The sequence below is a fragment of the Oceanobacillus picturae genome, assembly GCF_000612865.1.
GTDB lineage: Bacteria > Bacillota > Bacilli > Bacillales > Amphibacillaceae > Oceanobacillus_B > Oceanobacillus_B jordanicus.
The window spans coordinates 287779-403121 of record NZ_CCAX010000002.1; the positions used below are offsets into that span (position 1 = coordinate 287779).

Sequence of the window (115343 nt, forward strand, 5' to 3'; positions counted from 1 at the left end):
TTTGCACGGTAGTTTTTTCTTTGCGACCCTGAGTGGGCAAAGCTTAAAGCGGTTTAATCCTAAAAACGAGACAATCAGTACGGTTTTATCTGATTTTGGAAGAATAAGGGATGTGTACGCCGATGACGGTGGGCTATATTTTATTACAAATAACACAGATGGAAGAGGCTCGCCGTCTGAAGAAGATGACCAGCTAATTTTCCTAAAGCTTCCTTCAAATCAACTTCAAGAATCACAATAAAAATTTGGTTTACTGGAAGCTTGGCATATATGTATGTTATATAAAAGTATTCAAACAAACGTTTGGCCAACAGCTTGGATGCTTCCAACTGAGAAGCGATTTACAAAAAAGTACGGTACGACTAGGGAGAACTCCATCGGTGATTTCCTGGTAGTTTAATCACCCACTAATCCAGTTAGTTTAGGCTTCCATTTGAATCGGTTTATCTCGGTGTAACAGTCCGTAAAAGTAAAACAGTGATGTTTTAGTGGGAGTAAACGAACGCTAACACCCCGATTCGTTCCACTAACAAACAGTGGGGGAAAGAACGACCCTACCATTAAATGAAGTTTTACTTTATTAACTGCCGATTACTTGGGTAAGAAATATATGGATTGGTTTACGTATGAAGAGGGAAAACTGGAAATATAGGTGGTGATGTGATGATTCGCTCTATTAAACGATTTAAATTTATTTTTCAATTTAAGAAGTTTATTCCATTTCTTAGGGACTTTTTCCTAACTAATCAAGTGGGTAAGGGCAAGAAGCTCTTATATGCAGGAATAGGGCTTGGTTATATTTTATTTCCCTTCGATATTATTCCTGACTTTATCCTTGGGCTGGGCTTCATTGATGACATCACAGTAGTATTGTTTATCCTAGAGAGAATGGTGAAGTCTGCTCCAGCATCATTAAGAGAGAAGTATTCATTATAGAAAGACAAACCGATTTGATATCGGTGTGTCTTTTTGCTTCCACGTTAGGAATATATAAAATTTTAGCAAGGAAGCAGTGACAACGTAGTGAAAATTTTGAAGTTCCAAGTATAAGAAAAACTCACATTCGCTAAAGGACGAGCGAATGTGAGTTTTTCTAATTTATTTTCTTTTGAGTGGTAAGGTACTGCAGCGAAAGGAGCCTCCGGATTTGATGATTTCTGAGAAGGGAACTTCATGCACTTTGAATCCAGCTTCTCGTAATTGTTTATTGACCTGTCTATTCTCAGGAAGGCTGATGACTTGATTTCTGCCAATCGAGAGCACATTTGGACCCATATTAAATTGTTCTTCGTCTGACACTTCTATTAAGTGATATTTTTTTCGTAATCGTTTCCGGGAAATGGAGTCAACCGCCTTGGAATAAATTAAGGCTGTATCAGGGCTGACAATATTTAGAACACAGTCGAGATGAAGAATTTCATCATCTAATGTAATTGGCATCACGTTGTATGTCGGTAAGTGATCTTTTAGTGTATGAATTGCCTCATCAGAGGTGCGATTACTCCTCCCAACCCAAATATCCTGACCATCTACCAGAACGTCTCCTCCTTCAATAGAATCGGAGAATATATCCTTATAGCTGTACTGGTTTGTTTCCAGCCAATTTATGAGAACCTTTTTTTCGGGTTTGCGTAATGCTTCCTCCATTTTTGAAACATATAATGTATCACCAATGGTAAAGCCGATATCTCTTGTGAAAACCTGTTCGTTAAGATCTTGACTGGGATGGAGGCTGATTACTTCTATACCTGCTTTCTTTAACACATTGACAAATTGCTGGTGTTGTCTTAAAGCTCTAGACTGGTCAATGTTTTCTTTTAGAAAGTGGCGTTGTGTCTCATTAATAGCTTCTTTGATCTTCATGTGCTCTGGAGGTACTACGACCACCTTTTGCAGTTCATCATATTCACTATTACAGTTAATCATGTTAGTTTGTTCTTTTGCTGGTATACTTGTCATCATCTTTCATCCCCCGTTAAAAATCCTTTTTGCATTTCTTTTCCCTCTAGGCTATTTTATAAACCAGCTTAGCAAACTTAGAACTGGTATTTACATTCCAATTTTTATAATAAAGATAAAAAAAGAGACTGCGATTAGGCAGTCTCCTTCCATATTAAGGTTTTCTACTTTTCTTCTCGTCTGGGATATATTTGGTGAAATATGCTGCAAATAATAGGCATATAAAACAGAGCCCCCAGGAAACAATCCCATTCCACTGGACATCAATACGTAGTCCAATGAAGAGAATAATGGCACTAATACCAAGAAAGAAAGCAGTTAGATATCGTTTCACGCATAACACCCCTAGAGTTTAGGAAAATTATTACATACTATAGGTGCGTGTTCAAAAAGGAGGATAAAAAGGACCGAGGTCGGCTAAAATCGCAACGTCCTATTGCAACGCCGACACTAACACGTCCTATGCGTCGAAGTTCGAGGCGGCGCAGCTTTGAGTACCGGGCTCACATAGGATGTGTTGACTTCTGTTTTGTCCACAGGACGTGGACGATTTTAACAGAAGTTCAATGAATTCTTTTAATACGTGAGGAACGGAAAAGCAAGCCAACGAGCTTCCACAGGATGTGGTGATTTCGACGTTCGACACAGGACGTGTCGGAGTTTAGTCGAAGGTCATCAGTACCGATGTGTCATTTTTACTGGACTTTTTGAACAACCTCTATAGGTTCATTCTAATACTTAAACTTCTTGAAGGAAAGTGAATTTAAATTTTTACCCCGGTGCAACCGTCCGTAAGAAGTTTCACTTTATTGTCCGGCTATATCCCGTATTGTAAAGAATGCCCAAGATAGAGCCATAAACAGGAGATAATAAACGATTAACACAGTTATGGAAAAGCCGAGTGTCATGCCTTCCATGAAAGGCGTGCTCCCAGCAGTATATTGACTTAAGTCCGTGTTAGCAAATAAAATGAACTTCGCCCATGCTCGATCAGAGAAATATAACATAATTGGATTCGCTGCCATCATAAGGAATATGGCAACCCCAATGGCAAGAGCACTATTGCGGAATATTGTTGAGATTGCAAACGCAAAAGTAGCCATCATAACTAAGTTTACTAGCTTAAAGCCGTATGCCGGAACAATTTCGCTTAAAACGGAGACGTATGCAAGTCCATTTCCATCGTCTACTAGCATATGTGGATTGAATGAGCCGAACCCATAGAAAATTAAACCAATAATGTATGAGAATAGCAGCACAAACAGCAAGGTGAAAAAGGCAAACAGGATTACTGCAGCATATTTAGATAGCAAAGCCTTGGTCCTTGTAATCGGACGAATTAACAATAGTTTTATTGTTCCCCAACGGAATTCATTAGCAACAATCCCAGCTGCAATTATTATGGTGAGCAAACTAACAAGAGACAGTAGTAGTTGATTTTCTAATACAAATTGCATGGCGCCATAACCATCTGGCTGAATGTCATTTTCTAGATAATAATTATTTTCCGCAATTATATTAGAATTCATATCATAAAAAATACTGTCCTCTCCTGCGTCCTCCATTTCTTTTGTAAGTTCCTGGTTTTCTTCTTCTAAGGTTTCTCTCCAGTTATCGTCACTGTATTGCTTAGAACTCAATTCATCTATATTACTCAAAAAACCTACACCAATAATGATCCCGGCAAGGATTATGTACATTGCCCACGTGGATTTTCGTATATAGATCTTGAATAGTTCATTGTAAACAAGTTTAAAAAAATTATTCAATCGTATTCTCTCCAATCAAGTCAAAGAATTTATCCTCAAGGCTGGATTTTGACGAATTCACCTGATATACAGCTATTTCATGTTGGACAAAACTGCGGACAATCTCAGGTATTTTTTCTTTTTCAGTTTGGAAAAGAAGTGTCTCCCCCTCTGATTTAGCCTCAAGCGCATGATCTGTTTTTAATACATCAACTGCCTGCTTCATTGGCGATACTTGCATTTGTACCTGAATTATATCCTGAGTTTCAGCTGTATTCGTATCCTGTACAGTCTGGGTAGCGATCAGTTCTCCATTTTTAATAATCCCAATCCTGTCACACATTAACTCAATTTCAGAAAGTAAATGACTGGAAATAATGACTGCAACATTTTCTTCTGCTGCTAGGCGTCTTATGTACTGGCGAATCTCCCGAATTCCTGCTGGGTCTAACCCATTAGTAGGTTCGTCCAATATTAAAATGGAAGGGCTGTGAAGCAAGGCTTGTGCGATTCCTAAACGCTGACGCATACCAAGAGAGTATTTGCCAACTTTCTCTTTTATTGGTTTTTCAAGCCCGACCAGTTTAATTACTTCTTGTACACGTTCTTTTGAAATGCCTGGTATCATACGTGCATAGTGCATTAGGTTTTGCCAACCTGTCATAAATGGATACATTTCAGGGTTTTCTACAATAGCACCTACTTCACGAATGGCATTCTTGAAGTCATGCTTTATACTATTTCCAAGAATGAGAACATCCCCATGACTTAATTCCATTAAACCAACCATCATCCGGATGGTAGTTGTTTTTCCTGCACCGTTTGGTCCGATAAAGCCAAAAACTTCCCCTTTATAAATGGAGAAAGTTAGTCCTTTAATAATTTCTTTTTTGCCAATTGATTTTCTGACATCTTGTAACTCCATTGCTACATTTGACATCAAACCATCCCTCCTTCTGTTACATAGTAATACGAATTAACATAATGATAGTTTCACTTATTTTGTCAAAGATAAGTGAGGCTATTATGTTCTCATACATAAAAAACACCTTGCCTCACAGCAAGGTGTTTCGATATTATTTCTTTAAATTTGGATTTTCTCTTTTCGCTTCTTTCACGCGGGGCTTTCGGTAGCCGCCAGCCATATCTGCTTGCTTAAATTCTTTCGCATAACGCACTTCTTGTGCATCGGATAGCTGTTTGTCCTTTGTTGGTTGATACTGTGAATTTCGCATTCTAGCATCCTTTCGTCAGAAGTATTGTTATCAATAATCTGTTCCCCTGATAGGATAAAAGTAAACATACAATGATCCATTTTCTGTTTTTCTTCGTTTTATAGTGTAGAAGGCTTAGTTAATAATATAATTGGATTCACTATATGGTAAGCTTAAACTATTATAACTCACAGTGAAGGAGAATAGTATGCGAGAAGAAGATGTGGACCTATTTAATAGGGTGCAGGCACAAGATGAAGTGGCGCTGGAACAACTCTATGATCGTTATGAACGTATTTTATATTCGTTTTCGTTTCGTGTAACAAACAATAAGTTTCTTGCAGAAGAAGCCGTCCAAGACGTCTTTACTAAGATTTGGACGAAGCAACGAAATTTTGATGAAAAGAAGGGGAAGTTTTCGTCGTGGTTATTGACCATGACACGGAACACTTGTATCGATTTATTAAGAAAGAGAAAAGAAACGCCATATGAATTTGAGGAAAGAGATTCCATGCAATCAAAGGAACCTACACCTGAAGACCAGGTAGAATGGAAAGAGCGTGGCGAGGAAATGCAATCCGCTATCAAAGAACTGCCAAATGAGCAACAGGAAATTATAGAATTATTTTATTTTAAGGGGATGTCCCAATCGGCAATTTCCAAAACTTGTGATATACCATTAGGAACGGTGAAAGGTAGGGTCCGGTTATCGTTAAAGCATTTAAAAGGGATACTGACGAAGAAGAGAGAAAGGGGGGTTTATGAGGATGGCTAAGCAATGTGAACGACTAATTGATTATTTTAATAACCAATTAACAGAGAGAGAAAGAGAAGAGTTTGAACTACACCTTATAGAATGTGCATCTTGTCAGGAAGAGCTGGCAGAATTAGAAGAACTGACAATGGATCTCCCACTTGGAGTTGATATAGTAGAGCCTCCTGAGGGCATGAAAGCACGTGTGTTATCCAATGTAACGAACGGTAATTCGGATATGGAAGATGCTCAGTCATCTGATAAAACTCCCAAGGTGACGGATATAAAAGATAAGAAAGACATACCACCATTGAAAAAGAAGAAAAGCTGGTATAAACCGCTCATAGCTGCTACTCTAACGCTCTCCTTGGTGGGTAACGGAATGGCGTTAATCTACCTAAATCAAGAGGAGCCGGATAGTGCAGAGCCTTCAGAACCTTCAGAACCTGAACAAGAAGAAGTAACCCTTGATACGCTTAGTCAGAAGCATACATTGCAACCTTCAGAAGGGGTAAGTGCACAGGCAACCGCGCTTATGATAGAGCAAAATAACAATATTAACCTTGTTATTCAGGCTGAGGATTTGCCGCCACTTTCAGGAGAGGAAGCCTATCAGGTATGGGTACTGGAGGACGGTAAACCATATAGAGCCGGAACATTTGTTTCAAGTGAAGATGGCAGTGGTGCAGTTTCTTATGTAATGGATTATGGTGAAGAATATAATTTTGATACCATTGCTATTACAAAAGAACCAAATGCAAATAGTCAGCAGCCACAAGGGGATATTTTATTAAGCTCTCCATTATAAGGGAGATTAAAAGTTTAGCGCTACGTTTTTGAGTCTTGGGATGGGTAATGAAATAAGTATCCCAACACTTAGTGTTAGCACCAAATTATATATTTTTCACCGTCTGAAAAACCGGAATGTACAGGGCATTTCGGTTTTTTTTAATAAAATCTTAAAAAAGAGTGATCCAATTCAACTTTCTATTCGTTGGCTTAATAGAAAGAAAAAATCATCAAAGGAGTGGTTTCATGAATTGGAAAAAGGCATTAGTAGCTGCACCATTGAGTGCAACGTTAATTTTATCGGCTAACGGAGGGATCGTAAACGCAGAAACAGCAGACGAGCCAACAGTTGATACAGCTGCAGTGGACTTAAGGGCAGATTTAGGCCACTTATTAAGCGAGCATGCATTTCTTGCAATTGAAGCAATGCGGAATGGAGCGGCTGGGTCAGAGGACTTCGATGCATCTGTAGCGGCACTGTCTTCTAACACAGAAGATCTAACTGCTGCCATTACTTCCGTATATGGAGAGGAAGCAGGGAACGCGTTTAATGAAATGTGGAGCAGCCATATCGGTTACTTTGTGGATTACGTGAATGGTACTGCTGAGGAAGATGAAGAGAAGAAGCAAATGGCTTTAGATGAATTGTCTCAGTACAAGAAAGATTTCGCTCAATTTCTTGAAGATGCAACTGGGGAACGCCTTGAAGCAGATTCATTGGCCGAAGGTTTGCAAATGCATGTAGACCAGCTTATTGGAGCTTTTGATAGTTATGTAGCGGAAGATTATGAAACAGCGTATAAACATGAACGCGAAGCAATTGGGCACATGCATATGGTAGCGAAAGGACTTTCGAATGCAATTGCGGAACAATCTCCAGAGGATTTCAATGATACGAAGGCGGTAACCCCGGGAGGAGATCTTCGCGCAGACCTTGGACATCTACTATCTGAACATGCGGGTCTTGCAGTGATTGCGATGCAAAATGGTGTAGACGGAGCGCCGGATTTTGAAGCAGCCACAGAAGTGTTGACAGCAAACACAGAAGATCTTTCTGCTGCGATTACCTCCGTATATGGAGAAGAAGCTGGCCAGGCATTTGAAAAAATGTGGACAGAGCACATTGGCTATTTCGTTGACTATGTAAATGCTACGGCAGAAGAGGACGAAGCAGCAAAAGAAGAAGCAATGGACAACCTTGGTATGTATAAGGAAGAGTTCTCCGAGTTTATGGATAAAGCGACAGAAGGAAATGTACCAGCTGATGAATTAGCAAGTGGATTACAAATGCATGCAGATCAACTAATTGGTGCGTTTGATGCATATGCAGCAGGAAACTATGATGAGGCATTTAATCAAGCACGTGAGGCATATGGACATATGTATGGCGCTGCAAAATTATTATCTTCAGGTATCGTGATGCAGCATCCTGACGAATTCGCTGCTAATATGCCTTCAGATATGCCGAAAACTGGACTAGGAACTCCTGCAGATCATGCAAATATGACATGGGCTTGGGTTCTAGGATCTGTTGTAGTACTACTTGCAGGAATCGTAGCAATTAGAAAAATGAAGCCTGCCCAAAACAATAAATAAGGAAAAAGGAATGGAGGAGGAATAAATATGCGAAGACTACTTGTTGTCGCCCTTGCTATTTTGTTGGTTGGGTGTAGCCAAACACAAAACGAGGAAAGTTCTGTTCAATCGAATTCAGAAAGTGCCGATTCAGCAGAGTCTTCGCATCGTTCCCTTTCTGTTGATAATACAGAGGAAGCATCTGCACCTGAAGCTGAGTCGTCTCCGATCATTCAGGATAAAGAATACAACTTAAATCCTAAATCAATCACGATCGATGCAATTGATGTAGAGTCAGAGGTTGAGAGCGTAGGCTTATTAGAAAATGGTGAGATGGAAGTTCCTGAAGACTTTCGCAAAACCGGTTGGTTCGACCTTGGCACAAATCCAGGAGATCGAGGAAGTTCAGTAATAGCCGGTCATGTAGATGATAAAACTGGACCTGGTGTATTCTTTGATCTCAACAAGTTAAAAAAAGGCGACGAGGTAGAAGTCACGGGGGAAAGCGGAGAGAAACTAGTTTTTGAAGTCGTAGATAAACAGCGGTTTCCTAAAGAGGATGCTCCGATTAATGATATCTTTGGTTACACTTCGAGGAGAATGTTAAACCTCATTACCTGTATAGGGGAATTTGATTATTCTATTGGGGGAAGGCTGGAACGCCTTGTAGTGTATACAGAATTAAAATCAGAAGGATAAATCTTCTAACAGAAAGGGTTGACTGAGAAATTTTTGAGATCTCTCGGTCAACCCTTTTTTTACATTGCGCTCATCATTAGATCCAAATGCTTTGAAAAGAACTCTCCACTGCTTCTCTGTTTTAAAATGGGTTGGTCGCCCATTGTAAGGATTGTTTGATGAATATACGAGGATGTAATTTCAACTGGGACACCATGTATTCCGCTAGATCTTCTGGCTGCATATATTTTTCCTTGTTTTGTTCATCCAGTTTTTCACCAAAGGCAAGTTCTGTTGCGACCAGACTTGGATTTAAAGTAAAGACGCGAATATTATGTCGCCTTACCTCTTGCATTAAAGCCTCTGTCATCCCTTGGATAGCAAATTTAGAAGCACTATAGGAAGTAGAACCAGCTGTTGCCTTTAAGCCATTACTTGATGAAATGGTGATAATGTCTCCTTGATTTTTTTCTATCATGTCTGGTAACACCGCTCGTGTAACATGATAGGTCCCAAAGACATTGACTTCAAAAGTGTGTTTCCAGGTTTCCGGGTCCATTTCCAGGATGTTCCCATGGGCCCCAATCCCTGCATTGTTAAGGAGTATGTCAGCTGTGCCAAGCTCTCTTTGAAGCTTAGAAATAGCTAGATCCACTTCTTCCTGGTTTGAAATATCAGCAACAGCGATACTTGTTTTTACACCATGTAGTTGAGCCTTTTCTGCTACTTCTTGCAGTTTACTCTTTGTCCGTGCAATTAAACCAACATGGACTCCCTCACTTGCCAATTCGAGTGCTGTAGCCCTTCCGATACCGCTACCTGCACCTGTAATATAAGCTATTTTTCCTTTAATCACCTGTCCCACAAAAGATCATCCTTTCTTTGTTCTAGGTTAAGTATACGTGCTGTTTTAGCTAGATTCAAAAATTACCAATTAGCCTTACACGATATTTCAGATGGTTTTGAAAATTGGCTTTCATAGTTCGAGCAAGGAAGATATAATAATCGTATAAAGGATTGGAGGGAAAGGAATGAGAGAGGTTGTTATCGTGTCAGGGTGCCGAACTGCTGTAGGAAGAAGAAATGGCACACTTGCCCAAGTGAGATCCGATGAATTGGCAGCAGCTGTATTAAGTGAAGTGACTTCTAGAGCAAACCTTAGCAAGGATTTAATAGAGGATGTTATTTTAGGTTGTGTCACACAGGTCAAAGAGCAAGGAGGAAATATAGCCCGTACCGCTGCTTTGATGGCAGGATTTCCTATCCATGTACCTGGTGTTACGATTGATAGACAATGTGGTTCAAGTCAGCAGGCTGTGCACTTTGCTTCACAAGCGATTGCCTCAGGTGACATGGAAGTTGTGATTGCTGGTGGTGTAGAGAGTATGTCACGAGCGCCAATGTTTTCTAATATTGGAGAAACAAAGCCTAGTAGTAGTCTGACTGCTAACTATGACATTGTGAACCAGGGGATATCTGCAGAAAAAATTGCTGACCATTGGAACTTCACAAGAGAACAACTGGATTCCTTTTCTTTACAAAGTCATGAAAACGCTTTAAACGCAATGGAGTCAGGATATTTTAATAAGGAAATTTTACCTGTTGAAGTAGCAGGAAATAATGGGGATATAAATAAATTTAAAATAGATGAAGGCCCTCGAGCTGATTCAACAAGAGAAGCGTTAGCTAAGCTTAAACCAGTATTCAAGGATAATGGAAAAATAACTGCCGGGAATGCTAGCCAAATGAGCGATGGGGCAAGCGCTGTCTTGTTGATGTCCGCTGATAAGGCAAAGGAACTTGGAGTCAAAGCTAAAGCACGTATTATTGCCCGCACCGTTGTTGGATCTGACCCTACCTTTATGCTGACAGGGCCGATCGCTGCTACAGATAAAGTACTAAAGCGGGCGGGACTAACCATCAAGGACATGGATCGTTACGAAGTAAATGAGGCCTTTGCATCGGTGCCACTTGCCTGGTTGGAGGAAACGGGAGCAGATCCTGGAAAATTGAATGTGAATGGTGGGGCAATTGCGCTTGGCCACCCATTAGGAGCTACAGGAACAAAACTATTAGTCTCCTTAATGCATGAGCTGGAACGAGTGGAAGGAAGGTACGGATTGCTGGCTGTTTGTGAAGGTATGGGGATGGCGAATGCTACGATTATTGAGAGGCTACCATAAAGCCTAACAGGGCGTCGAGAAAATGAACAAACTAATCCTGCTAAAGGTAAACTAGAACAGGTACATTCATCGTCAATAACACAGCAAGCCAACTTTTCAAGCCACCCATTAACAAGTTACTTAATGTTACAAAATACGCTAAAAAATGCTAGATTTCCGTACAGCAGATTAGAAAAATAGTATACTAGTAAAGGAGGGATTTAATTTTAATAGAGGTGAATAAATGAAGTATAAAGTAATAAGCATTGTTCCTGCCATGCTTTTGATGTTATTAGTCCTAGTCAGTTGTGCTGGGCAGAATATAGAGTCGGTTCAAACAGCAGAAGATCATGTAGCTTATAATTCTGCTATTCAAAAAAAGCAAAATATAAAAATGGAGACAAGTATTACGGTAGCAGCAATTGGGGATATGCTGATCCATGCACCGGTATATCGGGATGCAAAGACGGAAGACGGTTATGATTTTACACCGATGCTTCACCAAGTAAAGCAATATTTACAAGCTCCTACAGTAACCATTGCAAACCAGGAAACGATGATCGGTGGGGAAGCACTTGGCCTGTCCACATACCCGCAATTTAACAGTCCGTTTGAGGTTGGCGATGCATTAAAGGCGGTTGGTGTCGATGCCGTAACGCTTGCCAATAATCATACACTGGATCGTGGAGAAGAAGCAATTCAGCGAGCAATAGCGCATTGGGAAACGATCGATATGATGTACACCGGTGCTTATAAAGATGAAGAAGATCAAAAGCATATTCGCGTGCAGGAAACCGAAGAAGGCATTTCCCTTGCTTACCTTTCTTATACTTATGGGACAAATGGTATACCCACGCCAGCGGGCAAGGATTATCTTGTTAACAGGATAGATAGGGAGAAGATTGCGGAAGATATAGCAGTAGCAAAGGAAAGGGCAGACGCTGTTATAGTAAGTCTTCATTTTGGTACAGAAAATGAACGTATGCCAAACGAGGAACAAAAGGAATTAGCACAGTACACTGCAGACCTTGGTGCAGATGTCATCATTGGCCACCACCCCCATGTATTACAGCCAGTAGAATGGCTAACGGGGGAGAATGGAAAGCGAACTTTGGTTGCCTATTCGCTGGGGAACTTCTTATCCTCTCAGCAGGAATATTACCAGCGAATTGGAGGAATGCTACAGTTTTCTATAAGGAAAACCAGTCAGGTTGATGAGGCTCAAGTCACAGTGGAAGAACCAGCATTCTTACCAACATTTATGAGCTATACCGATTTTAAGGATTACCAAGTATTGCCGATGTTCGATTTAACTAATAAGGAGCTTGCAGGGGCTTCGAATGCTTATGAAGCTATAAAAGCCCATCTTTCACAATGGATGCCAGAATTGCAGTTTATTGAAGAATAAAAACGAGACGGCCCCCTCTGAACGCTACATTATACGTTTGAGGGGGCTTATGTCTGTAAAAAATACGGGCGGGTTTGGAGGAGACCACCCCTGAAGTTAGCTACCAGTGCAACTTCAGGGGAGCTGCCTAACCGATCGGTTTTTACTTTGTACGAGCTCGTTTAAAAGTTTTGTTTTCTTCTCATAAGAAAAGAGAAAACATAGAATATCACACCCAAAATGGCTAAATAGTATGTTGGGATGCTAATTTCCTTACCAAATGATGGCATGAAAAAATGGATGACGACAATGAGACCGATAAAAGCAGTGCTAATAGCCCATACCTGTAAAAATTCCACCCAATTTTTTGTCTCCTTTTTGGAGAAGGTAGATTGCTTAATCCACTTTAAAATTGCCAAAATAAAAGCCCCGAGCAGTAGCAGGTCAATACCCAATATTACAAGTCCAGATCCGATGGAGAAAGTCGTTAGCGCACTACCAATATCAAAGAAATAATTGAGCGCAGTACCTAAAATTCCATAAGAGCCAGCAAAAAAGCCAAGAAATTGCAGGATGACCATCATGATTAAAGATGCCTGATTCTTCCGATTCTCCGTTGGAATTTCTTCTACAACCTCTTTGCAATACGCCTTAGGATCATCACCAAACACTTCTTCAGCTGTTTTTCCTTCCTCTTGTGCTTGTAAGAGATGCTCAAGCATTTCCAATAAGACTTCTTCTGTTTGCTGTTCAGATTTATTGCCGTTCAAACGGATATAAAGGAGCATGTCTTCATAATACTTTAAATTATGCTCTGTTAGTCTGGTGCGTTTTTCATTGTTTAGCTCAATAATTTCAGTTGCTTCCATCTGTTTTTCCCCCTTGCTCGATAATATTGTCGACAGGACCCTTAATTAATGTCCAATGATGCGTAAATAATTGTAATGCTTCCTGTCCTTTTTCTGTAAGCTTATAGTACTTTCGCTTGGGACCAGATTCCGATGCCCGCATTTCGCCAATGATGAGCTTTTCTTTTTGTAAACGAAGCAGTATTGGATAGATAGAGCCCTCACTTACATCAGACAGGCCAAATTGCTGGAGCTTAACAGATAGCTCATAGCCATAGGCTGGCTGTATGTTTATGATGGAAAGAATACAACCTTCTAGAATACCTTTTAATAATTGACTGCGTAATGACAATTTACCACCTACCTTGTATAACAATATAGAGGTTGAAATAATAGCTACCTTGTTTAACAAAGTAGCTTATCTTAAGTATAAAACTTTTTCTATAAATTGCAAGTCTTATTTGATATGATGATTTTATGTAGAAAATTGAAACGCAAAAGGGAGATTTAAAAATGGAGTGGAAAAACATATATCGAGGCATGATGATGGGAGCAAGTGATGTGATCCCAGGGGTAAGTGGGGGAACGATAGCCGTTCTACTTGGTATTTATGACAGATTAATTGCTGCAATTAATGGCTTGATGAGTAAAGACTGGAAAAAGCAGCTTGGCTTTTTAATACCGCTGGGGATAGGTGTAGCAGCTGCGATCTTACTGTTAGCAAAATTAATAGAGTGGTTGTTTGAACATTATCCAGGGCCAACACAGTTCTTTTTCCTAGGATTAATAATTGGGATTCTGCCTTATTTGTTTCATAAGGCGGAAGCAAAACAGAAGTTTAAAGGCAACCACATCTTACTGCTGCTAGTGGGTGTGGTTGTAGTTGGGTCTATGGTTTTCCTTAATGCCGGAGAGGCAGCAGTCATTACTACTATGGATACAAAAACGTATATTTTATTGTTCTTTTCTGGTTTTATCGCAAGCAGTGCGATGATTTTGCCGGGAATTAGTGGTTCCTTTATGCTCCTTATATTAGGTGTCTATCCAACAGTTATTGGAGCAATTAGCAATCTCCATTTCGATATTATCGCGGTAACAGGTTTGGGAATTGTTATTGGCCTAGTGTTTATGAGTAAAATTATTAATTACTTTCTTACTCATTTTCGGACAGGTACCTTTGCATTGATTATCGGGCTTGTTATAGGTTCGATCTTTGTAGTATTTCCAGGAGTACCTGCCACAACGCCTTTATTTCTCCTAAGTGTCGTGACATTTGCAGCTGGTCTTTTTGCAGCTTATATACTTGGAAGAGTGGAGTACAAAGACGAAAGCACACAATAGGACAAGTATCTTAAAACACGTTATACTGAGAGTATGTATTATGAAGGAGTGAAATATAATGGAGCATCTGGCAACAGAAGAACAATTTAATGAAATCATTCAAAGTGAAGAACCAGTCATTGTAAAGTTTTTTGCAGATTGGTGCCCAGATTGCAAACGAATGGACATGTTCATCGGAGACGTGATGGAGGAGTTCAATAATTATAAGTGGTATCAAGTTAACAGTGATGAAATAAAAGGTATTGCCCAACAATATGAAGTAATGGGTATTCCGAGTATTCTTATTTTCCAAAACGGAGAAAAAAAGGCCCATCAGCATAGTGCTTATACAAAATCACCAGAGTCTGTTACGGAGTTTTTGCATCAGCAATTAGGTTAGGCTAAAACGAAACGACCCGCAGTTTATACTGCTGGGTCGTTTTTTCTTCCTTAAAGTATTATTTTAAAGTAAACTGGATTTCTTTCTCACTGTGAAATAGAATTTTCCCGTTTTTTGCCTGGTACTGATGATTGAATATTGGTAGATGTAATGCTTTCTCTACATCTGTTTGATAAGGGGATGGAATTTCCAATTGAGTAAGCTCCTGTTCATTAACTAATGTCTTATCAGCTGGTATATTTGTACTCTCCCATTCGATTAAAAAGGGGAGTTTGGCAGCAGGCTCAGGGAAGAGCATTTCCCAAGAAAGCGCCGTTCCATCTGGCCTCGTTCTTCCTGCAGCAACTGGGCCATGATAGGGGATCGCATTCTTTCTAAAATTCGCTTCAAATTGTGCCATATCTTCGGTACGTAATGCATACTGGATTGGTTTTTCCTCGTTTTCCTCCAATGCTTTAACTACCTGCTTGATAAGTGGGTTGTTAGATTGAGAGGCGAGTTGCTTATCAAATAAACCGATCCATTCGATATAGCAGTTATTAGCAAAATAGCTGAGATAATTATGTGTTCCCCACTGTTCGTGTTCTCCTCCTTTTACTACGGTTATCCCGTGTTTTTCTCCAAAAATCTCTGCGGCATTCTTTGGATCATGGGCTGTAATGACAATATGGTCGATGGCTAACAAGGAAGCTCCTCCTTTTATATGTTTCTAATTTTCATAAATCTAGTATAATAGAAAAAACTTCATTTGTAAGGGAGAGGGACTTCTTGAATAAACATCCATTGCTTATTGATTTTCCACAGGAAATAACGACAGAAAGACTCCTAATCAGAATACCTCAGCCAGGGGATGGGCAGAGCGTTTTTGAAGCAATCCAAGCAAGCAAACCTGAGCTAAAAAAATGGTTACCGTTTGCTCAGGGGGAGCAGACTTTAGAGGAAACAGAAATTAATGTTAGAGAGGCGCATATTAATTTCCTCAAACGTGAAGACATGCGGATGCACATCTTTTTAAAGGACACCAATACGTTAATTGGATCAACTGGCTTCCATCGTCCGAACTGGGATATTCGGAAGTTTGAAATAGGTTACTGGTTAGACACGAGGTATTGCGGCAATGGATATATGACAGAGGCGGTAAGTGGCCTTACGGAATTTGCCTTTCAGGAGCTACAAGCTAATCGTATAGAAATACGCTGTGATGAACTAAATAAGCAGAGTAGTGCTGTTCCAGAGAGACTTCACTTTCAGTTGGAAGGAATATTAAAAAGTGAGGATAAAGCGGTGGATGGCGAAGAACTACGGAATACATGTATTTACGCTAAGACAAAATAAACAGAGGATATAACAGCCCTTTTTCTAGAATATAGACATTCCAACTTGAAAGCTGGTGAAAGCAATGATACAGCCTAAAATCTTAATTGTAGAAGATGAACAAAAGCTAAGCAGAGTGCTCCAGCTAGAGCTGGAGTATGAAGACTATGAAACAGGAATTGCTACGGACGGCAAGGAAGCGTTAGAAAAGATTGAGGAAGAGCGATGGGACTTGGTCTTACTTGATATCATGCTGCCAAAACTGAGCGGGTTAGAAGTATTACGAAAAGTGCGGAAGTCAGGAGAGACGATGCCGATTATTCTGTTAACAGCTAGAGATGAAGTGCATGATAAAGTTAGCGGTCTTGATATCGGTGCAAATGATTACATTACAAAACCCTTCCAGATTGAGGAATTGCTTGCCCGTATCCGAGTACATTTACGAACCACATTAAGCCAAAACAATAGCGGAGAGTTACTTAAAGTCGGCGATCTAACTGTGAATATGGGGAGCAGAGAAGTGAAGCGGCAGGGAATGAGTATTGATTTAACACCCCGAGAATTTGACTTACTTGTTTGTCTTCTGAAAAATAAAAACATCGTGTTAACAAGAGAGCAACTTATCGAGCAAGTATGGGGGTTTGATTACTATGGAGATACAAATGTAGTCGATGTTTATATTCGTTACCTTAGACAAAAAATAGATAAAGGTTATGATGAGGCTTATATCCAGACAGTTCGGGGCGTTGGCTATACAGTGAAGGATCGTTCCAAATGAAGCTTCGGACTAAAATCCAATTGTTTTCCAGTATTTTCATCCTTCTTCTTGTTTTACTTGTTAACACAGCGATCTATTTCCTTTTCTATAAGATTTCCACAGACAGCCAACTAGAACAATTAGCTGAACAAACCTCCACCATTATAGAGGCGGTAAACAATGATCCAGCTACTGCAACCAATGAATTTATGAAAGCATATTTACCTCAGAATGGGATGATACGAGTTATTGATCAACAGGGGACGCCATTTCTTACCGAGTTAAATGATACCTATACCTTTCGTGACCCTGTTTTTACGGAGGCGGAGAAACAGGAAATCGTATCACCTGAAGATGCCCCAGACGTCGCAGTGATTTCAAAGCCCATCATTTGGAGTAATGGAAGCCATGCAAATGAGGTCGTTACAATAGAGGTTTCTAGTCAGTTAGCCCCTCTGGAAGAGACAATGCAAACACTATTTTTTGTTTTAATGGCAGCTTCAATTATTATGCTTATCCCTATAATTATTGCTGGAAACGTACTCAGCAGGTTTTTATTGAAACCGATCAAGGCACTAATTTATGCAATGCGCGAGAATATGCAACAAACATCATGGAAAAAAATAAATGTGGAATCTCGTTCAAAGGATGAATTATACGAAATGGAAATGACCTTTAACGAAATGATTGATTTCCTAAAAGAATCCTATGAAAAACAGGAAGTCTTTGTCTCGGATGCTTCGCACGAATTAAAAACTCCAATTTCGATTGTGAAAAGCTATGCCCAATTATTAAAGCGGAGGGGAACCGGAGATCAGGAGCTTGTTAAGGAATCATTAGAAGCAATTGATTCTGAGGCAGATCGAATGCAAAAGCTAGTGGAGCAGATGCTTTCATTAGCTAAAAATAAGCAGGACAGGGAGAAAGAAAGCGTGAATCTAACTCCGCTTGTGGAACAGACTGTCCTAACCTTTCAAAAAGCTTATGATCGAGAAATCCAATTCAAACGGGAAAGTGATGAATGTATTGTTCAGGGACTACCTGATCAACTACAACAGGTTGTTTATATATTAATAGATAACGCTTTGAAGTATAGTCAAGGAGAGGTTGAAGTAGAGTTATCAGGTAGAGATACGGTAATCGAGCTTACAGTAAAGGATTACGGAAAAGGAATAAGCCAGAAGGATCAAAACCGGATATTTGATCGCTTTTACCGGGTAGATAAGGCGAGGAGCAGAGATACTGGTGGAACAGGACTAGGCCTGGCAATAGCAAAATCCATCACGGAGGCTCATCATGGAGAACTCACGGTTAGTAGTAAAGTAGGGGAAGGGACAAGTTTTTTACTTACCCTGCCACTTTCTCAGTGAATTCTAATCTAACTCACCAATTTTTCAAAGTATGAGCTATTACACTTCAAAGTAGTTGGGAGGAGAGTCCGATGAAAAAAAAGACTGTTATGATGACAGTTGGGCTTGTTGTGCTAGTGCTGATTGGGTTTGGGATTTTTCATTTCTTTGCCAGTTCTGCAAGCCCTGACTACTCAAAGAAAGACATAACGCAGGTGATTACGGCCCAATATCCTGGAAAAGTGAGTGAACCGCAGCTGAATGAAAAGGAAGGCTTTTATGAAGCTGTTGTAGATCATGAGGGAAATAAATATATAATTAAAGTTGATGCCAACACAGGCGAAGTAAAAGGACTAGAGTTGACGGAAAAGCGTATAGAAACTAATACAGACGCAAATAAAAGTACAGATACAGAGAAAGAAACTGGTAATGCAAACACGGAAGACGACATTGGCAGTGAAAAAGGCCAAGAAGACGATGAAGACGGAGATACGAAGCATACGGAAGAGGACGTGACCGTCAGTATGAGTAAAGCGAAGGAGATTGCATTAGAGCGTTTCCCGGGAAAAATTGATGAGGCTGAATTGGATGAAGATGATGGTAGGTATCTTTATGAAATCAAAATTATTAATGGAAACGAAGAAGCGGAATTAGAGATAGATGCTTTTACAGGGGAGATCCTCTATCAAAATATCGAAGTCGATGATGACTAATTTGTGAAAAGCTGCTGAGTGGCAGCTTTTTTTAATGGCTTTTTTAGACCCCAGGACGGGGCGTACTTAGTCGGCCTTCCTAAAAAACGTGTGCTTTTCGCTTTTGATTTTTTCTCATCAAATTCTAATGTTATCCACACTGTCTTTTCATTGGGGGCGGCTATTATATAAGTATTAACAAAAAGGAGGAATAAAGATGATGAATAAAAAATTAGGTTTAATAATCGGTTCAATGGTAGGTGCAACGGTCTTGGGGTTCGGCGTTTACCATTCAAGTGCAGACGCTAAAGATACGAAGTTAAACACAGATAGTATTCAACAAATGGTGTCGGAACAATATCCGGGAACTATTACAGAACTCGAGCTTGATAAAGAGGGAACAAAGAAAGTATATGAGGTTGAAGTGAGGGATGGGGATACGGAAACCGATCTTAAGCTCGATGCAGATACTGGAGAGGTATTAAAAGAAAAGTCAGAAGTGATAGACGCAGATGATGATTTTGATGACAATGAGAAAGAAAATACAGTGGCTAAGACAGATGACTTAATTAGCGAAAAGAAAGCTACAGACATTGCTAAAAAGGAATTTGATGGTGAAGTTCGCGAAGTAGAACTTGATGAAGATGATGGAAGAGCTGTATATGAATTAGAGCTAGTTAAAGATAAAAAGGAAGCAGATTTCGACATTGATGCTGTAACAGGTGAAATTCTTGAAATGGATATAGATACAGAAGATGATGATGACTAATATGAAAGGTGAAAAAGGCTGGGACATAACGTCCCAGCCTTTTTAAAACACGAACAATAATAAACTAACTACTTAATTACCGCTCTGGAAAATACTCCGCTTTCCGTGGGCACGGCCTTAGTCTCCTCAGAAGCAAAAATCGCTTCTTGCGGGGCCTTCGGACTCGTGCTGTTCCCACTGGAGTCTCCGCATTTTTCCTTCGCTAAAGCGTGATTCAAATATCGAAAAATCAGGGGTTATCCGGATATATTCGAACGTTTTCTGCAATACTCCGTTTGAATATCAGTTTTTTCTTGTTTAATTTTCTTATGTCCCAGCCTCTTTTGCTTTCTGCATTATAATTACTTCGCTTTCACTACAAAATTAGGGGTAGCGGTAGCTTTTACGGTTTTGTGTCGTTCAAAATAAGAACGAATAATTTCCACAGCATCTTTTTGGATTTCTTTTACCACAGGCTTTTCTTTAAACATATCATAATTACCCCCGCCAGTGGCTCGATAGTTATTAAGTACGACATGGTAGCTTTCGTCATAAGCTATTGGTTTGCCATGATAGGAGATGTCTTTAACTCTATTTCCTACAGGCTCATTTACTGAGATAGAGTACTGGATACCTTCCCACATATCATAGTTATAATGTTGTGGCTTAGGAGTTTCAAACGCAGGGTTAACAGCAATATCTCCATCAATTAGCGTGAAATACTCTGCACTCTTTTCTAAGGCCTTCTTTATGTCTTCTCCTGTAAGCTTAAGCACTACAAGCGTATTTGGATACATATAGTTAGATACGACATCCCGCATTGTGACAGAAGATGAAAAGCCTTTAGATGTATTATTAAGTAATGAAGTAACAGAGATATCAACCCCGCTTTCCTCCATTTGTACCTTTTGTATGAATTCAATGAAGGGGTGCTTGGAAATTCGCACTTGAAATGGATCATGAATTGTCATATCACCTTTAATAAAACCAATTGGTTCATCTAGCCAATTTTGAGTCGAAGCTTCCAAAGCCTCTATTGCTTGTAAAGCCTCGTTATCAGCAGGGACAGAGGTGAGATCACGAAGGTGGGCTTCTTTTTCTTTGATTATCCACTTTCCTGATGCGTTAGACAAGGAAAGGTTTATTTCTCCATATAAAGTGCCATTATTACCTGGCTGGATTACAAGAACATCATTAACTTTTCCAGTAAGCTTTCGGTGCTGATGACCAGTCAGCAGGACATCAATTCCCTCTATGTCACACATTCTATATCCTTGGTTTTCCCCTGTAAGGGCTTCTGTTTCATGTCCGGTCTCCAGATCACGTTCAAATCCTCCATGATAGGAAGCGATAAGGATATCTGGCTCTTCTGTTTGACGAATATAAGTTGTCCATTTTTTTAACGTTTCATAGGCATCTGCAAAATACAGTCCCTCTATATGCTCTGGTGATTCCCAGTTCGGGATGTAATGAGTAGTTACACCGGTAATAGCAACTTTAATGCCGTTCGGTAATGTTTTCATGATATAGGCAGGGCCATATTTCGGCTTATTTGTGACGGTATCGATGATATTAGCTGAGAGCCAAGGGAATTGAGATTGTTCCACAGCATCAGATAATACATCACTGCCAAAATTGAACTCGTGATTTCCAATTACTGCGCCATCAATTCCGATTTGGTTCATAATCGTGATCATTGGATTTTCAGTATGTCTATGCTGTTTAACATAATGGGTCATAAATGGTGTTCCCTGGATTAAATCGCCATTATCAAGCACGAGAACATAGTCTTTTTCCTTTCGTACCTGTTTAACAGCAGTGGCATACTTAGCTAACCCGCTGTCAGAATACTCATTAGTAGCGTATGAGATTGGCATGGCATTTCCATGCACGTCACTTGTATATAATAGTGTGAGTGAAGCTTCTTCGTGTTTTTTCAAAGTGGTGCATCCTTTCTACATAGAGTCATGGCTCCTAGTGATTAGTTTCCTGTGAGACATAAGGAAAGTCCCACAGGCTATACCTGCGGGACATGACATACGTATCACCCTTTATTATACGATTTTACGACGTATACGGGCAGATATAAAGTCGATGATTGTAACAACAATAATTATAGCGAGAAGAATTAGACCCATTTCATTCCAATTACGGTTATTCGCGGCGAAAATAATCATTGTACCAATACCGCCAGCACCTACGATACCGAGGATGGAAGAGGCGCGGATGTCAACTTCAAAACGGTAAATCGCATAGGAAAGGAATTCCGGTATGATCTGTGGAATGACCGCATAGAAAAGTATTTGAATCTTATTCGCTCCGTTCGCTTCCATTGCTTCGACAACTTTCATATCAATTGATTCAATGACTTCTGAGTAGAGCTTACCGAGCATACCTGTTGAACCAATTGCGATAGCTAAAACCCCAGCAAATGCGTTGGGTCCTACGGCTACTACAAACAGAATAGCTAGAATAATGTCAGGAAAAGCACGTACTGCTGACAAGATCCATTTTCCTATCGTGGTAAGAATTCGGCTTCTTGTCATGTTATGTGCAGCTAAGAAGCCCAATGGTATAGCAAGGATTGCAGCCATTAAAGAACCGGCAAACGCAATTAAAACAGTTTCCAGTATGCTTAAGGAAACTTCAGCTGTTGCCGACCAATCCGGACTAAATAGGTTTGGAATAACACGTGCAAAATTGTCTTGAATTCGAGCTATTGCTCTTGCCCAATCAATGTCAATCCCAAGAAAGGTCCATACGTAGATTGCCACAATAATCGCCGCTATAAGGATGGTTTTAATTTTTTTAAACAGGGATCTTTCCGGCTTTGGAGGTAGTGTATAAGTTTCCATTAAATTAATGCCTCCCTTAGCTTGTTGCTGATATATTCAATGACAATAACCACAACGAAAATCAAAATAATAATGGCCATCGCGTTTTGATAGTTATAGAAACCGAGCTGCTGATCGAGAACTAGTCCGATACCTCCCGCTCCTACAAGTCCAAGAACGACAGAGGCACGTATGTTTATTTCAAAAACATAAAGCACAAATGATGTGAATTGCGGAAGCACCTGTGGAACCAGTCCAAAGAAAATAACTTGTAAGACGTTACCTCCTGAAGCCCGCATTGCTTCTAATGGATTCATATCGACAGATTCAATTGTCTCACTAATAAGCTTAGCCAAAATACCTAATGAGAAAATGAAAAGTGCTAAAATCCCAGGTAATACTCCAATACCAAACAATCCAACGAAAATTACTGCTAAGACGAGATCAGGTATCGTACGTAAAATATTCATCAACGTTCTTGTTGCATAATATAGTGGTTTAAATGTAGTAATGTTTTGGGCAGACATAAGGGCTAAAGGAACGGTTAAAATCGCAGCACAAGTTGTCGCGACGATTGCCATTTGGATCGTTTGTGCCATTGGTTCCCAAATAGCGGGGATAACACTTAAATTAGGTGGGAAAAACTTCCCTATAACTGTAAACATATTGCCAAGTGAGTCTCCAAAACCGCCAACCATTTCACGCTGCGTCCAAAACATACTGAAAAAGTAAAAGCCCAAAATTACGATGAAAATAATGGAAACTTGTGCTTTTGTCTTAACAGGATACAATGAAGGTGTTTTACCTTTCACTACATCCTTTGATTGGTTGGTCACGATTCATCCGCCCCCCCACGCAAGTCATCCTCACGTATCGAACGGCCATAAATTTCTTCAAAGGTCTTTTCATTCACTTCAGAAACTGGTCCATCAAATACTACTTCGCCTGCACGCATTCCAATAATGCGGTCTGCATATTCCATTGCCATATCGATGAAATGAAGGTTTACGATAGTTGTGATGTTATCCTCTTTGTTAATCTTTTTTAAATAGGACATTACCTGATGCGATGTTGGTGGATCCAAAGAAGCCACAGGTTCATCTGCTAGTATATAGCCTGGTTTTTGTGTGAGTACACGAGCTATACTGACGCGCTGCTGTTGACCACCACTTAGTTCGTCAGCGCGATTGTAAATTTTCTCTGAAATATTCACCCGCTGTAGACTCTCGTAGGCAAGTCCAACATCTTCTTTTTTATAAAGGTTTAGAATTGAACGCAATGTTCCTGTATGTCCAAGACGTCCTGCAAGTACATTTTTTAACACATTACTACGTTTTACTAGATTATAGTTTTGAAAGATCATGCCTACTTTTGTACGCAGTTTACGCAATTCTCCACTTCGGTAGGATAGAATATCTTCATCATCAACTAATAGCGAGCCTTTAGTTGGGGTGACAAGACGGTTAATACTACGGATAAAGGTTGACTTACCAGCACCTGATAAGCCTACTATAACGACAAATTCTCCATCATTAATGGTTACATTAACATTTTTTAGTCCTTCTGTACCGTTAGGGTAAACAAGGCCGACATCCTTAAATTGAATCATTATATGTACTTCCTCCATTACAGCTTTAGTTTTTCTGAAAACTAGGAAAAAAGGGAGAGATTAAGCTCCCCCTTTTCCAATTCAGTTATGTTTATTAACTTTTAAAGCTCGATATTATCTTTGAATTCCTGGTATGTTTCTTTAACTACTTCATATTCTTCGTCTGAAGCTTCATCAATCGCATCCCAATTGTAGACATCGTTCATAATTTTAATCATTTCTTCATCATCGTTAAATGACATAAAAGCTTCTTTAATTTTTTGAACAAGCTCATCATCTAAATTTTTCGTTACAGAAATGGTATCGTTCGGAATTTCATCTGTGTAATCAAGAACAGTCAACTTATCCATCACATCAGGATATTCTTCTTCAAGCTCTGTACGCACATCATCAAATGTTGTCGCTACGTCTGCCTCGCCATTATATACAGCAAGGGCTGAGTTATCATGGCCACCTGATTGTACTGTACCGCTGAAGAATCCACTTTCAAGTTCTGGAGCTGAAGCGTAATCAAATTCTTTCATTAACTGGCTTGCTGGGAATAAGTAGCCAGATGTAGAACTCTTATCACCGTATGCCCAAACTTTTCCTTCAAGATCAGCAAGTGACTCTATACCAGAATCTGATCTAACAAGATATTGTGCTTTATATGTACCAGAACCGTATCTAATAGATTTTAAGATTACTTCAACATCATATTGCTCATTTGCAAGAACATATCCAAAAGCAGGGATAAAACCGATTTGTACTTGGTTTGCACCCATTGCTTCAACTAGTGCATTGTAGTTCGTCATTACTTGTCCTTTTACTTCAATTCCCAATTCTTCACCTAAACGATCTGCTAGAGGTTCTACAGTATCAGCGATTGTGTCAGAATCCTGTGAAGGAACAAATCCCATTACAAGTGTATCTGGGGTATCCCCACTGCTCTCGTTGCTGTCTTCGCTACTCTCGCTGCTGTTATCACCTTCCGCATTGCTTGAGTCTGAATCATCAGAGCTTCCGCATGCTGCTAAGAATAGTGCAAGTGCCAGCACAAGTAATAGACTATAAAGTTTTTTCATCTTGACCCTCCTGTTATTTCTTAATATATCTTACTATTATATTAAATACCAAATAGGTCGAAAATGCTAGACTATTTTTATAATTTTACGTAATTTTTACAAAGTAATTGTAGAATAGTAATAGATAATAAAACACTAGTTTTCTATATTGCGACAAAGATGAGGTTTCTTTTGACTTGAAGAAGGAAATAAATACAATAACGTACAAGAGGAGTTGATCGTCATGCCGAGATTCAACAAGGCATTGTTACTATATAATGGAAATGCGGGCAAAGGAGATATAGAACAAAAGCTTAGAGATACACTTCCCATTCTCTCGCGAGGTATTAAAGAGCTCATCGTCTTGCAAACAGCCTCTATAGAAGAAGTTACAGAAACATGCAAAACATATTCTGATCAAGTTGATTTACTCATTATTTTAGGAGGGGATGGTACGTTACATTGCTGTATTAATGCCCTTGCCCCACTTCCTAATAGACCAATCGTTGCTGTGTTGCCTGGTGGAACATCTAATGACTTTAGTAGAATGCTTCAATTACCGCAAAATTTAGCAAGTGCCGCGGAAGCTATAGTAGATGGAACGGTTGTAGATATGGATGTAGCCCAATCAGATGATACATATTTCTTAAACTTTTGGGGAATTGGGATGGTTGCAGAGACGTCCAAAAATATTGATGAACAACAGAAAAAGTCACTAGGGGTTCTCAGTTATTTTATGAGTACGCTTAAAACAGTTAGTAAATCGGAACAATTTACGTACAAAATTAAAGTGGAAGGGGAAGTTTATGAAGGAGAGGCAGTCGGGATTCTCGTACTCAACGGCACTTTTATAGGAACGCGCCAACTTCCCATTTTAACGATTGACCCTACTGATGGCCTTTTGGATGTCCTTATTATTAAAAACTCCAGCCTTGCGTCCTTTAGGGAGCTTCTTTCTATGAACAACGCCGAATTAAATAAGGAAGCACTACAAGAATTAACACATTTCCAGGCAAATGAAATAAAGGTTAGCACAGGGTCTGCAAAAGAGATAGATATGGATGGAGAAATCTCTACGAAAACGCCGGCCACCATCCGTGTTCTCCCTAAGCATATCCAGATGATTCAGGCCAAGGAGTAAAAACTATTTAAAAAACTTTCTATTTTAGCCGATCAATATAATAAGAAAATGATAATGGGTAAATTAGAAAGTGGGAATCATTGGTGCACACATCACAACAATTAAATGAAAAGAAACAAGACCCTTCCTTAAAGCTCTTTGTCGTATTGGCAAAGTCTTATCGGTCAGTAATGGAGCAGGTAGAGAAAGATATTCAGTCAAGGGGTTTAAATCTAACAGATTTTGCTGTTCTAGAGCTTTTATACCATAAAGGAGAGCAGCCTCTCCAAAAAATTGGCGAAAAAATTCTTTTAACAAGTGGAAGTATTACATATGTTGTAAACAAATTAGAAAGGAAGGGATATTTAAAACGAAAACCTAATCCTGCTGACAGACGGGTAACGTTTGCTGTCATTGAAGAAAAGGGTACGGAATTATTAAGTAGGATCTTCCCAGGCCATTGGGACAAAATTAAAGAACTTATGTCTGTCTTAGATGAAGACGAAAAAGTATTCGCAATTAACATTTTAAAAAAGCTCGGGAAAAATGAGATGGAATAGATTATTAGTCGAAGCAAAACATCCTAATATATGTTTTGCTTCTTTTTATTTAGGATACATACATTACATGACTTTACAAGGAGGCATTATAAATGCGTGTATTAGTTATCGGAGCAAATGGTAATGTAGGGAAAAACATCGTAAAAAATATAAAGAATACAAAAGAGCTTGAACCGGTCGCTATGATACGAAAAGAAGAACAGATCGAATACTTTAATGATATAGGTGTTGAAACAGTTTTAGCTGATCTGGAAAGTAATTTTGAAAAAGCCTTTAACAAAATAGATGCAGTCATTTTTGCTGCAGGTTCTGGGCCAAATACAGGTCCTGATAAAACCATTATTATTGATCAGGAAGGAGCAATCGAAGCTGCAGATCTTGCAATGAAGAACGGTGTAGAGCGCTTTGTTCTTCTAAGTTCCATGGGAGCTGATCAGCCAAAAGAAGCTTCCAAGGGGAAATTTTATCTGTACGCAAAACACCGTGCAGATGAATATCTGAAATCCACAAATCTTAATTATACAATTGTTAGGCCAGGTGCATTAACAGACGACCCTGGAGAAGGGAAAGTGAACCTTCAGGAAAGTGGAACAGAATTCGGTGAGGTTCCGCGTGAAGATGTTGCAGCCGTAATTGTACACCTGTTAACTAAAGAAGGAGCAAATGGAAAAGTATATGAAGTTGTGAGTGGCAACACGGAAGTAGCCAACGTATTATAATAAGCCGATTGTAATCAGTACCCGCCACTTTTAAATGGAGTGGTGGGTTTTTTATCCTAAAAACAGCCTAGAACCTCAGTATCCTTTTGGCCTCTTTCGCATAATAAACGCAAAAAAAGACATCCTAATTCGCTGAATGTTACATTAATGTTACAAAGAGGTTTCGATTTTAATGAAACGGGTATAGGAAAAAGGAATTACTTAAATACTTGCGGAGGTATCATCATGAGTAAAAACAATGTATGGGTCTATATAAGTGAAGATAATAAAGATTGTGAGCGGGTATTAAACCTTTTGGATAAGAAGAATGTTCCCTATGAGGTGAAAAATGTTACAAAACACCCGGAAAACAAGAAGGAGATGCAAAAGCATGGCATTTATGGCACTCCTGCGACGTTTATCGGGGACGAAAATAATTTAATACTTGGATACCAAGAAGAAAAGCTAAATCTCATGTTAGGAGTGCTGGATAAAAACTATCTGTTGAACACAGATGCTGATCCTGATGCATAATATATACCAGTCAACATGAAAGGGAGGTATGTAAAGATGTATCATCGGCCTTATGATCAGTATAATAATTACTATCATCCCAGCTTTAATAATGGAATAAATGAACAATCATACCAACCACCACAACAACCATCCTATTCTATTCCACCAACTAACGCAGCATACCAACCAAACCAGTTCCAAACCCCGTATGATTTTTTTTCGAAACCGCAGCAACCAGTAAACTGGCCGGAGTATATGCAACTAAATTATCCAGTAAACACGCAGCAATCATCTAACATAGCAACAGGGAGCAATATAAACGGGCTTCCCCAAAAAGGAGAAACGCAACTAGACCTTGATAAAGTACTGTCTACAGTTGGCCAAATTGCTAATACTTATCACCAAGTATCCCCGATTGTAAAACAGTTTGGAAGTGTAATGAAGCTTTTTAGGTAGCCAGTATAAAAATGTCCTTCCTCTAAATTGATCGTTGGAAAATAAATGAACAGAAGGAACTATTAAAATTCGTTTTATAAAAAAAACGGTAATACTTTGTATTATTAAGGGTAAAAGAAGGGTAGATGCGGAAAAAAGAGGAGAATTTTTATGATAGGATGTTTAGTCATACATGGATATACTGGGGGACCTTATGAAGTAGAGCCATTAGTAAATTACTTGCATGAACATACCGATTGGCATATCGAAGTGCCAACACTGCCAGGGCATGGAAGGCAACTTGATTTAAAAGGAAAATCTCACAAGAACTGGATAAGCGCAGCAGAAGAAGCACTAAAGGGATTAATGGAAAAGTACGAACGTATTTACGTCATCGGGTTTTCAATGGGTGGCATGATTTCTGCTTACCTGGCTGCTAAGTATAAAGTAGACAAGCTTGTCCTACTTGCCCCTGCAGGGAAATATTTGTCTTTCAAGCAAATCGCCGTGGATGCAGGTGGATTTGTCGCAGATGGTGTAAGAGGAAAGTTGGGGAGTAATAAGTTATATAACCACTACCGTAACAAATTAGGACGGGTTCCGTTTAAAGCAAACTTGGAGTTCTTGAAATTAGTTAAGTTTACCAGAGGTTACTTAAAAAAAGTTGAATCCGAAGTCCTAATTGCCCAAGGTCAGATGGATGGGATGGTTCCATATAAAACCGCTTATTATCTAGATAAAGAAATCACCTCAGAAAGGAAAGAGGTAGTGTTTTTTGAACGCTCCCGACACCTTATTTGTCTAGGAGACGATAGAGAGACCCTGAATGGTATGGTACTTCAGTTTTTAACCAAATAGAAAACAACGAAAAACGAGACAGTCATCTGCCTCGTTTATTATTTTCAATCTTATTTATCCTTAAAGAAGGAAATAACCAACGCTCCTTCACCACCATATGTGGAAATAAGTGGGCCAGCTTCTGTCAAATAAGCATCTTGAAATGGATGAGCATTTCGAATATCCTCTAACACACTCTTTGCGCGACTTTCAGCTTTGCAATGTGTCATCGAAATAACCTTGTTCTCCACCGTTTTAGTATACTCCCCGATTTGCTCAATAAATCGACGAATCGATTTTTTGTCACCACGGACTTTCTCTGAAACTTCAATGGATCCTTCTTCACTTGCTTTCATTAATAATTTTATATTAAGCGTTTTAGCAATGGTTCCTTTTACTTTATCCAGCCTTCCACCTAACACCAAATTATCTAAGGTTTTTAATATAAATAGGGTAGTAGTTTGTTCTACTCGTTCTTCCAGATGACTTGTTAACTCTGAAAAGCTATAGCCTTCCTTAAGCTTTACTTTCGCTTCATGTAATAGTAAAGAGATACCGCAGGAGGCAGTCTTCGTATTTATTACTTCTATTTTTCGCTGTGGTTCTTCTTCGAGCAGTAAATCTTTACCAGCAACTGCATTATCATAGGTACTGCTTAGACCTTTGGAGAGGCTTAGCATTAATATGGGCTGTTCTGGGTCGACTTGCTTATATGCCTCATAAAAGTCATGTGGACTAGGTGCGGCTGAGCGTGGAAGCTCATGGTCTTCCTTAATTTTTCTATAAAAATCATTAATATCCAATTCTGTGCCCGTTTTATATTGTCCATCTGAAAAGTGTAAATAAAGGGGAACAATGATTAGGTCCAGGTTGTCATGGAGGCGTTGTGGAATATCCGCTCCCCCGTCAGTCATTAATTGAACGTTCATGAGATCACCCGTTTCTTAAAAGTAAGGTACTGCAATTATAGCAGTTGGTTCCTATGATTTATACTCACATAAGAGGTTATTTACGCTCTTTTTGTGCGATTGTCACAGAAGATTTCCTTGACGTACTTAATATAAATAGAAATAAACCAAAGATAACAATAGTCCCTCCTAGTAACTGGGAGCCTGTCACCTTTTCATTAAGTAATAAATAGGCCAAAATAGTAGCTCCCACTGGCTCAAACACAATGCCCATTGAGATAGTAGAGGTGCTTAACCACTTTAATGCCCAATTAAATAGGGTATGGCCGAAGAAGGTCGGTACAATGGCCAAGGCAAGAAATAACCCCCAGTGGTTGGCCGGGTATCCGAAAAAGGGGTTCTGAACCGCGAGATTATAAAGTAACAGTGTTATGGAGCTAGCCCCATAAACGAGAAAGGTATAAGTCATTAAGGAAACGTTTCTTCTCACGCGTTGCCCAAATAAAAAGTATACCGTTACCGTGATAGCCCCTAATAATGCGAGAATATCGCCAAGCAAAGCCATGCCACTTATTTGAAAATCACCCCAGCTAATAATGAAACTTCCAAGCAGGGCGATGAGCATACTGATAACCGCTCCTGGAGAAAATCTTTCTTTAAAAAAGAAATAGGTCCCGAGAAAAGCAAATATGGGCTGTAACGTCACTAGCACTACTGAGCTTGCAACAGAGGTATAGTTAAGCGACTCAAACCACAAAATAAAATGGAGAGCGAGGAAGATGCCTGCCAGTATGGAAAAGATCCAATCACGCTTTTCGACAAGTCGAAATTCATCTCGGTACTTTAATAAAACGACAGGACTCATAATTAAGACGGCAAACAAAAGGCGATAGTTTGCAATAATTGCAGCGGGGGCTTGATCTGCCAATTTAACCAAAACAGCTGATGTCGAAACAGAAATGACACCGATTACAACGGCGGCATATGGATTGAATGGGGGAAGACGCATCTTAACCCTCCCTATCTTATTAAGAATACTTTTAAGGCAAGCTTTTCTTTATGTTCTAATTATTCTACCACGGACCTTGTAAAAAATCACATCTGCAAATTAGTATCATAATAAATAATGTGTTATGATTGTATTTGCATGAGTTTTCGAGTGAGGCCTCTTACCAGAAATTGGTGATGCCTTTTTTGTACTTTAGGGAAAGTATAAAAATAATGATACTTTTAAATCGAATTTAAAATATAATGTGAGAAATTTCCTTCATATAGCCGTCGCAGTGAGAATGGAACGTTTGCTGTTTTAAACACACGGGTAGATTATTTTCAAACTAAAGTATAAGAAAAATCCAAGGCCTCTTTGACGAATAAATTTTTAAACAAAAAGGAGTAGAGGAATAGGTGACAACATTTAATGAAATAGGCATTTCCAGTCCTATCATGAAAGCATTAGAAAAAATGGGTTTTGAAGAAGCAACTCCAATACAGGCGGAGACCATTCCACTTGCAATGCAAGGGAACGATGTAATTGGACAAGCCCAAACTGGTACAGGTAAAACAGCAGCGTTTGGTATTCCAATGATCGAGAAAATTGATTCCAAACAACGTAAAATCCAAGGCCTAGTTGTAGCGCCAACGCGTGAATTGGCTATCCAGGTAGCAGAGGAACTAAATCGTCTTAGTAAATTTAAAAAAGTACGCGCATTAGCTATTTATGGCGGGTCTCCTATGGATAGACAAATTCGTGCGCTTAAAGACGGTCCGCAAATCGTTGTTGCGACTCCAGGTAGACTGCTTGACCATATGAGAAGAAAAACAATCCGTATTAATATGGTACAGACTGCTATTTTGGATGAAGCAGATGAAATGCTTAACATGGGCTTCATTGATGATATACGTGATATTTTGAAAGGTATACCTGAAGAAAGACAAACATTGCTTTTCTCAGCTACAATGCCGAAAGAAATACGTGATATTGCAACAAACTTAATGAACGATCCAAAAGAAGTTAAAGTAAAAGCTAAAGAAATGACTGTAGAGAACATTGATCAATTCTTTATCGAAATACCTGAGAAATTTAAGTTCGATACACTAAACAATCATTTAGATATCAACGCACCTGAGTTAGCTATTGTGTTTAGTCGTACAAAAAAACGCGTGGACGAAATCACAGAAGGATTACAGGCAAGAGGTTATCGTGCTGAGGGAATCCATGGTGACTTAACACAAGGTAAACGTATGTCCGTATTGAACAAGTTCAAAGGTGGACGTGTTGATGTACTTGTTGCAACAGATGTAGCCGCTCGTGGACTAGATATCTCTGGTGTTACCCATGTATATAACTTTGATATTCCACAGGATCCTGAAAGCTATGTTCACAGGATTGGGCGTACAGGGCGTGCCGGTAGAACAGGTGAAGCTATCTCCTTCATTACACCGAGAGAGATGTCACACCTGCAATTGATTGAAAAAGTTACGAAAAGCAAAATGAAACGTCTAACTCCACCGACAAATCATGATGCTCAAAAGGGTCAACAACAGGTTACTGTTGAAAACATCTTAAAGACAATTGAAGAAAAAGACTTGAAAACATATCATGAAGCAGCTAACACGTTGTTACAAGAACATGATTCTATTTCTGTTGTCGCTGCAGCACTGAAGCTTATGACGAAGGAAAGACGCGATACACCAGTACGTATTTCATCCGTCGCTCCTATCAGTGTCAAAAAAGCTCAGAATTCTAATGATCGTCGTTCGAATAACAAGCGTTTTTACGGGAAACGCAACCAAGGTGGCGGTGGCCGCAACCAAGGTGGAAGAAACAACCGTAAAGGAAACTTCCAAAAACGTAGAAATCGCGACTAAGTAACAAAAGCGAAAAGCGCACTTTTTAAGGAAGGCCGACTAAGTACGCCCCTTCCTAGGGCAACGTCAGCATGACCCGGATCCTCCGGGCCCACGTACGAACTGCGCCTGGCCATGCCAGGTGGCTCCATGTTGTCACGCAAAGTGACGGTTTTAATGGAGCATTCCTCGTAGGAGATAAAGGAATCACGATGAGGAACGAATCGATGATGACTTATTGTACGGAGGTGAGGGAAGTTGCGCTAGTCGCTGTGTGTTTTGAGCTAGACGAACAAAAGCGAAAAGCGCTTTTTGATTGAAGAGCTGAAAAAAGGTTACATCCTATTTATAAGGGTGTAACCTTTTTAGTTCATTGATTAAAGTATTCGACTTAGCAAACCAAGTAGTGCGAGTACAACAATGACAATCCAGAACGCATTTTTTTTCATGTTCGAAGGGACGCGCTTTTTCTTCCATCTGTTTGGATCAAACTGTACCCCATCATCGTCACGATAACGACGCTGCCACGGTGAGTATGGCTTCGTTTTTCGAAGGACAAGCGGTGCGATTACAAACCCTCCGATAAATCCAAATATATGGGCATATACATTAATGTTAGGTCGGAGAAACGTCATTATTAAGCCAATTACAATGATAACTGTAATCATTTGAGAACTTTGGTAGTCCAGTAAATGCTTGCGGAAAAATCTCATGAAAATATAGATTCCAAACAACCCAAAGACAGCTCCTGAGGCGCCAACGTGTGTATAAATCGCATGTCCAAAAATAAAGCTAGCAATATTGGCGACAATCCCAGCCCCAACGTATGCAAGGACAAACTTGGTCTTGCCAAGCATTTGTTCTAGCGCAGGTCCAAATAAGACGAGAGAAAACGAGTTGAACAACATATGCATTAAACCAGCATGGAAAAACATTGGTGTGATAAGTCTCCAATACTCGCCCTGAGCAATATGGTAGTTACTTCCTGCCCCGAGTTGATAAAGGGTGTTACCGATTGGCAACATAAGAAAATCTTGAATTAACCATAATACGATATGAATAATTATGATAGTAGAAACGACAGGGTAGAATTTGATGAATTCTGTTACACTTCGTTCATTTCGTATAAACATGACGTCCTCCTTATTTATAATTAAAACGTTAGGCAACTTCGCAGGTAGGGTATTATTATAGTGTAGTAATATATAAACGATCATATGACCATTAATAGCGTACTAAAATACTGGATGAATGTGCAACAATAAGGCTTTTATAGGTGAAAGGAAAGAAAGCAGATGATTAAAGGCATTGGAATAGATCTAATTGAACTAGACAGGATAGCAGAAAGCTTGCATAAAGGTGACCGGCTTGCAAAAAGGGTGTTAACCGATAAGGAACTGGACATTTTTTATTCCCTTCCAACTGATACAAGAAGGGTTGAATTTCTTGCTGGTAGATTTGCAGCCAAGGAGGCTTTTGCAAAAGCAACGGGCGCAGGTATCGGCAAATTAAGCTTCCATGATATGGAGGTACTACCCCAACAAAGTGGTGCTCCTTCCTTTCATGCACCTGGATATAGCCATGATAAAATATTTATTTCGATTACACATAGCAGGGATTATGCCGCCGCTCAGATAGTGATCGAAGCGGATAACGACATGCATAATTGATAAGGTTGTCTCATATATTTTAGTGCGGGTAGGAGGGAACAGTTTTGTATATTGTCACCGCAAAAGAAATGTACGATATTGACCAGTTTTCGATGGACAGGGCAGAGATGAATGGCAGCATGTTAATGGAAAACGCAGGTAGAGAAATAGCCCAGAGATTAAGTGCCATGATTAATTTTGAGCAGGCCTTATGCATCTTGGTTGGCTCAGGTAATAATGGCGGGGATGGTTTCGTTATTGCCAGAACATTGCTGAATATGGGGTATAAAGTTACCGTACTTCAGGTGGTAGAGGATAAGAAAATTGTAGGACATGCAGCATACCATAAACGTCTCTTTTTGAAATGTGACGGCATCGTGAAGCAACCGAACAAGATTAACGACCTTCTGGAAGGGCTGGATAAAGAAGACGTTATCGTGGATGCCATGGTCGGCATTGGAGTGGATGGCGATTTACGAGAGCCACTGCACTCGCTCGTTAATCAAATTAACCAATTGGACAATCTAGTAGTATCAGTAGATATTCCATCAGGTTTACCAGCAGATGAGGGAGTAGCAGATTTTACTGCTGTACAAGCTGATCATACCTTTGTGATAGGCGCCATGAAGCAATCGGCCTTTATTCAACATACGGCTCCGAGTTACGGAAAGTGGGAATGTATCTCCATCGGTTTTCCACAAGCGGCCTTTAAACAATTGGAAATGGAACGGAAAGTATGGACAGAAGCGGCATTCCAACGTACCTTTCCTGGACGAAGTGAGTATGACCATAAAGGGGATCATGGCAAAGGCTTGGTTATCGGGGGTTCCTCGAACATGCCTGGAGCATTAGGTCTTACCACGCGTGCAGCACTGCGTTCGGGAGCAGGGCTGGTAACAGCAGCTACCACGGATAGCGTAATTCAACGTATTGCTTCCTTTTGTCCAGAAGCTACTTTCGTTACAGTTCCGGAGATTAATGGCCATCTTAAATATGGAAATGATATAGACTATGAGGGATTTGATGCAGTGGCAATAGGCATTGGTATGGGACGCGAAGACGCTTCTCGTCCTATAATTAGACATGCAGCAACTGCAAAAATACCACTCATCATTGATGGAGATGGACTGACCCATTTAAAGGCCGACCTTGGGGTGCTTGATGAGAGAGAAGAGCCCGTTATCCTGACACCACATCCAGGGGAAATGGCAATGCTTCTTGATATATCTGTAAAGGATGTATTGATGCGACCTTTTCATTACGCTAAAAGGTTTGCGACTGATCATGGCGTCTACGTTGTTCTTAAAGGAGCCTTTACGATTATTACCGACCCTAATGGAAAACAGGCAGTGAATACCACCGGGAACGCCGGACTTGCAAAAGGTGGGAGTGGAGACGTCCTGACGGGAATCATATTAGCGATGATCATGCAGAAACAGTCTATATTTGAAGCGCTTTGCAATGCCTGTTTTGTGCATGGAAAAGCCGCGGATTTATTAATTCAAGAGTCGCACTCTCAGCATGACCTGCTTGCTTCCGATGTTATCGAAGGAGTTTCACTGGTATATCGTACATGCTTATAGTTTTGTGTGACAATGTTCCCTAATGTTTCTACTGAGACAAGGGAGATATGATGTCAATGAAAAGAATGCTAGGTATTTTAATTGTTATGGCAGGATTTGTATTTTTACTGGCAGCCTGTGGGGAAAAGACCCAGGAGGATGTACTTGCTGATTTAGAAGAAACGATGAAGGAAATGGAAGGTTATAAGGCAAATGCCGAAATGAGTATGAATACAGGGCAGGAAGATCAAAAGTTTGCAATTGATATTTGGCATAAAAAAGACGACTTGTTCAGAGTAGCGTTAACGAACGATATGGACGAAAAAGGCAGTCAGGTCATTTTAAAAAATAAAGATGGTGTATTCGTACTAACTCCAGCTTTAAAGAAAAACTTTAAATTTCAATCCGATTGGCCAGAAAACAGTAGTCAGCCATATTTATATCAATCACTTGTAAATGATATCAAAAAAGACAAAGAGGCAGAATTTGAATCAACAGACACTCACTATGTTTTTAAAACAAAAACGAACTATCAAAGCAATAACAATCTTCCATTTCAGGAAATCCATTTTGATAAAAAGTCTCTAACACCAGTAGAGGTTAAAGTACTAGATAAAGATAAAAATGCACTGGTTGTAGTGAAATTCTCCAGTTTCGAAAAAGATGCTAGCTTTAAAGAAGATGACTTTAGCATGGAAAAGAATATGGCTAGCAACGCAACAGAGGACGAAGCGGTTTCTGGAGAGGTAGAGGACAATGCCCTAACAGTATCTTTACCGACATTTATGGCTGGAGCGGAACTGGAGCAGAAAAAGGAGATCGATTTAGAAGATGGTAAACGTGCTATTCTAACTTTCTCTGGCGACAAGAATTTTACGCTTGTACAAGAAAAACGAAATGTTGTCCCAACAATGACCTCTCCTCAGGAAGTGAAGGGGGACATCATCAATCTAGGTCACACTGTGGCGGGCTTGTCAGAAAAAACATTGGAATGGTCCTATAATGGTGTGGATTACATCCTGGCTAGTGATGAGCTAACGAAAGAAGAACTAATTCAAGTGGCACAATCCGTACAAGGTCAAGAAGTGAAATAGAATGAGATTCACAGAAGCAGACTCGTCAACAGGAGAGGGGGTCTGCTTTTTTCTTTGTTCATTGATTAGCTCCGTGTGCGTAGTGATCTAATGAAAGGAAGCTTGCAGATTCGAAGTATTAGTTTGAGCGGAAGATGGCACATCATAGAGGTGATGACGTGCAAAGCGAGAGAGAAACCAAATCATAAAGTCCATCATCCTCGCTCCCATCTCTCTCATCCACGCAGGTCAACTCCTGGCCTGCCAAGCAACTTTAATCCACCTTACAATAATAGTCCCTCCAAACTTTTCTTATCGTTGACAGGTATGGGAGGAAAGGAAATAATAGAAGGAGACTTTTTACTAGAAGTATGTAAGGGAGGATTTTCAGTTGACTCGGGCTAGAATCAGACCCACTTGGGCAGAAATAGATTTAGACGCTATTACACATAATATTAAAGCAATGCACGAACGACTGCCTAAAAAAACGAAAATAGTTGCAGTGGTTAAGGCGAATGGGTACGGGCATGGCAGTATACAAGTTGCTAAAAAGGCTCTTGACTCAGGTGCCACATCATTGGCGGTAGCCCTGCTCGAGGAGGCGTTAGAGCTAAGAGAGGCTGGTATTAATGCTCCTATTCTTGTGATGGGATGGGTCCCACCGGAAGCTGCGCCAATTGCTGCAAAGCATCATATTACCCTGACATTCTTTCAAAAGGATTGGTTGGACCAAGTTAGCAGGATGGAGTTTGATGAAAGATTGCAGCTACATCTAAAGCTTGATACTGGAATGGGAAGAATAGGGATACGTTCAAGTGAGGCATTACGCGAGATATTATATGCATTAAATGACAAACCAAGCATATATTTAACAGGAGTGTACACTCATTTTGCAACAGCCGACGGAACGAACCTAACCTATTTTCATAAGCAAAAAGAACAATTTGAGAGAATGCTCTCCGAACTGAAGGAACAGTGGTCAGGCGAGGTAACTGTTCATATTGGGAACAGTGCAAGTGCAATTCGTTTACCAGGGGACATGTATGACTTTGTCCGTTATGGTATATCTATGTATGGTCTGTACCCGTCCCAGCCAGTTAAGGAAGAGCAGGCAATAAACCTGAAGCAGGCGTTCTCGCTCCACAGCAGGTTGGCTCATGTAAAGCAAATTGAAGCTGGAGATGCAATAAGTTATGGTTTGACGTACAAGGCTGAAAAGGCGGAATGGATTGGGACGATACCAATTGGGTATGGAGATGGCTGGATCCGTAAACTTCAAGGTTTTTCTGTGCTTGTAGATGGAAAGAGGATGCCTATTGTCGGTAGAATTTGTATGGATCAAACAATGGTTCGACTGGATCAGGAATATCCTGTGGGGACCAAAGTAACGTTGCTTGGATCCCAGAATGGCTCATTTATTAACATTGATGAAGCGGCAGCCTATGTAGATACCATTAGTTACGAGATTCCCTGTTTACTTAATGAGAGAATTCCACGCATTTACAAAGGCGGGTAAAAACGTCCATCCAAAGCTTTATACCACATTTTTATAATATTAAACGACAAAACAAGCGAATTTAGTTAATTTTTTTCAAGAACCCTTTGCAAACGCCCAGATTCAATGATATTATTAAAAAGAATTTGATTATGTTCGTTCAACAGTTGGCGGAGGTGCATGGTTTTGTCAGAGAGTTTACAAGAAGTCTTGGTAAAGATACCTAAAAACCTGTTAAATGAGGTGGATGGATTAATGAAACATGAAAATAGTGATTTGAGCGATTTCATCTGTCAGGCAACAAGAAACTTTTTAGAGCATAAGAGAGATGAACACATTCAGCAATTTCATGAAACAATGCAACGAGGCTATGAAGAAATGGGCCGCATTAATCTAACAATTGCTTCGGAAGCTTTTCAAGCTGAAGAGGAGGCTGAAAACACCTTAGAGCGCTCTGTGATCGGGGTGTAAACGTTGATCGTTCAAAGAGGCGAAGTATACTTCGCTGACTTATCCCCTGTGGTTGGATCAGAGCAGGGAGGCGTCCGCCCAGTATTGATCCTACAAAATGATATTGGAAATCGGTTTAGTCCAACTGTAATTGTTGCTGCAATTACAGCACAAATTCAGAAAGCCAAGTTGCCAACACACGTTGAGATCAACGCTAAGCGCTACGGATTTGACCGCAATTCTGTCATATTGCTAGAACAAATACGTACGCTAGATAAGCAGCGGCTTACGGATAAAATAACAAAGCTCGACAACGAAATGATGAAAAAAATTGATCAGGCATTAGAAATTAGCCTCGGTTTAAAAGATATGTACGGCCAATAGAAATACCCTTGTTTAATGTGACAAGGGTATTTTTTAATGGGGAAAAATAGATAAGCATACATAGACTACAGATTAACCAAGCACATTAGCTCGCAACCAATCACCACAAGCCCGCAATTAACCAACCAAGTCCGATCCAAACGAAGGGTTATGGCTTAATAGAATGGAATTGGTTGTGTTACAATAAAACAGAAAAAGTATTGATGTAAGATATTTTGATATATTTATACAAAAATCGCATGAATATAACAGGACTGGCTTAAGATAAAAAGAAAATGGGGGGAAAAGGATGGATCAGAAATTTAAACAATCGGCAATTGAAAACAGTGATTCAATTGTACAAATGTGGATGGAAGAAATTAATTCAATAAAAGATGGCAACTATACTGCCAGCATATCGGATGAACTATTTGAAAGTACAAACAGAGAATTTGTAAATGTCATCTTTACGAGTATTAAAAGCGAAGGCTCAACCAAGGTTGTGGAAGACTTTTCTGAAAAAATTATTAACCTTGGCTGGCCCCTTAGTTACATAACGGATGGGTTACAGGTTTTTCGTAGGGTGACAATTGATTATATCTTGGGACAGTCTGAACAAATAGATTCTTCTTATATTTCAGATGTGATTAAAAGTGTGGACGCATGGGTGGAGCCGATTATTCGTCAACTGGTGAACGAGTACTCAGGAAGCTGGGAGCATATCGTTTCCTTGCAAAGAGTAGCCCTACAAGAGTTATCTGCACCGCTTATTCCAGTAATGGACAGAATTACAGTGATGCCATTAATCGGTACAATTGATACAGAACGTGCGAAACTCATCATGGAGAACCTTCTTGAAGGTGTCATTAAGCATAACTCTGAGGTAGTACTAATTGATATTACGGGTGTTCCAGTTGTAGATACCATGGTGGCGCACCATATCATTCAAGCTGCTGAAGCTGTCCGACTTATTGGGTCAACCTGTATTCTTGTGGGAATCAGACCGGAAATTGCCCAGACGATTGTAAATCTCGGTATCGATTTAGGGAAATTCCCAACGAAAAGCTCGTTGAAAAAAGGTTTTACTAAAGCGTTAGAAATCACGGGAAGAGAAGTTATTGAGCATGAAAGAACAGAAGAGAATGTAGAAAAGCTTATCGATTCTTTAAAAGGGGAGTAAAATCATGCGTATACCGATTTTGAAATTGCATAATTATCTGCTCATTTCTATTCAAACTGAAATTGATGACAATACCGCAATTCAGTTTCAAGAAGACCTATTAAGCAAAATTCACCAAAGTGGAGCAACCGGAGTGGTGATCGACCTAACATCGGTTGACATCATAGACTCCTTTATTGCGAAAGTACTGGGCGATGTTGTGACGATGTCAGACCTAATGGGGGCGAAAGTAGTTCTTACAGGAATTCAGCCAGCGGTTGCCATGACGCTAATTGATTTAGGTATTCATTTGAAAAATGTCCCAACGGCACTGGACTTGGAACAAGGTTTAATTAAACTCTACCAGGAACTGGGGGAATAACGAATGAATCCCCAATCTTGTGTAAATATACAAAAAGAGTGGGATATTGTTGGGGCAAGGCAACTCGGCAGGGATATAGCCAGAAAAATTGGCTTTGGGACTGTTGATCAGGCAAGAATTGCTACGGCAATATCAGAATTAGCTCGAAATATATACTTATATGCCGAAACTGGGCAAATTTGTTTTGAAGTAATTGATAATATTGACCATAGAGGTATCACCATGGTGGCAATTGATAACGGGCCTGGAATTGATGATGTCAGCAAGGTAATGGAAGACGGTTATTCCACTTCGGGTGGATTAGGAGCAGGCCTTCCAGGTGTTAAACGATTAATGGATGAATTTGATCTACAGTCTGAAGCAGGTAAGGGTACAAGAATAAAAGCTGTAAAATGGGTAAGATAAGATTTTAGTGAAGCAAACAGAATGGAAGGAATATTTCTTCTGCGAGAAACTGAGGTGTGTGCAGCGTATGTGGTACACACTTCTTCTCATTATTCTGCAGTAATTACACGAGAGGGGGGATTTAATGGGCGATATGATAAAGGTTGACGCAGCTAATTATAAGGATCTCATGAAACATTATATTGAAACACAAGATGAGCAATCTCTATACGGTGTAGAGCAGGTGAGTAAAGAGTTTATTAAAAATAATATTCTCCCTGAAGAGATTGTCAACCTTCATATACAGGCGTTGGCAGAGCTATACCCTAATATGCTTGAAGACTTCCAGCATTCGATGGACTTTCTTCTTGAGGCAATGATCGCCTATGGAATGGCACATCAAGAATATCAAACACTAAGAGAGAAACAAAATGAACTTAAATCTGAGATTTCGGTAGCTGCAAGTATGCAGAAAACATTGCTGGGTACAACAAAGCCGACTATTGAAGGGCTTGACATTGGTGTAATCAGTGTTCCAGCCCATCAGATGAATGGGGATTATCACCACTTTGTAAAAGGGAAAGATGGTTCACTTGGTATTGCGGTTGCTGATGTAATCGGAAAAGGAATTCCGGCTGCCCTTTGTATGTCGATGATTAAGTACTCTATGGATAGTTATCCAGAAGAATCGATGACACCAAAGGCTATTCTGAAGAACCTTAATCGGGTAGTGGAACGAAATGTGGACCCGAGTATGTTTATCACCATGTTTTATGCTCAGTATCTTCCTGCAGAAAATTTATTGCAGTATTCGTCTGCTGGTCATGAGCCTGGTTTTTATTATAATGCTGCTACCGATTCCTTCACCGAAATTGAATCGAAAGGGCTTGTGCTTGGGGTATCACCAGCAACAGAGTATAACCAGTATGAATTGAAAGTGAATCAGGGAGATATGGTTATCCTCTTGACGGATGGCGTAACGGAATGCAGAGATGGCGAAAGATTTATCGAAAGCGAAGAGATACTTGATGTGATAAAACAATATTCCCATTTACCTTCCCAGGAAATGGTTACACAAGTATATAAGCACTTTGAGAAACTTCAAGAATTTGAGTTAAGGGATGATTTTACCCTACTTATTTTAAAAAGAGAAGTTTAATTTTCTAGAAAAAGGGTAAATAAAGTGTAATGTAATAAATTAAGGCTGGGATGGTAATCTTCTGAGGTTAATCATCCATACATAACCAGGCCGATTTCTAGGAGGAGCTTATGAATTTAGTTATCGATGTAGTCGAAGAAAGTAATAAATCAGTTGTGAACCTTTCAGGAGAAATTGATGCATATACAGCACCGAATCTAAAGGAATCGCTTCTACCATTAACCCAAAAAGAGGGAAATACAGTAGAAGTAGACCTTGGGAATGTAAATTACATGGATAGTACAGGCTTAGGTGTCTTTATTAGTGCACTAAAATCAACCAAAGAGAATGGTAGCGAAATGAAGCTCGTTAATATACAGGACCGTGTGTTACGCTTGTTCAAAATTACGGGGTTAGATGAGATTATGGATTTAAATTCAACAATTCGGGGTGTGACGGAGTAATGGAGAGATTTGACTTTATAGAGATGAAGGTTCCTGCGAAGCCAGAGTATGTAGGTGTGATTCGTTTAAGTATTTCAGGTATAGCGAATCGGATGGGTTTTTCCTATGAGGATATTGAAGATCTGAAGATAGCCATATCTGAAGCAATCACAAACGCAGTAACACATGCTTACCACGAAAATGACGAAGGGGAAGTAACCGTAGGCTTTGCAGTCTATGAGGACCGCCTTGAAGTAATGGTTGCCGATCACGGTGGTAGCTTTGATCTGAATGAAATAAAAGATGGTATTGGCCCATACAAAAACACAGAGTCCGTGGAAAACCTTCGTGAAGGTGGTTTCGGTCTGTTTCTAATAAATACATTAATGGACAAAGTTCAGATTAACAATAACTACGGTGTTATTATTCTGATGACAAAGTATCTAAACGAAACAGAGGTGGACTTAGATGACGACCAAATCTCAACCACACAATAGCGGACGAGATGAGGTTTACCAATGGATAGAGTACCTGCAAAAAGAGCCAAAAGATGAAGTGATTCAGGAAAAAATTGTTTTAACCTATAGAGATCTTGTGGAGTCTATTGCAAGAAAGTATTCTAAAAACAGCACGATTCACGAAGACTTGGTACAAGTAGGTATGATAGGTTTGTTAGCTGCTGTTAGAAGATATGATCCAACCTTTGGTAAATCATTTGAGTCTTTTGCTATCCCCACCATAATTGGTGAAATCAAGCGTTTTATACGAGATAAAACTTGGAGTGTCCATGTGCCGAGAAGAATTAAGGAACTCGGACCAAAGATAAGAAAAGCGGTCGATGAACTTACTACAAATACTCAGAAATCGCCTTCAGTAAAGGAAATAGCTGACTATCTTGAGGTCTCCGAAGAGGATATCCTTGAAACGATGGAAATGGGTAAGAGCTATAAAGCTCTCTCAGTAGACCGTAAAATTGAAGCAGATTCAGATGGAAGTACAGTAGCCATTCTTGATTTAGTTGGAAATGAAGAAAGTGGATACAATAACATTGACCAAAAGATGCTACTGGAAAAAATTATGCCTATTCTATCTGAAAGAGAACAACAAATTCTACAATGTACGTATTTTGATAACATGAGCCAAAAGGAAACTGGCGAATTATTGGGAATCTCCCAGATGCATGTCTCCCGCCTTCAGCGACGCTCTTTACGAAAATTAAGAGAAGCAATCCAGGCTGAGAGCACGGAGGTCTTCGATTGAGCGAAAATATAGTGGATGTATCCGTCTTCCAAAAAGCAAAAAAAGGGAAATATCATTGTGGTGATAGCTACTTTTATAAGGAAACGGAAAAAGAGTTTGTATGTGCGATTGCAGATGGTTTGGGAAGTGGTGAGTTTGCTAAGGAGTCATCACAAGTTGTAATTGATATCATTCGAGACAATAGTTCCACTAGAATAGAGAACTTAATTGAAAAGTGTAATGAACAGCTACAGGGGAAACGTGGGGTCGTGCTTGGCGTTTTGAAAATTGATTTCATGTCAGGAACATATTCCTTTTCCTCAATAGGTAACATATGTATTATGACTATTTCGGATGATAAAAAACGGAAGCGAAACATACCGAATGCTGGTTATTTGGCTGGGTATCATCGTCCGTTTAAGGTGGTTCAGGAAACGTTGGATAATAAAATGAACTTTGTTATGTTTTCTGATGGAGTTAGTGATAAAGAACTATCTAAGAAGTATTTAACGAATCAGGATGTCACGACAATCACAAAGACTTTTGAATATATTAGTGAACCGGACAGAGATGATGATACAACTTTGATCGCAATTCGATATGATGCAGATAAAAGGAAGGCAGGCGAGTAAAACAACTGTCTTCCTTTTTCAATTTCCTTAAAAATACATATATAAAATTTCTTGTTCATTATGAAATCGGTACGGAATTTGGTAAACTAGAAATGGTGTGAAGGAGGAGTAACATTGGCTGAAACATATAATCAAGACCTTATTCAATGGGTCTCAAAAGAAGCAAACGTTAATACAACAATTGTAAACAAAGTAATTTCGTTATTAGGCGAAGGGAATACCGTACCGTTTATCGCACGGTATCGAAAAGAGATTACAGGCGGTTTAGACGAGGTACAAATTAAAACTGTTCAAGATAAATGGACGTATGCTGTAAACCTTTCAGATCGAAAAGAGGAAGTACTACGAATAATCGAAGAACAGGGTAAGCTTACAGAAGAACTTCGTAAAGAAATTACACAAGCAACACAATTACAACGTGTAGAAGATCTTTACAGACCATACAAACAAAAAAGAAGAACGAAGGCTACGATAGCGAAGGAAAAAGGGCTTGAACCACTCGCAATTGCTATCTGGAAGCAAGAAAATATGGACGCCTTAAAAGAAGCCGACCAATATATTTCGGAAGAGAATGATGTACATACAGTAGATGATGTGCTGGCAGGTGTGAATGATATTGTGGCTGAATGGATTTCAGATGACCCAGAATACCGTGACCACCTCCGTGAGGAAACTTTCAAGCGGGGCACCGTTTCATCAAAAGTAAAAAATGCCGAGTTGGATGAAAAACAAGTCTTCCAGATGTATTACGATTACAATGAAGCGGTGAGGTCCATGGTGTCACACCGTATTCTTGCACTGAATCGTGGTGAAAAAGAAGGGATTTTAAAGGTAGCAATTGAAACGCCGATAGAGGGGATCACTCGTTACCTTCAGGAGCAAGTTATTCATCGTTCTACAATAGGCGAGGTTAAAGAGGTACTTGAACGTGCTATTGATGATAGCTACAAGCGTCTAATCCAGCCGTCAATTGAAAGGGAAATTCGCAATGCTTTATCAGAAAAAGCAGAGGATCAAGCCATTGATGTATTTTCTAAAAACCTAAAAAATCTATTGCTACAGCCACCTTTAAAAGGGAAAACCATTCTTGGAGTGGATCCAGCTTTTCGTACTGGTTGTAAGCTAGCAATTGTGGATGAAACAGGCAAGGTGCATGAGGTTAGTGTCATGTACCCGACAGCACCTAAAAATGATGTTGAGGGTGCAGAGAAACTCATGCTCTCGTTTATTAAAAAATATCCAATTGAACTCATTGCGATCGGAAATGGGACAGCTTCACGAGAGACGGAGCAATTTGTTGCAAATGTAATTTCAGATAATCAACTGGATATTCCATATATCATTGTGAACGAAGCGGGCGCAAGTGTATATTCAGCGTCTGAACTTGCCAGAGAAGAATTCCCTGATTTACAGGTAGAAGAGAGAAGTGCTGCTTCTATAGCGAGACGTGTACAGGACCCATTGGCAGAGCTTGTTAAAATTGATCCAAAGTCTATTGGTGTTGGCCAATATCAACATGATGTTAGCCAGAAATCCTTGAACGAGTCATTATCGTTTGTTGTGGAGACAGCAGTAAACCAAGTTGGTGTAAATGTGAATACCGCATCCGCGTCTCTTTTGCAATATGTAGCAGGTCTTAGTAAGACAGTTGCTAATAACATCGTCAAACAGCGTAACGAGCAAGGGAAATTTGTAAATCGCAAACAGCTTAAAAAAATTCCGAGGCTTGGTGCTAAAACCTATGAGCAAGGAATAGGATTCCTGCGTATAGTCGATGGCGACCACCCGCTCGATCGTACACCAATCCACCCGGAAAGTTACCCTCAAGTAGAAGAACTATTAAAATTGGTAGACAGCAGCATGGAAGATATCGGTACAGAGCAGCTTCGTACCAAACTTGCTAATGTAGACAATACTGCTATTGCCGAGCAATTAGGGATTGGAAAGCCAACCCTAGTGGATATTATGAATGCCTTAAGCAGACCGGAACGTGACCCACGAGACGATTTTCCACAGCCATTACTTAAGAAAAATGTCCTTTCGTTAGAGGATCTGAAACCGGGAATGGAAATGCAAGGAACAGTCCGTAACGTTGTAGATTTTGGAGTGTTTGTTGATATTGGTGTGAAACAGGATGGCCTAGTCCATATCTCAAAAATGGCAAACAAGTTTGTCAAACACCCAATGGATATCGCTTCTGTTGGAGATGTGGTTACGGTTTGGGTAGAGCAAGTAGATAGTGATAAAGGTAGGATTGCCTTAACTATGATAGAAGGATGAGAAAAAGCCGGATAACTCTTTGGAGAGTCATCCGGCTTTTTTGTGTGTAGTAGGCTAATGAAAGAGTAATACGTACTCTTTTCAGGTAATTAACGTACGCTTTCTGGAACAGCTAGTCCAAGGCCTTGTGCGATTCTTTCGCCCCATTCAGGATCAGCTTTATAGAAATGCTCAATTTGACGCAACTTAATTTCTTCTTTTTCTACAGGTTCCATGTGACCAACAAATGCTTTGATAAGACGATCTTTTTCGTCAGCACTCATTAAGCGGTAAAGATCGCCTGCCTGAGTGTAATGATCTTCACTATCATAAGGTACACTGTCAGCTTGCCCGTGTACTTCAAATGGAGTAGTTTTAGCTGTAATATCTTCGGCAGGACCGTTTTGACTGTTTGGTTGGTAATTAGGTGTGCTTCCACCATTACCGTTTACACTCATAAAGCCATCGCGTTGATAGTTGTTTACTTCATTTTTTGGACGGTTAATTGGAATTTGATGATGGTTACCACCAAGACGGTAACGATGTGCATCAGAATATCCGAATAAGCGACCTTGAAGCATTTTATCAGGTGAAGCTTCAATTCCTGGTACAAATTGACCCGGAGAGAATGCAGCCTGTTCTACTTCTGCAAAGTAGTTTTCAGGATTGCGATTTAATACCATGCGGCCAACTTCGATACGTGGGTAATCTTTCTTAGACCAAACCTTTGTAACATCGAATGGATCCCATTTATAATCTTTGGCATCTTCTTCAGGCATGATCTGTACATATAATTTCCAAGCAGGGAAATCTTCATTTTTAATTGCGTTAAAGAGATCTTCTGTATGGTAATCAGGGTTTTCTCCAGCGAGTTTATCAGCAAGGTCAACATCTAAGCCTTTTACACCTTGTTCACTAATGAAGTGGTATTTTACCCAGAAAACTTCTCCTTGAGCATTTACCCATTTAAATGTATGACTACCATACCCGTTCATATGACGTAGTGTAGCAGGAAGACCTCTATCACCATGTAGGTACGTAATTTGATGTAATGATTCTGGTGATAAAGACCAGAAGTCCCACACCATATTTGGATCTTTTAGATGTGTTTGTGGATGACGCTTTTGTGTATGGATAAAGTCAGGAAACTTAATCGCATCGCGAATGAAGAAAACAGGTGTATTGTTACCTACTAAATCATAGTTCCCTTCTTCTGTGTAAAATTTAACTGCAAAGCCACGCGGGTCACGGACGGTATCCGCTGAGCCAAGTTCCCCTGCAACAGTAGAAAAACGAATAAACATATCTGTGCGTTTTCCTGCTTCACTTAGGAAATCTGCTTTTGTATATTTAGAAATTTCATCATTTGTCACTTCAAAGTAGCCATGTGCTCCAGCGCCCTTAGCGTGAACGACACGCTCAGGTATACGTTCTCTATTAAAATGTGCAAGTTTCTCAAGTAAATGGAAATCTTGGAGTAAAGTTGGTCCATTATGACCAGCTGTTACTGAATTCTGATTGTCGCCAACGGGAGCCCCGGCAGCAGTAGTAATACGGTTATTATTATTACTCAATGTTTATTCCCCTCTCTAAACTAAAATTAGACTTTCTACGTTTTATTATAATATAAACCAGATAAAAATCAATATTTAATTAAAATTATTTTAAATAACAACTGTAAAACGCGCTTTACACTTATTTAACCATCTTTAATATGTTAAAATAAGATTAGTGTGTAATAGAGAATGAGATGAAGGAAATGAAAATGATGACAGAATATGAACTATATAAATTAGTAGAAGAATTATCTAGAAAGTTCTTTAATCGTACGTTTCTGGATGATGTTTGCTTTAATAGTAGATTGCGTACAACAGGAGGGCGATACATTCCGGCGAAGAGGGTGATAGAGTTGAACCCTAAATATCTCGAGGCAGATATGGAAGAGTTTGAGGGGATTATAAAACATGAACTTTGTCACTACTTTCTTCATATAGATGGAAAAGGATATAAACATGGAGATGCAGAATTTAAACAGTTGTTGAAAGAAACTGGATCTCCTAGGTATTGTAGTCCCTTGCCTACTCAAAAACTAGAATATAATTATCTATATATATGTAAAGAATGTAAGCAGGTGTATAAAAGAAGAAGAAGGGTAAATTTAAAGAAGTATCGTTGTGGTAAGTGCAGAGGGGCTTTGCAACAAGTGGATATAAATAAGTAATAAAGCTATGTAAAAAAATTCACGTAGGATATTGACGAATGATGTCATCCATGGTAAATTAAATAAGCTAATAAATTACATAACAACACATCAAAAAAATGTTTCAAAAAAGTGTTGACTTCAAATTACAAATGTTGTATGATATTAATCGTTGCGAAAAACGCAATTGACATTATTCCACAGTAGCTCAGTGGTAGAGCTATCGGCTGTTAACCGATCGGTCGTAGGTTCGAATCCTACCTGTGGAGCCATTGGAGAGCTGTCCGAGTGGCCGAAGGAGCACGATTGGAAATCGTGTAGGCCGTTACCGCGGCCTCGAGGGTTCGAATCCCTCGCTCTCCGCCACTATTATAATAAATAATCTGGCCCGTTGGTCAAGCGGTTAAGACACCGCCCTTTCACGGCGGTAACACGGGTTCGAATCCCGTACGTGGAGCTGACGGATACTAATAGATCGAGGACTTAACTAACATTTTCTTGATGTCGTTGTTACTCTTATTTAGTTTTCAAGGTACAAGTACACCTAAAGATTCGGTTTCAAACCGAGGTCTGGTAGTAATAGCGGAGAGGTCACACCTGTTCTCATGCCGAACACAGAAGTTAAGTTCTCCAGCGCCGATGGTAGTTGGGGCTTTGCCCCTGCAAGAGTAGGACGCCGCCAGGCCCTAAGATATATTTCTACTATTCAATAGAGGTAACCATAAAAATTGAATATTTTACTCACATCGCGGGGTGGAGCAGTCTGGTAGCTCGTTGGGCTCATAACCCAAAGGTCGTAGGTTCAAATCCTGCCCCCGCAACCAAATTTATTTTAAAGTGAAACAAATATAAACATTTTGGTCCGGTAGTTCAGTTGGTTAGAATGCCTGCCTGTCACGCAGGAGGTCGCGGGTTCGAGTCCCGTCCGGACCGCCATACTTATAAAACTTCGTACACATGAACTCATTAAGAGCATCATGTGTTTTTTAATGTTTTAATAATAAATAAATATATTGTTAACGATAGATAGAGACTCTAATAAAAATACCTACTATTCTTTTTCAATTCCCTCTTTTTTTGCTATCATTAGGATTGTATATTAGTTGGGAAATGGTGATAAAAGTTGGATGAATTCTCTTTTATAAATTCAATTAAACAGATTAGTTATAAACAGCCATCCTTAGTAAAAGGAATTGGCGACGATGCTGCTGTATTTAGAAGTGAAAAGGATATCGTAACGGCAGTCGATACTTTTGTAGAAGGAATACACTTCAGTAGAGAGACTATGTCTCCATTTCAAACAGGTTATAGAGCCCTTGCTGCAAACATTAGTGATTTAGCAGCAATGGGAGCAAGGCCAGCATTTTATCTTGTTTCTGTAGTAATTTCTAAAACATGGACTTTAAAAGAAGTAGAAGAAATCTTTTCCGGAATGAAAGAATTAGCAAGATATGATCATATGGATCTTATTGGTGGGGATACAGTATCTGGTTCAGAGCTGTCTATTTCTATTACAGTTATTGGCTTAGTAGAGAAGGGCATGGCTCGATTTCGTCACACAGCTCAACCAGGAGACCATGTTTTTGTAACAGGAACACTAGGAGATGCACGAGCTGGATTGCATATTTTAACAGATAAAACCAGTTCTTATATCAATTCATCTTACTTTGTAAAAAGGCACCAAATGCCATCTCCCCGATCCACTTTTGCTGTTTCTCTAGCAGGCATTGACCGGATCACGTTAAATGATGTAAGTGACGGAATAGGAAATGAGGCAAATGAAATTGCCGAAGCCTCCGATGTTACGATTACGTTATATGATGAGACCATTCCTGTAAGCGACGACTTCCAACAGTTCCCACCATCCTTTCAGCAAGAATGGAAGTACTTTGGTGGGGAAGACTTTGAGCTTTTAGGAACAGTAGCTGAAGAAAACTGGGATGCTCTAGCAAGAATTGCGAATGATACAGGTACCCAGTTAACTAAAATAGGTTTTGTATCAGAAGCGGAAAAAGAGCCTTCTGTTTACGTAATAAAAGATAATAGAAAAACGCGTTTAGATAAAAATGGTTATACACATCTAAAGTAGGTGAATCAATGGAAACACACCAAATAAAGGTTCATACAGAAGTAGAAACAAGACAGGTTGCAGCACAATTAGCCGTCCTATTAAAACCAGGAGATGTGGTTACATTAGAAGGCGAATTAGGTGCTGGAAAAACGACGTTTACGAAAGGCCTAGCAAACGGGCTTGGTGTTAAGCGGCATGTAAGTAGCCCAACATTCACCATTATTAAAGAATATCAGGGTGAACTTCCCCTATATCATATGGACGTATATCGACTGGAAAACTCTGAAGAAGATATTGGGTTTGATGAATATTTTAACGGTGATGGGATCTGTGTGGTAGAATGGGCGCAATTTATCAATGAATTCTTACCTGAAGAGAGATTGGAAATTGAAATTCAATACGCAGGTGAGGAAAGTAGAACGATACAATTTAAAGCATATGGTACGCACTTCGAAGGGATATTACGAGATCTGTAATTAGCATTTAAAGAACCTTCGAGTACTGAAAACATGAGGAGTAACGTGAATGAATATACTTGCAATTGATACTTCTAATCAAGTGTTGGGGATCGCCATCGTAAAGGATAATAAACCTATTGGAGAAATGAAAACGAATTTAGCCAAGAATCATTCCGTGCGCTTAATGCCTGCTATAGATCAGCTTATGAGGGATGTCTCCATAACGCCTGATGAGCTTGATCAAATCGTTGTGGCTAAGGGGCCTGGTTCGTATACTGGTGTACGCATTGGTCTCGCAACAGCGAAATCTATGGCTTGGGCATTAGAAATTCCAGTAATAGGTGTTTCTAGCTTGGAAGTCTTGGCATATCAAGGAAGATTCTTTAATGGTTATATCTGTCCCTTCTTTGATGCGCGACGCGGATTAGTCTATTCAGCAGTCTATGAATGGAAAAATGGGCAGCCTGAAGTCGTATACAAGGAAGAAAATCTTTTAATGGCGGATTTGCTAGAAAGTCTTGCGAAAGAAGATAAACCCGTATTATTTTTAAGTCCGGATATCGATATTTACATGGAAGCAATCAACACACAGCTTGGGAAGCAGGCTGTGATACCAGAGTTAGCCTACCAAGTAGCAGATGCCAGCCATTTAGTGTTAGCTGGAACAAGAAAGCAGGCAGAGCCAACTCATGCACTGACTCCAAATTATCTTCGTCTTGCTGAAGCGGAGGCAAAGTGGTTAAAGCAACAGAAGGAACAGCAGAATAATGAGTGAGATAACGATACGAAAAATGGAGATAGCTGACGTCGATCAAGTCATGGAAGTTGAAAGAGTATCTTTTACCACGCCATGGACTACGGATATCTTTTACCAGGAAATTGTTGATAATCAATATGCCTATTATTATGTGATAGAATGGAATGGAAGGATTGTCGGGTATGTGGGTACTTGGGTTGTCTTGGAGGATGCTCAAGTAACGAATATTGCGATTATGCCAGAATTAAGAGGTAACAAACTTGGAGAAAAGCTATTTCAATATATGCTTTTACAAGTTAAGCTAATAGGGGCGACACGTCTTTCGCTTGAAGTACGTGAATCGAATATTCCCGCACAAAAATTATATCGCAAATTTGGGTTGGTACCTGGTGGAATAAGAAAAAATTATTATACAGACAATCAGGAAGATGCCATCGTTATGTGGGTGAATATATTATGAAAAATGATACGATTATATTAGGAATAGAAACCAGCTGTGATGAAACAGCAGTTGCTATCGTGAAAAATGGAACTACGATTGTCTCCAATGTGGTAGCATCACAAATTGAAAGCCATAAACGCTTTGGCGGTGTGGTTCCAGAAATCGCTTCAAGACACCATGTGGAACAAATGACACTCGTGCTTGAAGAGGCCTTTACACAAGCAAAGCTCACATGGGATGAAATAGATGCAATTGCCGTGACGGAAGGCCCGGGTCTTGTTGGTGCCTTACTGATCGGAGTAAACACGGCAAAGGCTGTGGCTTTTGCTAAACAAAAGCCACTCGTCGGTGTTCACCATATTGCTGGTCATATTTATGCAAATCGTCTGGAGACGGAATTCCAATTTCCGCTATTAGCTCTTATCGTGTCAGGGGGGCACACGGAGCTAGTACTGATGAAAGAACATGGTAGCTATGAAGTCATCGGTGAAACGAGGGACGATGCGGCAGGAGAAGCTTATGATAAGGTTGCTAGAATGTTAAGTTTACCGTACCCTGGCGGACCACAAATAGATCGACTTGCAGCAGAAGGGGAAGCCAACATTAATTTCCCTCGAGCTTGGCTTGAAGAAGGTAGCTATGACTTTAGCTTTAGTGGCTTGAAGTCATCAGTGATTAACACAATTCACAATGCAAGCCAGCGTGGAGAGGAATTAAAGAGTCAAGATATTGCTGCTAGCTTTCAATCAAGTGTAGTAGACGTACTTGTTTCCAAGACATTGCGTGCTGCAAAAGAATATAAAGTAAAACAAGTAATAGTAGCAGGTGGTGTGGCAGCGAATAGTGGTTTACGTAATGCGTTGAAAGATGCCTTTGCGGATACGGAAGTCCCGCTACTCATTCCTCCTTTAAAGCTTTGTACCGATAATGCAGCCATGATTGCGGCAGCAGGCACGATCGCTTATGAACAAGGGAAAAGGGCTTCTTGGGATTTAAATGCTAACCCATCTCTTATATTAGAATAAAAAGTATCCACAGTTATGCACAAGACTGTGGGTAACCTATGAAGAAAACGGTTTACAAAGGTGTTATCTGGGGATAAAAATAGTGGATAACTTATAACTTGTTTGTGGATAATGTGCATAACTGTGTTGACAACCTTTGTTTTCGCACTTATGAAGAAATAGAACCTGTGGATATGTTAAGAAGATTTAAATCAATCGTTTGATTAAGCAAAATGGAAATTTGGTGAATGGAAGATGTCCAAAAAACAATCCTTTTATATACAGAATGACCTTATTACATTGTTTATCTTATTTGTTTCGGTGAGTCTGCTTGCAGTATACAATGCACAGCAATTGGAGCAATACGATGAAAACTTTGTATTGAAACAGATAGTCTGGTTCACGATTGGTATTTGTATTATTGCAGCAATACAGTATTTTGATCTGGATCAATTGTATAAGGCAAGTATTTTCATATACCTAACTGGCCTTTTAGTACTTGCGATTCTCCTTGTTAGTCCTGAAAGTATTGCCAAACCCGTAAATGGGGCAAAAAGTTGGTTTACCTTGCCTGGTTTATCCTTACAGCCAGGAGAATTTGCAAAAATGACAACAGTGTTATACACAGCCGCAGTAATTAGTAAGCACAAGGAAAAGTACGCTGCGAGCAATCTCAAAAGTGATTTTTTATTGTTGTTTAAAATTCTTGGTTTAACAGCACTTCCAGTCATGCTGATTATGCTGCAACCTGACTTTGGAACAGCAATGGTATATTTATTTGTCTGTGGAATGTTGATCATTTTGTCAGGTATTAGCTGGAAAATTATCGGTTCTCTTATTTTGGGGATATCTTCTTTAATTGGGGTTGTGCTTGGATTTATCGTAAGATTCCCGGACATAGCAAAAGAAATAGTCGGAAGTAGTAATGCATATCAGATTGACCGAATTATGACGTGGTTTAATCCAGATCAGCAATCACCAGATGCGACCTTCAACTTTGACCGGGCTCATATGGCACTTGGTTCTGGACAGTTATTTGGTAAAGGAATTGGTAGTTTGCAGGTTGCCACACCAGAAGCACAGACGGATTTCATCTTTTCCGTCATAGGAGAAAGCTTTGGGTTTATTGGTAGTGCATTGGTCATTTTTCTTTACTTTATGTTGCTATATAAACTAGTTACGCTTGGGTTAAGTATGTTTAAACATTCTCCTTTTGGTTCATATGTTTGTTTTGGATTTATGAGCATTCTACTTGTCCACGTCTTCCAAAATGTTGGAATGAATTTGGGGATAATGCCGATCACAGGGATCCCGCTCCTGTTGATAAGTTATGGTGGTAGTTCTGTGTTATCCACAATGATCGGATTAGGGCTTGTGTACAGAGTGGCTGTAGAGCATTCCATACAGAATGATTATCTTTTCAAATAGAACAAAACCCGCATGATTGCATGCGGGTTTTGTTATGTTTAACTATTACGCTTCTTCTTGTAAGGCTGTCCATTCTTCCATAAATCCTTCTACTTTTTGTTTTAGATTGCTTGTTTCTTCTGTTAGAGCGAGTGCCTTCTCATGGTCTTGATATACTTCAGGCCCTGTCATTTTTTCTTCTAGCTTTTCAATCTCTAACTCATATTGCTCAATAATCGTTTCTAATTCTTGAATCCGCCGTTCTTTCTTTCGTCGCTGACTTTGAAGCTGTTTCTCCATTTTGAAGTCACGTTTACGCTGGTCGGCTTTTTTAAATACTTCTTCTGTTTGCTGTAGTCTTTTGAGCTCGGCTTCTTCTTCTTTCTTCTCGATATAATAGTCATAATCGCCCAAATATATGGTGATACCATCCCGCTGCATTTCGGCTACCTGATCCGTAATTTTATTTATGAAATATCGGTCATGCGATACAAAAACAATGGTACCCGGAAAATCGAGAAGAGCTGCCTCAAGTACCTCTTTACTGTCTATATCGAGATGGTTTGTCGGTTCATCTAGGATGAGCAAATTAGCTTTCTGCATCATTAGCTTAGCTAGGGCAAGCCGTGCCTTTTCTCCACCACTAAGAGCACTTACAGGCTTCAACACATCATCCCCAGAAAAAAGGAAATTTCCAAGAATCGTGCGGATATCTTTTTCATTTTCGGTCGGATATTCATCCCACAATTCTAATAGTACAGTCTTGGAAGAAGTAAGATTGGCCTGTTCCTGATCATAATAACCAATTTGCACATTTGTTCCGATTTGAATGTTGCCACCGTTAGGGGTGAGTTTGCCCATGATGGCCTTTAGTAACGTCGTTTTACCGACCCCGTTTGGTCCGACCAAGGCAATTCTTTCGCCTCTATTCACATGAAGTTTAACGTCTTCAAAGATGTTTTCGGTTGCATCACCATAACCAAAAGCAAGCTGATCTATTTTTAATACATCATTCCCACTGCGTCGGTTAATTTGGAAAGAAAACGAAGCGGAGGATTCATCGCCTTGAGGCCTATCCAATCTTTCTATTTTCTCCAGTTGCTTTCTTCTGCTTTGTGCTCGTTTCGTGGTAGAAGCTCGTACAATATTTCGCTGCACGAAGTCTTCAAGCTTTTTGATTTCAGACTGTTGTTTCTCAAATTCCTTTAAGTCCTTCTCATAATCCAAGGCCTTTTGATCAAGGAATTTACTATAGCTTCCATGGTACTTCTTTGTTCTGTGTCGAGAGATTTCGTAAACAATCGATACTGTTTTGTCCAAGAAGTATCTATCATGGGAGACAATTACAACTGCCCCTGGGTAGCTGACTAAATAGTTTTCAAGCCATCCAAGTGTATCAATATCTAAATGGTTTGTCGGCTCATCTAGAATAAGGAGTTGTGGTTTGGTGAGCAATAGCTTACCTAAAGCAAGGCGTGTTTTTTGGCCACCACTCAGCTCTGTAATCGGTGTACTATAATCATAATCTTGAAAATGTAGCCCTGTCAGAACTGCTTTAATATCCGCTTCATAGGTATATCCACCACTTTGTTGATACACCTGCTGTAATTGATCATAATCATGTAGTAATTTTTGATAAGCGGTTTCAGTTAAACTTGCTGTATCCGCCATTTGGTTTTCAAGCTTGCGAATTTCTTCTTCCTTGCTTACTAGTTCAGAAAACACACCTAGCATCTCATCCCATATAGTTAGGTTGGAGTCGAGAGCAGTATGCTGGGAAAGATAACCAAGGCTCAAATCCTTTGGTTTAAAAAGTTCCCCGCTATCATATGTTAATTCACCGGCCATGATCTTTAAAAGCGTGGATTTACCAGCACCATTTCTACCTACTAGCGCGATTCTGTCGTTCTCTTTTACTTCTAATTTTATATTTGATAGTATTTCATCCGCTCCGAAGGCTTTTGAAATGCCATTAACCTGCATAAGTATCATCTCTGTCACCTCATCTCTCTTAGTTTACCTTACCTAGACACATCAGTAAAATACAAGATGCTGTAAAAAATTTCATAATGAATTGTGAAAAGAATCACGACTTATTATGAAGTTTCTGCTAAAATAGAGGGAGAGAGAAATGAAAAATAGACCAATTTTACCATAAAACATAGCATTTTTAGCAGAGTGGGCAATGCCTTGCTCTGTGAAAGATAGTTTTAATACATAATTACTGTACCGAAAGAAGGAATAACGATGGATCAAAATAAAATACCACAAGCGACTGCTAAACGATTGCCATTATATTACCGCTTTCTTAATAACTTAAATCACCAAGGTAAAAAACGTGTCTCTTCCAAGGAACTAAGTGAAGCAGTAAAAGTAGATTCCGCCACGATACGCAGAGACTTCTCCTACTTTGGTGCGCTTGGTAAGAAGGGGTATGGATACAATGTTGAATATTTGCTTGGTTTCTTCAGGAAAACCTTGGACCAAGACGAGTTAACCGATGTTGCCTTAATTGGTGTTGGTAATCTTGGTACCGCATTCTTGCATTATAACTTTATGAAAAATAATAATATAAAGATCCAAATGGCATTTGATGCAGATGAAAACAAGGTTGGCTCTACTATTGGTGGGGTTCCTATTTATCACATTAAGGATATGGAAGAAAAGCTTAATGGGATTAAGGTCGCCATTTTGACCATTCCAGCGAGTGAAGCAGACGGGATCACAGATCGGCTTGTTGAGCATGGCATCACGGGTATACTCAACTTCACCCCAGCCAGAATATCGGTACCTAGCCATATTCGTGTTCACCACATTGATCTCGCAGTAGAACTGCAAGCATTAGTGTATTTCCTAAAACATTATCCACTTGTATCGGAAGAGATAGAAGAAATAGAAGAATAAAGTCATGTTGGCAAAGCCCTTCGATTTTGAAGGGCTTTTTACTTTGTCTGACTAGGGAGTTTGGCAGATGAATAGAAAAAGAGAAGATCAGGGCTGTTCTAATCAATCAGAAGAGCGATTTAATCGATGACAAGAGCGTTGCAATCAACGAGAAGAGCGATCTAATCGATGACATGATCGTCGCAATCAACGAGAAGAGCGATCCAATCGATTAGAGGAGCGTCGCAATCAACGAAAATAGCGATCCAATCGATTAGAGGATCTTCGCAATCAACCAGAAGTACCTTCCAATCAACCAGAAGAGCCTCCCAATCAATCAAACACCGCTTCCAATCCAGCATGCACTCCCACACCTTGTATTAAACAAACTACATTTTTAAAAAAATAGTCAAAAATACCTGTTTTATCAGAAAATTATTTAGGGAATAAGACATCTGTCTATTCACTTAGTAATGAGGTATGATTATGACTGGTTTGCTGTTGCAGGATAACTTAACTTTAGGAGGTAAGGAAATATGAAAAAATTTATAGTTCTTATAACAGTACTTATTATTGCTTTATTCCTTAGTGCGTGCTCTGAGTCAACGAGCAGTGAAGAACCAAGTGATGAGAAAGAAAAAGAAGAAGAAACAGAAGCGGCGGAAGAGCCAGAGGAAGAGGCTGTTCCGGAAGATGATGAATTGTTTGAGGTGCTAGAGGTGAATATTCAGTCTATGATGGATCAAGACATAGATGCCCATATGGAAACCATACATAGCGAATCCCCTGCCTACAACAGTACAAAAGACTTATTAGACCAGGTATCTGCTTACACATTGGATATGCAGTTGTCTGACCTAGCTGTTGAAGAGAAATCGGAAGAAGAAGCACGAGTCGCTTATACACAGACTTCCATGAAAGTAGATGGACCAGAATACCAGAATAACCTTACGAAGGGTGTTCATACATTGAAACCTGAGGACGGGGTATGGAAGATTTATGGATCAGAAGTAAAAGAAACCATTCCACTCGATGAAAACGGTGAAGAGATAGAAGAAGGAGCAGCTGAAGATGTTGCGATGGAAGGGCAGTATGCTGATTTGATCACTTCATTGGAAATGCCTTTTGATAGCGAAAAATGGGTGCTTGGCAATTATAATGAAGCCCAAGGAGAAGGAATTGCAGAATTTCTTATTAATGGTGAAACGTTTGAGAATTATACAGAGCTATTAACGGTTCACGTTTTCCCAGATGCAGCGGCTAATGGCGGTATTACCACGTTTGTTGAAGCGATGGAAACGAATTTAACGAGTATGATAGACGGAGAACTGGAATTTAATCGGCTGGAAGAAACGGATCAGGAGGTTATCTACGAGTTTAGTGTAACGGACGATAGCACACAATATGATCAGGAAGAAGTAGCGCGTGCCTTTAGTAAAGATGGCCACCTTTATGTTATTCGTTACACGACGATGGAAAAAATGATTGAGAATAAAGAGGATTGGTTAGATAAACTAAAGAACGTAAAATAAATCGCAACCATACAAAAGGAGCAGCATTCTACATGCTACTCCTTTTTATTCTTTTTAATGCGAAAATGTAAACTGATTAATCGTATACTTACACCAAATTCAAGGGTGGCAAACAGCGCCAGAACCATTGTGGTGATATTCCAAATTGTGTCCTGTGCGCTAAGAATGGCAATGTAGATAAAAAACACTCCCATTACAAAGTAAATGGCGGCCATTGTTTTTGGTGAAATTTTCATGGGTAAACCTCCAACGTGGTAATCTTTCACCTAGAATCCAAAGATAATCGCTTGCAAGTCCTGTAATTGCTTTTGCATTCTCTCGATATCTTCTGGTGTCAGATTGTATTGCAGCAGGACAACAATTGAGTTCATTGCTGCATGTACAAAGATAGGAACTAATATGCGCTTCGTTTTTACATAAAGAAAAGCAAACACAAGACCCATTGAACCGTACACTAGAATATGCTGTGGCTCTCCGTGGATGATACCGAAAATGAAGGCGGAAATTAATGCTGCGATAAAAAAGTTTGTTCTCATGTAAAGTTGCCCAAAAATAATCTTTCGAAAGATTATTTCTTCGAGTACTGGTGCGATAATTGCTGGGACTAGGAGAAATAAAGGAGTAGCCCGAGCGATATTCATAATATTTTGCGTGTTCTCGGATCCTGGGTCAATTCCAAAGATTTGCATTTCCAGCATAGCTGCAATTCCTTGGGAGAAGTAGGCCATAAACACACCAATTATCGACCAGGCCACCGCAACTCCAACACGAGAAGCTTCGTGGCTTCGTGTCATTTGCATGTCTTTTCTTAAAAGCAACAGTACAACGATTAAACCTAGTATAAAGCTAATAATTGCCCAATAGGTGACTGCCTGATACCTTGTAATTTCAAATGTAACAAGCAAAAGCGGGGCCATCAGGATCCCTGAGAACTGCATAATGATGTAAGAGATAATGACCCACCAATAACGTTTTGGCAAAATACAACGACTCCTTTAGCGAACATGTAGTGTTATTTATAATATATGTGCGTATTTAATGGACTAGTAGAATATTATTTGCATTCATTAAGTATTCTATCATAAATTAGTACGAGGTTATAACAGAAGCACTTCTCCCGATATAAACAAAAAATCTTAAATTCGTGAGTTCAATGCTTGCATTTTTTTAACAATTTATTTATCATATTAATTGGAATTAGCACTCGGTTATGTAGAGTGCTAACACAAAAAAACATATTTAGAATTAAGGAGGCTTTCTACATGATTAAACCACTAGGAGATCGTGTTGTCATCGAGCTTGTTGAACAGGAAGAAAAAACTGCAAGCGGTATCGTACTTCCAGATTCTGCAAAAGAAAAACCACAAGAAGGTAAGGTTGTTGCTGTAGGTTCTGGTCGCGTAACAGAAAATGGAGAAAAAGTCGCGCTAGAAGTAGCAGAAGGCGACCGTATCATTTTCTCAAAGTTTGCCGGTACAGAAGTTAAATATGAAGGCACAGAATACTTAATTCTTCGCGAAAACGACATTTTAGCTGTAGTTAGCTAAGCGGGCCGTATAAGTACATTCACATAATTCATATGTATTGAAAATAGATAATAATCAAGGAGGGCTTTATCAATGGCTAAAGAAATTAAATTTAGTGAAGACGCACGTCGCGCGATGCTTCGTGGTGTTGATACATTAGCAGATGCTGTAAAAGTTACTTTAGGACCAAAAGGGCGTAACGTCGTTCTAGATAAAAAATTTGGTTCTCCACTAATCACAAATGATGGTGTAACGATCGCAAAAGAAATTGAATTAGAAGATCAGTTCGAAAACATGGGTGCACAGCTTGTTTCTGAAGTAGCTTCTAAAACAAATGACGTTGCTGGTGATGGTACGACTACTGCAACAGTTCTTGCACAAGCAATGATCCGTGAAGGACTTAAAAACGTAGCATCTGGTGCTAACCCAGTAGGCGTTCGTCGCGGTATTGAAAAAGCAGTAGAAGTAGCTGTTAACGAACTAAAAGCTATCTCTAATCCAATCGAAAGCAAAGAATCCATTGCACAGGTTGCTGCTATTTCTTCTGGAAACGAAGAAGTAGGAAACCTAATTGCAGAAGCTATGGAGCGCGTTGGTAACGATGGTGTTATCACAATTGAAGAATCTAAAGGATTCAACACAGAGCTTGAAGTAGTAGAAGGTATGCAATTTGACCGTGGATATGCTTCTCCATACATGGTTACAGACCAAGATAAAATGGAAGCAGTTCTCGAAGATCCATATATCTTAATCACAGATAAGAAAATCGGCAACATTCAAGAAGTATTACCAGTACTTGAGCAAGTTGTTCAACAAGGTAAGCCACTTCTATTGATTGCTGAAGATGTTGAAGGCGAAGCACTTGCTACATTAGTAGTAAACAAACTACGTGGAACATTCAATGCTGTAGCTGTAAAAGCTCCAGGATTCGGTGACCGTCGTAAAGCAATGCTTGAAGACATCGCAACACTTACTGGCGCAGAAGTGATCACAGAAGATCTAGGTCTAGACCTTAAGAGTGCTACAATTGAGCAATTAGGTCGCGCTTCTAAAGTTGTTGTAACAAAAGAAAACACTACAGTGGTAGAAGGTTCAGGTAACCCTGAAGCAATCTCTTCCCGTGTAGCACAAATCCGTGCACAAGCTGAAGAGTCTACTTCTGAGTTCGATAAAGAAAAATTACAAGAACGTCTAGCTAAATTAGCTGGCGGTGTAGCAGTAATCAAAGTTGGTGCTGCAACAGAAACAGAATTAAAAGAGCGTAAACTACGCATTGAAGATGCATTAAACTCTACACGTGCAGCAGTTGAAGAAGGTATTGTTGCAGGTGGTGGTACTGCACTTGTAAATATCTACAACAAAGTAAGTGAATTAAGCCTTGAAGGAGACGAAGCTACTGGTGCTAACATCGTACGTCGTGCTATGGAAGAGCCAGTTCGTCAAATCGCTCACAACGCTGGACTAGAAGGTTCTATCATCGTAGAACGTCTTAAAGGCGAAAAAGTTGGCGTTGGTTACAATGCAGCAACAGGAGAATGGGTAAACATGGTAGATGCAGGTATCGTAGATCCTACTAAAGTAACTCGTTCAGCATTGCAAAATGCAGCATCTGTAGCAGCAATGTTCCTAACTACCGAAGCTGTTGTCGCTGACAAACCAGAAGAAAACGGCGGCGCTGCTGGTGGCGGAATGCCAGACATGGGCGGCATGGGTGGCATGGGCGGCATGATGTAAGTTTTATCTTATAATCCTTATACAGAAGGATTTAAGAGACTTATACACCACCCAGAACTCGATAAAGTCACAACAAAGTCACACTTATTTTTTATTGATGTTATAAAGGGCGTTTTCGTACAAAGTTTTAACTTTGTCGAAAGCGCCCTTTTTCATGTTATTTATGCATGCGTATATATCCCTTCATAGCGAACTATTTCCATAATAGTCTTTTTATATTATTAAAGAATCGTACTAGAGGCAGAAAAAAACCGGACATTTTTGTCCGGTTTCTAACTCTTAGCAATACTGCCCTGTTACTTTTACTCCTACTTCTACTACTCTCTATTAAAAAGATCAGAAAGATTTTTGGTAGCATTATTCGTTTCTTGCACTAGATGCGTAAGTTGTTCCTTATTTTCTGTTTGCAACTGAATACTTGCGGATATCTCTTCCAGAGAAGCGGAGGTTTGTTCTAAAACAGAAGCAAACTCGTTTACGGATGCTTCAATGTTTCGAGTATCTTGGTCAATATTTCCCGTTACAGATGTGAAACTTTGGATTTCTTGTTGAAGTTGATTAATGGAGTCTTGGATCGATTGGAAAATAGATCTATTCCGTATGGTTTCTTCAATATTTTCATCCATTCTACTTGATACAACATTCATTTGTTTTTGCGTTTCCTGATTGTTGTCATGCACTTGATTTAACATGGTGGAAATTTGCTCTGTAGTTTGTTTCGACCCTTCTGCTAGTTTACGAATTTCATCCGCAACAACGGAAAAACCTCTACCTGCTTCTCCGGCTCTGGCTGCTTCAATAGAGGCATTTAGAGCAAGGAGGTTGGTTTGATCGGAAATTCCTTGTATGGCCTCAATTGCTGTTAACGAGGACTCAATATTTTTACTTAATTGATTCATATCTTTCTTCAAGATTTCAATGAATTCCTTGAAGTCTTGCATATTATTATTTAGCACTGCTGACTGAGTACTGCCTTCATCAATTCGTCCAGTTATATTACTCGTAAAACGATTCGTTTCTTGTACCCGTTTATTCATGGACACAACTTGCTTTGCAGTGCTTTCCATTGCAGTCATAATATCATTGATTGAATTTCCTTGTGATTGGGTTCCGGCAACAATTTCTTGTATTGAGATATTTACTTCTTCGATTGTTTGTTTTTCTAAATCGGACTGTGACTTTACTTGTTCCATGTTGTCTGCAATAACGCTTGAATTATCTTCAATAACGATCCGTTGCTGCGTTTCTTTGTGTAACTGTTCTTCAGCCTCAGCCTTCATACTACCAAGATCTTTCTCCAATCTGCCCATAACTTTCGTTTGGAAGACAAGAACGAGTACAGATAGAGAAAACAAGAATAGATAGGTGGTAAGATCAGAAGAATAAATAGCTCCATTAATAGAAAAGGCGAAAAGTAATAAACTAACCGCTAAAGCAGTTCCGATAATAAAAATTGCTAAATTCATATAAAAGGCGGAACTAATTAGTAGGAAATAGAGTAGAGATAGGTTATTTTCAGATGGGCTGATAAAAATAATACTCCCTAAAATAGCTGCTAATCCGATGATCGCGAGATACCCGATTTGCTTCGTTAATTTTTTTGTTTTGAGCAAATAGGCAATGGTACCACATAAAATAAGCCCACCAATTGCGATCGCTAATATGAGTTCAAGCGGTTTATTCATGCCTATTTCTACTACTACACCTAAAACTACTGTTATGATCAACATGATTAAAATAATTCTATTTTTCCTTTGTAATGTTTTCAGTTGTAATTCATCAATCGTCATGAACATTCACTCCTTCAGTCTGTAAAAAATTTCATTTATTATATCGGGATAGTAATGAAAAATATAAATATATGATTCCTTAACTAAGGGAAAAAAATAGAACACTAGCATAGACTAGTGTTCTGCTTGTAGAGTTATATGTTTTTACAGTAACTCTTTGAAATAGGAAAGGTTTTCTTCAAAGTTTGGAATAACCTTTTCGGTTTCAGCTTTCTTCACTAAACGTACTAGTAGATCATTAAATGGCGTGTCGATATCGGTTTCTTTGCCTTTGGATGAGACGACCCCATTAATATAGTCTATCTCAGTTTTTCGTTGCTTTTCGAGGTCTTGTAACATACTTGCTTTGAGTAAGGCTTGTGGTCCAAATGCTTTCTTTGCAAAACCGATTGCTTGGGCTAGATTGATTTTGTTTTCCTCCAGTTTAAAGATAGCTAAATTAAATCCAGCAAGTTCTTCAAATTCAACACCTGATGCGATCCCAACTTTAAGTGTTTCATCTGCTAACATTACGGCGCTTGTTACAGCATCTTCATTATTAAGAACATCTCCATATGTACAACCTAAAGCAGTAGACAATCCACTCATAGCAACATTGACTAAGAGTTTTGCCCACTTCGTTCCTACAAGATTAGTAGAGATCGTTGTATTACCTACTAAATCAAGAACTTCTTTTATTTTGTTAATGCGCTCGGTAATGGTTCCATCTAATTCACCGATTTGAAAAGCGTTTGCTTTGAATGCATCAACAGCTGTTGTTAATTCGGATACACCAGGTTTAACCCATGTTGCTCCAAACTCAACGGACCCACCGATCACTTTATCCTTGCCTAAAATAGCAGCAAGCGACTCTTCCGGGACACCATTCTGTAAGGAAAGAATGGTACTATCCTCACTTAAATAAGGTTGAAGATTAGATAGAACTTCCCCATTATATAGTTGCTTCGTTAATAAAAGGACTAAATCATAAGTTCCTTCCATTTGTTCTGGAGTAATTGCTTTTACTCCAATAGTTTCCGTAACGGTTCCTGTAATTGTTGCACCAGATCGATTTAAAGCATCAACATGTTCTTTGTTGACATCAATAAGTTCAACAGTTTCGTTCCTTTTTGAAAGATAGGCTCCGATAATAGTGCCTAGGGAACCAGCTCCCATAATTGCTATTCTCATTAAATCCCTCCTCTAAGCTGTAATAGCATTATAAAGTATACTCTATATCCAAATTTAATGCATATATATTGAATATCAACTAAACATTTCCATTTTATAGCCGATATAAGATAGTAGAAGAGATTGCAAATATGATAGTAAGGGGATTGGGATGGGACAACAAGATACTTATAATACACAAAGGGTTCATAAGGTTAATTTATTTTTATTGACTTCAATAGTGTTACTTTTAGTTATACCGATTGTATTTTCCAGAGGTTTTAGTGATAGTGTAGGTATCGTGGTTGCGGGTACATTGGTTGTTATTCTCTCTTTAATTAATTATTACGTACCACTACCTCCATATGTAAAAGGTTTAATCTTCGCTTTATTACCGTTTTTAGTTACAATCGCTCTATTTTATTCGGATGGTTTTGCATTAAATAAGCACTATATTATATTATTGTCTATTGCAATGATTGCACTTTATTTTAATGAAAAACTTATACTTATCTTTGCTGTTTTTGTTAATGTAGCGATAATTGCCACGTACTTGATGGTACCCGAAGAAATATTCGGTATCGATCATAACTTTAAAGGTTTTATTACGGTAATTGCTTTAATTAATGGGATTTTGGTTGCTTTGTACTTGTTAACCAAATGGGGAAGAGAATTAATTGATGCATCGTATCAGAAGGAAATGGAAGCACAGCATTTAACAAAGCAATTAAAAGAAACGCTTCAGAAAATAGAAAAAAATACGAACACACTAGATGATAACATCGATCATTTAAATAACAATATTACAACAATCTATGATTCTAGTCATCTGATCAAAGAATCAGTTGAGCAAATGGCGACTGGAATACAAGAAGAGGCTAATAGCATTAGTTCAGTTAGTGAATCAATGGGGGATTCGGTAGATCGAGCGAATAAATCCATTTCCATATCACAAGCTATTGTGGACAAATCGGATACTATGAATAAAAAGGTTCAAGAAGGCTGGGAGAAATTTAATCAAGTAAACAGTTACATGTCGACTGTAAATACTGCCATAAGTACCACTGCTACTACAGTAAATGATTTACAAACGAGCTTAGAAACAGTTAATTCCCTCTTACAAGGAATTAAGGACATTGCGGAGCAAACGAATCTATTAGCATTAAATGCTGCTATTGAATCTGCGCGTGCTGGTGAGCATGGAAAAGGTTTTGCAGTCGTAGCAGATGAGGTGCGTAAGTTAGCAGAACAAAGCGCAAATATAACATTAGATATTGAAAATGTAACCCAAGATTTATTCCAAAAATCTAAAAGTGCACAAGAGAAGTCGAACAAAGGGGAAACAGCTTTTACGGAAGGACAGAAAGTATTAGATGAGATTGCTTCTTATTTCAAAGAAATAAAAGATTCCTTCCAATACACAAATGATGAGCTATCGATGGGAATGAATGAAATTCAATCATCAACGAACAATTTCAAAGATATACAATTGCAAATTGAAACAATAGCAAACATTGCAGAAGAGAATACTTCTTCTACACAAGAAATAGCTGCAACACTTGAAAGTGAACATCAATTGATTTCAGATATCAATACAGCAATTGCAGAAATCAATAAGCTAAGTAGCGAACTAAAGAAAATAATTACGACGAATTAAATAAAAAACAGGGGGGACGGCATGCTCTTATTTTAAAAAGCAAAGCTGTCCCTTTGGATATGTGGAAATAAAAGAAGATAAAGCGTAGGCTATGGAAGCGTTAAAAACATTTATAGATAAGTGGAAGAAATCCTATTCAAAGAATACTCAATCCTTAACAATAACCAGGATCTTTTTCACGTATTGTGACATTGCCACGTTTTACTCCGATTGCTTATTATATGGCACTCTCCCAAACCATTTATAACGACGAGTTGAAATAAAACGGTACGCAGGATCACCGATAATTTGAACGAACGGTAGATAGAGTAATAAAGCGAAAGGGGTAGTGGCTGGAAGTAAAGAAAGAATTTTACGGACGGAATTAAAACCTGTCAGAACCCGTTTGTCTTTTGTATACATATAGATTTCGTCATACATATTTTTATAGTTATTGACTCTCTCTTTTATTGATTCACTTACTTCCTGAACAGGGTACCAGAAAATGGTGTCATTCCAGTCTAGTCTTTTCAGTACCGCCTTCACTGTACGGCATAAAGGGCATTCAGCATCGAAAAATACAACATGTTTATTCAAACGTTGTTTCTCCCTTCTGTTTAATATGTTTTTTCTAGTTTTAATTTTAGTACAGAGATTATTAAAAATTCCTAGTTTCACTGAATCTATCTCCCATTAATAATACCTTTACTTTAATTCCCCCATCATATCATAATCCTCTTTTTTCTAGAGTAAATAACGTTCTGTCTGCTTGTGGTTTATTACAATCTGTTGATTTGTATATTCCCCTGATGACTCCTTCTTAATTACATTTCATTTTTCTGAGTAAACGTTTTAACTTTCCCCCATGATAAAAGTGTCTATAACGTCGTTTTAATTTATATACGATTCAAGGGGGTGCTTTTTCCTCTTTTTTTATTCATTTAGGTCTCACCAATTTCCTCGGTTTTTTTAATAATTTTACTCAGGAAGTAGGTGGTGGAATAACTGAATAGGTTGGCGCACAGTCTTTTCTTATTATTCAAGGTGGCGAGCGGCATGATGTAAGTCATGCAACACCATCCGATTAGGTTATAATAACTAGAACTTGACACACAATAACTTAAAATGTATTATTTTACGCTGTGGCTAAATTATAGATGTAAAACTAAACCTTACATACAACTGATTAAAGGTTGAAGTTTAGATCAGCTATGTAATTTTTTTATGGAATTGAAAGGAGCAGATTTTGAAAAATATAGAGAAACAAAATCAAAGTATAGATAAACCGGTGCTATTTCTGAGTGGAGGGGCATTACTTGCCTTTGTTATTTTAGCATTAATAAATAAAGAAATGGTTACGGATGTAGTTAATACAATGTTTAATTGGTCAGTAACTTATTTTGGATCCATTTATCAAGTTCTAATGGTTGGAACTGTATTAATTGCCTTAATTCTTGGTTTCTCCAAGTTTGGTAAGATACGTCTAGGAAAGCTAGAAAAACCAGAGATTGGAACTTTTAAATGGATTTCCATTATTATGTGTACGCTACTCGCAGCAGGTGGCGTTTTCTGGGCAGCTGCCGAGCCATTAAGTCACTTTTTAACTGTTCCTCCACATTTCTCTGGGGTTGAGCCAGGAACGAGTGAGGCAGTAGTACCAGCACTTACAACAAGTTTTGTCGATTGGGGCTTTGTTTCCTGGGCAATCCTGGGTACATTAGGAACGATTGTGCTAATGTATTCCCATTATCATAGAAATGCACCATTAAAGCCTCGGTCCCTACTTTATCCGATTTTTGGGGATAAAATTATGAAGAATAGTGCACTTGGAACATTTGTTGATGCCTTTTCGATTGTATCTGTAGCAGCCGGTACAATTGGTCCAATTGGGTTTCTCGGTTTGCAAGCTGGTTATGGATTAAATGCTTTGTTTGGTATTCCAAATAATTTACTCATGCAGTGTCTTATTGTTGCAGTAATTGTTCTTGCAGCTGGCACTTCCGCTGCTACAGGGATTCATAAGGGTATTCAAATTTTAAGTAGCTATAATATTATTCTTGCAGTTGTTTTAATGATCGGTGTTCTTATTCTGGGACCAGCATTATTTATTTTCGATTCATATGTACAATCATTTGGTTTGTATGTACAGGAATTTCTCAAGTTAAACACTTTCCGAGGTGATGGAGCTTGGCTTGGAATATGGACCATTTTTTTCTTTGCTTGGTTTATCGGATATGGACCGATGATGGCTATGTTTGTAAGTCGTATATCTCGTGGCCGAACAATTCGTGAGCTAGTAACTGCTGTTGCAGTAATCGCTCCAGTGGTCACAACATTTTGGTTTACCGTTGTTGGGGGAACAGGAATCTTTTCGGAAATGAAAAACCCTGGCTCTGTCTCTGATGCTTTAAATAGTGCTGGACCTCCAGCAGCAATGATTGCAATTGCAGAACAACTGCCCTTCGGTACAATTTTCGGTTTCTTGTTTCTCTTGGCAACTATCGTTTTTGTACTAACGACAACAGATTCCATGTCATTAACCATATCGATGGCAATTACTGGTCATGGAGATCCAGCAAAATATTTACGTGTAGTTTGGGCAATTCTCATGGGGCTTGTCGCTACGGTTCTTATTACGCTTGGAGAAGATAGTGTTGGGTCATTACAATCATTCATTGTGGTTACTGCTGTTCCGGTTTCTTTACTCATGTTAACTACATTTTGGACAGCGCCATTAGTAAGCCGTGAACTAGCTAGAGAACAAAAGATTGATGAAAAGCAACAATATACGAAGTAATACAAAAGGCGCTAACTTCCAAGTTAGCGCCTTTTGTTTTTCACATTTGAAATGTCATTAGTGTTTTGCTATAAACATTTGACTTAGAATGTAGAAAAATAAGGAATGAGGAAATTCCCCTCATCTATTAGACTGTTAAATCGTTCTTAGTCCAGAGTCTTAACTATCGAGCCTTTATTATTATGGTGTATGCATACAAAAAGATATCCAAGGGTACACCTTTATTAAAAAAGGGTGACATATATGGCTTTCAACTATGATTTGGACTTCGATAATATAGATTTTCGCAAGAATCCCGAACTGTACAGGGTTGGTAGGGGAGAACAAGGTGTGCTGCTGGTGGAGCCTTATAAGAGTGAAATATTAAAGCATTGGCGGTTCAAAACACCTGAGATTGCGAAAGAGTCCTCCGATAAAATCTATCAAATGTTTCTTGATTATAAGGATAAAGAAGATTTAATCGGTATGGATATGGCAAGGAAATTTCTTCAAATGGGGTATACACGAGCCCGCCGGTACACGAATTACAAAGGCGGGAAGAAATATGATGACAACGGCAAGATTAACAAGAGACAAATTGACCCAGAGAAGGCGGAATCGGCCGCCATTTTTCAGCGGAAATGGAAGATAGCGCGAGAGGACAAGGATTATCTAAAATTAAAAAAAGAACACCAGAAGAAATATGGGTAAAGGGAAGAGCATTTGTTTCAACGTCCCCCTAGACAAGCTACACAAGTTAGACAGATAGATATAAGCTATGCCCTAAGGGGGCTCAATTACTAAACTCAATCAAGTTGAACCTTCATCAATTTTTGATACATCTACTCCTCCAATATTGAAAACACATGCCTCAGGTCTCCAATAATATCTTCCGCTTCTTCAATCCCCACTGAAAATCGTAACAACCGATCACAAATACCTCGACGTGTTCGTTCTTCAACTGGAATGTCAGCGTGAGTTTGTGTGGCGGGATAGGTTATAAAGCTTTCGATTCCTCCTAGACTTTCGGCGAAGGTGATTAACTGCAGATTTTCCAAAAATGCTCCAATCCATTTACTTTCTTTTAAGCGAAAAGAAAGCATCCCCCCATAACCAGGGTAAAGTACATCCGTTACCGACGGTTCATTTGCTAAATACGCAGCAACTTTCTTTGCATTTTCCTCATGTTGTCTCATTCTTAAAGCAAGGGTTTTTAAACCCCTGATCAATAACCATGAATCAAAAGGAGACAAGATAGCGCCAGAAGCATTATGTAACGCGGACAATTTTTCACAAATCGTAGTTCCGTTTGCAACAACCAAGCCAGCTAGTACGTCGTTGTGTCCGCCAATGTATTTGGTTGCACTGTGGATAACAATGTCAGCACCCAATTCCAGTGGACGTTGTAGATAAGGAGTTAAGAACGTATTATCTACTATTAATAAGAGGTTGTGTTTCTTGGCAAGAGTCGCATATTGTTGAATATCAATTTTCTGCATTAATGGGTTTGTTGGCGTTTCGATAAATAACGCCTTGGTATTCTCTGTAACTACTTGTTCCGTTTCATCATAATTGTTAAATGCGACATAAGTAGTTCGGATATTATAGGTATGGGCATAATGCTGAAGTAAACGATAGGTTCCTCCATATAGATCCTCTGGCGCAATAATCTCATCTCCTGAGCGGAAAAGGGATAAGACTAGTTGAATGGCAGCCATTCCCGAACTGCAGGCATACCCGCTATCTCCTGCTTCCAAGTTTGCAATCCCTTCCTCAAGAATGGATCGAGTTGGATTTTTTGTCCTGGTGTAGTCGTACCCAGTGGTCATGTTAAGCCCTTGGTGTTGGTAAGCTGTTGATAAATAAATTGGCGGGTTTACGGCACCAGTTTTTTTGTCGCTATGATTACCCAGCTGCACCAGTTGTGTCTCGATGTGTCTTTTTGTCATGTAATCGATCCTTTCAGCAAATAAATGAAGGACTTTTAGCAAGGGAAAAAGATCCTTATAACGCGTTTACGCTTTGCTCATACTGAACTTAGCCTAAATGTAAAAGGGAGAGGAATTGTTACATTCCTCTTCTTGAAGTTTTTATCGCAGTGCAACCGTCCGTAAGACTCCCACTTCAAAACATATAGTAAAACGGAGATGTTTAAGCGGGAGTAAACGGACGCTAACAACCCGATTCGTTCAACTAACAATCAGTGGGAGAAGAATGAAAACCCCCCACTGATTGAAGTTTCACTTTACCCCCAAATCTCTTTCCCGATCTCAACAATAAATTTTAATTTATTCCACTGGTCTTCTTCCGTTAATTTATTGCCGTGGTGGGTTGAGGCGAATCCACATTGTGTGCTTAAGCATAGTTGATCGAGCGGAACATATTGGGATGCCTCCTTAATCCGAGCTTTAATTGCTTCTTTGTCCTCTAGCTCCCCATTTTTCGATGTGATCACACCAAGAATAACCTGGGCTCCGCCAGCAGGGATATGTTTTAGCGGTTTGAAATCACCGGAACGCTCATCATCATATTCCAAGAAGAATCCATCCACTTTCTCTTTGGCAAACAAAGTAGATGCGATTAAGTCGTAACTCCCTTCGAATGCCCAATTGGAACGATAGTTTCCACGACATAAGTGTGTCGTCACAACTAAATCATCTGGTTTTCCATCCAATACCTCATTAACAACGCGTAATGCCAAATTAATTAGTCTTTCCCTTGAATATTTGCCCTCGTTAAACGGAATATCCGGTGATGAAAGGCCAGCAATATAAACATCATCGAACTGTAGATAGCGAACCCCAGCTTCATAAAAAGCGTGTAATGCATCACGGTATGTTTGAATAACATCATTGGCATATTCATCAATGTCAGGGTAAATGTCTTCGTTAATTATCCCTTGATTGAAGAGTTGATTAGGGCTAGGGATTGTTTGTTTGGCAACTGCACGCCCAGCAACAATTTCGTTAAATTCAATGAAATCTTGAATGAAAGGGTGATCGGGATTAAAGGAAACCTTCCCTGTATTTCGGACATTATATCTTTCTGTCTCCTCATTTCCATTAAAAACATAGCCTACGTCTGGAACATATCCTTCTATCCCATTTAGATGCTCTAAGAAATCAGTGTGCCAGAATCTGCGTCTAAACTCACCATCTGTCACTGCATTCAAGCCAATTTCAATCTGCTTATCGACAATACGCTTAATTTCCTTGGTTTCGACCTCACGCAATTGTGTTGCAGAAATTTTTCCTTCTTTAAATTCCTTTCTTGCTTGATGAATGCTTTTCGGTCTTAATAAACTTCCTACTTGATCCGCTTTAAAAGGAGCTTTTGTTAAGGTAATTGACATGTTAAATCCCTACTTTCGTTTTATTTTTTATAAATCCAATCAATTAAACTAGTAATAAACGAATCTATTTTATGTAACCAACAAAAAACCCCCTTCTTAACAAATAAGAAGAGGGTTGGATACGTAATAATTTTCTCTTCTTATCTCCAAGCTTAACGCTTCTGGAATTAGCACAGTACAAATGTCTGTTGCTGAGGTTTCAATGGGCCAGTCCCTCCACCTCTCTGGATAAGAAAAATCATATGAAATTTTTTGATTAGTCAATATACTACAGCGGTATTATCAAAATGTCAAGAAGGTTTTAAGATATTTATAAATAAAGGCATTCCAAAAATAGCTTGAACACTTCATCATTCGGGTACCTACTAAAGTAGTGGGTTACATAACTCTAAGCTTCAACATAGAACTTATACAAATAGGAGGATATTGATGGCGGATAATGGTAATCAGGAATCGTCAAATCAGACAAGTAATACGCAAGAGATTCCAGAAAGACAATTTTTATTTCCTACTCAGATTATGCAATCGTTTAGTGATAAAGGAAAAGAACACCTTGATACAAATACACCTTCTCGATTCGTCCTCTCTTTAAAGGCAGGGTCGTTTATGACCTTTGGTGCTGTTTTTTCTATACTGCTTGCCATCGGTGTTGATGCGAAAGGGCTGACTTATATTCTGCAGGGTCTCGGTTTTACAGCAGGATATCTTATGGTATTTATGTCACAATCTGTATTGTTTACTGAAGTAAACGTCCTTTTACCAACATCGTATTTACAAAGGTCATATTGGCAAAAACATAAATTTGTGAAATTTTGGGCTGTGGCCTATATTGGAAACCTTGTAGGTGCGTTGTTTGTTGCTCTATTAGTCATTATGTCGAACTCCTTGACACCTGAATTCTCAAAAGAGATTGAAACACTACTGTCTCACAAAATGAAATTTGTCGAAAATGGCTGGGTAGGCTGGTTTCAAGTAGTGTTGTCAGGAATTCTTGCCAATTGGCTTATTGGCATGGCAACATTCTTAACAACCGCGGCTAGAGACGTGGTCGGAAAAATCTTTGGCACAGCTCTACCTGTCATTTTGTTTGTCGCCGGTAATTTCCAACACAGTGCGGCAAATATGGGCTATTTCAGTTTAGGAATCTTTACATCTGACAACTATGCTTGGCACGAATATATATTACTTAATTTGATCCCTGCAAGTATTGGAAATATCATAGGCGGGGCCATATTCATTTCACTATTGTTCTTATATGCTTTTCGGAAAGAAATGCAAAATTAAAGATTACTAGGTACTGCTTTTTAATCTATCCACCGACAAGGAAACAAATGCCCTATTAAGTAGCATAATTGCGATAAAAACCCCTTTATGGTTATGATTACCAAAAGGGGTTTTGAGTTGATAATAATTATTATCCGAATTCCATAAATGCATTTTGAATAAGAGGTAGGTTTTATTGGGAAATCAAATGAAGCGATGTAAAAACAATTCAAGAGGACGACATCCATAAAGGTAATCTCGTCCTAATCCACTACAATTACCCGGTGGAATGATTATGTAAAAGATAAAAAAGAACTTTATGCTAGTTTTGAAGGGAAAGAGTACTTTATTACATATTATCCATATGGAGAAAATCAGCAGATTGAGTTACCCGTGGATCATGAGTATATGATTACAGGAGATAACATGAATGGGGTAATCGTAACGGTGACTATGTAGAATACAAGAGCAGAATAACAATGAAGACAGCTTGTGGGCTGGTGTGAACTCCGTATTAAACCGGAGTCATACCAGCTATTTTTTATTTTCCTTTCAGTCCTTCTCTATCTTTCTCCAAAGGAAAGGCATTATTTTAGAAGTAATTTTATAGATTGTTAATTGAATTCAACGTCTATTAAATAAAAATTCACTTGACATCTTACTGACATTTAACTGGTTTAACATTGCAAATGTACCAGGAAGGAGTCAGGAAGATGTTAGTAGGAAGACAGGAATTAAAACATGCTATTTCGCTTGCAGAATACCAGGTGTTAAGAAAAAAATTGGCTCACTTTATGAGGAGCGATCCACATGCCGGGCCAAATGGAAAGTATATGATTCGCTCTACTTACTTTGATAACTTTGACAATAAAGTTTTGCAGGAAAAAAAGGAAGGTTATTTAAATCGGGATAAATATCGCGTGAGGATATATGGCAAGTGTGATGAGGTCATTAATCTGGAAAGAAAAAGTAAAAGGAATAATCTTACCTTTAAATCAAAATGCCAGATCACAAAGCGTGAATTCGAGAAAATTAGAAAGTCAGAAATTGCCTGGATGGAAGAAGACGATCGTTCACTAATAAGAGATTTGTTTTTTGAAATGCAGTACTATCAATTAAAGCCTAGGACAGTTGTTGATTATATCCGTGAGCCATATGTATACCCATATGGGAATGTCCGGGTCACATTCGATTTGAAAATACAGACAAGCATGCAAAACACCAACATGTTCGCTAGCAATTTACCGATGGTGGATGTATTAGAAGCAGATATCGTCATTCTCGAAGTGAAGTATGATAACTATTTACCAGATGTAATTAAACACTTGCTTCAGTTATCAGATACAAGACAAGAAGCATATTCAAAATACCAATTAAGCAGAATGTATGGCTAAGAAGAGGAGAGAAAAAAATGTTATTTACAGTTGCTTCAACCAATTTTTCAGATATATTTAAATCTAGTTTTATAGAGAATACCGCATCTTTTTCTATTACCGATTCATTATTAGGGTTAGGTATGGCGTTCATAATCGGGTTGTTTATTTACGCTATCTACAAGAAAACATTTAAAGGAGTAATTTATTCACACACCTTTAATATATCGCTCGTGATAATGACGATGGCGACAGCACTTGTAATTATGGGGATTAGTCAAAATGTCCTGTTATCACTCGGTATGGTTGGTGCCTTATCCATTGTGCGTTTCCGAACACCAATCAAAGATCCAATGGATTTAGTGTTCTTATTCTGGTCTGTTATTGCCGGGATCCTTAGCGGAGCAGGTTTTATTTTATTAGCAGCAATAGGTACGGTATCCATCGGATTCGTAATTGTATTATTCTCAAATAAGATTAGAGTCGAAAATCCATACTTATTAGTTGTGAAGTTCGATAAAGATAATATTGGCGAGAAAGTAGAGCAGATTATTAGTAGTAAAGTGAAGAAATATGTTCTGAAATCAAAATCAATCATGCAAGGTGATGAAGTAGAAGTAACCTATGAAATACGTGTAAAAGAAAACGATGCACAAATAACATCGACTGTTTCCCAAATTGATGGTGTCCGTTCAGCAGTGATGCTGAGCTATGATGGTAATTTCACTGCGTAATAGAGGAGGGATCTCATGAGAAGAGGGTTAATTAAAGGAAGGGTTATCCTTCCTTTTCTTATAGGAATGGCTATTATGATTACAGGCTGTAGCAAATCGAATGAAAATGTAGCAATAGTAGAGTCTGTGCAATCACTAGTTAGTTATGATACAGAGGATACGTATACCGAATGGGATGAGCAGGATGCCACAACCATAACTTTTAATGAACAATCCATTGACATAGAAGATAATAATAGTGTCCTAATTAATAACAATACGGTAGAAATTCACACCTCTGGAACTTATGTTTTAGAAGGAAGTTCGACAGACAGCCAGGTTATCGTGGATGCTGAAGATGAAGGGACCGTTCGTTTAATTCTTAACGGTGTTTCATTAGAATCTACATCAACTGCTCCGATCTTTATCAAACAGGCTGATAAAGCCGTGATTTCTGTTGAGGAAGGGACGAGCAACACGATTACAGATCCATCCGAATATGTATATGAAGAAGAGACAGATGAACCAAAAGCGGCTATATACAGTAAGGATGACTTAACAATTAATGGGACAGGAACTTTAATTGTGAATGGTAATTATAAGGATGGTATTACAGGGAAAGACGACCTGAAAATAATAGAAGCTACCATCGAGGTTACAGCAGAGGATGATGGTATCGTAGGGCGTGATTTGTTTGCAATGAATGATGTATTCATTACGATTGATGCTGGTGGGGATGGAGTGAAAAGTTCTAATGATACAGATGAAAATAAAGCCAATATGGTACTGGAAAGTGGCTCCTTAACCATTGATGCTGGAAGCGATGGTATACAATCGGAAAATACTGTAACCATTGTGGACGGTGAATATACTATTACTGCCGGAGGAGGCAGCCCGGAAACGATAGAGCCAACTACCGAGTTTGGAGGAGGATTTGGTGGTCAGGGGCAAGGAACAATGCCTAATGGCCAGGAGTTTTCAGAAGGGAACATGCCACAGGGAAAACCAGATTTCGCTGAAGGAGAGGAGCCGCCAGAACAAGGAGAGATGGGCGGATTCGAAAACAGACAACCACCTGAGCAAGCACAAGAAAGGGAACAAGAGCAAGATAACACAGAAGAAACGGAAGAAACAGAAGAAGACGATACAACAAGCACAAAAGGGATTAAAGCAGAGAACAAACTAGATATTGTTGGGGGAAGCCTTACAATAGATGCAAATGACGACACACTGCACAGTAATAACGATATGGTAGTTGCAGGTGGTGAAATCACGTTGTCTACCGGTGATGATGCACTTCATGCAGATAATGAGATGGCCATAAGCGATGGTTCCATTCAAGTTGATAAGAGTTATGAAGGGATTGAAGGAAAATCGATAACCGTATCAGGTGGGGACATCCACGTTACCGCAGAAGATGATGGTATAAATGTAAATGGTGGAACAGACCAAATGGCAATGCAAAGGTTTGGGGAAAGTCAAACAGAAAGTGCAGAGGAAAGTGTTGAACAAGAGTCTGATGAAGGGAAATTGCTTATAGAAGGTGGCTCTATTTATATCGATGCAAATGGAGATGGCTTGGATTCAAATACTTCCGCTGTCATGACAGGCGGCACTGTACTCGTATATGGTCCGACGAATAGTGGAAACGGGGCATTGGATTATGATCAATCCTTTGAAATGGAAGGCGGAACACTGATTGCTGCTGGGAGTAGCGGAATGGCAGAAGGTGTTTCCGAGAGCTCTAAGCAATCAACATTTATGATGACTTTCCCTGAGACGCTGGAAGCCGGTACTACTGTGTATGTTGAGGATAGTAATGGAGACGCGGTAGCTGCGGTTGCACCAGAAAAAGCTTTCCAATCAATCGTAATCAGTTCACCAGATCTAAAGCAGGATGAATCCTATACGATTTATACAAATGGGGAGCTCTCTGGTGATGAAGTAGATGGTTTTTATCAAAATGTAACCAATGAAGGTGGAACAAAAGTACTTGAATTCTCTTTAACGAGTACGATGTTGTATTTGAATGAATCAGGTGAAACAGAACAATCTAGTGGTATGTTTGGTGGTGGACAACGAGGGCAAGGTGGAAGCTAAATACAGTTGTCATTTCAGTAAAGAAGAAGCGCTTCTCTAGACAGGAGGCGCTTCTTCTAAATGAATATGCAAGGAAATTCCTAATATAACTAGTGGAGATTGATCATAAAACGTAGGTGATGTAGGGCTGGCTTTCTATGGTAAAATAGCCTTAGGAGAGATGGGAAAATGAGTAGAGTGTTAATCGTAGAGGATGAAATTGCCATCAGTAAAGTGCTAAATGTCTATTTACAAAAAGCAGGTTTTGACACAAAGGTTATCATGGAAGGAAATCAAGCCCTTCCTGCTTTTCAAGAGTGGCATCCGGACTTAGTGTTATTAGATGTTATGCTCCCGGGAATAGATGGGTGGCAAATTTTAAAGGAAATAAGAGAGAAAAGTAAATGCCCTGTTATCATGTTAACTGCCTTAGGTGATGTTAACTATCGGTTAGACGGGCTTAATGGCGGGGCAGACGATTATATTACAAAACCATTTATTGGAGATGAAGTTATTGCTAGAGTAAATGCAGTGTTACGTAGATCTCATAGTGAGAATCAGCAATTTAGAACTTTTGGTGCACTGCAGATTGATCATGAGGCACATCGTGTACTTCTTTATCAAGAAGAAATTGAATTGACACCACGTGATTTAGCCTTACTATTATTTTTATCCGAACACCCTAACAAAACGTTTACTAGAGATCAATTGATCGAACAAGTATGGGGATGGGATTATGAAGGAAGCGATCGGGCTGTTGATTTATCGATCAAACGTTTAAGAAAATCACTTAAAAATTGGCCTTTAGAAGAAGGAGAAATAAAAACGCTCAGAGGGGTGGGGTACCAGTTCCGTGTTCACGAAAAATAAAAAAGTATCCTTGCAACGGTATTGGACAACACGCTACCTCATTACACTTGTGGCAGGACTTGCAATTATTGCGATTATATCGGCAATGTGGATCCGTCATACAACATTGGATAATCGCCTAAATATAATGGAATTCATGGCAGAAGAAACAGCTAATCGGATAGTTCATATGACAGATGATACGATACCACCTGAATTTGAGATACATCGTCTTTTAACAGATCAAGGTAAATTTATGAATATAGAAAGCAATCCGATTATCTATGTAACAGATCCTAATGGGATGATTATTAGTAGTAATTTACCTCCAAAGTCCGATGACCAAGGAATCAATTCATCTATTTTGGAAAATGAAGAGACCATTCAAACGATCACTTCTAATGATGAGGAACAAACCGAATTTTATGTTATAAAAAAAGCGATTGAAATAGACGAAGAGACATTTGGTTATGTCTTCTATGTGGAATCAAAGTCAAATCTACTGAAAGTACATCAAGAGTATGGACAATTAATGATCTTGATAGGAAGTCTTCTTGTAATAGGCTGGATTGCGATTTCTTTTATCACGGGCCGGTTAGCCAAACCGATAAAAGAAGTAGCAGCAGCTGCAAAGCAAATAGAAGAAGGGAATTACGATGTCCATTTTTCATCCCGTCCGAAAGAGGAAGAAGTTCATGAATTAATAACCTCCTTTCAACAAATGTCTGGAAAGTTAGAACATCTGGAAGCTCTTAGAACAGAACTTTTAGCAGGAGTGTCTCATGAATTGAAAACACCTGTCACTTCCATTAGTGGACTGTTACGGGCAATTGATGATGGTGTGGTTGATGGAGATGAAGCAAAAGAATTCTTGCAGCTTTCCATTGGGGAATCTGAAAAGATGAAAAAAATGGTCGAAGATCTGTTAGCTTTTAATAAATTCGCTGCAAATGCAGTACCGGTTACACTCGACACCTATTTAATTAATGAACTGGTTATGGATGCTCTAAATTTATGGGAAAAGACGAACAAACAAGAAGGGCTACAGCTGGATGTTTCGTTACTAAAAGATGATCAAATGGTGGATGTGGATCCGATACGTATTCAGCAAATTATGATGAACCTTCTAAATAATGCGTACCAAGCAATAGGGGAAGAAGGTACGATAACGGTGCAGTTGCAGACAAGACATGACAAGGTAATGATCGACGTGAATGATTCCGGTGTGGGAATTCCAGTTGAGGAACAGTCCTTTATATTTGAGCGGTTTTATCGAGGGGAAAATAAAAAATATAAAGTTGGCGGTTTAGGACTAGGACTACCTTTTAGTAAGATGATAGCAAACGTATTGAACGGGAATCTTACGCTAGTTGAAAGTGATCATTCTGGCACTACTTTTCGAATTGAATTACCGATTTCAGATCAAGACGGTGTTGACTAATAGGCTATCGGTGTCTTTATATGAGCGGGTCTGTGTATAGTGAGAACTACTTCCGAGTTAGAGGGGAGTAGTTTTTTTATGAGATAACTTCAAGATTTAATCGATACTCAAGGCGAGACGTACGGGAATTATGTAATTAACAGGAGTTTTTCACCCTATGGCGAATACGATTAGTAATAAGAACTTTTTTAAGCTCATGAATTCTTGGTCGTCGTCATTAAAACAAGAAATAACTATGAGAAAGGTGGCAAAATACCATGGATTTTCTCGTAAGTATACTAGTTTTACTCATTACTGGAGGGTTATTTGTATCGCTCCTAATGTTATTTATTAAAATAATTATTAAATGGGCGAAAAAACAATAATAATTCTTTTTGTACTAACCTATAGGTAATATTTTCTTTTTTTTGTATAAGAGCCTCATTAGACGCAGGGCTGTTTATTAATAGCTGTGGGGGGCTTCCGTCACTAGCTTAATACCATTAAAATAATCAAGCTTCAACGGTGCTGAAATATAGTAAGTAAGAAGATAATGTAATGATAGACTCAAACGTAAATAGGGAGTGGTAGCGTGAATGTAATGATTACTATTTTTGAAGACGATACATATACCGATTATGCCTTTGAAAAAGAGTTGAGATTAGAACTTAAGAAAATTGGCCGTGATATTATCACGCTTGAGAGTAATAAAACAAAAGAAAGAATTGGTTTTAAAAAGAAAGATATGAGAGTGGTAAATGTGAAAATTGATGGGGAAAAGATAGAAGATCCAGATCAATTTAACGACACAATTTCAAAAGCAGTTGTCCAAGCAACAGAAAATTTGTCACTTGAATTATATGGACTGGTATAAATCTAGATAAACTGCTCGGAAGCCTTCTATTTTTAGCGATCAAAAAAATAAACCGTTTATTTTTTTCTGTGCAGGAAAAATAAGAAGAGAGTCACATAGAATGAAAGGAGGTATATGTTGTTAAATGAATATGAAACATTTTACTTTCGAAGGGACCTAACATATCTGACCTATTTATTGCTAAAAAGCAATGAAAGTAAGAGGGCGAAGCAAATTCGAAGTGAAATTGAGTTCGTAAGAGGGATACTAAGTAAAGCTAGCTGATGACAAAAAATCTTCTAATTAAATCTGTAATCAAAGCATTTTATGTAACAAGAAACCGAACGAGCATTCGAATCTAGAATATTCGAAGCCGTTCGGTTTTTAAACGATTTGCGGACATTCCTAATCGCCATAAAATTTTCAATACATAAATCTCTTTTGCATCCCAATAAATTGTGAACAAGCATAAGTAAAGAAAGGTAATATTCCGTACTTATCAATTGATAAGTGAAGGCCTATTGTGTTATAAAATAAGAGTCAAAACGAAAAAAAGGAGACTCTAATATGTTGGATTGGATTTTAAAGCGGTCTAAGCTCTTTATACTTTTTATTGTATTGTTTGTAATAGTAGGCGTGTTTACTTTCTTTCAACTACCACAGCGGGAAATTCCTGAAACGACGGTGAACGTGGGTACAATTAACACCGTCTACCCTGGTGCTACGGTAAACACAGTAGAGCGGTCGATTACAAACCCAATTGAAGACGCACTACGATCAGTAGATGGTATTGCCGAATTAAACTCGACTTCTTCAGCCGGATTTTCTAATGTAGTGGTAGAAGTAGAAGAGGGAGCGAGTAGAGATGACGTATTTGCAGACATAAATCAAGCTGTTTCCAGTGCATCAACGTCCTTTCCGGATGAGGCACTTGAACCAGAAATAAACGAATCGACGTCACAATCACCTATTGTCTCCTACCATCTCACGAGTGATACACGTGACAACTTGCTTTCCTTAGGAAATGAATTGAACAATTGGAAAGATGAAGTAGAAGCATTACCCGGGGTTGCAGGTGTAACCATCAAAGGATTACCTGAGGAACAAATCCTGATTAGCGTAAAGCAGGAGGAGTTGAAGGAAGCAGGACTTAATCCGGGTGACTTGCAAACTGCCATTAATAATGAGTATTCTCCAACACCTTTAGGTAAGCAAGATATGGAGGAGGAAGTGGTTCAGCTTTCGGTAGATAACTATGATTCCCTGGAGCAGATGGAAGAAGTATACGTTGGGAAAAATCCAGAGGGAGATTCTGTTTACTTAGAAGACATTGCAGATGTGGAGGTTAGTTCAAAAGAGCTTGAAGATCTGATCACCTTTGAAGGGAAGCCTTCTATATCTTTCACAGCTTACGTGAAAAAAGGCGAGGATATCCCCACTGTTGATGAACGAGTAGCTACCAAAGTGGATGAGCTTGCAGAAGGTCTTCCTTCTACTGTACAACTTGAGTCATATTATTCGCAGGCATCCATTGTAACGAACATTTTTGATGGATTATTCCAATCACTTGCCATTTCAGTATTAGCCGTTATTGTTGCAGCAGCTCTTGGACTATCTGCTTCTGGTGCATTGGTAGTAGCACTTGCTGTACCAATATCTGTTCTGACTGGATTAATTCCATTACAATTCACAAGCGTTGATCTTAATCAAATTTCTGTTATCGGAATTATTATCGCGCTAGGTATTATCGTGGATGATTCCATTGTTATTAATGACAATATCCAACGCAGGTACAAACTTGGGGACAAAGGATTAATGGGAGCGGTCAATGGTGTGAAAGAGATTTGGGTCTCCATCGTAACTTCTTCTCTTGCCATTGTATTTACTTTCCTGCCACTTATTTTTCTATCCGGAGGAAACGGTGCATTTATCCGCGCCTTACCAACAGTGTTGATATCAACCATTATTGCATCAACGTTAGTAGCACTTGTCTTTGTGCCGATTTTCCGTTATTTATTTAACCGTCGATCGAATAAACCGATGTCAGACGCACCAGGTATTGCTGGCAAACCTTTAAACAAGCTTGCAGACTTGTATGCCGATAAGCTTTTAAACAAGTTTTCTAAGAAGCCACTTATTGTTTCTGTTATTGGGCTTATTTTTACAACCGCAATATTCGGGTTAGTCTTCTTAACGCCATTTGAATTCTTCCCACCAGCAGATAAGGAAGAAGTAACGGTAGACATTACCCTACCAATCGGCACACCTCTTGAAGAGACGCACGATGTGCTTCAAGACATGGAAGAAAGATTACAAACAGATGATGGTGTATATGAAACAAGTGTCTTTACAGGCACAGGAACTCCTGGACTCTTTAATAGTTCACTATCGAGGACTGGTGAGAATACTGGTCAGATTGTAGCCAGAGTAGACCGGGAAAATCAAACAACGCAAGGGCTAATTGATGACTGGACAGACAAACTTCGTAGTGAATACCCTGACGCTGAGATATTTATGGATACCATTCAGCAGGGCCCACCAGTCGGAGCTCCTGTCACCGTTACAGTGAGCGGTCCTGAGATGGAGCAATTAATTGAACTGAGGGATGACCTAACGAAAGACATTGAAGGATTAGATACTGATATTGTAGTAGATGATGTAGGTGAATTTGAACCATCAATAGAATATGTACCGAACCGCGAGGCGCTTGAAGAGAATGGCATTAGCATCAATCAAGTTAGTCAGCAAATACGACTAGCAACAGAGGGAATTCCGCTTAGCTCGTTTGATGATGGTGTGGTTAAACGAGATATGAAGATCTTACTTGATGGCGAGGATACGATTGATCTTTCTAAGCTAGAAGTTCCTGCTGCCTCGACGAATGGTCCACCAGAACTTATTTCGCTGGATGAGCTTGTGACCCCAGAAGAGGGAGAGAAACTGCAAATCATACCGCACATTGATGGGGAACGCTCCATTACGCTGCGGGCCTTTCCGGAAAATGAGGAGAATTATGAAGCAAACGTAAGTGAAATTGTAGAAAAACAAAGGGAGCAGCTTAATGATTCTAATTATAGTATTACATTAGGTGGAGAAAACGAAGCACAAAGTGATTTCTTTATGGAAATTACTGTACTCTTTATTATCGTGCTTTTCCTAGTGTACCTATTAATCGCGTTTCAATTTAACTCCCTTTCGTTGCCATTTCTTGTTCTTGTCGCAGTATACCTGGCAATATCGGGCGCCATCCTGGGCCTATTTGTTACCCAAACACCAATTAGTTTCCTAGGTGTGATGGGAATGGTATCCCTCACGGGTATTGTGGTGAGAAACTCGATTGTGTTAATCGAATTTATTGAACAATCCTTGAAAAAAGGAATGGATGTAAAAGAAGCAGTGATTGAGTCTGGACGTGTACGACTACGACCAATTCTGTTAACCGCTATTACGTCAATTGTTGCATTAATTCCAGTAGCTGTAAGTGGAGATGCTCTTTTTACACCACTTGCCGTAACAATTATATCTGGTATTCTCTTCTCGGCGATCTTAACCTTGATTATGGTACCAATGCTTTACCTCGTGTTCTATCGTTTTAGAAGAAAGAAAACAGACAGCGACATGGTATAAAATAGCTGAAAGCATGCTGCAAGACTTAAAGAAAGGGCCAATAGGGTCCTTTCTTTTTTAAATGGAGTTTACTTAATATAACGCTATAATACAAAACTAGTAGTCCCCTTGTTTCCCGCCTTATAAGTCTGTTATTCTGAAAAGAATACATAAGATATTAGGGGGAAATAGGTTGTACAAATCTTTTGTAGCTATAGGGATTATGGCTACTATAACGTTAGCAGGTTGTGACTTAAATCAGCAGGAAAACATAAAAAAGGTTTCAATGGCTGAAGTTAGCCAGCAGGAAGAATTGAAGAAAGAAGAAATAGTTCTCGATAAAGATGAAGTAAGCGATAAAGCAGAATCCGCTGGTTCTGACTCTGAGGATAAAGACCAAAATGTCAAAGAAAAGGCGGAAAATACAACGAGTGCGAACAAATCAGAAACCGACGAACCTGAAAAACCGGAAACTGAAGAAGAGGTTAAAAGTGAAAAGGCAGAAGAAACGAATCCTGCAGAAAAGACGGAGGCAGAGGGGTCAGTAGCTACAGAGAAAGAAACGGAAAAGCCAGCTGATACGTTTAATCACTATCCAAGAGGGCAATTTGCGGTGGATGGCAATCCGGGTCAGACAGTGGAAAATGCGACTGGTGTTTTTACAATTGAAAAAGCAACAGAAGCAGGAAATGTGAAGGTCGGGCCTATAAACATACAAATTAACAATGTCAGTCTTGTCAGTGGAGAAGTAACAGAAGAGTCGATAGCTGGTGTTTCAGGTGAAGAGGTGTGGTTTTTGCAAGTGGACGCCGTTTTGCAGAACACAAGTGACCTTCCCATTCGTTTCTTTTTTGCAAGCACCACAATGGATATGAATGGTCACCAGTTAACCGCTCATGATATGTTTAGTGGCAGGACAGACGGAGATTACACCAGTACGACACCAAAGAATGCCACGTTGGTATACATGTTAAATGGAGACCACCCACCTTCAGAACAAATTAACAATGTAACAATCGATATAACCTCATCTCCTATAAATATAGAAACAGAAGAAAGCGTTGGGGCTGGAACGTCGATTGATGTTTCGTTTTAAGAAGTAGGAGTAATTTTAAGAAGCAAAACCACTACACTTCAAGTCAGGTAGTGGTTTTGTGTTATTATTTAATCATTTTGTCTTCGTGTAACACTTCTTCCATGTAATCTTTTCCCCATTCATACATTGCATCCAAAATAGGCATTAGTCTAGTTCCATACTCTGTTAGCGAGTATTCTACTTTTGGCGGTACAACAGGGTAGACTTCCCGGTGTATAATATAATGCGCTTCAAGTTCGCGTAGTTGATTCGTCAACATTCGTTGGGTGATCCCAGGCATAAGGGTTTTTAACTCACCAAAACGTTTCGTTCCTTTTTTTCCTAAATGCCAAATGATTAGCATTTTCCATTTACCACCTATGACAGAAAGAGTTAATTCCTTTTCACAGTTAAAGGTTTTTTCAGCGAAATTAGGCAAGTTTATCAATCCCTTTCTTTTTATTTAAATGGAGTTGGACAGTATACTTTTTTACACTATCTGTAATGAAAGTGCGTACTTCCCAATTCATTTTATAGAAAGTATAATCCTTTTTAAGCAGCTGAGTAAATCAATTCGTTTTTGAGCATCCTATTCTTGCTGTGAAATATTATGATGTAAAGGGGATATAAAAAGATGAAATTACAGTTAGCGCTAGATCTAGTAAACATACCAGAAGCGATTGAACTTGTATCTGAAGTTCAAGATTCTATTGATATTGTAGAAATTGGAACACCTATTATTAACAAATTTGGCCATGAGGCTGTTCGTAAAATAAAAGAAGCTTATCCAAGCTTAACAGTGCTTGCTGATGTGAAAATTATGGACGCAGCTGGTTATGAAGTAGAGCAAGCTTCGAACGCTGGTGCCGATATTGTTACGATCCTTGGTGCAGCAGAAGATAGCTCTATTCGTGGAGCGGTGGAAGCAGCAAAAGAAGCAGGAAAAGAAATCCTTGTAGACATGATTGCAGTGAAAGATATCGAAACGCGTGCTAAAGAGCTTGACCAGCTTGGTGCAGATTATATCTGTGTCCACACTGGGTATGACCTGCAAGCTGAAGGCAAAGATTCTTTTGAGGATCTACGTACGATTAAAGGTGTTGTTAAAAATGCGAAAACAGCGATTGCTGGTGGGATTAAGCTTGAGACACTTCCGGAAGTAGTTAAAGCTCAGCCAGACCTTGTTATTGTAGGTGGCGGTATCACTTCAAAAGAAGATAAAAAAGCGGCAGCAGCCGAAATTAAAGAACTAATTAACAAAGGGTAATGGAAGATGAATACGACGCAATACTTTGAAGAGATTATCCGTGAACTAGAAAGTACAACGCAATCTATCTCAGAAGAAGAGTCTGAGAAATTAGTCGAGGCTATCGTTGCAGCTAATAAAGTGTTTGTAGCTGGCGCAGGACGCTCTGGTTTTATGGGGAAATCATTTGTCATGCGCATGATGCACATGGGAATTGATGCCTATGCAGTTGGCGAAACGGTTACCGCGAATCTGCAAGAAGGTGACTTGCTAATTGTAGGAACGGGGTCTGGTGAAACAAAAACATTGGTACCCATTGTGGAAAAAACCAAAAGCTTAGGTGGTAAAGTAGCAGCCGTAACGTTATCACCACAGTCAACGATTGGACGGCTTGCTGATCTTACGGTTGTTCTTCCAGGTGCACCGAAAGATCAGGAAGATGGCCAATATGAAACCATCCAACCGATGGGATCTCTCTTTGAACAAACCTCCTTACTCTTTTATGATGCTGTAATTCTGCGTTTTATGGAGAAGAAAGAGCTTAACTCGAAACAGATGTATGGAAAGCATGCTAACTTAGAATAGAAATTAATACAAGAAGCTGTACCCTAAATGTTGGGTACAGCTTCTTTAAGGTTTGTCGACTAAATCAAAATCAGCAAGGTCCTGTTATTTTTTGCCATTACATTGCCTCCTGGTTTGTTTCACCTTCTTTAACATCTTCATCTAATTTACGAATGCCAAAGCCATTCGTATAAGGGGCTAGAAAACCATATAAAGCAGAAAACACAATGCCACCTAGGTTGAAAATTGCCCATGGGAGAAATTCAAAGTTTCCTACACCAAGCGTTGTAGCCATGAATACACCCGAGACGGTCCAGGGCATGAGAGCTTCCGTAATGGTAACTGAATCCTCCATGCTTCTAGATAGGTTTGTTGGGTGGAGATTCCGTTTTTTATATACGTCGCCATAAATGTCGTTTATCAAGAAATACGTCACAAGGGCGTTTGATGTACAATTAATAACCGCAAAACCTGTAATTAAGGAGGCGAAAATAACGCTTCCAATGGATTTCAGGTACGTAATAACTTTTTCAAGGATAACGTTAAGTGCTTGTGAAACTTCCAATGCAGATGCGAAAAAGAAGGCACAGAAAACGAAGAATGTCGCATTATACATCGAGTAGAGTCCACCACGGTTTAATAGTTCCTGAATATCTTCTGAAATAAGGTCTGGTGAAACTGCAAGCATTTCTATATTGAACCCTTCTACAGCTGCAGTGAACAAATTAGCAACACTGGCACTTTGGAAAAAAAGTGCGATGAGCATAGCTGTTATAGCCGAACAAAATAGAACGATCAATGGGTTCTTCTTCATAAGTGATCCTGTAATCACGATGACTGCTGGAAGCAACACGACGGGATTAAGGACGAATAGCTCATTAATTCCTGTCAGCATTTCATCTATACTGTTTAACTGACCAGGTGATGAGTCTATTTGAAGTCCAACAAAATAAAAAACAATGATAGCAACAATAGATGAGGGAACAGAGGTGTATAGCATATGTTTAATGTGTTCATATAAATTGGAACCTGCAGCAAGTGAACTCATATTGGTTGTATCCGATAAAGGAGAAAGCTTATCTCCGAAATACGCACCGGAAACGACAGCACCTGCAGTAACCGCTAATGAAAGATCCATTGTTTGGGCAATACTCATAAGTGCAACACCAATGGTCCCGGCAGCGCCCCAGGAAGTTCCCGTACAGGTGGAGACGATGGCCGTAACCAAAAATGCTAGTACATATAGATAAGCAGGATCAATGATTTCCAGCCCGTAATAAACGAAGAACGGGATAGTTCCTGAAATCATCCAGGTTCCAATAAGCAGACCAATACTGAATAAAATTAAAATAGCTGGCAAAGCAGTCTTGATTTTTTCTCCCATCACGGTAATGATTTTTTCCCATTTATGACCGTATAACCCAGCAAATATTGCGAATACGACACCTGCGAAAATAAGCATCAACTCAGCTTGAAATTTCAGCACACCAATCCCGATAATAAAAATTGCGAGTGCGAGGACAATAGGAACCATGGACATCCCGACGGTAGGCCGTCTCACTTCATTTTGACTCATTTTAAATCTCTCCCTTTAGTAAGATTTAATCGTTTGCACGGCTTGAAATCCTTTTTCTAAGTCAGCGATTAATAAATCAGGCCCTTCTAGTCCAATTGAAAGCCGAACTAGTCCGGGGCTTATTCCTTGTGCTTCGAGATTAGAAGCATTATCACGTTTTATTGGTGCATTAATTAAACTCTCGTACCCTCCCCAGCTAACGCCAATTTTGAAAACCTTCATTTGATTGATGAATAAGGCAACTTTTTCAAAAGCACCTTCTTTCAATTCAAAGCTTAATAGTCCAGAAAAACCGGTCATTTGCTCTTTTACGATAGGATTGTCTGTTTGTAAACTCGGGTGGTGTATAGAAGTGATCTCCTCCTTTGTCTTTAAATAGTTAATCATTTGCAGCGTATTATATTCATGTTGTTTCATTCTTATAGGTAAGGTCCGTAAGCCTCTTAGAATTAAAGAAGCATCATGTGGAGACATAACCGATCCATTGAGTTGAAATCCATATTTAGATATTTGATCGATTAATTCTTCGTCCCCTATCACTGCTCCGCCTACTACGTCACTGTGCCCACCGATGTATTTCGTTAAGGAATGGATAGAAAGGTCAAAACCTAACGTTAAAGGTTTTTGGAAAATGGGAGTGGACCATGTGTTATCAATTGCTGTAATAATCCCATGCTGCTTTGCAATAGTGGAAATACTTTTCAGATCGATTACTTTCATTGTCATCGTGCCTGGGCTCTCCACGTAAATTAACTTGGTATTTGGTTGAACGTCGGCTTCCACTTCTTCACCTGTAAAACTATGTTCAATACCAAAACGGTTAAGATGCTCTACTAGTTCCTGTGTCGGTCCGTAGATCGTGTTTACGAATAACACATGATCGCCTTTTTGAAGGAGAGAGAGGAATACTGAGCTGATGGCTCCCATCCCCGAACCGAAGCATTTACACCTCTCCCCACGCTCAAGCATGGCTAGTTTTCTCTCGAGAATTTCAGTTGTCGGATTGACTCCGCGTGTGTATACGTAATTCTCTCTTTCAGCTGATTGCGCTTTTGTAAACGCTTCAAAAGTTTCGAACGCAAATAAGCTGGTTTGATAAATGGGAGGGGAGACCGCCCCGTGGTGCTTTTCAGGTGTGTCAAAAGAGTGTGTGCATATTTGTTCATCTGTGTATGACAAGTTGTATGAACCCCTTCCTAAGTTGATGAAATTATACCGGTGTAACGCCGAAAACTCCCACTGATTGAAGTTTCACTTTATCGTATCATACTTTCAACCTGTATGAAAGGTTGGATTTTTCGGATAATTAATAATTGAGAAGTTTTTTATGATAAAGTAGAGGAAGAGTATAGTAGCTATACAATGAGCGGTGTTGAGGTGAAAAATGGAAGCAATTAAAAAGAAACGATTATCGGAAATTGGTGCAAAAGAGATTAAAAGGTATATAAAAAGAGAGAAACTTAAAAGTGGGGATAAACTACCGTCCATAGCTGAATTGGTAGGAATTCTTCAAATTGGAAGGTCGTCGTTAAGAGAAGCTCTACAACTATTGGAAACCCAAGGAGCTATTGAGGTTTTAAACGGTAAAGGAACTTTCATTAAAGATATGAAGCCCTTCCAAATTCAACTATCCTTTGAAGTAGAGAATGAAAAGAATTTTCTGCTGGAAGTGCTTGAGGTACGAGAGGCGTTGGAAGGAAAGGCTGTCCAATTAGCTGTACACGCAGCGAATGAAGAAGACATTAAAAGAATGCAGGTCCATTTAAAAAGCTATGTTCAATTTATTAAGGAAGAAAAAAGAGACGAAGCAAACCAAGCTGATGCAAGCTTTCACCAAGCAATTTATCGTGCATCTAAAAACACCATGCTGGAAAGCATGATCGACTCAGTCTGGGAAACCTGCCATAAGTTTTGGAATGGGCCTTTTGGAAAAGAGGATATTTTCGACGAAAGCTACCCCCACCATGAAACGTTACTTCAAGCAATTAGAGAGCGGGATACAGATAAAGCAGGAATTGCGTTCGAGAAAATCATGAAATCAGTAAGAGACTCGATTTTGGAGATTCGTGCTTAAACGGTGCTTCAGTTTAGTCTAAGAACATATTCTATTAAGGAACAATGGTGATAGAAGAAAGACTATCGAAATTGATTGGATAGTCTTTCTACTTTAATAATTATGAGATGTGCGGTATCTATTACCAAATCCGATATCTTTTTTAAGAATGTAGATATGGAAGAAGTATTCACCTAAAGCCATAACGATGGCTGCGATAACAGCTGCTAATGCCATTGAACCTACAGAAAGACTTGTAAAAGCCATTCCTAAAAGCCAAATTATCACAAAGGCCATGCCGAGGTCTGCCATTGTTGCCATCATATTTGATGTCTTAGGTAGGATAAATACGTCTCCTAACAGATAGGAAAGTATGCCGAGAATTAGGGTAATAAGTAGTACATTACCAAACGAAATTCCAAACCCAACTCCTAAAACTAAATAGAGGACAACGAGAGACATTACACCTTTTATTGCTAGTGCTTTACCATGTTGCATCATAATTCCTCCTTCGCTTAGTTGGTTTTTCAAAGTGTTTACGTTTATTACATTTTATCCTCGTTTGGAGGAGTGTTGTGCATATAGGATGGTGCTGGATTAAGCACCGGCTTCTCACCATGTGAAACTGGATTGCTTACATATTCAAAGTTTGCTGCACCGTCTGGAGCTTGTTTACCAACAAAGTCTAATTTTTCACTGTCATTTCCTTCAGAGAAGTTAATTAGCTGATGAGAAAATTCTGTTGCTTCCCAGTCTGCTGGTACAGTACTAGGGACGATAACGCCTTCTTTTGCTTCAAGTTCTTTAATGGCTGCAATCCACTGATTTTGGTGCATTGTATCACGTGCTAAAAGGAAAGAAAGTAATTCTTTAACACCGCGGTCATCTGTCATTTCATAAAGTCTAGCAACTTGAAGTCTACCTTGTGATTCTGCATTTAAGTTTGCGCGCATGTCTGCAAGTAAATTTCCGCTGGAAACAATATATCCTGCATTCCAAGGTACGCCTACACTATTTTCTGGTGCTGCGCCGATTCCAGATACGATTGCGTGATGCGGGTTCATATCCCCCATAACTGCACCGATAACTGGATCTTTTGCTGCTTCCTCCTGTGCTTGTACTGGAGCTTTGTCTAATAGTCTAGCAACCATCGTTGCTAACATTTCAACATGTCCAATTTCTTCCGTACCAGTATCCAAAATCAAATCCTTATATTGTTCGTTTCCTCTAGTATTCCATCCTTGGAAGAGATATTGCATGGCTACTGACATTTCACCATATTGACCACCTATAACTTCCTGTAGTTTTTTAGCAAATACGGGATCTGGGCGGTCTGGCTTAGCATCAAACTGAAGTTCCTTTTTATGGTTAAACATGAAATATTCTCCTCTCTGTTGTTGTTCCCTACTCCATTCTCTATTAGAAAATTTTAAACCAATCAAATATGAAAACCTGACTATTTAGTAGTGAAAAGCGTAGAATAAAGCTCTGTTGGAAGGGAAACTAGAGGTGGTTTTTACTAATTGTAAAAAAGAGGAGACCTAATCTAAAAAGGTCTCCTCCCAACGTTAACGTCGATGTTGTATGAGGTCAATTGTTCCTAAGACCACATGGGCTAATCCGAAGCCGAAAATGGTGTTTGCCAACATGTCATTGGCGTTCTTTTGCTTTTTTAGAATGTAGCCTGTTGTTGTCACAGCAGTTCCTAGTGTGGTTGGAATGAAGCCTTCGCGAATTTCCATTCAATCTCCCCCTACATCGAGTTATGGCACATGATGTACCAGTAAGTAGTATCACCATTTAAGGAAATAGGATGCTTGCTAAAAAAACAGCTCAACCGTTATGATTAGAAAGATGTTGATAGAAAATAGAACGGCTGACCGGAAGTAATGATAGGACTTTTATTTAATAGTTTTTTGCAAGCAAAGTTTAAGGGAAAAGAAAGTGGTGTAAAGATGAACGCGTATATTTGGTTAACGATGGCTATTCTATTTGAAGTTTTTGGGAGTTCCATGCTTAAGGTTTCCAATGGATTTAAGAGGTTAATTCCAGCGATAGGGGTAATTGTCGGAATGGGATTTGCTTTTTATTGTTTATCCATTGCCTTAAAAACACTTCCTCTTGGTAACGCCTATGCTATATGGGCTGGTCTTGGCACGGCTTTAATTACCTTAGTAGGAGTTGTTTTTTGGAAAGAGAAGATGAATTTAAAAAAGGTTGCGGGCATTATATGTATCATTACAGGCGTCGTCTTACTTAGGCTCGCTAATCCAGGCCACTAGAATAGAGGAGATAAATAATGAAAAAGGGTTACATTGCTTTATCCATTGCGATTATTAGTGAGGTATTCGGTACGACGATGATTAAATTATCTAACGGATTTACAGAAATGCTTCCCCTAATTGGAGTTGTGGTAGGGTTTGCTTCAGCATTTTACTTTTTATCTGTCTCTCTTAAAGAACTCCCTCTGAGTTTAGCTTACGCCATTTGGTCCGGAGTAGGTACAGCATTAACAGCTATACTTGGTATTGCAATTTGGCAGGATCCTTTTAATGCGATTACCTTTGTAGGGCTGCTTCTAATTGTTGGTGGAGTCGTTTTAATGAACGCTTCAACAGGGAAAGAACAAGAAACAGAACCTTCTCACTAGTACTCGACGGAAATAATAAACACTACGAAGGGAGAAGTTAAAATGGGAAAAGATATTCTAAAAAATGACTGGGCTCCATTGCTTCAAGACGAATTCTCAAAAGAATATTACCAAGCGCTGCGAACATTTTTGAAAGAGGAGTATGCAAAGCACACCGTTTATCCAAAGAAGGAAGACATTTTTAATGCACTTCATTTCACTCCGTATGAAAAAGTAAAAGTAGTCATCCTAGGACAGGATCCATATCATGGCCCTACCCAGGCACATGGCTTAAGTTTTTCTGTAAATCCACAGGTAAGTGTTCCACCATCTTTGCGAAACATTTTTAAAGAGCTGCAGGATGATTTAGATGTCCCTATACCAAATCATGGGTGTTTGATCGATTGGGCAGAACAGGGAGTATTGCTCCTAAATAATGTCTTAACGGTTCGGAAGGGACAAGCACATTCACATAGAGGTATGGGCTGGGAGCAGTTTACAAATCAGGTGATCGAGAAGTTGAATAATAAAGAGACCCCAGTAGTATACATTCTGTGGGGATCAGCGGCTCAAAAAAAAGAGGCTCTAATTGATACAAATAAGCATTATATAATAAAAGGGCCTCATCCAAGTCCATTGTCTGCTTATCGTGGTTTTTTTGGAAGTAAACCTTTTTCTCGGACAAACGAGATACTAAAGAAGCAAGGATTAAAAGGAATTGATTGGTCATTGGAAAAAATATAATATAGCGGGAAAGGGCTGTTTAAAAACAGCTCCTTTTTAATATTAACTAAAAAGCAAAGGTGTTATAGAAGACCTTCTTGTTCATATAAAAAGTCATATGGGATATCAATAAAAATAAATACATCCTCTGACATAGGGAAGGAGTACGTTCTTATACGTTCATCACGTTCAATGTCTGTATATAGGTCAGAAAGTATGCCTTTTTTCTCTATGTTCATGCGGACAATGTTTTCAAAAAAGTAAGGGCGCCAGCTCCAGTTCTTTTGTCTTCCTTCATAATGTAGTTTCCACTCGCCATCACTATTTTTCTCTGCGTTGGAGGAAAGTTGATATCCAGCTTGATTACATATGTAAACACGGAATGTAATAGGATCACAGTCATTAGCAATGGTAAGTATTGTTTTATCATAATGGTCTTCCGTGTTTAACTTTTTCAGGCTTTTACTTAGTTGATTGTTTATTGATTCAGTCAAATCAAGCTGAGCTTTCATCTTTTTCTGTTCAAATGTGATGAAATGGTTAAAATCTTTTTTTATTTTCTCCTTACAACAATCTGTCGCTACAAATTCAGGCAACTCTTTTGCGAAGTAAATTCCTTGGTAGTAACGCCCGCCATTTCTCCAAGCATAATTTAATTGTTGGAATGTTTCTATGCCTTTAAACAGCAGTGTAGCACCTATTTTCCTTGAGAACATAGAGAGTAAATGGTGCACATCTTGGTAGAGATGTGGTAATGCATCATTTTCTAGAAAAGAGGTATCTACTTTTAAGATATTTGGTTTAATCATCGCCAAGCGTTCCAAATTTCCATTTTGGTTCCCTGCATCATCAATTGCCAGGCGTATGCCAAGTGTTTGAATATAGGCTAGTAGGTGTTTGTAAGAGTCAATGTGTTTGATCACATAATCTGCAGATAGTTCTAGAACGAGCCTGTTTAAATTTAAACCTCGTTCTGCGTATGATTGCAATAGATTTAGTAATGTTTCTCCATTATCATTTAATAATAATTTTGCATTATAATTTATAAATAAAAGCGTTGATTGTTCAGTATCGAAAAAGAGGTCTAAGGCTTTTTGTTGGATAATCGTGTTCAATTCCAAACGAAATTCACTCGGAATGGAATCATCCTTAAAAAACCAATCTAGACTGAGTTTTTCAGAATCTTCGTAGTAGGGTTTTAACTCGTAGCCAATAATTAATTGATTTTCGGCACTAATAATCGGCGAAAAATATGGAACAACTTGCTCTTGATTCATCATGATATCTAAAGGGTCCAAATCGATCACCTCCATCTCTGGTTATATGTATTATAGCATGAGAGAAGGAGGATTTCTTTAATTTCAATTAGGGTAGCTTCACATTTGAATTGCTAAAAGATCTGTTCCTAGATGCTTCATTAAACTTCCTCCCATATTCTCTTTTCAAGGAGCGTTTAAAATCCTCATACTCCATATTGGTTTCTCACTCCCTACCACTTCATAGTAGTAATCTTAATAGTATATTTTGATTGGCCAAGTAGTGGGTGGGGAGGAATAACAGGGACTAACTAAATAGGGAAAGAGCATATAAAAAGGATAGAAGTCTCCCTTTCCAGAAGACTTCTATCCTTATTTCTTAGCTTTTTCTAGTTTTAAAAATTGCATGCGCTCATTAAAAAGGGTGGGATAGGATAAATATCCTAGCATAATACTTGTCACAACGGCTGTCGTTAGGAGTAGAAAAAGAATCAGTAATTGAAATAAAACGGCCTGTAAAGGGTCTGCTCCAGCTATTATTTGCCCGCTCATCATACCAGGGAGCTGCACAAGACCAATAGTTTTCTGACTCTCAATTGTTGGGATGGTGCTCGCTTGAATTGATGTGATTAATTGCCTATGGACTGCTTGCTTCGGCGTTCCACCAAGGGAAAGAATAAGCTCAGTATCTTTTGATTTTGACTCCACCTCTGATATAAAACGATTTAGAAACAATATGGAGAGCACCATGGAGTTCCCGATAACCATACCACTAATTGGAATGATGTACTGGGCAGTGGCAGGTGTTATGCTTAGCCCTATTAGAATTCCTTGGGTTAGTATCTCAACTGTAAGAAAGGTGAGAATGAGTTTCCATGTAATCCCTTTGATTTGTACGCCTTTTTTTCTAGCGTTTTGTGTTGCTGCAGCTATCATAAGAATAATCATGAGGAGGATATAGATAAGGTGTTCCGATTCGAATACAAATTGCAGAACATAACCTACAGCGAGAAGCTGAATAATAGATCGTACTGTAGCAATCAGTGTATCTTTTTCAAGTCCCAAATTTAATGTCTTGGACAATACAAGAGGGATGATAACAAAAATTAATGTAATAGCCAGAGATAGATAGCTCATGAATGGTCTCCTTTCAAAAAGAGCCTGACTTCGTGATTTTCAGGATTGTCTAAAAGAGAGCTTTCTCCGGACTCAATAAGCTGTCCATTTATTAGCACCCACGTATAATCCCCGATTGTTCGCGCTTGTTGAAGGTTGTGTGTAATCCATACAATGGTCGTACCATAATTCTTATTAATCCTTACAATTAACGCTTCAATATCTTGTTGGGAAACTCTATCTAGAGAAGAAGTAATTTCATCTAGAAGTAATATAGAAGGGCGATTTACAAGCGTTCTAGCAATCGATAGCTTTTGCCTCTGTCCTCCTGATAGGTCGTTTGTACTCTGGTTAGAAATAGTAATCGGAAGACCTACGAGCTGCAGTAATTCTTGCGCCTTTTCCTCTGAAAGATCCTTTCCCTGTAAAGTTAGGGGCATAGCAAGGTTTTCATATACTGTTCCGTCAATCATGGTTGCATCTTGCAAGGCGAAACCAACCATTCTTCTTAACTCAACAGGTGGATAGGAAGCAATTTCTTTTCCTGCGATTAGTATGTCACCTGTATCTGCTGAATGTAGCCCATTGCATAATTTGAATAGGGTGGATTTACCAGCTCCTGATGGCCCTACAAGCGTGGTGATTTTCCCTTCATAAAAAGTCCCGGTAAGATTCTGTATGATGGTTTTTCCTTTAACAGAAAAGGTAACATTATTCCATTGAACTGCTGCATTTAATGATGGCATTTTTTCACTTCCTTTTCGCGCAAATGTGCTGCACTTTTCCTATTATGAGAATATCCATAGCGTAACATGTATGAGTAAAAGAAAAAACTTCCACTATTTATTAGTAGCGGAAGTTCTTATATCCCCTATATCAGTTCTCATAAAACGCTTCACGGGTCCTTATCTCCTGTTGCTTTTAGGGTCAAATGCATCTCTAAGCCCATCACCAATAAAGTTAATGGCAAGCACGGTTAAAAGGATAGCTAACCCAGGTGGAATCCAAGCTTCTGGATGATCACGTAAAATACGTATATTCTGTGCTTCTGAAATCATATTCCCCCAAGTAGGAGTAGGTTGCGGAATGCCCATTCCAATAAAGCTTAATCCTGATTCTACTATAATCATCGTCGCCATTAAGAGCGTAGCATTTACAATAATTGGCCCAATGGCATTTGGAATAAAATGTTTGAAAATAATCCGCAGGTCATTCGCCCCAATTGCCCTTGCACCAAGAATGAATTCCTGCTCCCGTAATGACAGGAAAGTCCCCCGCACAATTCTCGTTAAGGTCGGCCAGGCCGTTATGGCAATTACTGTTACAAAAATACCTACTGTTACTTTTTCAAGGATGGCAATAATAGTAAGAGCTAAAACGAGAAATGGTAATGCTAATACCAGATCGGCGGCACGCATTATCATATTATCTACTTTTCCACCGTAGTAACCTGCTACTGCTCCAGTAACGACACCGATTATAAGGGTGAATAACATAGCTGAAAACCCAACTGTAAGTGAAATCCTCGCACCATAAATTAGGCGTGCAAAATTATCTCTACCTGAGCCATCTGTGCCGAGTATATGATCTGCAGAAGGTGGTTTCTCAATAAGCATAAGATCCCCTTTTGTAGGATCATGTTCTGTTAAGATAGGGGCAAATAAAGCTGCCAAAATAAAAATAACTAAGACCACAATACCTGCAAGAGCCAACTTATTTTTTAAAAATCGTTTCCTTGCCAATGTAAAGGGACTCTGATTGTGTTTCTGAGTTAATGAAACTTGTATGTCTTCCGTAGAGTTTGCTTTCACATCATATCACCTCAATCATAGCGGATCCTAGGATCGACAATACTGTAAAAAATATCTGCCAGCAGGTTGCCTATAAGAATGGCTACACCTAATAGGAGTGTGATCGACATAATAACAGGATAGTCTCTATTTGTAATAGAGTTTATAAACAAGGTTCCAAGCCCAGGATAGCTGAAAACTTGTTCTGTTATGATGGCACCACTTAGTAATGCACCAAATTCAAATCCCATTAACGTGATGATTGGAATAATAGCATTTCGTAAGGTGTGCTTGTACAACACATTACGATCATTCATCCCTTTGGCTTTTGCTGTTCGAATATAATCACTACCAAGTACATCAAGTACTTCTGATCGCATATATCGCATATAGGTTGCGGTCCCTGCAAGTCCAAGGGTTATTCCTGGAAGTACCATGTGATGGATTCGGTTTAGGAACTCAGAAAAGCCCGTAATGTGTAAGTTAGAAATGGTTCCTTGCGCTGGAAACCAACCCAATTTAATGGCAAACACATAAATGGCAATTAGACCAAAGAAAAAGTTAGGAATAGCCAGCCCTAAAAACCCGAAAGTGGTAGCACTATAATCAAGAGGGGAGTAGGGGTTTTTTGCCGAATAGATCCCAATTGGTATGGCTACAACTAAGGTGATGACGAGAGCGAACAAACCTAAATAGACGGTATTAACAATTCTTTCACTAATAAGACTTTGAACATCACGACCTTTATAGTACATTGATTCTCCAAAATCCCCTCTTGCCATGGAAGTTGCCCAGCGGAAATATTGGACAGGAATAGGGTCGTTTAATCCGAGTGCTTCTCGCTGCTCATTAAATACTTCAGGATCAACAGTTGGATCAAGAATCTTACCGGTAAAAGGATCACCCGGCGCTGCTTTGGCTAGGGCAAACACAATGATGGACAGCATGATAAGCATCGGTATAAAAACAAGTATTCTTCTAATGATATATTTATGCATAATATCCCCCCCTATGAAGGAGGAGAGTATGCTAAGGCGCATACTCTCTACTTTATTTTAGTTCGCGTCATTAACCCACCACAGGTGAGCATCTTGATACATGGTGTAAGGTAATGGCTCTACACCCTGCAAACGTTTATTGTAAGCCCATAAACTATTTTGTGCGTATAATAGCAGTGCAGGAAGATCTTCAGAAAAGACGGTCTGCCATTCGGAATATACTTCTGCACGATAATCCTGTTCAAACGCTTCTGGTGCTTTTAATGCTTTTTGCATAAGTTCTTCTGATTCTGGGTTATTCCATCTTGAGTAGTTGTAAGCTGCCTTTGTAGCCCATAAACCAGATGGATCAGGGTCAGCACTTCCAAGACTCCAGCCCAATAAATATAAATCCCAATCGGTGTTATCATTTGTTAATTCTTCTACGTAAGCAGTCATTTCTTTAGGCTGACGTAAGTTAACATTAATTCCAGCTTCTTCAAGCTGTTGCTCAATTAATGGTGCAGATTTTTCACGAAGTTCGTTTCCTGTCGGATAGTCCATATTGAGTACCCATTCGTTGCCATCAGGGTCTTCTCTGAATCCATCTCCATCTGCGTCCACATAACCAAGTTCATCTAACATTGATCCAGCCTTGTCAGGATCATACGTGTAATTGGTTGCGGCAGCATCATCATAAGCCCAGAATTGTGTTGCGATTGGAGAATTAATTGGCTGCCCACGTCCGTATAGAAGCCCTTCTACAAGACCTTGACGATTTACCGCATAGGAAATGGCCTGCCTTACTTTTGGATCAGCTAATTTTTCGTTTGGTACCCAATTGTCTGGTTCTAGTGCACCTGATTCTACGTCTTCACCTGTACGATGATTATGTTTAAAGCCAAGGAGTTGATAACCAAAATCGGGTTGTTCAATGATTTCAATATTTCCAAAACCTTGTACGGTCTCAAAGTCAGCTGGCGGTATGCCATTTGGATCGGCAATGAAGTCTACCTCGCCCGATTCAAGTAAGCCAGTCATAACCGATTGTGCGACTACTTTCCATACAATGCTCTCTAAGTATGGAGTTCCTTGCCAATAATCTTCATGTCTCTCCAAAATATACTGTTCTCTTTCTACCATTTCCGTAAATTTAAATGCTCCTGTACCAATAATCGCACCAGCATCACGAGACTCCGCAGCTTCTGGCATTTCGGCTACTGGAATATCTTTGAAAATATGCTCTGGGATAATTGGGAAGCTCGCATAATACAGTGGATTAATATTTGGCTCTTCAAAATGGAATGTTACGGTATAGTCATCCTCTGCTACTACGCCTTCAAACGTATCTGCCTCGCCTGAACTGTATGCAGTATAGCCAAGTAATGGAAGGACGTAAGCAGTTCTTATCCCACCTGCTGAAACATAATCAGGATCGGACATGGATTTGTAAGTGAAAACAACGTCTTCAGCCGTGAACTCTTCTCCGTCATGCCATTTCACACCTTCTTCAAGCTTTAAAGTCAGGGACGTTTGGTCTTCGTTTGTTTCCCATTCTTTTGCTAAGCTTGGAATAAATTCAAGACTCTCATTCTGGGATACGAGGCTATCATGTGTAAAACTTAATATGTTAGCTTCATATGCTTCCTCGTAAAAAATAGGATTAAACATACCTGCTGGTGCAGAATACATTGCCCCAGTCAATGTTCCGCCTTCTTGCGGACCACTCTCGGCTTCTTCTTCCTTACCTTCTTCACCATCATCTGTATTTTCTGTTGTATCCTCAGTCTCTGCGCCTTCTTCATCGCCATCATCATTACAAGCAACTAACAAGAAACCCATCATGCATAAAAAGACTAGCAGAATCAATAATCTCCTAAACGTTCTATTCATCCTAAAATCCCCCTTTATTCAAAGAAATGATTAAACCAATAATCATCCACACCCTCCTTTTCGATAGTTTTATATGAAAAAAGGCAACATAAAGGAAATAATGGCCTTTTTTGCATGTGAGGATAGCTTAAGATTTCTTCTGAAGAGACTCCCACAAAATTCCTTACTTTAAAGACGTGCGATTTGAATCTTGCATTACTTTGTTCCTAACTTTGATGAACGTTACCTAAACCATCCACCATGTTATCCATGGTGTAAATGGCAGGATACCTCGTGTCCTGTCCCAACAGCAGTTAATGATGGTATTTCCTTTTCACACCGCTCATGTGCAAACGGACATCTCGTCCGGAAGGCGCATCCGGAAGGGGGGTTAGCGGGACTCGGTATGTCTCCTTTTAGCTTTATGGTAGGTTCATCTTCCTTCTTCTTGGTAAGGGTTGGAATAGAAGACAGTAATGCCTGTGTATAAGGATGGGCAGGTTCCTGAAATAGTTTAGAGGTTGGCGCTATCTCGACAATTTTTCCTAAGTACATCACGGCAACGCGGTCACTAATATGCTTCACAACACTAAGGTCATGGGCGATAAACAAATACGTAAGTCCGAGCTCTTCCTGTAAATCCTTCATAAGATTTAGTACTTGTGCCTGAATGGATATGTCTAAGGCAGAGACTGGTTCATCGCAAACAACAAATTCGGGATTAGTGATAAGTGCCCTGGCTATACTAATTCGTTGCCTTTGGCCACCGGAAAATTCATGCGGGTACTTTAAGCGGTCTTCAGCACGCAGCCCAACTTTTTCGATGAATTCTATCGCCTTTGCTTGCCTTTCTATTTTTGATAAAGAAGTTTGAACAAGTAAAGGCTCTTCTACCAATTCAGCTACACTCATCTTGGAATTTAGAGAGCCAAATGGATCTTGGAAGACCATTTGCATATTGCGTCGATAGGGACGAAATTGATTTCTTTTCATGCTTGTGATATTTGCATCTTTATAAAGTATGGTTCCTTCCGTAGCCTCGAGCAGTTTGAGAATAACCCTGCCAAGTGTTGATTTACCGGATCCTGATTCCCCTACAATACCAAGGGTTTCGCCTTGATTGATGGTTAAGGATATGTCATCTACTGCTTTCAACTGGCCAACCGTTCGTTTAAATACGCCACCCTTAATTGGAAAGTATTTTTTAATATGCTGAACATTAAGGACAGGCGTTTCTTCTTTTGTTTCATTTTTTACAGTCATTCCTTCACCTCCGAGGGATAAAGATGACAACGAACATGATGTTCCGAATCACTTGTAGACAAGCGAGGATTGTGTGAATGGCATTTTTCCATTACATGTGGACAGCGTGTAGAAAAGCGACAGCCTGAAGGAAAATCATAAGCTGGCGGAACGGTCCCCTTGATCGTACCAAGTCGGTTTACGTCTTTATCCACCATGGGAAGGCTATCCAATAGACCTTGTGTATATGGATGTTTTGGTGATTCAAGTAATACATCAACAGTAGCCTCCTCTACAATCTGACCACCATACATCACCATCACCCGATCAGCATATTGGGAAACCACGCCAACATCGTGGGTGATTAAGAGAAGCGCCATTTGAAATCTTTCTTTCATTTCGTTCATTAAATCAAGGATTTGTGCCTGAATCGTAACGTCAAGGGCAGTGGTCGGCTCATCGGCTATTAATAACATAGGGTCACAAGAAATGGCCATTGCAATCATCACCCGCTGTCGCATTCCTCCTGAGAGCTGGTGTGGGAACTCCTTCATTATTTCTTCAGCTCTTGATAGACCAACTAGCTTTAATAAATGGACAGCATGCTGATGAGCTTCTTGCCGACTCATGTTTTTATGCTTTCGAACAATCTCAGTGATTTGGTTTCCAATTGTAAACACGGGATTAAGTGCCGTCATTGGCTCTTGAAAGATCATCGCTATATCATTACCACGGATTTTTGTCATCTGCTTGGCGTTATAATTGGTAATGTCCTTTCCATTAAGTGTGATTTTTCCGCCTTCAATTCGACCTGGTTTATTAATTAATTGCATAATCGAAAGAGCACTTATGCTTTTGCCACTTCCCGATTCGCCAACTAGCGCGACAGTCTCTCCAGGGGAAATCTTGAAAGAAATATCATCCACTGCCTTAGCGGTTTTTCCTTCTTCTAGGTGAAAATATGTCTTTAAATTATCCACTTGCAGCACAGCTTGCTGTGTCATGTTAACACCCCAATCTTCAATTAATAGAAGAAAAATATGATGGCTTTTTTAAAATAGAATGATTCGTATAAAATATGAGATGAACTTGTATAATATTCTATTTTTGTGAGAGAAAAGCATTAGGATGGGACAAAAGGGTTACGACAAAAAGAAAACTCCCGAGCAAATTTATCCTCAAGAGTTTGTTAGGTTGAATCTGTTCGATTGTGGTAAATAAATTTCAATAAAACCCATCTGATTAATCCTCCTACAGCTAGTCCAACTGGTAGAGAAAGGATTGGGAGCCACATAGGGCCGATTAAATAGCCGGAGATTTTGAGCACCGGTGAAAATATAAGACCAAGTGTTACAAAGTATGCGGAAAAGACGAGCGGTAAATAGGCGAAGGCTTTTTTACCACCACCAGCATCTTTATAAGCGTCCCATATACCGAAGAAGTAGAGACAGGGATAAAACATCAGCCAAAGATAATTTGTCTGTTCAATAGCCTCTTCGATTTTAAAATGAAAGCTTAAGATGATAATTCGGTTAAAGTTTCCCAAAACATTAATGAGAAATTCCAACCCAACAAGGGTAAGACCTTTCACGTACTTTTTGTTTAACAACTGTCCGAAACCTGGTAAGGCAATACTCCATAAAACGGCCTCTAGTTTTTTGCTTTTTTCCTTGAGATTCGTCTCCATAGACACACCTATTTCGCTAGTTCTTTTCTGTCAGCTGCAATAGGAGGCTGTTCCATCCAACCTTTTTCGATATAAATATTGGCAGAGTCATTTGCGTACTTAGAGATTTCGGCAATTAATCGGGTATATTGTAAAGCTAAATCATGTCGTGGACTAGTAGATATTGAAACACCATATTCTCCAATGCTTGAATTAATGAGGTTAGTAACCACATACATCATCAACTTATCAGAGAACGGCGCAGTAGTAGATGTCGTGACCTCTGACGTTAATAAGGGTGAACCTTGGGGAAGATTATCTACATGCAGCAATTTAGTAAAAACAGAAAGGTGCTTTTCGGAGATATCCCTTCCTTTCTCAAAGAAACGTCTTAATTCTTTGGAAGGAGAAACTTGGCTAAATCCGGTGATCAGCGCATGTCCAAGTGCATTTCTTTTTGAATGAAAAAGAAGGTTACTTATTTCGATGCCAAGTAATGGCCTGCGTTCGCCAAACCAACCCGATAGAAAGCTATCATTTTTAACAAATTCTACTTGTTGAGGAATTGGGATTACAGGATTTTTTGAAGAAAGACCTTTTTCTTTTAAGAGCGCTTTTGTTTTAATATGAAGTTCTTTTGTTGATTTTAAGCATTCGGAAAAAAATTGAATAACATCATTCCTGTCTGATCCTGCCAAAGCCATGCTATACATGCTTAAAGATATGATAGTCATATTTAATATATATTCGAGATATAACGCATCAGAAAATAACCTTGGCGCGTCTGATCTAACGTCTTCTTTTGTAAATCCCTGAGGAATAGGGTAATCTTCCGCATTAAAAAGTGCAATAACCTCATTATTTTTTTGTTCGGCAACTAATTTGGATTCTTCCAGTATTTCCTTAATATCTTGATCCTCAATATGTGTTAGAAAATGTGTTAACCCACATATTGCAAGTGTATTGCTTTGATAGGCAGTCCATAAGTGGGACACTTCTGAGGCTGTTAGGTGACTGTTTGTGTGTTTTTCTTCCACGTTACTCTCTCCCATTCTGAATTAAATCGTTTCTATCGACCATCCTTGGCGGCTCTTCAAACCAATCGTTATGAATCATTAGTTTTATACCTTCTTCTGCATAAAAGGCTATTTCACCACTATGTTTTGCATAAAGAGTCGTAATGTCTCTTCTGGCACTAGTCGCAATGCTCATTCCATAAAACGCAACTCCTTGGGTAATCATGCCAATTGTATAGAATAACATGAGCTTATCGGAAAATGGACTCACATGAGAGGATTCGGTTACATAGCTATCAGAGCCCATCGGAACGGGAATGTAGCTTTTCTCTAAGTAGTTCGAAAAACTGGATACATGCTTTTGGGCTATGTTATTTCCTTTTAATAAGTATGCTTTTATTTCTTTTGATTCAACAACCTGAGCAAACCCTAATATCGTTGCTGCACCAAGTGCATTACGTTCAATATTTGCGTAAAACTGGGCAATTTCACTAGCAAGTAAAGGGCGCTTATCCCCAAACCAACCGTTTAAGAAGCTATCTTTTTTTACAAAGTGCACTGTATCAGACGTAGGAATGTTAGGTGGTGAGACGTAGACACCTTTTTGTTGAGCAATTGTAATGGCTTGCATATGCACTGAGTTCGCTCTCCTAAAAGTTTCCGTATAAAAGTTGTATATGTCTTCAAGAGCTTTGTGAAATACCATTAGCACAGTGTGTCATTACAAGAATGTGCAAATTTATGGCAAAGTATAACGTATACGTATCGGAGTATAATCGCGGTGCTGTTAAGTTGATATCCTTTTCCGAAAAACCCTTTGGAACAGGATTTGTACTCTCTGTAAGTAATTGACTAGTAGTTTCTAACGCAAAGGTTGATAATTCATAAGCATTATTCAGTAAACCACGAATATTCTCATCCTCTACATTTTCTTTAAAATAAGCCAACATCGCATTGGTAGATGAGGCGTTCATATACGATGCCCACAAGTTGGCAATTTCCGAGGCGGTAGCTTTTATTTGTTTATCCATGCAATAGCCCTCCTTCATTCAGCTAAGCATAGTTTGGCATTCAATAGGTGTTTTATACGTGTCTTTAAATAAGAAAAACATGTTCTGTATAAAAACCTTCCTTTACGGGAAAAAAAAGGAAAGGTCAAGTTAGCCTATGGGGGTGAATGTATGGGCCGGAATTTTTTCAGAAGACGCAAGTTAAAACAAGAGTCTGTTGAAGGAGAAGACTTTTCAACAGAAATCGGAGTAGATCTTGAAAAGAATTTGCAAGATCTACAGACTTTGATTGGAAGTCCGGAGGATCTAGTGATACACAGGTTGAATCTAGGGTTTAATGTGAAGGCTGCAGTAGCCTTTATTAGCGGGTTAAGTAACAAGGAAGCCATACATAATGACTTAATTAAAAATTTGTTGCGAAATAGAGAGAAGGAAGCTGGCAGTGACACGCCAGATGAACTGATCAAACAGTTAAAGCTTGACTTGATTAGTATTGGTAGTGTAGAGCAAACAAATTCCTTAGATAAATTAACAATTGACTTATTGTCAGGCAAATCGGTCGTCTATGTAGACGGAACAGCGGAGGCCCTTCTGATGGGCACAGAAAAGTGGGAAACGCGATCAATTGATGAGCCCATTTCAGAATCTCTTATTAGGGGGCCAAGAGAAGGCTTTGTAGAAAATCTACAAACAAATATGATGCTTATACGCCGACATATTCGCGATCCGAACCTTCGTTTTGATACAAGTGAAGTCGGTAGAAGGTCGAAGAAAAAGCTTGTGGTCTGCTATGTGGACGGTATTGTAAACCCTGATATGGTCAAAGAAGTAGACCGGCGCCTCTCTTCTATTGATATGGACAGTGCAATGGAATCAGGATATATCGAGCAATGGATAGAGGATAGTTATTTGTCTCCCTTTCCTCAATTGGATAATACCGAGCGTCCTGATAAAGTAGCATCCGCTGTACTACAAGGAAAAGTGGGTATTCTTTTAGACGGTAGTCCATTTGCTTTAATTGCTCCAATAACGATTGCGAATGCATTTAAGTCACCAGAAGATTACTATGACCGCTGGTTAATTGGTACATTCTTAAGAATCATTCGCTATATCGGAGCATTTATTACCATGTTCCTTCCTGCACTCTATATTGCTCTAGTTTCCTATCATCAAGGGATGATTCCTTCGCAACTAGCATTTTCGATTGCGGCAACCCGAGAAGGGGTTCCGTTTCCGGCATTTGTGGAGGCCATTATTATGGGGTTAACAATGGAACTGTTGCGTGAAGCAGGAGCTCGACTACCAAGGACGATTGGACAAACAATTGGTATCGTTGGCGGACTTGTAATCGGTGAGGCGGCAGTGAGTGCTGGGATTGTTAGCCCAATTATGGTCATCGTCGTGGCCCTTACAGCTGTAGCATCGTTTACGATACCTCTATATAGTGTGGCAATTTCCTTTCGCCTCCTCCGTTTTGGATTTATGTTTGCGGCCGCCGTCCTAGGGCTGTATGGAATCGTACTTGTTTACATCATGATAAATATACACATCGTAAACTTAAAAAGCATGGGTGTCCCCTATTCCACACCATTCGCCCCAAGCTTTATCAAGGACTGGAAGGACCTGGTGTTGCGTGGGCCTATTCCAATGATGAATGAACGACCTAGAAATCTTAAACCAAAGGATACAACGTCAGGGAATTTAAGGAGGTAAACTTAGGTGGGTGATTTTAAATATGGGGATGAAACAATTAGTTCGCGAGAGATTATGATCGCATTACCCGCTGTAACCGTTGGGGTCGGAATTCTTTCTTTACCACGTGAAATAGCTCTCCTCACAATTGGTGCGGATGGGTGGATCGCTCTCTTGGTAGCTGGTATCATGATCACACTTATTGTATGGATGACCTCTAAGCTAGCAGCTAGTTATCCAGGAGAAACATTTCTATCCTATTCTTCAAAGTTAGTTACAAAGCCTGTATCCATTTTGTTTAGCCTTATTCTTGTTATGCAAAGTTTACTTTTGAGTGCCTATGTAATCAGGGTCATTGCAGAGATTGCGAAAGCGTACTTATTCGATCGGACTCCTTTGGAGGTAATTTCACTCACCTTCCTTCTAGTCGTAGTGTATGCGGTGTCTGGTTCCCGGGCAGGTTTATTTCGTTTAAATATGTTATTTTTCCCCATTATCGTGCTGATCACCTTCATATTGTCACTGTTTTCTTTTGGCTGGTTTGAAATGGATAACTTATTTCCCATTTTTGAAACAGGCGTAAGGGATCAAATAAAAGCATCGGAAATAAGTGGTTTGGCATTTGTCGGTTTTAACATCCTTTTCTTTTATATAACCCTTGTGAAAGACACAAAAAAGGTACCAAAGGCGTCCGTTTATGGAATGCTTATGGTTATTGGCTTGTACCTGCTTATCTTCTTTATCAATTTAGGCGTGTTTGGAAACGCGGTTACGGGAAATTTAGTATATCCATTAATTGAACTGGCAAAAGAAATAGAAATACCGGGAGGGTTTTTTGAACGATTCGACTCCTTCTTTTTTGTTATTTGGATCATGTCTATTTTTAATACAACCACTATGTCGGTTGATGTTAGTATTTATGCCTTACAGCCTTTCATCAAGCTTAAAAAACAAACATTACTCTTTTGCATGGCTCCCCTCATTTATATAGTGGGAATGATACCAGAAGGGTCTATAGAAGTTGCGAAGTTGGGAACATTTATTGGCTATTTTGGGATTATCTCTTCTTCAAGCATTACATTAATACTATTCACTATCTCCAAAATCAGACGAGGGAGGAAAAAGGAGGATGCTACTAAATAAAAAAGTGCTTGTTTGCCTTATTTCTTCTACTATTTTCCTTGCTGGTTGCTGGGATAGAATAGATATAGAAGAACGTGGGTTTATTGTTGGCACAGCTATCGACTTAGTTAATCAGAAAACGGAAACTGAGTATGAAGTGATGATGACAAACCAGTTCGTTATCCCCTCTGGTATAGGAATGTTGATGCAAGGAAGCGGAGGGCAACCGGCGTTTATGAATGTCTCAGAAAAAGGTACAAGCGTTTTTAGAACAAACCGGAAGTTTTCTCGGATAAATAGCCAAGTGCCTTTCTATCAACATCTAAAAGTCCTTGTAGTATCCGAAGAGGTCCTTACACAACCACATTTGTTTTCCAATATTATGGATTTTTTTATTCGTGATCACGCCCTACGGAGATCTATTCGCTTATTGGTAGCCCACGAAGGTGCAAAGGAAATATTGAACTCGACCCCAGAAAATACCGATGTTCCGGCCATGTATCTTGACGATTTGATGGAAAATGTTGATAGAAATACGAACACGATCAAACCGATACATATTGGGGAAATTCAAGAATTAATCTTAAACGAGCAGAGTTATGTACTCCCTGCCGTAAAAAAGGAAGGTCCCTTAGCAGAATATGGAAACGTAGTGGTTATGGATGGAAAAAGTAACCAAATGGTTGGTTCGCTTAATGAGGAGGAAACAAGTGGTTTAGGATTTATAAATGGCCACACAGAAGGTGGCGTCTTGGAAGTACAGGTTGATGAAAGCTCATTGGTGGTTGAAATTACAAAGATAAATCAAAAAATGAAAATCACCAATACGCAACGAGATAATGTAGAAGTGGAAATCTCCATTTTAATTGACGGAAATATTGCGGAACATTATGGTACGGAAAGTGTATTAGATGAAAAGTATGTAAAGAAGGCCGAAGCCTCAGCAGAAAAAAAGGTAAAAGAATTTACTGCAAAAACGATTGAAAAAGTGCAAAAAGATCTCCAGGTGGACGTGCTGGGAATCGGTAAAAAACTTTATCAATCCCACTATGATTTCTGGCAGGAAGTAAAAGAAGACTGGGAACAGGGAGAAAGCTACTTTTCAAGTGCTGTTATAAAAGTCAATACCGAAGTGCGAATAGATAGGATAGGCTCGGCTGATCGAGTGAAAATGCAGGAGGAGTGAGGGATTGTTGCAAACTTTTTTAGACAGAATTCCTAGTTTGGCGGTTTTCTTATATGCTACATTGGCTTTTGTCATACCACTCTCCACATACCTATTAAACAAAAAACTTCATGACCTTGGTGACCCTGAATGGAAAAAACTAAATGATAAAAAAGGCAGATAGTAGGCTTCGATAGGGAAATGATACAATGAGTTAAGAAGTTTGTTTTTGGAGGAGAGATAAGAATGAATATTGACGAATTCAAGAAAATGGATGGCGTTGAAATGGCTGAAAGAATTCAGCGTAAAGAAATAAAACCAAGTGAACTCTTAGAACATAGTTTTTATCAAGTAGAAAAGCTGAACCCTGATTTAAATGCTGTTATTTCTTCCAGAAAGGAAAAGGCTTTTTCAGAGGCGGATGGTTTTTATTCTGCTGCACAACCTTTCGCAGGAGTCCCCGTTTTACTTAAAGAAACACAACGATTAGCTGGGGAGAAATCTACTTCCGCTTCCAGGCTGCTACAAGACAGTGTTGCGAAAGAAGACGCTAACTTTGTAAGCGAATTTCGTAATGCAGGTTTCCAATTTATTGGTCATACAAATATACCAGAGTTCGCATTGAAAAACATTACAGAGTCTTCCGTGCACGGGCCTGTTAAGAATCCTTGGAATCTCGAGCATTCACCTGGAGGTTCCAGTGGCGGAGCGGCAGCGGCTGTAGCTGCAGGAATTGTGCCAATCGCCGGTGCAAGTGACGGAGGTGGCTCCATTAGAATACCTGCTTCGTTTACAGGGTTATTTGGTCTCAAGCCAACAAGAGGCCGCACCCCTGTAGGGCCGGGAGTAGGGAGACAATGGCAGGGAGCGGCAATTGATTTTGTTCTCACTCGAAGTGTAAGAGACAGCGCAGTAATGCTTGATGTTTTACAAACAGTGCAACCAGAAGCTGCCTTTCAAACACCGTTGTATCCTAAAAAATACAAAGACGTACTGGAAAAGCCTTTGGACAAGAAGCTACGAATCGCATTCTCTACAGTGTCACCTGTAGGCACTCCCGTTTCAACAGAAGCAGAGCAGGCTGTATTACAAACAGTAAAGTGGCTTGAGGCGGAAGGACATATTGTAGAAGAACAGACTCCAGATATTGATGGTGTTCAACTGATGCAAAATTATTATGTAATGAATGCAGGTGAGATGGCTTCCGTTATGGCACAACTGGAAAAAATACAGCAGAGGGAGCTATCAGAACTAGACATGGAATTGGAGGCATGGATGCTTTATCAAGCAGGAAAGCATGTGACTGCAGCTGAGTATGCCACAAGTATAGCTTCATGGGATGTTGCTGCCGCCGAGGCTGCAATTTTTCACGAAACATTTGATTTCTATATAACCCCAACAACAGCGTTTGCTGCACCTCTTGTAGGGGAGTTAACAGCAACGGAAAAAGATGCAGAGGTAATGCGAGATCAAATGAGACAAGCTGAGCGGGTAAAACGGCTGGAGCTCATTTATGAGATGTTTCTACCAAGCTTAACGTATAGCCCTTATACTCAACTGGCAAATCTTACAGGTCAACCAGCAATGTCCGTCCCTGTTCATTTTACAGAGAATGGACTGCCACTTGGTGTACAAGTTATGGCTGGTAAAGGGGAAGAACACCGTTTATTACAACTTGCAAGCTTACTAGAAAACGCCTCTCCGCTGTGGAAAGGGATGGAGCATAACCCTTACTTTAACTAGTATTTAATGATCTCTTTTCAAGTGTTAATCTTGCGACTATTGCTAGTATTACTTTTATTTTATTAACGGTTTCAAATTAGTGACTTAGCCTTTATAATGTTACCTGCACACCGAAGATTCGGTGGTATTTTCAGAATATTACTCATATGGAAAAAGGAGAGGGATATATGGGGAAGACAAAAAAAGGCTTATTCCAAAAGTCACTAGATGGGATAGAGTTTCTTGGTAATAAACTACCACATCCCGTCACATTATTCGCAATATTAGCACTTTTGGTGTTAGTGCTATCTGCGGCGCTTTCTCAATTGGGGATTAGTGTAGAGCACCCCGGAGAAGAAGGTGAAATGGTTGAAATAACCAACCTGCTTAATGCGGAAGGTATTCAGTACATTTTCTCAAGTATGACAGATAACTTCATTGGTTTTGCGCCACTAGGTGTTGTGCTTGTAACAATGCTCGGTATTGGAGTTGCTGAACGTACAGGCTTAATCAGTGCGATGCTACGTGGTTTTGTACTATCTGTACCGAACCGTTTCATTACACTAGGTCTTGTGTTCGCAGGGATTATGTCCAGTGTAGCTTCTGACGCAGGTTACGTAGTATTGCCGCCACTAGGTGCTTTAATCTTTGCTGCGCTAGGGAGACATCCATTAGCCGGACTTGCTGCTGCGTTTGCTGGTGTTTCAGCAGGTTTTAGTGCTAATCTATTACTTTCTGGTACGGATGTTATGCTAGGTGAGCTAACGATTGCAGCCGCGTCTATTGTTGATCCTGCTTATGCGGAAACAATGAATATCGCAATGAACTATGCCTTTATTGCCGTTTCCGTTTTTGTACTTACATTGATTGGTACATGGGTAACAGAGAAAATTGTGGAACCACGTCTTGGAAGCTACAAGCAAGAAAAAGGTAACGAAGAAACAGAAGAAAACCTTGATGGATTAAAACAGGTCGAGAAAAAAGGTTTAATCTGGGCAGGGGTATCCTTAGTGATTGGCTTGGGTCTGACTGCATTGCTTATTCTTCCAGAAAACGCTCCAATGCGGGGGACAGAAGGTTCAACGATGGATCAGATCGTCCAATCACCGTTTATGAGCTCGCTTGTTCCAATTATAGCGATCCTTTTCTTAATTCCAGGGCTTGTATATGGAGTAGTAACAAAAGTGATTCGTAATGATAAAGATGTGGCAGGGCAAATGTCTGACACAATGGCATCAATGGGAATGTTTATTGTACTAGCCTTTACAGCAGGTCAATTTGTTGCATATTTTAATGAATCCAATATGGGGCTTGTGCTTGGTGTATACGGGGCAGAATTTCTAGACAGCGTTAACCTGACAGGAATTCCACTCATCTTAATATTTATTTTAATTACCGCCTTTATCAACCTATTTATAGGGAGTGCTTCAGCAAAATGGGCCATGATGGCACCGGTATTTGTACCAATCATGATGCAATTGGGTTATTCTCCTGAACTAACTCAAATGGCTTATCGTGTAGCTGATTCCACAACAAATATTATTTCACCTTTAATGACTTACTTCGCAATTATCATTGCATTCGCCCAGAAGTATGATAAGAAGATGGGTATCGGTACTTTAATTTCTA

117 protein-coding genes, 4 tRNA genes, 1 rRNA gene and 1 riboswitch (2 of these 123 only partly in view) are annotated in these 115343 nt (G+C 39.3%); of the genes, 78 read left to right on the forward strand and 44 right to left on the reverse strand.

Annotated features, from left to right (window positions below; translation table 11 throughout):
* Both BN988_RS12500 and BN988_RS12505 read left to right on the forward strand, forming a co-directional pair.
* Positions 1-241, forward strand: the 3' portion of a protein-coding gene (locus BN988_RS12500; RefSeq protein WP_036577126.1) for a PQQ-dependent sugar dehydrogenase. It extends 893 nt beyond the left edge of the window; the window shows 241 of its 1134 coding nt (coding positions 894-1134); its start codon lies off the left edge, out of view; its stop codon occupies positions 239-241.
* 422 nt (positions 242-663) lie between these two features.
* The gene (locus BN988_RS12505; protein ID WP_036577127.1) at positions 664-936 is read left to right on the forward strand and encodes a YkvA family protein; all 273 of its coding nucleotides are present in this window, start codon (positions 664-666) and stop codon (positions 934-936) included.
* 162 nt (positions 937-1098) lie between these two features.
* On the opposite strand, the gene BN988_RS12510 is transcribed toward BN988_RS12505, so the two are convergent.
* From BN988_RS12510 to BN988_RS18700, 5 genes are all read right to left on the reverse strand, one after another.
* Positions 1099-1962: a dimethylarginine dimethylaminohydrolase family protein gene (locus tag BN988_RS12510; protein ID WP_036577128.1), complete on the reverse strand. Its 864-nt coding sequence runs from the start codon at positions 1960-1962 to the stop codon at positions 1099-1101.
* A gap of 151 nt (positions 1963-2113) precedes the next feature.
* Positions 2114-2293, reverse strand: a complete 180-nt coding sequence (locus BN988_RS12515; RefSeq protein WP_036577129.1) for a hypothetical protein — start codon at positions 2291-2293, stop codon at positions 2114-2116.
* 472 nt (positions 2294-2765) lie between these two features.
* Entirely contained in the window at positions 2766-3728 is a 963-nt protein-coding gene (locus tag BN988_RS12520; RefSeq protein WP_036577130.1) for an ABC transporter permease, read from the reverse strand.
* Positions 3721-4647 carry an ABC transporter ATP-binding protein gene (locus tag BN988_RS12525; RefSeq protein ID WP_036577131.1) on the reverse strand — a complete coding sequence of 309 codons (927 nt, stop codon included), beginning with the start codon at positions 4645-4647 and terminating at the stop codon, positions 3721-3723. The genes BN988_RS12520 and BN988_RS12525 overlap by 8 nt, the downstream gene beginning before the upstream one ends.
* A gap of 136 nt (positions 4648-4783) precedes the next feature.
* Entirely contained in the window at positions 4784-4942 is a 159-nt protein-coding gene (locus BN988_RS18700; protein ID WP_081779442.1) for a YfhE family protein, read from the reverse strand.
* A gap of 187 nt (positions 4943-5129) precedes the next feature.
* Between BN988_RS18700 and BN988_RS12530 the strand changes: the two genes are divergently transcribed.
* From BN988_RS12530 to BN988_RS12545, 4 genes are all read left to right on the forward strand, one after another.
* A complete protein-coding gene (locus BN988_RS12530; protein WP_036577132.1) occupies positions 5130-5696 on the forward strand; it encodes an RNA polymerase sigma factor in 567 nt (188 codons plus the stop codon).
* The gene (locus tag BN988_RS12535) at positions 5689-6483 is read left to right on the forward strand and encodes an anti-sigma factor (RefSeq protein ID WP_036577133.1); all 795 of its coding nucleotides are present in this window, start codon (positions 5689-5691) and stop codon (positions 6481-6483) included. Before BN988_RS12530 ends, BN988_RS12535 begins: the two co-directional genes overlap by 8 nt.
* Positions 6484-6710: 227 nt before the next feature.
* On the forward strand, positions 6711-8060 hold the full coding sequence (locus BN988_RS12540; protein ID WP_036577134.1) for a hypothetical protein: 1350 nt from the start codon (positions 6711-6713) through the stop codon (positions 8058-8060).
* A gap of 27 nt (positions 8061-8087) precedes the next feature.
* A complete protein-coding gene (locus tag BN988_RS12545) occupies positions 8088-8738 on the forward strand; it encodes a class F sortase (protein WP_036577135.1) in 651 nt (216 codons plus the stop codon).
* Between the two features lie 121 nt (positions 8739-8859).
* Here BN988_RS12545 and BN988_RS12550 read toward each other — a convergent pair whose 3' ends face one another.
* Complete coding sequence (locus BN988_RS12550; protein WP_036577136.1) at positions 8860-9582, reverse strand: 3-ketoacyl-ACP reductase; 723 nt, start codon at positions 9580-9582, stop codon at positions 8860-8862.
* Positions 9583-9748: 166 nt separating this feature from the next.
* On the opposite strand from BN988_RS12550, the gene BN988_RS12555 reads away from it, so the two are divergent.
* Positions 9749-10900, forward strand: coding sequence for a thiolase family protein (locus BN988_RS12555; protein ID WP_036577137.1), 1152 nt, complete (start codon positions 9749-9751; stop codon positions 10898-10900).
* 223 nt (positions 10901-11123) lie between these two features.
* On the forward strand, positions 11124-12287 hold the full coding sequence (locus BN988_RS12560) for a CapA family protein (protein WP_036577138.1): 1164 nt from the start codon (positions 11124-11126) through the stop codon (positions 12285-12287).
* 161 nt (positions 12288-12448) lie between these two features.
* Here the strand turns inward: BN988_RS12560 and BN988_RS12565 are convergent, their stop codons facing one another.
* Positions 12449-13135: a DUF1129 family protein gene (locus BN988_RS12565; protein WP_036577139.1), complete on the reverse strand. Its 687-nt coding sequence runs from the start codon at positions 13133-13135 to the stop codon at positions 12449-12451.
* Positions 13122-13466: a PadR family transcriptional regulator gene (locus BN988_RS12570; RefSeq protein ID WP_036577140.1), complete on the reverse strand. Its 345-nt coding sequence runs from the start codon at positions 13464-13466 to the stop codon at positions 13122-13124. The genes BN988_RS12565 and BN988_RS12570 overlap by 14 nt, the downstream gene beginning before the upstream one ends.
* A 161-nt stretch (positions 13467-13627) precedes the next feature.
* Here BN988_RS12570 and BN988_RS12575 point away from each other — a divergent pair, with 161 nt between their 5' ends.
* A complete protein-coding gene (locus BN988_RS12575; RefSeq protein WP_036577141.1) occupies positions 13628-14455 on the forward strand; it encodes a DUF368 domain-containing protein in 828 nt (275 codons plus the stop codon).
* Positions 14456-14513: 58 nt separating this feature from the next.
* Positions 14514-14834 (forward strand): thioredoxin family protein, encoded by a 321-nt coding sequence (locus BN988_RS12580; protein WP_036577142.1) that lies wholly within the window; start codon positions 14514-14516, stop codon positions 14832-14834.
* A gap of 58 nt (positions 14835-14892) precedes the next feature.
* Here BN988_RS12580 and BN988_RS12585 read toward each other — a convergent pair whose 3' ends face one another.
* Positions 14893-15519 (reverse strand): VOC family protein, encoded by a 627-nt coding sequence (locus BN988_RS12585; protein WP_051557929.1) that lies wholly within the window; start codon positions 15517-15519, stop codon positions 14893-14895.
* An 83-nt stretch (positions 15520-15602) separates the two neighbouring features.
* Here BN988_RS12585 and BN988_RS12590 point away from each other — a divergent pair, with 83 nt between their 5' ends.
* From BN988_RS12590 to BN988_RS12610, 5 genes are all read left to right on the forward strand, one after another.
* On the forward strand, positions 15603-16169 hold the full coding sequence (locus BN988_RS12590) for a GNAT family N-acetyltransferase (RefSeq protein WP_036577143.1): 567 nt from the start codon (positions 15603-15605) through the stop codon (positions 16167-16169).
* Between the two features lie 64 nt (positions 16170-16233).
* On the forward strand, positions 16234-16926 hold the full coding sequence (locus BN988_RS12595) for a response regulator transcription factor (protein WP_036577144.1): 693 nt from the start codon (positions 16234-16236) through the stop codon (positions 16924-16926).
* On the forward strand, positions 16923-18275 hold the full coding sequence (locus BN988_RS12600) for a HAMP domain-containing histidine kinase (RefSeq protein WP_036577145.1): 1353 nt from the start codon (positions 16923-16925) through the stop codon (positions 18273-18275). Before BN988_RS12595 ends, BN988_RS12600 begins: the two co-directional genes overlap by 4 nt.
* 71 nt (positions 18276-18346) lie before the next feature.
* Positions 18347-18967, forward strand: a complete 621-nt coding sequence (locus BN988_RS18405) for a PepSY domain-containing protein (RefSeq protein WP_051557932.1) — start codon at positions 18347-18349, stop codon at positions 18965-18967.
* A 196-nt stretch (positions 18968-19163) separates the two neighbouring features.
* Entirely contained in the window at positions 19164-19715 is a 552-nt protein-coding gene (locus tag BN988_RS12610) for a PepSY domain-containing protein (protein ID WP_081779445.1), read from the forward strand.
* Positions 19716-20056: 341 nt separating this feature from the next.
* Here the strand turns inward: BN988_RS12610 and BN988_RS12615 are convergent, their stop codons facing one another.
* The 5 genes from BN988_RS12615 to BN988_RS12635 form a co-directional block, all read right to left on the reverse strand.
* The gene (locus tag BN988_RS12615; protein ID WP_036577146.1) at positions 20057-21634 is read right to left on the reverse strand and encodes a bifunctional metallophosphatase/5'-nucleotidase; all 1578 of its coding nucleotides are present in this window, start codon (positions 21632-21634) and stop codon (positions 20057-20059) included.
* A gap of 114 nt (positions 21635-21748) precedes the next feature.
* On the reverse strand, positions 21749-22549 hold the full coding sequence (gene phnE / locus BN988_RS12620) for a phosphonate ABC transporter, permease protein PhnE (protein WP_036577147.1): 801 nt from the start codon (positions 22547-22549) through the stop codon (positions 21749-21751).
* On the reverse strand, positions 22549-23364 hold the full coding sequence (phnE, locus tag BN988_RS12625) for a phosphonate ABC transporter, permease protein PhnE (RefSeq protein ID WP_036577148.1): 816 nt from the start codon (positions 23362-23364) through the stop codon (positions 22549-22551). The genes phnE (BN988_RS12620) and phnE (BN988_RS12625) overlap by 1 nt, the downstream gene beginning before the upstream one ends.
* On the reverse strand, positions 23361-24137 hold the full coding sequence (gene phnC / locus BN988_RS12630) for a phosphonate ABC transporter ATP-binding protein (RefSeq protein ID WP_036577149.1): 777 nt from the start codon (positions 24135-24137) through the stop codon (positions 23361-23363). Before phnC ends, phnE (BN988_RS12625) begins: the two co-directional genes overlap by 4 nt.
* 101 nt (positions 24138-24238) lie before the next feature.
* Positions 24239-25201 carry a phosphate/phosphite/phosphonate ABC transporter substrate-binding protein gene (locus BN988_RS12635; protein ID WP_036577150.1) on the reverse strand — a complete coding sequence of 321 codons (963 nt, stop codon included), beginning with the start codon at positions 25199-25201 and terminating at the stop codon, positions 24239-24241.
* Between the two features lie 223 nt (positions 25202-25424).
* On the opposite strand from BN988_RS12635, the gene BN988_RS12640 reads away from it, so the two are divergent.
* The 6 genes from BN988_RS12640 (at position 25425) to BN988_RS12665 (ending at position 29367) form a co-directional block, all read left to right on the forward strand.
* On the forward strand, positions 25425-26321 hold the full coding sequence (locus BN988_RS12640; RefSeq protein ID WP_036577151.1) for a diacylglycerol/lipid kinase family protein: 897 nt from the start codon (positions 25425-25427) through the stop codon (positions 26319-26321).
* Between the two features lie 83 nt (positions 26322-26404).
* On the forward strand, positions 26405-26860 hold the full coding sequence (locus tag BN988_RS12645; protein ID WP_036577522.1) for a MarR family winged helix-turn-helix transcriptional regulator: 456 nt from the start codon (positions 26405-26407) through the stop codon (positions 26858-26860).
* A 92-nt stretch (positions 26861-26952) separates the two neighbouring features.
* Complete coding sequence (locus BN988_RS12650; RefSeq protein WP_036577152.1) at positions 26953-27579, forward strand: SDR family oxidoreductase; 627 nt, start codon at positions 26953-26955, stop codon at positions 27577-27579.
* A 225-nt stretch (positions 27580-27804) separates the two neighbouring features.
* Positions 27805-28092, forward strand: coding sequence for a glutaredoxin family protein (locus tag BN988_RS12655; protein WP_036577153.1), 288 nt, complete (start codon positions 27805-27807; stop codon positions 28090-28092).
* A 36-nt stretch (positions 28093-28128) separates the two neighbouring features.
* Positions 28129-28530 (forward strand): YppG family protein, encoded by a 402-nt coding sequence (locus BN988_RS18410; RefSeq protein ID WP_051557934.1) that lies wholly within the window; start codon positions 28129-28131, stop codon positions 28528-28530.
* Positions 28531-28680: 150 nt separating this feature from the next.
* Positions 28681-29367 carry an alpha/beta hydrolase gene (locus tag BN988_RS12665; protein WP_036577154.1) on the forward strand — a complete coding sequence of 229 codons (687 nt, stop codon included), beginning with the start codon at positions 28681-28683 and terminating at the stop codon, positions 29365-29367.
* Between the two features lie 50 nt (positions 29368-29417).
* Here the strand turns inward: BN988_RS12665 and BN988_RS12670 are convergent, their stop codons facing one another.
* Together BN988_RS12670 and BN988_RS12675 are read right to left on the reverse strand one after the other, a co-directional pair.
* On the reverse strand, positions 29418-30275 hold the full coding sequence (locus BN988_RS12670; RefSeq protein ID WP_036577155.1) for a DegV family protein: 858 nt from the start codon (positions 30273-30275) through the stop codon (positions 29418-29420).
* A 76-nt stretch (positions 30276-30351) separates the two neighbouring features.
* The gene (locus BN988_RS12675) at positions 30352-31263 is read right to left on the reverse strand and encodes a DMT family transporter (protein WP_036577156.1); all 912 of its coding nucleotides are present in this window, start codon (positions 31261-31263) and stop codon (positions 30352-30354) included.
* Positions 31264-31658: 395 nt separating this feature from the next.
* Here BN988_RS12675 and BN988_RS12680 point away from each other — a divergent pair, with 395 nt between their 5' ends.
* Positions 31659-33122: a DEAD/DEAH box helicase gene (locus BN988_RS12680; protein WP_036577157.1), complete on the forward strand. Its 1464-nt coding sequence runs from the start codon at positions 31659-31661 to the stop codon at positions 33120-33122.
* A gap of 71 nt (positions 33123-33193) precedes the next feature.
* Positions 33194-33421, forward strand: a complete 228-nt coding sequence (locus BN988_RS12685) for a hypothetical protein (protein ID WP_036577158.1) — start codon at positions 33194-33196, stop codon at positions 33419-33421.
* A gap of 57 nt (positions 33422-33478) precedes the next feature.
* On the opposite strand, the gene BN988_RS12690 is transcribed toward BN988_RS12685, so the two are convergent.
* Positions 33479-34234 carry a rhomboid family intramembrane serine protease gene (locus BN988_RS12690; RefSeq protein WP_036577159.1) on the reverse strand — a complete coding sequence of 252 codons (756 nt, stop codon included), beginning with the start codon at positions 34232-34234 and terminating at the stop codon, positions 33479-33481.
* A 162-nt stretch (positions 34235-34396) separates the two neighbouring features.
* Between BN988_RS12690 and acpS the strand changes: the two genes are divergently transcribed.
* The 15 genes from acpS (at position 34397) to BN988_RS12765 (ending at position 47350) form a co-directional block, all read left to right on the forward strand.
* Complete coding sequence (acpS, locus tag BN988_RS12695) at positions 34397-34771, forward strand: holo-ACP synthase (protein WP_036577160.1); 375 nt, start codon at positions 34397-34399, stop codon at positions 34769-34771.
* Between the two features lie 44 nt (positions 34772-34815).
* Positions 34816-36333 (forward strand): bifunctional ADP-dependent NAD(P)H-hydrate dehydratase/NAD(P)H-hydrate epimerase, encoded by a 1518-nt coding sequence (locus BN988_RS12700; protein ID WP_036577161.1) that lies wholly within the window; start codon positions 34816-34818, stop codon positions 36331-36333.
* Positions 36334-36389: 56 nt separating this feature from the next.
* Positions 36390-37406 carry a LolA family protein gene (locus tag BN988_RS12705; RefSeq protein ID WP_036577162.1) on the forward strand — a complete coding sequence of 339 codons (1017 nt, stop codon included), beginning with the start codon at positions 36390-36392 and terminating at the stop codon, positions 37404-37406.
* 370 nt (positions 37407-37776) lie between these two features.
* Positions 37777-38901, forward strand: a complete 1125-nt coding sequence (gene alr, locus BN988_RS12710; RefSeq protein ID WP_036577163.1) for an alanine racemase — start codon at positions 37777-37779, stop codon at positions 38899-38901.
* Positions 38902-39066: 165 nt separating this feature from the next.
* Positions 39067-39351, forward strand: a complete 285-nt coding sequence (locus tag BN988_RS12715; RefSeq protein WP_081779446.1) for a CopG family ribbon-helix-helix protein — start codon at positions 39067-39069, stop codon at positions 39349-39351.
* Between the two features lie 3 nt (positions 39352-39354).
* Positions 39355-39714: a type II toxin-antitoxin system PemK/MazF family toxin gene (locus tag BN988_RS12720; RefSeq protein WP_036577165.1), complete on the forward strand. Its 360-nt coding sequence runs from the start codon at positions 39355-39357 to the stop codon at positions 39712-39714.
* 289 nt (positions 39715-40003) lie between these two features.
* Positions 40004-40873: an RsbT co-antagonist protein RsbRA gene (locus tag BN988_RS12725; protein WP_036577166.1), complete on the forward strand. Its 870-nt coding sequence runs from the start codon at positions 40004-40006 to the stop codon at positions 40871-40873.
* Between the two features lie 4 nt (positions 40874-40877).
* On the forward strand, positions 40878-41234 hold the full coding sequence (locus tag BN988_RS12730) for an STAS domain-containing protein (protein WP_036577167.1): 357 nt from the start codon (positions 40878-40880) through the stop codon (positions 41232-41234).
* A 3-nt stretch (positions 41235-41237) separates the two neighbouring features.
* The gene (locus BN988_RS12735) at positions 41238-41639 is read left to right on the forward strand and encodes an anti-sigma regulatory factor (protein WP_036577168.1); all 402 of its coding nucleotides are present in this window, start codon (positions 41238-41240) and stop codon (positions 41637-41639) included.
* Positions 41640-41763: 124 nt separating this feature from the next.
* The gene (locus tag BN988_RS12740) at positions 41764-42777 is read left to right on the forward strand and encodes a PP2C family protein-serine/threonine phosphatase (protein WP_036577169.1); all 1014 of its coding nucleotides are present in this window, start codon (positions 41764-41766) and stop codon (positions 42775-42777) included.
* A 110-nt stretch (positions 42778-42887) separates the two neighbouring features.
* Complete coding sequence (locus BN988_RS12745) at positions 42888-43220, forward strand: STAS domain-containing protein (RefSeq protein ID WP_036577170.1); 333 nt, start codon at positions 42888-42890, stop codon at positions 43218-43220.
* Complete coding sequence (gene rsbW / locus BN988_RS12750) at positions 43220-43696, forward strand: anti-sigma B factor RsbW (RefSeq protein WP_036577171.1); 477 nt, start codon at positions 43220-43222, stop codon at positions 43694-43696. Before BN988_RS12745 ends, rsbW begins: the two co-directional genes overlap by 1 nt.
* Complete coding sequence (sigB, locus tag BN988_RS12755; RefSeq protein ID WP_036577172.1) at positions 43668-44459, forward strand: RNA polymerase sigma factor SigB; 792 nt, start codon at positions 43668-43670, stop codon at positions 44457-44459. The genes rsbW and sigB overlap by 29 nt, the downstream gene beginning before the upstream one ends.
* Positions 44456-45070: a SpoIIE family protein phosphatase gene (locus BN988_RS12760; RefSeq protein WP_036577173.1), complete on the forward strand. Its 615-nt coding sequence runs from the start codon at positions 44456-44458 to the stop codon at positions 45068-45070. The genes sigB and BN988_RS12760 overlap by 4 nt, the downstream gene beginning before the upstream one ends.
* Positions 45071-45184: 114 nt before the next feature.
* Entirely contained in the window at positions 45185-47350 is a 2166-nt protein-coding gene (locus tag BN988_RS12765) for a Tex family protein (protein WP_036577174.1), read from the forward strand.
* A gap of 89 nt (positions 47351-47439) precedes the next feature.
* On the opposite strand, the gene BN988_RS12770 is transcribed toward BN988_RS12765, so the two are convergent.
* A complete protein-coding gene (locus BN988_RS12770; RefSeq protein WP_036577175.1) occupies positions 47440-48903 on the reverse strand; it encodes a catalase in 1464 nt (487 codons plus the stop codon).
* Positions 48904-49088: 185 nt separating this feature from the next.
* Between BN988_RS12770 and BN988_RS12775 the strand changes: the two genes are divergently transcribed.
* The 12 genes from BN988_RS12775 to BN988_RS12835 all read left to right on the forward strand — a co-directional run bounded on the left by BN988_RS12775 (position 49089) and on the right by BN988_RS12835 (position 55689).
* Positions 49089-49550 (forward strand): SprT family protein, encoded by a 462-nt coding sequence (locus BN988_RS12775; RefSeq protein WP_036577525.1) that lies wholly within the window; start codon positions 49089-49091, stop codon positions 49548-49550.
* A 176-nt stretch (positions 49551-49726) separates the two neighbouring features.
* Positions 49727-49801, forward strand: a tRNA-Asn gene (locus BN988_RS12780).
* Positions 49802-49803: 2 nt separating this feature from the next.
* Positions 49804-49895 (forward strand) — tRNA-Ser (locus tag BN988_RS12785).
* A gap of 203 nt (positions 49896-50098) precedes the next feature.
* Positions 50099-50214, forward strand: a 5S ribosomal RNA gene (gene rrf, locus BN988_RS12795).
* A 62-nt stretch (positions 50215-50276) separates the two neighbouring features.
* Positions 50277-50353: transfer RNA gene (locus tag BN988_RS12800), tRNA-Met, on the forward strand.
* Between the two features lie 35 nt (positions 50354-50388).
* Positions 50389-50465: transfer RNA gene (locus BN988_RS12805), tRNA-Asp, on the forward strand.
* A gap of 187 nt (positions 50466-50652) precedes the next feature.
* Complete coding sequence (gene thiL, locus BN988_RS12810; protein ID WP_036577176.1) at positions 50653-51618, forward strand: thiamine-phosphate kinase; 966 nt, start codon at positions 50653-50655, stop codon at positions 51616-51618.
* An 8-nt stretch (positions 51619-51626) separates the two neighbouring features.
* Positions 51627-52076 carry a tRNA (adenosine(37)-N6)-threonylcarbamoyltransferase complex ATPase subunit type 1 TsaE gene (gene tsaE, locus BN988_RS12815; RefSeq protein WP_036577177.1) on the forward strand — a complete coding sequence of 150 codons (450 nt, stop codon included), beginning with the start codon at positions 51627-51629 and terminating at the stop codon, positions 52074-52076.
* 49 nt (positions 52077-52125) lie between these two features.
* Positions 52126-52833, forward strand: coding sequence for a tRNA (adenosine(37)-N6)-threonylcarbamoyltransferase complex dimerization subunit type 1 TsaB (tsaB, locus tag BN988_RS12820; RefSeq protein ID WP_036577178.1), 708 nt, complete (start codon positions 52126-52128; stop codon positions 52831-52833).
* Positions 52823-53275, forward strand: coding sequence for a ribosomal protein S18-alanine N-acetyltransferase (gene rimI, locus BN988_RS12825; RefSeq protein WP_036577179.1), 453 nt, complete (start codon positions 52823-52825; stop codon positions 53273-53275). Before tsaB ends, rimI begins: the two co-directional genes overlap by 11 nt.
* Complete coding sequence (gene tsaD / locus BN988_RS12830) at positions 53272-54282, forward strand: tRNA (adenosine(37)-N6)-threonylcarbamoyltransferase complex transferase subunit TsaD (RefSeq protein WP_036577180.1); 1011 nt, start codon at positions 53272-53274, stop codon at positions 54280-54282. The genes rimI and tsaD overlap by 4 nt, the downstream gene beginning before the upstream one ends.
* Before the next feature lie 234 nt (positions 54283-54516).
* Positions 54517-55689, forward strand: a complete 1173-nt coding sequence (locus BN988_RS12835; protein ID WP_036577181.1) for an FtsW/RodA/SpoVE family cell cycle protein — start codon at positions 54517-54519, stop codon at positions 55687-55689.
* A 45-nt stretch (positions 55690-55734) separates the two neighbouring features.
* Here BN988_RS12835 and BN988_RS12840 read toward each other — a convergent pair whose 3' ends face one another.
* Positions 55735-57660 carry an ABC-F family ATP-binding cassette domain-containing protein gene (locus tag BN988_RS12840; RefSeq protein WP_036577182.1) on the reverse strand — a complete coding sequence of 642 codons (1926 nt, stop codon included), beginning with the start codon at positions 57658-57660 and terminating at the stop codon, positions 55735-55737.
* A gap of 255 nt (positions 57661-57915) precedes the next feature.
* On the opposite strand from BN988_RS12840, the gene BN988_RS12845 reads away from it, so the two are divergent.
* Together BN988_RS12845 and BN988_RS12855 are read left to right on the forward strand one after the other, a co-directional pair.
* Positions 57916-58572: a redox-sensing transcriptional repressor Rex gene (locus BN988_RS12845; RefSeq protein ID WP_036577183.1), complete on the forward strand. Its 657-nt coding sequence runs from the start codon at positions 57916-57918 to the stop codon at positions 58570-58572.
* Positions 58573-59087: 515 nt separating this feature from the next.
* Positions 59088-60083: a hypothetical protein gene (locus BN988_RS12855; RefSeq protein ID WP_036577185.1), complete on the forward strand. Its 996-nt coding sequence runs from the start codon at positions 59088-59090 to the stop codon at positions 60081-60083.
* A gap of 35 nt (positions 60084-60118) precedes the next feature.
* On the opposite strand, the gene BN988_RS12860 is transcribed toward BN988_RS12855, so the two are convergent.
* Together BN988_RS12860 and BN988_RS12865 are read right to left on the reverse strand one after the other, a co-directional pair.
* Positions 60119-60319 (reverse strand): YdiK family protein, encoded by a 201-nt coding sequence (locus BN988_RS12860; protein WP_036577186.1) that lies wholly within the window; start codon positions 60317-60319, stop codon positions 60119-60121.
* A 30-nt stretch (positions 60320-60349) separates the two neighbouring features.
* Positions 60350-61063, reverse strand: coding sequence for a CPBP family intramembrane glutamic endopeptidase (locus BN988_RS12865; protein WP_036577187.1), 714 nt, complete (start codon positions 61061-61063; stop codon positions 60350-60352).
* A 282-nt stretch (positions 61064-61345) separates the two neighbouring features.
* Between BN988_RS12865 and groES the strand changes: the two genes are divergently transcribed.
* Positions 61346-61630: a co-chaperone GroES gene (gene groES, locus BN988_RS12870; protein ID WP_036577188.1), complete on the forward strand. Its 285-nt coding sequence runs from the start codon at positions 61346-61348 to the stop codon at positions 61628-61630.
* A gap of 72 nt (positions 61631-61702) precedes the next feature.
* Complete coding sequence (gene groL / locus BN988_RS12875; protein ID WP_036577189.1) at positions 61703-63343, forward strand: chaperonin GroEL; 1641 nt, start codon at positions 61703-61705, stop codon at positions 63341-63343.
* A gap of 317 nt (positions 63344-63660) precedes the next feature.
* Here the strand turns inward: groL and BN988_RS12880 are convergent, their stop codons facing one another.
* A complete protein-coding gene (locus BN988_RS12880) occupies positions 63661-65133 on the reverse strand; it encodes a methyl-accepting chemotaxis protein (protein WP_036577190.1) in 1473 nt (490 codons plus the stop codon).
* A gap of 144 nt (positions 65134-65277) precedes the next feature.
* Positions 65278-66303, reverse strand: a complete 1026-nt coding sequence (locus tag BN988_RS12885; RefSeq protein ID WP_036577191.1) for a ketopantoate reductase family protein — start codon at positions 66301-66303, stop codon at positions 65278-65280.
* A gap of 151 nt (positions 66304-66454) precedes the next feature.
* Between BN988_RS12885 and BN988_RS12890 the strand changes: the two genes are divergently transcribed.
* On the forward strand, positions 66455-67939 hold the full coding sequence (locus BN988_RS12890) for a methyl-accepting chemotaxis protein (protein WP_036577192.1): 1485 nt from the start codon (positions 66455-66457) through the stop codon (positions 67937-67939).
* Between the two features lie 201 nt (positions 67940-68140).
* On the opposite strand, the gene BN988_RS12895 is transcribed toward BN988_RS12890, so the two are convergent.
* Entirely contained in the window at positions 68141-68515 is a 375-nt protein-coding gene (locus tag BN988_RS12895) for a thiol-disulfide oxidoreductase DCC family protein (RefSeq protein ID WP_036577527.1), read from the reverse strand.
* Between the two features lie 649 nt (positions 68516-69164).
* Here BN988_RS12895 and BN988_RS12900 point away from each other — a divergent pair.
* Positions 69165-70715 carry a BCCT family transporter gene (locus BN988_RS12900; protein ID WP_036577193.1) on the forward strand — a complete coding sequence of 517 codons (1551 nt, stop codon included), beginning with the start codon at positions 69165-69167 and terminating at the stop codon, positions 70713-70715.
* Between the two features lie 243 nt (positions 70716-70958).
* Positions 70959-71405 carry a DUF4385 domain-containing protein gene (locus tag BN988_RS12905; RefSeq protein ID WP_036577194.1) on the forward strand — a complete coding sequence of 149 codons (447 nt, stop codon included), beginning with the start codon at positions 70959-70961 and terminating at the stop codon, positions 71403-71405.
* Positions 71406-71536: 131 nt separating this feature from the next.
* Here the strand turns inward: BN988_RS12905 and BN988_RS12910 are convergent, their stop codons facing one another.
* Together BN988_RS12910 and BN988_RS12915 are read right to left on the reverse strand one after the other, a co-directional pair.
* Positions 71537-72643: a methionine biosynthesis PLP-dependent protein gene (locus tag BN988_RS12910; RefSeq protein WP_036577529.1), complete on the reverse strand. Its 1107-nt coding sequence runs from the start codon at positions 72641-72643 to the stop codon at positions 71537-71539.
* Between the two features lie 296 nt (positions 72644-72939).
* Entirely contained in the window at positions 72940-74046 is a 1107-nt protein-coding gene (locus BN988_RS12915) for a 5-methyltetrahydropteroyltriglutamate--homocysteine S-methyltransferase (protein WP_036577195.1), read from the reverse strand.
* A gap of 137 nt (positions 74047-74183) precedes the next feature.
* Positions 74184-74281: riboswitch (SAM riboswitch) on the reverse strand.
* Between the two features lie 194 nt (positions 74282-74475).
* On the opposite strand from BN988_RS12915, the gene BN988_RS12920 reads away from it, so the two are divergent.
* The 9 genes from BN988_RS12920 to BN988_RS12960 all read left to right on the forward strand — a co-directional run bounded on the left by BN988_RS12920 (position 74476) and on the right by BN988_RS12960 (position 87298).
* The gene (locus BN988_RS12920; protein WP_036577196.1) at positions 74476-75330 is read left to right on the forward strand and encodes a formate/nitrite transporter family protein; all 855 of its coding nucleotides are present in this window, start codon (positions 74476-74478) and stop codon (positions 75328-75330) included.
* A gap of 692 nt (positions 75331-76022) precedes the next feature.
* On the forward strand, positions 76023-76703 hold the full coding sequence (locus tag BN988_RS12925; protein ID WP_036577197.1) for a polyphosphate polymerase domain-containing protein: 681 nt from the start codon (positions 76023-76025) through the stop codon (positions 76701-76703).
* A gap of 17 nt (positions 76704-76720) precedes the next feature.
* Positions 76721-77416 (forward strand): DUF4956 domain-containing protein, encoded by a 696-nt coding sequence (locus BN988_RS12930; protein ID WP_036577198.1) that lies wholly within the window; start codon positions 76721-76723, stop codon positions 77414-77416.
* 15 nt (positions 77417-77431) lie between these two features.
* Entirely contained in the window at positions 77432-79495 is a 2064-nt protein-coding gene (locus tag BN988_RS12935) for a carbohydrate-binding domain-containing protein (protein ID WP_051557935.1), read from the forward strand.
* A 168-nt stretch (positions 79496-79663) separates the two neighbouring features.
* Positions 79664-80344, forward strand: coding sequence for a response regulator transcription factor (locus BN988_RS12940; RefSeq protein WP_036577199.1), 681 nt, complete (start codon positions 79664-79666; stop codon positions 80342-80344).
* Positions 80328-81764, forward strand: coding sequence for a sensor histidine kinase (locus tag BN988_RS12945; RefSeq protein ID WP_036577200.1), 1437 nt, complete (start codon positions 80328-80330; stop codon positions 81762-81764). The genes BN988_RS12940 and BN988_RS12945 overlap by 17 nt, the downstream gene beginning before the upstream one ends.
* Positions 81765-82335: 571 nt before the next feature.
* Entirely contained in the window at positions 82336-82617 is a 282-nt protein-coding gene (locus tag BN988_RS12950; RefSeq protein WP_036577201.1) for a hypothetical protein, read from the forward strand.
* A gap of 546 nt (positions 82618-83163) precedes the next feature.
* Entirely contained in the window at positions 83164-86223 is a 3060-nt protein-coding gene (locus BN988_RS12955; protein ID WP_036577202.1) for an efflux RND transporter permease subunit, read from the forward strand.
* A gap of 172 nt (positions 86224-86395) precedes the next feature.
* Positions 86396-87298, forward strand: coding sequence for a hypothetical protein (locus BN988_RS12960; protein WP_036577203.1), 903 nt, complete (start codon positions 86396-86398; stop codon positions 87296-87298).
* Positions 87299-87362: 64 nt separating this feature from the next.
* On the opposite strand, the gene BN988_RS12965 is transcribed toward BN988_RS12960, so the two are convergent.
* Complete coding sequence (locus BN988_RS12965) at positions 87363-87716, reverse strand: winged helix-turn-helix transcriptional regulator (protein WP_036577204.1); 354 nt, start codon at positions 87714-87716, stop codon at positions 87363-87365.
* 195 nt (positions 87717-87911) lie between these two features.
* Here BN988_RS12965 and hxlA point away from each other — a divergent pair, with 195 nt between their 5' ends.
* On the forward strand, positions 87912-88544 hold the full coding sequence (gene hxlA, locus BN988_RS12970) for a 3-hexulose-6-phosphate synthase (protein WP_036577205.1): 633 nt from the start codon (positions 87912-87914) through the stop codon (positions 88542-88544).
* A 6-nt stretch (positions 88545-88550) separates the two neighbouring features.
* Positions 88551-89108 (forward strand): 6-phospho-3-hexuloisomerase, encoded by a 558-nt coding sequence (gene hxlB / locus BN988_RS12975; protein WP_036577206.1) that lies wholly within the window; start codon positions 88551-88553, stop codon positions 89106-89108.
* 97 nt (positions 89109-89205) lie between these two features.
* Here the strand turns inward: hxlB and nhaC are convergent, their stop codons facing one another.
* Positions 89206-90663: a Na+/H+ antiporter NhaC gene (nhaC, locus tag BN988_RS12980; RefSeq protein WP_036577207.1), complete on the reverse strand. Its 1458-nt coding sequence runs from the start codon at positions 90661-90663 to the stop codon at positions 89206-89208.
* Between the two features lie 15 nt (positions 90664-90678).
* Positions 90679-91842 carry a trans-sulfuration enzyme family protein gene (locus tag BN988_RS12985; RefSeq protein WP_036577208.1) on the reverse strand — a complete coding sequence of 388 codons (1164 nt, stop codon included), beginning with the start codon at positions 91840-91842 and terminating at the stop codon, positions 90679-90681.
* A gap of 205 nt (positions 91843-92047) precedes the next feature.
* On the opposite strand from BN988_RS12985, the gene BN988_RS12990 reads away from it, so the two are divergent.
* Positions 92048-92737 carry a FadR/GntR family transcriptional regulator gene (locus tag BN988_RS12990; protein WP_036577209.1) on the forward strand — a complete coding sequence of 230 codons (690 nt, stop codon included), beginning with the start codon at positions 92048-92050 and terminating at the stop codon, positions 92735-92737.
* A 93-nt stretch (positions 92738-92830) separates the two neighbouring features.
* Here the strand turns inward: BN988_RS12990 and BN988_RS12995 are convergent, their stop codons facing one another.
* The 3 genes from BN988_RS12995 to BN988_RS13005 all read right to left on the reverse strand — a co-directional run bounded on the left by BN988_RS12995 (position 92831) and on the right by BN988_RS13005 (position 94458).
* Complete coding sequence (locus tag BN988_RS12995) at positions 92831-93214, reverse strand: DUF2512 family protein (RefSeq protein ID WP_036577210.1); 384 nt, start codon at positions 93212-93214, stop codon at positions 92831-92833.
* A 47-nt stretch (positions 93215-93261) separates the two neighbouring features.
* A complete protein-coding gene (locus tag BN988_RS13000; protein WP_036577211.1) occupies positions 93262-94092 on the reverse strand; it encodes a manganese catalase family protein in 831 nt (276 codons plus the stop codon).
* A gap of 192 nt (positions 94093-94284) precedes the next feature.
* Positions 94285-94458, reverse strand: a complete 174-nt coding sequence (locus tag BN988_RS13005) for a hypothetical protein (RefSeq protein ID WP_036577212.1) — start codon at positions 94456-94458, stop codon at positions 94285-94287.
* 147 nt (positions 94459-94605) lie between these two features.
* On the opposite strand from BN988_RS13005, the gene BN988_RS13010 reads away from it, so the two are divergent.
* The 3 genes from BN988_RS13010 to BN988_RS13020 are packed head-to-tail and all read left to right on the forward strand — an operon-like array spanning position 94606 to position 96089.
* On the forward strand, positions 94606-94998 hold the full coding sequence (locus BN988_RS13010; protein ID WP_330944987.1) for a DMT family transporter: 393 nt from the start codon (positions 94606-94608) through the stop codon (positions 94996-94998).
* A gap of 17 nt (positions 94999-95015) precedes the next feature.
* Positions 95016-95366 carry a DMT family transporter gene (locus BN988_RS13015; RefSeq protein ID WP_036577213.1) on the forward strand — a complete coding sequence of 117 codons (351 nt, stop codon included), beginning with the start codon at positions 95016-95018 and terminating at the stop codon, positions 95364-95366.
* Positions 95367-95408: 42 nt separating this feature from the next.
* Positions 95409-96089 carry a uracil-DNA glycosylase gene (locus BN988_RS13020; protein WP_036577214.1) on the forward strand — a complete coding sequence of 227 codons (681 nt, stop codon included), beginning with the start codon at positions 95409-95411 and terminating at the stop codon, positions 96087-96089.
* Positions 96090-96151: 62 nt separating this feature from the next.
* On the opposite strand, the gene BN988_RS13025 is transcribed toward BN988_RS13020, so the two are convergent.
* The 12 genes from BN988_RS13025 to BN988_RS13080 all read right to left on the reverse strand — a co-directional run bounded on the left by BN988_RS13025 (position 96152) and on the right by BN988_RS13080 (position 108034).
* A complete protein-coding gene (locus BN988_RS13025; protein ID WP_036577215.1) occupies positions 96152-97366 on the reverse strand; it encodes an EAL domain-containing protein in 1215 nt (404 codons plus the stop codon).
* Positions 97367-97696: 330 nt separating this feature from the next.
* Positions 97697-98461, reverse strand: coding sequence for an ABC transporter permease (locus tag BN988_RS13030; protein ID WP_036577216.1), 765 nt, complete (start codon positions 98459-98461; stop codon positions 97697-97699).
* Positions 98458-99186: an ABC transporter ATP-binding protein gene (locus BN988_RS13035; protein WP_036577217.1), complete on the reverse strand. Its 729-nt coding sequence runs from the start codon at positions 99184-99186 to the stop codon at positions 98458-98460. Before BN988_RS13035 ends, BN988_RS13030 begins: the two co-directional genes overlap by 4 nt.
* A 159-nt stretch (positions 99187-99345) precedes the next feature.
* Complete coding sequence (gene opp4C / locus BN988_RS13040) at positions 99346-100251, reverse strand: oligopeptide ABC transporter permease (RefSeq protein WP_036577218.1); 906 nt, start codon at positions 100249-100251, stop codon at positions 99346-99348.
* 11 nt (positions 100252-100262) lie between these two features.
* Entirely contained in the window at positions 100263-101228 is a 966-nt protein-coding gene (locus BN988_RS13045; protein ID WP_036577219.1) for an ABC transporter permease, read from the reverse strand.
* Positions 101229-101285: 57 nt separating this feature from the next.
* Positions 101286-103100, reverse strand: coding sequence for a peptide-binding protein (locus tag BN988_RS13050; RefSeq protein ID WP_036577220.1), 1815 nt, complete (start codon positions 103098-103100; stop codon positions 101286-101288).
* Positions 103101-103343: 243 nt separating this feature from the next.
* Positions 103344-104342 carry an ABC transporter ATP-binding protein gene (locus tag BN988_RS13055; protein ID WP_036577221.1) on the reverse strand — a complete coding sequence of 333 codons (999 nt, stop codon included), beginning with the start codon at positions 104340-104342 and terminating at the stop codon, positions 103344-103346.
* Positions 104339-105325, reverse strand: a complete 987-nt coding sequence (locus BN988_RS13060) for an ABC transporter ATP-binding protein (protein ID WP_036577222.1) — start codon at positions 105323-105325, stop codon at positions 104339-104341. The genes BN988_RS13055 and BN988_RS13060 overlap by 4 nt, the downstream gene beginning before the upstream one ends.
* A 185-nt stretch (positions 105326-105510) precedes the next feature.
* Positions 105511-106008, reverse strand: coding sequence for a hypothetical protein (locus BN988_RS13065; RefSeq protein ID WP_036577223.1), 498 nt, complete (start codon positions 106006-106008; stop codon positions 105511-105513).
* An 8-nt stretch (positions 106009-106016) separates the two neighbouring features.
* Positions 106017-107024, reverse strand: a complete 1008-nt coding sequence (locus BN988_RS13070) for a DUF3231 family protein (RefSeq protein WP_036577224.1) — start codon at positions 107022-107024, stop codon at positions 106017-106019.
* A 1-nt stretch (position 107025) separates the two neighbouring features.
* Positions 107026-107634, reverse strand: coding sequence for a DUF3231 family protein (locus tag BN988_RS13075; RefSeq protein WP_231495253.1), 609 nt, complete (start codon positions 107632-107634; stop codon positions 107026-107028).
* A gap of 52 nt (positions 107635-107686) precedes the next feature.
* Positions 107687-108034 carry a DUF3231 family protein gene (locus tag BN988_RS13080; protein ID WP_036577226.1) on the reverse strand — a complete coding sequence of 116 codons (348 nt, stop codon included), beginning with the start codon at positions 108032-108034 and terminating at the stop codon, positions 107687-107689.
* A gap of 150 nt (positions 108035-108184) precedes the next feature.
* Here BN988_RS13080 and BN988_RS13085 point away from each other — a divergent pair, with 150 nt between their 5' ends.
* From BN988_RS13085 to BN988_RS13105, 6 genes are all read left to right on the forward strand, one after another.
* A complete protein-coding gene (locus tag BN988_RS13085; RefSeq protein ID WP_036577227.1) occupies positions 108185-109726 on the forward strand; it encodes a spore germination protein in 1542 nt (513 codons plus the stop codon).
* Positions 109727-109732: 6 nt separating this feature from the next.
* On the forward strand, positions 109733-110848 hold the full coding sequence (locus BN988_RS13090; protein WP_036577228.1) for a GerAB/ArcD/ProY family transporter: 1116 nt from the start codon (positions 109733-109735) through the stop codon (positions 110846-110848).
* The gene (locus BN988_RS13095; protein WP_081779451.1) at positions 110835-112013 is read left to right on the forward strand and encodes a Ger(x)C family spore germination protein; all 1179 of its coding nucleotides are present in this window, start codon (positions 110835-110837) and stop codon (positions 112011-112013) included. The genes BN988_RS13090 and BN988_RS13095 overlap by 14 nt, the downstream gene beginning before the upstream one ends.
* Positions 112014-112017: 4 nt before the next feature.
* Entirely contained in the window at positions 112018-112176 is a 159-nt protein-coding gene (locus BN988_RS18925; protein WP_155988301.1) for a hypothetical protein, read from the forward strand.
* 62 nt (positions 112177-112238) lie between these two features.
* Entirely contained in the window at positions 112239-113735 is a 1497-nt protein-coding gene (locus tag BN988_RS13100; RefSeq protein WP_036577230.1) for an amidase family protein, read from the forward strand.
* Positions 113736-113902: 167 nt separating this feature from the next.
* Positions 113903-115343: the 5' portion of an AbgT family transporter gene (locus BN988_RS13105; RefSeq protein ID WP_036577231.1), read on the forward strand. It continues 113 nt past the right edge of the window; 1441 of the gene's 1554 nt are visible here — the first part of the coding sequence; it begins with the start codon at positions 113903-113905; its stop codon lies beyond the right edge, outside the window.

Excerpts from the sequence above, each read along its gene's own strand:
- BN988_RS12575 (WP_036577141.1), top strand. The coding sequence starts at position 13,628 with ATGGAGTGGAAAAACATATATCGAGGCATGATGATGGGAGCAAGTGAT.
- BN988_RS12840 (WP_036577182.1), bottom strand. The coding sequence starts at position 57,660 with ATGATACTTATGCAGGTTAATGGCATTTCAAAAGCCTTCGGAGCGGAT.
- BN988_RS12845 (WP_036577183.1), top strand. The coding sequence starts at position 57,916 with ATGGATCAAAATAAAATACCACAAGCGACTGCTAAACGATTGCCATTA.
- BN988_RS12745 (WP_036577170.1), top strand. The coding sequence starts at position 42,888 with ATGAATTTAGTTATCGATGTAGTCGAAGAAAGTAATAAATCAGTTGTG.
- BN988_RS13020 (WP_036577214.1), top strand. The coding sequence starts at position 95,409 with ATGGGAAAAGATATTCTAAAAAATGACTGGGCTCCATTGCTTCAAGAC.
- BN988_RS12600 (WP_036577145.1), top strand. The coding sequence starts at position 16,923 with ATGAAGCTTCGGACTAAAATCCAATTGTTTTCCAGTATTTTCATCCTT.
- BN988_RS13015 (WP_036577213.1), top strand. The coding sequence starts at position 95,016 with ATGAAAAAGGGTTACATTGCTTTATCCATTGCGATTATTAGTGAGGTA.
- BN988_RS12510 (WP_036577128.1), bottom strand. The coding sequence starts at position 1,962 with ATGATGACAAGTATACCAGCAAAAGAACAAACTAACATGATTAACTGT.
- BN988_RS13080 (WP_036577226.1), bottom strand. The coding sequence starts at position 108,034 with ATGGATAAACAAATAAAAGCTACCGCCTCGGAAATTGCCAACTTGTGG.
- BN988_RS12675 (WP_036577156.1), bottom strand. The coding sequence starts at position 31,263 with ATGCGTCTTCCCCCATTCAATCCATATGCCGCCGTTGTAATCGGTGTC.
- tsaB (WP_036577178.1), top strand. The coding sequence starts at position 52,126 with ATGAATATACTTGCAATTGATACTTCTAATCAAGTGTTGGGGATCGCC.
- BN988_RS12880 (WP_036577190.1), bottom strand. The coding sequence starts at position 65,133 with ATGACGATTGATGAATTACAACTGAAAACATTACAAAGGAAAAATAGA.
- BN988_RS13065 (WP_036577223.1), bottom strand. The coding sequence starts at position 106,008 with ATGGAGACGAATCTCAAGGAAAAAAGCAAAAAACTAGAGGCCGTTTTA.
- BN988_RS13050 (WP_036577220.1), bottom strand. The coding sequence starts at position 103,100 with ATGAATAGAACGTTTAGGAGATTATTGATTCTGCTAGTCTTTTTATGC.
- BN988_RS12835 (WP_036577181.1), top strand. The coding sequence starts at position 54,517 with ATGTCCAAAAAACAATCCTTTTATATACAGAATGACCTTATTACATTG.
- BN988_RS12670 (WP_036577155.1), bottom strand. The coding sequence starts at position 30,275 with ATGAACGTTCAATTAATGACTGACGGGGGAGCGGATATTCCACAACGC.
- BN988_RS13045 (WP_036577219.1), bottom strand. The coding sequence starts at position 101,228 with ATGCATAAATATATCATTAGAAGAATACTTGTTTTTATACCGATGCTT.
- BN988_RS12565 (WP_036577139.1), bottom strand. The coding sequence starts at position 13,135 with ATGGAAGCAACTGAAATTATTGAGCTAAACAATGAAAAACGCACCAGA.
- BN988_RS12530 (WP_036577132.1), top strand. The coding sequence starts at position 5,130 with ATGCGAGAAGAAGATGTGGACCTATTTAATAGGGTGCAGGCACAAGAT.
- hxlB (WP_036577206.1), top strand. The coding sequence starts at position 88,551 with ATGAATACGACGCAATACTTTGAAGAGATTATCCGTGAACTAGAAAGT.
- BN988_RS13085 (WP_036577227.1), top strand. The coding sequence starts at position 108,185 with ATGGGCCGGAATTTTTTCAGAAGACGCAAGTTAAAACAAGAGTCTGTT.
- BN988_RS12705 (WP_036577162.1), top strand. The coding sequence starts at position 36,390 with ATGAAAAGAATGCTAGGTATTTTAATTGTTATGGCAGGATTTGTATTT.
- BN988_RS13095 (WP_081779451.1), top strand. The coding sequence starts at position 110,835 with ATGCTACTAAATAAAAAAGTGCTTGTTTGCCTTATTTCTTCTACTATT.
- nhaC (WP_036577207.1), bottom strand. The coding sequence starts at position 90,663 with ATGAGTCAAAATGAAGTGAGACGGCCTACCGTCGGGATGTCCATGGTT.
- phnE (WP_036577147.1), bottom strand. The coding sequence starts at position 22,549 with ATGGAAACTTATACACTACCTCCAAAGCCGGAAAGATCCCTGTTTAAA.
- phnC (WP_036577149.1), bottom strand. The coding sequence starts at position 24,137 with ATGATTCAATTTAAGGATGTCGGCCTTGTTTACCCTAACGGTACAGAA.
- BN988_RS12555 (WP_036577137.1), top strand. The coding sequence starts at position 9,749 with ATGAGAGAGGTTGTTATCGTGTCAGGGTGCCGAACTGCTGTAGGAAGA.
- BN988_RS12540 (WP_036577134.1), top strand. The coding sequence starts at position 6,711 with ATGAATTGGAAAAAGGCATTAGTAGCTGCACCATTGAGTGCAACGTTA.
- BN988_RS13060 (WP_036577222.1), bottom strand. The coding sequence starts at position 105,325 with ATGACACAGCAAGCTGTGCTGCAAGTGGATAATTTAAAGACATATTTT.
- BN988_RS13100 (WP_036577230.1), top strand. The coding sequence starts at position 112,239 with ATGAATATTGACGAATTCAAGAAAATGGATGGCGTTGAAATGGCTGAA.
- BN988_RS12920 (WP_036577196.1), top strand. The coding sequence starts at position 74,476 with ATGGCGGATAATGGTAATCAGGAATCGTCAAATCAGACAAGTAATACG.
- BN988_RS12535 (WP_036577133.1), top strand. The coding sequence starts at position 5,689 with ATGGCTAAGCAATGTGAACGACTAATTGATTATTTTAATAACCAATTA.
- BN988_RS12855 (WP_036577185.1), top strand. The coding sequence starts at position 59,088 with ATGAAAAAATTTATAGTTCTTATAACAGTACTTATTATTGCTTTATTC.
- acpS (WP_036577160.1), top strand. The coding sequence starts at position 34,397 with ATGATTAAAGGCATTGGAATAGATCTAATTGAACTAGACAGGATAGCA.
- BN988_RS12525 (WP_036577131.1), bottom strand. The coding sequence starts at position 4,647 with ATGTCAAATGTAGCAATGGAGTTACAAGATGTCAGAAAATCAATTGGC.
- BN988_RS12685 (WP_036577158.1), top strand. The coding sequence starts at position 33,194 with ATGACCCGGATCCTCCGGGCCCACGTACGAACTGCGCCTGGCCATGCC.
- groL (WP_036577189.1), top strand. The coding sequence starts at position 61,703 with ATGGCTAAAGAAATTAAATTTAGTGAAGACGCACGTCGCGCGATGCTT.
- BN988_RS13030 (WP_036577216.1), bottom strand. The coding sequence starts at position 98,461 with ATGAGCTATCTATCTCTGGCTATTACATTAATTTTTGTTATCATCCCT.
- BN988_RS12545 (WP_036577135.1), top strand. The coding sequence starts at position 8,088 with ATGCGAAGACTACTTGTTGTCGCCCTTGCTATTTTGTTGGTTGGGTGT.
- BN988_RS12890 (WP_036577192.1), top strand. The coding sequence starts at position 66,455 with ATGGGACAACAAGATACTTATAATACACAAAGGGTTCATAAGGTTAAT.
- BN988_RS12725 (WP_036577166.1), top strand. The coding sequence starts at position 40,004 with ATGGATCAGAAATTTAAACAATCGGCAATTGAAAACAGTGATTCAATT.
- BN988_RS12655 (WP_036577153.1), top strand. The coding sequence starts at position 27,805 with ATGAGTAAAAACAATGTATGGGTCTATATAAGTGAAGATAATAAAGAT.
- BN988_RS18410 (WP_051557934.1), top strand. The coding sequence starts at position 28,129 with ATGTATCATCGGCCTTATGATCAGTATAATAATTACTATCATCCCAGC.
- BN988_RS12775 (WP_036577525.1), top strand. The coding sequence starts at position 49,089 with ATGAAAATGATGACAGAATATGAACTATATAAATTAGTAGAAGAATTA.
- BN988_RS12860 (WP_036577186.1), bottom strand. The coding sequence starts at position 60,319 with ATGAAAATTTCACCAAAAACAATGGCCGCCATTTACTTTGTAATGGGA.
- BN988_RS12580 (WP_036577142.1), top strand. The coding sequence starts at position 14,514 with ATGGAGCATCTGGCAACAGAAGAACAATTTAATGAAATCATTCAAAGT.
- BN988_RS12640 (WP_036577151.1), top strand. The coding sequence starts at position 25,425 with ATGCCGAGATTCAACAAGGCATTGTTACTATATAATGGAAATGCGGGC.
- BN988_RS12635 (WP_036577150.1), bottom strand. The coding sequence starts at position 25,201 with ATGAAAAAACTTTATAGTCTATTACTTGTGCTGGCACTTGCACTATTC.
- BN988_RS12650 (WP_036577152.1), top strand. The coding sequence starts at position 26,953 with ATGCGTGTATTAGTTATCGGAGCAAATGGTAATGTAGGGAAAAACATC.
- groES (WP_036577188.1), top strand. The coding sequence starts at position 61,346 with ATGATTAAACCACTAGGAGATCGTGTTGTCATCGAGCTTGTTGAACAG.
- BN988_RS12990 (WP_036577209.1), top strand. The coding sequence starts at position 92,048 with ATGGAAGCAATTAAAAAGAAACGATTATCGGAAATTGGTGCAAAAGAG.
- BN988_RS13000 (WP_036577211.1), bottom strand. The coding sequence starts at position 94,092 with ATGTTTAACCATAAAAAGGAACTTCAGTTTGATGCTAAGCCAGACCGC.
- BN988_RS18405 (WP_051557932.1), top strand. The coding sequence starts at position 18,347 with ATGAAAAAAAAGACTGTTATGATGACAGTTGGGCTTGTTGTGCTAGTG.
- BN988_RS12595 (WP_036577144.1), top strand. The coding sequence starts at position 16,234 with ATGATACAGCCTAAAATCTTAATTGTAGAAGATGAACAAAAGCTAAGC.
- BN988_RS12560 (WP_036577138.1), top strand. The coding sequence starts at position 11,124 with ATGAAGTATAAAGTAATAAGCATTGTTCCTGCCATGCTTTTGATGTTA.
- BN988_RS12505 (WP_036577127.1), top strand. The coding sequence starts at position 664 with ATGATTCGCTCTATTAAACGATTTAAATTTATTTTTCAATTTAAGAAG.
- BN988_RS12735 (WP_036577168.1), top strand. The coding sequence starts at position 41,238 with ATGAATCCCCAATCTTGTGTAAATATACAAAAAGAGTGGGATATTGTT.
- BN988_RS12925 (WP_036577197.1), top strand. The coding sequence starts at position 76,023 with ATGTTAGTAGGAAGACAGGAATTAAAACATGCTATTTCGCTTGCAGAA.
- BN988_RS12955 (WP_036577202.1), top strand. The coding sequence starts at position 83,164 with ATGTTGGATTGGATTTTAAAGCGGTCTAAGCTCTTTATACTTTTTATT.
- BN988_RS13005 (WP_036577212.1), bottom strand. The coding sequence starts at position 94,458 with ATGGAAATTCGCGAAGGCTTCATTCCAACCACACTAGGAACTGCTGTG.
- BN988_RS13035 (WP_036577217.1), bottom strand. The coding sequence starts at position 99,186 with ATGCCATCATTAAATGCAGCAGTTCAATGGAATAATGTTACCTTTTCT.
- tsaE (WP_036577177.1), top strand. The coding sequence starts at position 51,627 with ATGGAAACACACCAAATAAAGGTTCATACAGAAGTAGAAACAAGACAG.
- BN988_RS13075 (WP_231495253.1), bottom strand. The coding sequence starts at position 107,634 with ATGCAAGCCATTACAATTGCTCAACAAAAAGGTGTCTACGTCTCACCA.
- BN988_RS12935 (WP_051557935.1), top strand. The coding sequence starts at position 77,432 with ATGAGAAGAGGGTTAATTAAAGGAAGGGTTATCCTTCCTTTTCTTATA.
- BN988_RS13055 (WP_036577221.1), bottom strand. The coding sequence starts at position 104,342 with ATGACTGTAAAAAATGAAACAAAAGAAGAAACGCCTGTCCTTAATGTT.
- BN988_RS12930 (WP_036577198.1), top strand. The coding sequence starts at position 76,721 with ATGTTATTTACAGTTGCTTCAACCAATTTTTCAGATATATTTAAATCT.
- BN988_RS12995 (WP_036577210.1), bottom strand. The coding sequence starts at position 93,214 with ATGCAACATGGTAAAGCACTAGCAATAAAAGGTGTAATGTCTCTCGTT.
- sigB (WP_036577172.1), top strand. The coding sequence starts at position 43,668 with ATGACGACCAAATCTCAACCACACAATAGCGGACGAGATGAGGTTTAC.
- BN988_RS12730 (WP_036577167.1), top strand. The coding sequence starts at position 40,878 with ATGCGTATACCGATTTTGAAATTGCATAATTATCTGCTCATTTCTATT.
- rsbW (WP_036577171.1), top strand. The coding sequence starts at position 43,220 with ATGGAGAGATTTGACTTTATAGAGATGAAGGTTCCTGCGAAGCCAGAG.
- BN988_RS12910 (WP_036577529.1), bottom strand. The coding sequence starts at position 72,643 with ATGACAAAAAGACACATCGAGACACAACTGGTGCAGCTGGGTAATCAT.
- BN988_RS12690 (WP_036577159.1), bottom strand. The coding sequence starts at position 34,234 with ATGTTTATACGAAATGAACGAAGTGTAACAGAATTCATCAAATTCTAC.
- BN988_RS18700 (WP_081779442.1), bottom strand. The coding sequence starts at position 4,942 with ATGCGAAATTCACAGTATCAACCAACAAAGGACAAACAGCTATCCGAT.
- BN988_RS12915 (WP_036577195.1), bottom strand. The coding sequence starts at position 74,046 with ATGTCAATTACCTTAACAAAAGCTCCTTTTAAAGCGGATCAAGTAGGA.
- BN988_RS12610 (WP_081779445.1), top strand. The coding sequence starts at position 19,164 with ATGATGAATAAAAAATTAGGTTTAATAATCGGTTCAATGGTAGGTGCA.
- BN988_RS13010 (WP_330944987.1), top strand. The coding sequence starts at position 94,606 with ATGATAGGACTTTTATTTAATAGTTTTTTGCAAGCAAAGTTTAAGGGA.
- BN988_RS12905 (WP_036577194.1), top strand. The coding sequence starts at position 70,959 with ATGGCTTTCAACTATGATTTGGACTTCGATAATATAGATTTTCGCAAG.
- hxlA (WP_036577205.1), top strand. The coding sequence starts at position 87,912 with ATGAAATTACAGTTAGCGCTAGATCTAGTAAACATACCAGAAGCGATT.
- BN988_RS12940 (WP_036577199.1), top strand. The coding sequence starts at position 79,664 with ATGAGTAGAGTGTTAATCGTAGAGGATGAAATTGCCATCAGTAAAGTG.
- BN988_RS12665 (WP_036577154.1), top strand. The coding sequence starts at position 28,681 with ATGATAGGATGTTTAGTCATACATGGATATACTGGGGGACCTTATGAA.
- BN988_RS12885 (WP_036577191.1), bottom strand. The coding sequence starts at position 66,303 with ATGAGAATAGCAATTATGGGAGCTGGTTCCCTAGGCACTATTATCGGA.
- BN988_RS12740 (WP_036577169.1), top strand. The coding sequence starts at position 41,764 with ATGGGCGATATGATAAAGGTTGACGCAGCTAATTATAAGGATCTCATG.
- tsaD (WP_036577180.1), top strand. The coding sequence starts at position 53,272 with ATGAAAAATGATACGATTATATTAGGAATAGAAACCAGCTGTGATGAA.